The organism is Mariniflexile sp. TRM1-10, from assembly GCF_003425985.1.
GTDB lineage: Bacteria > Bacteroidota > Bacteroidia > Flavobacteriales > Flavobacteriaceae > Mariniflexile.
This window is the reverse complement of the sequence record NZ_CP022985.1, coordinates 2,938,358-3,053,700: the sequence shown is the minus strand read 5'-3', so window position 1 is coordinate 3,053,700 and position 115,343 is coordinate 2,938,358. Positions and strand designations below refer to the sequence as shown.

Below are 115,343 nucleotides of genomic sequence, written 5' to 3'. Positions count from 1 at the left end.
CCCAACTGCCGCGATCATAGAAGGCTCGGATATGCACCTTACCGTCGATGGGACTCAGGTTCCGGAACACTTTGCCGTCGGTGTCTCCGCCGACGCCGAGTTTATTGAATCTTTTATCGTACGTGATCGAAAACTCGCCAACCTTGAATTCTATTACCGACGTGGATTGCGGTTTGAATACAATCTCCATTTCAACGCCTTCGCCATAAAAGCCATTCATAAGGTTGACACCCGTGTTGAGCGTCTGGCTGTTCCATGTCAATGTATCGGTCCTCAGTTTTGAGACCTCCTCAACCGGATTGACATACACCCTCGGCTCTCCTGCGCTATTCGTTTTTAGCGTTAGTACGTTTGGAAGGTTCATGTACCGGTTGAAAGGCATACCCGGATACTCTGTTCTACCATTGCTCAACATGATCCTTCGGCCATCCGGAGTATTATTGAATGTCAGCGCGGCCGAGAGGTCCCACTGCTGACTTGCAAACCAAAATGGGCCGTATTCCTGGGTGAATGTCTTTCCATCGAAAGTTCCGACAATATATTGACGGTAGCCTGCTGAGAAAACCCATTTTACATTGGTTGTGTCACCATCCAGGGCCAACGGGAACAGATCGGACACTTCAGTTGTCCCGGGAATATTGACTGACGAGGTGAAAACCCAATTCTTCAGATCGGTGGAGTTAAAAATGTGGTAGCCGCCACTGTCACCCACAAAAAGTGTCATCACCCATACGTTTTCTGGCTCATACCAAAACACAACTGGGTCATGCTCAGAGTTATAGAAATTCGGTATGACCGGGTTCCCTTCATAATATTCGAATGTACGTCCGTTGTCGGTACTATATGCTAGTGATTGGGCAAAACGATTGGGCAAGGACATGCGTGAATTGTCGGTCCAGCCTCCGACTGACGTATAAAGGGTAACGATGGCTTCGGATCCGAAGCCGGCCGTGTCGTTCCAATCGACCACAGAAGAACCATTCCAGGCTGTACCCCAATACGTTGGATAAAGCGCTTCTGGCAATTCTTTCCAATGCACGAGATCTGTGCTAACGGCATGCCCGTGGTGCATGTTGTCCCACGCACAACCATAGGGATTGTGCTGGTAACTCATGTGATATTCACCATCCTTATAGACAAGGTTGTTTGGATCGGACAGAAAGCCGCGTTTGGGCGTGTAATGATAAATAGGTCGGAGTGTTTCCTGATAAATGGGTGTCGCAGTGGTGATTGAATCACTTTGGACAAAAAAGTTTTGCAATTCCGTCGAACTCGCCAGTTTCGAATTCAGTCGCACAACCAACTCCTGTCCCTTAAATGGCGTGAGATCCATGAATGCCCAGAAATCCGGAGTCGAACTCAGTTCTACTTTCATCTCCCGGACGACCAGCCCTTCCTGCACAAGTTCGACCAACTGTTTGGTTACTCCTGTCTTAACAGGCAGTAGCAGGTAATTTTTATCAGTCACAATGACGCTCGACAAAGATGCATCGGTTGCAATGATCTGGTCTACGTTTAGGTGTCCCCAACTGCCGGTCGTGGAATCGACAATTTGAATCTTTGCAGTCTTGTTCAAAAAGTCACTAACGTTCCATTGGAGCCAACCCAGGGTTTCGCGGTCACCCATGCCGACAGTAGTCCGTACCACCTCTCCATTGACCATCAGGTTGATGGACGTTTGGGGACGCCAATTGCCGCCGCCGATGAGGAACCGGATGTATTTGCGTGTGATGGTAAAATTGGGAGACGTAAGTGTGCCAATGGAGTTATCGCCACCTAGATACGTATTGACCAGACCTTCCCCCAGATATCCAGTCACAGTTTGCTGATTGGTTAAAGTCCCTTGCGCCGGACCTGTTCCGAAGCAAGTTCCAGTCGACGTCCATAACTCGCCTGTTGGCAGCCATTGATAGGTACTTTGTTCAAAGTCCGCGAGCGGGATGTCCTGTCCGTATACGCAAGACAGAAGCAGCACCGTTAAAACCAGATTCAGTATTCTTTTCATTATCACTGATTGGCTAGAAAATCTATTTAAAGGTTTTATTGTCTTCATCTTTATTCAATTTCAATAAAGAGGATTCTCCTTAAGTTTGTTATTATTATTAATTCTATCCTGACCTATTGGCAAGTAATAATGACGCTCATAAAAATTCATTTTTGCTGCTTCGGCATCAAATGTTTCATAGCTAAATGTCTCGTTTCCAAATCCGTCAATATGTCTAAGTATTTTCAAACCTTCCACTTGAATACTTAAAGCTTCAGTGGCAATACGCCATCTTTTCACATCCCAATAACGTTGGTCTTCAAATGCCATTTCAAGCTTTCTTTCATTACGTATGCGATCTCTTAAATCCAATCCTGAGTAAGGTTCCAAACGAAGGTTTTGTTGCAAACCGGCACGGGTTCTGATGGGTTCTATATAATCTCTGGCAGCGCTTTCCATATTTAGTTCAATAGCTGCCTCTGCCGCATTTAGATATATTTCCCCAAGCCTGAAGATGATACAATCTGTACCGGAATAAAATTCTTTAATAAATAATGGAGCTCCCCCATCCTGTAAGTGTTTTCTAACATAAAAACCTGTCTTTGTTGCATCGGGATGTATCCCCAAACCATCTTTCCCTACACCTGTACCACGATTGGTATCTATAATGCCATTAGTTTCTGTACCATACCATAATTCTACAGGGAAGCCTTGAAAAATATCATTATTGGTCAGTAAAGTCCCTTTTAAACGTGGGTCACGATTTTCAAAAGGATTATTTTCATCATAGCCTGACCCTGATTCAGTTGGCAACAACCCAGTATCCAACATTTCATAACTATCCAGCAGTTGTTTTGTAGGTGACATACTTCCACCCCAATCTACCCTGTAACTATAAGGCACATTATGCAAGTCGTAAGAATGGCCTTTTTCAAATGGAATCCATATTTTCATGAAAATGGTCTCGTCATCCGTTTCGTCAAGAAATAAATGGGCATAATTGTCACTGGCGTTTGGATATTTATTGAATAGTTGATATCCAGCTTCATTGATTATCTTTTGAGAAGCGGCCAATGATATTTGGTAATAGGCATCGGCATCTGTAGTAGGAATACCCACTAGTCCGTCTAATTGTACCATACCATATTTTGCGATACTGGCTGCATATAGAGCTGCTCTGGATTCTAAGGCTTTTGCTGCCCATTTTGGAGCTCTTCCTCTTTGCGAGGTCCAGCGATCTGGTAATAAATCGAAAGCTAATTGCGTATCTGCCAGTACTTGTTCATACACCTCTTTTTCAGTATTTCTTTCTGGAAAATACTCATCTTCCGGAGTTGTTTCCGGGTTTTGTGCTTCAAGTATTATTGGTACGCCTCCATAACGCTTTACCAATTCAAAATAACTGTATGCCCTTAAAAAATATAATTCTCCTAAACGGTTATTACGTTCTTCTGGTGTTAAAACACTGGTTGGTGCTTGTTCTATATTTTCTATGGAATAATTGATTTTCCACAAAACATCATACCCCCACCAATCTATGGGCCAGGTATTATTTGATGTTCCCCAGTTTCCAGGTCTAAAAGTGTTATTAAGACTTGTCCAAGAATAAGTACCTCTGGCTAAATCTGACAGTGCATCCCGTTGAGAGCCGCCAACACCCCAAAAGTCATCTAGATAATCCCATGGCATTTTATCATAAATTTTAAATAGATAGGCATCCATTAAGTTTTTATCATTCCATACACCCTCCTCGGTTATTCTGTCCAATGGAGGTTGATTCAAGAAATCATCACTGCACGATACCATAAAAAAGACCGTTAGTATTGCTGCTAATATTAAATTTAATTGTTTCATAGTAAGTTTTTTAGAGTGATACATTGATACCAAAAGTTATAGATTTAGTTTGCGGATAATAAAAACCGTTACCTGGACCCATTTGAGGATCAAAATCTTCATCAAAATCTTTGATGACAAATAAATTATGCCCTGTACAGAACAGTTTTATTTCATCAAACGTTGCATTCTCTTTACGTTTTGGAAGCGTATAACTTAGATTAATATTTTTAAATCGAATATGTTTACCATTTCTTAACCAAAAATCAGAGTGCCTGTAGTTGTTGTCATTAAACCCTCCATCTGTTATTCTAGGAAAAGCCGCATCTGTATTGGTTGGTGTCCAGTAATCTGATTGATAATCATACCCATTAAAACCATTACGCAATGGGCTCTGGGCCTCACCATCTAAATAAATGTCATACCCTGCTGCACCTGTTAATAAAACCGATAAAGCAAAATTCTTATATTCTGCTCCTAAATTCAGGGAATAGTTCATGGCAGGCTTACTGCCCTGACCAAATACTTTTTGATCTTTTACATCAATTATATTATCACCATTTAAGTCAACATACTTTACATCCCCAGGCTGTAAACTAGTATTTCCATTATTGTCCTGTACTGCCCATTGGTCTATTTCTTCCTGACTTTGAAAAAGGCCATCAGAAATATAGCCTCTACGCAGACCTGTATAGCCCCCTGTCTGGGTTAAATTTGCCCTCATAAAAGGATCCTCATGAAGTGTTTCATCAATAAACACTGCTTTTTCCCTGGATTTTGAGAAGTTTAACAAGGCACTAATCTTTAGGTTATCATTTAGTTGCTTATTATAATCGATTGAAAACTCAAACCCTTCATTTGAGTATTCATGGAAATTTTGGGCTGCTAAACCTACCCCTAAGGTACTGGGCACACTTGCATTGGCCCCGGCAATAACGTCTTCTTTTTTTCTGAAAAAATAATCGAATGAAAACTTAAGATCGTTATCAAATAAATCTAAATCCAAGCCAACATCATATGTTGTACTTGTTTCCCATGTAATGTCCCTATTTGGCAAAGCGGTATTGTCTATTGTTGGAATAGCCGTATCATTTATAGCAAAAAACAGATTGTAATTGAAACCACTTAACCATTGGTATGCCGAAGTTCCATCGTTACCAGCCGTTCCTATGGATGCTCTTAATTTTAAATTTGAAATCGTGTTTTTTAAAGGCTCAAAAAACGATTCTTCGGATAGTCTCCAACCTAATGACATAGATGGGAACAAACCATATTCATTACCAGGTGCGAATCTTGAAGACCCGTCATACCTGTATGTGGATTCTAAAAAATATTTAGACTTATAATCATAACTAAACCTACCGACAAAGCCTAAACGGTTTTCACGCCACTCACCTCCATTGGCCCGTTGATTTTTTATAGAACCTGCAAAAAGTTGGTCTATAAATGTAGACTGGAAATCTTGACGGCTGGCATTAAAATCCTGGCCTTGTATTTTTTGTATTTCAGCTAATAGCAACCCAGACACATTGTGGTCTCCAAAAGTTCGTTCATAATTGACAGACTCTTGTAAAACATAGTGGTTACTATAATTTGTGCTTTGGGTTAGAATAGTTTCACTTGGTGAGCCCGGTGGTGTTGATCGAAATACATCGTAATTTCCTGTTTGCCTATTTAACGTATAAAGGTCAAAACTCTTACCCCAAGATTTGTTGAAATGATTATTATAAACTAAAGAGGCATAAGACTTTAACTTAAGGCCTTTAAGCTGTTTGACATCCCATTCCAAAGATATTTTAGCGTCAAAATTATTATTTCTTGCTCTATAATAACCTGCATTAAAATCTCTCAGTCCCTCAACTACATGAAAGGGAGTCGTGCTAGGCCTTGCAGGTGTTCCATCAGGGTAATAGGCCAAATCTGAAGGCAGTGACCTACTTAACTCCCTAAAAACATCGAATGCGGAATATCCCGGAGCTTCATTAATTTGCCTACGTGCCCCCATATTAACCGTTAGGTTTAAGTTATCCGTAACATCGGCATTTACATTCGTTCTTAAGTTATATCGTTGAAAGGACAGCACATCCTCCGTATAATTGGAACCTTGATCTATATATCCAGTTGACACGAAATATTTAACTTTTTCTGTTCCTCCCGATAAGTTCAGGTTATGCTGTTGTTGAAACCCCCAATCCTTCAAGACCAAATCTCTCCAATCTGTATTGGGATAATTTATTGGGTCTGCGCCAGAGCGGAATAAATCAACCTCTTCGTCTGTATAGAACTGACCTTGCCCTGCGTTTCTTAAACCTTCATTTAATATTTCTGCACGATCTGCCGAGCTTAAAAATTCTGGATAAGATGTAAGGGATGTATATGTAAATTGATTGCTATACGACAATTTGGGTTTGCCAATTTTTCCTTTTCTTGTGGTAATCAAAACGACCCCATTACCACCTTGAACCCCATAAACTGCGGCAGCAGCGGCATCCTTCAGTACTGAAATACTTTCAATTTCGTTGGGATCCAGTTGGTTTAAATCTCCGGGGGCACCATCTACTATAACCAATGCGCTTCCAAAGTTTCTAACTTCAAAACTGGAATTACTAAATCCAGGTTCGCCCGAACCTTGTTGGACAAAAAGTCCTGAAGCCAACCCTTCAAGAGCATTACTCACATTAGGCACAGGTTGTTTTTTTAAAGTTTCCTCGTCAATCGTTGAAACTGCTGAAATAAGCTTGGTCTTAGATGTACTGCCGTAACCAACCACTACAACTTCGTCCAAGGCGGCTATATCGGTTTGTAAAGAAACATTGATGGATTTTTGCCCATCTACCTTAATTTCTTTGGAAACAAAGCCTACGGAACTAAAAACCAATATGGAATTTGGGGAGGACACATTGATGTTATAATTACCATCAAAATCGGATGTGGTTCCGTTCATTGTACCTTTAACAATTACCGTAACGCCAGGTAATGGCATATTGTCATCAGAGGAGGTTATTTTTCCCTGTATCGGTATTTCCTGTGCCAACAAGCCATTGGCAGAAAATAACAAGGCAAGAATACCCCATAATGTTTTTAATAGTATTTTATTTTTCATCTGTTTACTTTTGTTTGTTTTAATTTGTTCAGATGGAACACCCTGAATAATCATCCTCGTGTGCGCGAATGCCATTCTCACAGGTGTTTCATATCCCTAAGTTTATGTTTTTGTAGTTCATTTAACAGTCCATATTACAGCATGAACCGTTTCTTAAATCGAAGTTTCGAGTGATTCTGTATGTTCAACTCGATATTGATTGTTTAGTTGTTATTATTCATTGGTCTATAGTTTAGTGGTTATTATTTATTTAGTTGTTTTTCTTTTATAATTAGTTATTTAGTACATGATAAAAATTGAAGCGTGTCGCATTAAAACCTATCGAAGTCCAATCCCCAACACTTCTGCATATAGCTTCGACAAACTCCTGACATCTGATTATATTTGGATTTTTCTATCCATTGTTTGAATTTTGAATGTAAGGTATCCTGAAAACGTTTTCACTCATTTCGACTCTGTATCAAAATTTTGTGATTTTATAGTTTCCCTTCCAATCCTTTGCTATTATGCGTCTTTTAGGCAAAAAAATGTATGTGAAAATAGAAATATCGAATTCTGAACCTTTCAATTCTGTATCAATTATTTAATTTTGAATCAACTTCAGATTATTCTTGACTAAACCTCTTGATTATATAACAGGCGGTTGCCAATAAGTTATAGACTCTACCTACTCCATTTAAACTTTCTAGATACAAAAAGGGGCTTGACAAGGGTTTCGACTTTAGTTTATCTTGAGCATTATCGAAAATGAAAATGTGTTTTTATTTGAAGATAAAAGCGCAGCTTGCGAAAGGACCAGACTGACATTTGAATATATTTGGATTTATGTCATGTGCTAAAATAATGTTTAGTTCCTCTGGCTAATTGTTCCGGCCAGTTGAATGTACTTCATTTAAAACGAAATCTTTTTCTATGTATTGGATTTCAATCTTGGTTAGGAAGCCGAATCTTTCGGGTTCAGTTTGAACTCTGTTGGCGTTATGCCAAATTGATTCTTAAAGGCTGTAGAAAAATAGGGCGCAGAAGAATATCCTACCAAATGAGCAATTTCAGAAACAGTGTGGTCCGACGAAGTAAGCAAATGCTTGGCTTTTTTTAGACGGACACTGTTGATATAATCATTAACACTGTACCCAAGCACCGCTTTTACTTTTCTGTAAAGCTGTATCCTTGATAGACCTAACTTCTGGTAAATATCATTCACACCAAAATCCGAGTTGGAAATATTCTCCTCCACTATGGCAACAAACTGGTTAATGAATTTCTTTTCCAGACTCGATAAAGGAACTTGTCGTGGCTTTGATGGAAGCTCGATGGTATAGTGTTCGCGTAACTTTTGATGGCTGATCAGCAAGGTATTAATTCTTTCTGCCAGTAGGTTGTAGTTAAATGGTTTTGTAATATAATCATCTGCTCCCAGCTTTATTCCTGCAATGCGCTCGTTAATGTCCGCCATTGCTGTCAGCACAATAATGGGAATGTGGGAGAATCGAACGTCAGATTTCAGTGTTCTAATCACATCATGGCCACTTTCTTTTTTAAGCATGAGATCACAAATAATCAAATCTGGTATCTCTTCTTGCGCTTTAAGTATGCCTTCTTTCACTCTTTCGGCTTCCACAATATTATACTTTTGCCTCAGTCGCTGCACCAGATATTTTCTAAGTTCGGGATTGTCCTCAATAATCAGTAGCGTGTGTTCTTTGAGTTGAACATTCGGATTCTCATCAGTTTCCGATATTTCCGCCATGTCAAATTCCATCATGGATGAATCTTCGAACACTTGATCGTCCATGGATTTAATAAGTTGGGATTCATCAAAATGAGCATTTCCGGTTTTTAACTTAATTTCAAAACGTGTACCTCTTCCTTTTACACTTTGTACCGATATATCCCCTTGATGCAATTGAATAATCTCTTTGGAAAGCGCTAGACCAATTCCTGTCCCAAGCGTCCGGTTTTGTTCACCTTGATAAAACCTACTAAAGACATTTTCCAGATCTACCTCGGACATTCCCACACCTGAATCTTCAACCACAATCAGCACATGTCCCTCTAAGTGGTTATGCTCCATTTTCACATTGATATGCCCTCCTTTTGGGGTAAACTTCATTGCATTTGACAAAAGATTGAAGAGAACCTTATCCAACATATTGCGATCGTACCACAACGGGATGACATCCTTTTCATGGCTAAACATCAACTGTATCCTTTGCTTTTGGGCTGGTCTTTGGAAAGCGTCCACCACTTCTTCGACAAAAGCCACCAAATCAGATTCGGTCACGCGTATTTGCATTTTTCCAACGTCTATCTTTCTGAAGTCCATAATCTGGTTCACCAACCTAAGCAACCTCAAGGTATTGGATTTTATAAGGTTATGCTCTTTTCGCACATGACCAAGATCCCTTCGTTCCAGTAGTTCTTCTATTGGGGAAAGTATCAACGTTAGTGGGGTTCTGAATTCATGTGAAATATTGGTAAAAAAGGTCAGTTTTTGTTGGTTTGCTTCTTCTGCCTGATTGGAATAAGCTACCACCTTTTCGTTGATAGCTGCCAGTTCCTTGTTCGTTCTTCTTTTATCCACCAATGACTTGAAGGCATATGCTCCTAAGACAATAGCTATGAACGTCACCGCTGCAAACAAATAATTAAGCATCCGCTCTGTCCTGTACACATTTCTTATCCCGTTCAGCTTTTCCCCTAGGCTTAGAATATCGTTGTGCTGCTCCGCCAATTTATTTACCTGTAGTTGCGTGAGCTTCACATTATTGGCATCAATCACCATTGACTGGAGTCTGGTTTCTCTTTGAAAGGGCTCATTATGCAATATGGAAGCTGCCACATCGATAGCGACATCACCTCCGGTCGGATACAAAAAGGACGCTTTCAATATCCCACGATCCACATAATCCAGTCCTTCATTTGGCCCGGGCAACCCATCGATCCCTATAAAATCAATCCCAGCTGCAAGCTCTAGGGAATCGGCAATCTGGTGGGCAAGGTATGCTCCTACATCGGTATGTGAAAATATAACGTCATAATGATTTTTCCGAATAAGATCTATATAGTCGGCTGTCCCATGATGCAATATCGCACGGCATGTATCCACTTTAATATCAGCATAGTTCCTTATCTGTGACTGAAAGCCTGTATGTCTTTCTGAAAAAGCGGTTACCCGAGGCGTTTCGTATAATTCAAGTACTCTTCCACTGCTATTTAAAAGCCCATATGTATATCTGGCCACTTCTTGACCAATGGATTGGTTGTCTGCTCCAATATAGGCTGTATATTGATCCGATTCTATTCTTCTGTCCAGTAAAACAACTGGAATGCCTTTTGCATATACAGATTCAATGATCGGTTTTAATGGTTGTGATTCTGAGGGAGAGACAATTAACAAATCGATATCTTCATTGACTAATTCCTGAATCTGACGCACTTGTATACCTACTACGTGATTGGCATGCTTCAACACCAATTCAATATCCTCATGGAATAACAATTGACGCTGCATTTCATTGTACATGGTTCGTCTCCAGTTATCATTCATTGTTGGTTGTGAAACCCCAATTTTAAATTTCTTCTTATTGGCAGGCTCACAAGAGAATAATACAATGGAAAATAGAATAAAAAGCACTATTCTTGTTAACTTCATCATTTAAATTAATGAAGTAATTTAAACTTTTCTCAATTGGCTAAAAAATTGCCTTTTTGAGCCTACTTTTTTACTTTTTTTCCTTCCGTAGCCCTGCTACGCAACTCAAAAAAGCCCTCGATTAGACTCAAAAGGGTTAATTTTCGCTTCAATCAAAAAAGTTTAAATCACTTCTATTGGAAAAAAGCAAATATATGCGGAACAAATTACAAAATAATTGATTAACAATTGACCTAAATAATCTTTTGGTTCAACTTGTTGGATACAGCCTGTCGTGGATTATGGAAAAAAGAAAAACCGGGTGTATGACTCACCCGGTCTTAACTAACCCAACCACAAACTAATTAGTAGGTCCACGCCATTCTTCAATTTTTATCCCTTCTGCCAATCGCGTCAACCCCTTCTCAACAATTATTTCATCGGCTACAGTAAATGTTGCTAGCTGGACAATATTGTCACTTGAAGATCCAACCCGTAGCTCATAAGTACCTGGTTCCACTATCCAAGCCATTCGATCGGTATCAAATGACGTCAAATCCCGAGCTGATAATGAAAATGATAAGGTCTGTGTTTCACCTCCTGTCAATTGTCTGGTTTTAGCAAAAGCCCGAAGTTCCTGCTCCGGTTTATGCAGATCCTTACCTGGTGCAGCGACATAGACCTGGACTACTTCTTTACCCGCAACAGTTCCTGTATTGGTGACTTTCACTTCAAAGTTCAGTTCATTTTCAAAAGTATTATTACTGAGTTTCAAATCATTTATTGAAAAAGTAGTATAAGAAATACCATGTCCAAATGAAAAAGCAACTGGCACATCGTATGTCTGATAATAACGATACCCTACGTAAATGCCTTCATTGTGCTTCACCTCAGCTGGTGTTGCAGGAAAAAATACCCCCTGCATACGAATAGGCTCTGCACCCGGAATCTCTTCTCCTGGAAAATACTCTGAGCTCGGTACATCGCCATAGCTCACTGGGAACGTCGTGGGCAACTTGCCTGATGGATTTACTTTACCCAAAACCAAATCGGCCACGGCATGACCAGCTTCCTGACCGCCCTGCCAAGCTATAAGTACGGCATCTACCTGATCCACCCAGGTTTTCATTTCTATCACATTTCCTATGTTAAGAACCATAACTACTTTTTTTCCATGCTTATGATATACCTCTGATACCGTCTGGATCATACTTTTTTCCACATCGGTAAGATAGAAGTCCCCTTCAATTTTTCTGTCTGCACCTTCACCGGAGTTACGGGAAATAGTGATCAAAGCAACGTCTGTCAATTTAGCTTTCTCTTTAATCTGATTTTCGGTTAGCGGTCTTTCGTCAATTAGTTTTGATTCTTCATACCACTCCAGTTTTCGTCGTCTGGCTTTTTCATCTTTAATATATCGTTCATATAGGACTTTCAATTCCTGATCTACTGGATAGCCCGCAGCTTCCAATCCCTGAACCATCGACACGACATAGGCTTCATTGACGTCACCGCTACCTGTACCACCTGACACAAAATCATACGATCCTATTCCAAACGCAGCAATGTTCTTCACCTCCGAAGCAAGTGGCAAAGCGCCCTCATTTTTCACAAGGACAGCCCCCTGGGTGGCAGCATGTCTGGCAATCTCAGCACTGGCTTTCAGGTCGGGTGCATCAGAATAAGCATATTTCTGTGCAGCAAGAGATTTGTAAATCAAGGTCAGAATGCGTTTAACATTTTTATTTAGGGTATCTTCACTTAATTTACCACTGATTATTGCCTCTTTTATGCGTTCCTTTTGTGCAGGAACTCCCGGCATCAAGAGATCATTACCTGCTTCCATTTGAGCAACCGCATCATCACCTGCATACCAATCACTCATAACGAGTCCGTTAAACCCCCACTCATCCCTTAGTATGGATTCCAATAAATCGTATCTCTGTGAGGCGTAGGCTCCATTGAATTTGTTGTAGGCACTCATCACTGTCCAAGGTTGAGCCTCACGGACTGCAATCTCAAAACCCCTTAAATAAATTTCCCGAAGTGCCCGGTCGCTAACCAAAGCATTCAATGCTGTTCTATTGGTCTCTTGGTTATTGGCCACAAAATGCTTGATTGAACATCCAATTCCGTTTGACTCTACCCCGTTAACCATCGCTGCGGCCATCTTTCCACTCAGCAGAGGATCTTCAGAGTAATATTCAAAATTTCTTGCTCCTAATGGATTCCGATGAATATTCATCCCTGGGGCCAATAACACATCCACTCCATATTCCTTTACTTCATGCCCCATTGCTTTACCAACCCCAGTTACAAGATCCGTATCCCAACTTGCGGCTAAAGATGTTTCAATTGGAAAAGCTGTAGCATAATACCTTTTCGTATCAGAACTGTCCCTGACTGGCTGAATACGTAATCCTGCGGGACCGTCTGCAAGTACTACTCGTGGAACGTTCAGATCAGGAATATCCTGAATATTACCTACTGCGCCTATTACCTTTTCTACCAGGCCTTTGTCTCCCGGCAATCCCATTCCCACTACCAAATTGACCTTCTGGTCCAGGCTCAACTTCGGAAGTAAGGCTTCTGCCTGTTCTTCTGGTGTTTTACTGGAAATGGATTGCTGACTCTGACATCCCCACACAAAAAAAGGGACTACTAAAATGGTAAGTATTGATTTAAACTTCATAGTTGGTGTTTTATTTATTAATTTAGTTCATTTTTAGACATATGACCAATGGCATAGTATTCTGGGTTTTTTGTCACCTCGCCAGTTACATTATTTATGGTAACCACCCCTTCTGGTAACTTCATCTCAAAATTTGTTTTAAGTAAATAATTCATACAAAAAATTCTGTTTCATGACTATCTTAGTCATTTCCTCAAGGGGTTCTTCAAAACTACCACATGCGTCAGTCCTTTTCCCTTGTGGTGGCAAACCACATTCAATAATATTTGAATGCCTTTGTCCATCACCTGAATTTTACCTCTAAGCTATTTTGAAAACGTTTCCACTCATTTCGACGCTGTATCAAATTCTTGCAATTTTAGAATTTCATCTTTGAACCATTGCTATTGTGCATTTTTCAAACAAAAAAATGATGACTAAATGGGAATATTATAATTTATAACTTTCAGTATTGTACCACTATTTCGATTTTGTATCGGTTTGAGTTTGGGTTTAGTTAATGGATTTATAGTAAAAGTGGGATTGTCTTGTAGCTATCAGGACGAGACACTTCTTAGCAAGGATTTATAAACGCACCGATTTCTTCACGGGATATCATTGGGTTGGCGCCTTCGCTTTGAGCAACCAAAGCTCCGACGGCACAGGCAAAATCTATGGCTTCTTGTGGACTGACTTTCTGTAATAGGAGGCTTATTAACGACCCTAAGAATGAATCGCCCGCTCCTACCGTATCAATTACTTTTATTATGAAGCCACTATTGTAATAAAATGTACCATCATACATCAGTACGGCCCCATGATGCCCTTTGGTAACACAGATCTGCTTCGTATTGGTTATTTCGGCAATGTAACATATGTTCTGCTCCAATGACAAATATTTTGAACCTAATAATTTGCTCACTTCATAAAGCTCATCATCATTGAATTTTATAAAATCGGCTTTGTTCATTAAATGAACCAACACCTCTTTAGTGTAGTATGGTGGCCTTAAATTAAGATCAAAAATTTTGTATTTGGCAAGTTCTATGAGTTTGTACAATGTGCTTCTAGAACTTTCGTCTCTTGCTGCCAAACTGCCAAAAACAAACGCATCAGAATTCTTAACAGCACCTTTGTTTATCTCTGTTAACCTTATTTTATCCCAAGCCCTTGGGTATTTAATATCATAGGACGCCGACCCCTTATCATTTAGCATCACTTTTACCTTGCCGGTTTTGTACTCATTGTTCACTTGAATACAGCTAGTATCAATACCTACGTCTTTAATGTGTTTAAGCAATTCAGCCCCACTTTTACCTTGACCAATAGCACTAATCATGGTAACATTATTCCCTAATGCTTGCAATCTATTAGCAACATTTAAGGGCGCTCCTCCTATTTTTTTATTGGTTGGAAATACATCCCATAATACTTCTCCAAAACATACTACTTTTGACATGCAATTAAAATTTAAATTCCAGAAGAATCAATAATAAGACTTCTGGAATTGGTTTAACTAAATAAAAAAACTAACTCTAAACATATTTATTATTTTGTGCAATCAATCATAAATATTTGCACCATTTTCTTCGAAAAACCATTCTGCCAATTTATTTACCTGTAGTTGCGTGAGCTTCACATTACTGTGATCAATCAACATTGACCGCAGTCTGGTTCCTCTTAGAAAAGGCTCATTATACAATATGAAAGTTGCCACATCGATAGCTATATCCCACGATCCACGTAATCAAGCCCTTTGTTTGGCTCGGTTAACCCATCAACCCCTATAAAAGCGATTAGCAGGGCAATAAAAAAAACCGGATGTATGACGCACCCGGTCTTAACTAACCCAACCACAAACTAATTAGCAGGGCCACCCCACTCTTCAATTTTTATCCCCTCTGCCAATCGGGTCAATCCCTTTTCTATAATTATTTCATCGGCTACAGTAAATGTTGCTAATTGGACAATATTGGCACTTGAAGATCCAACCCGTAGCTCATAAGTACCTGGCTCCACTATCCAAGCCATTCGATCGGTATCAAACGACGCCAAATCCCTAGCTGATAATGAAAACGATAAGGTCTGTGCTTCACCTCCTGTCAATTGTCTGGTTTTTGCAAAAGCCCGAAGTTCTTGCTCCGGTTTATGCAGATCCCTACCTGGTGCAGCGACATAGACCTGGACTACTTCTTTACCGGCAACAGTTCCTGTATTGGTGACCTTCACTTCAAAGTTCAGCTCCTTTTTAAAGGTATCATCGCTGAGTTTCAAATCGTTTATTGAAAAATCAGTATAAGAAATACCATGCCCAAATGGAAAAGCAACCGGCACATCGTATGTCTGATAATAGCGATACCCTACGTAGATGCCTTCAATGTGCTTCACCTCAGAAGGCACTGCAAAACCAAACACCCCCTGCATACGAATAGGCTCTGCACCTGGAACCTCTTCTCCGGGAAAATATTTTGAGCTCGGTACATCATCATAATTTACCGGAAATGTAGTGGGCAGCTTGCCCGATGGATTTACTTTACCAAGCACTAGGTCGGCTACTGCATGGCCTGCTTCCTGGCCGCCCTGCCAAGTAATTAATACGGCATCTACCTGATCCATCCAACTTTTCATTTCAATCACATTTCCTATGTTAAGAACCATAACTACTTTTTTTCCATGCTTACGGTATACTTCCGATACCGTCTGGATCATACTTTTTTCTACATCGGTAAGATAGAAGTCCCCTTCAAGTTTTCTATCAGCGCCTTCTCCGGAGTTGCGGGAAATCGTGATCAAAGCAACATCTGTTGATTTGACTTTCGCTTTAACCTGATCCTTGGTTAACGGTTTTTCGGCAATTGGTTTTGAATTATCATACCATTCCAGTCCAGATAGTCTGGCTTTTTCATCTTTAATATATTGCTCATATTGGACTTTCAATTCCTGATCTACTGGGTTGCCTGCAGCTTCCAATCCCTGAACCATAGATACTACATAGGCTTCATTGACGTCACCGCTACCTGTACCACCTGATATAAAATCATACGATCCTATTCCGAACGCAGCAATGTTCTTCACCTCCGAAGCAAGTGGCAAAGCACCTTCATTTTTCACAAGGACAGCCCCCTGGGTGGCAGCATGTCTGGCAATCTGGGCACTGGCTTTCAGGTCGGGTGCATCAGAATAGGCATATTTCTGTGCAGCAGGAGATCTGTAGATCAAGGTCAGGATGCGTTTAACATTTTTATTAAGGGTATCTTCACTCAATTCACCACTAATTATGGCCTCTTTTATGCGTTCCTTTTGTGCAGGAACTCCCGGCATCAAGAGATCATTACCTGCTTCCATTTGAACAACCGCATCGTCACCTGCATACCAATCAGTCATGACGAGTCCGTTAAACCCCCATTCGTCCCTTAGTATGGATTCCAATAAATCATATCTCTGCGAAGCGTAGGCTCCGTTGAATTTGTTGTAGGCACTCATCACTGTCCAAGGCTGAGCCTCACGAACTGCAATCTCAAAACCCCTTAAATAAATTTCCCGAAGTGCCCTGTCGCTGACCAGAGCATCTATAGTAGTTCTGTTAGTCTCTTGGTTGTTGGCCACAAAATGTTTGATCGAGCATCCAACGCCGTTTGACTCTACCCCATTAACCATCGCTGCAGCCATCTTTCCACTAAGCAGGGGGTCTTCAGAGTAATACTCAAAATTTCTTGCCCCTAAAGGATTACGATGAATATTCATCCCCGGAGCCAATAATACGTCCACTCCGTATTCCTTTACTTCATGCCCCATCGCTTTACCAACCCCGGTTACAAGATCCGTATCCCAACTTGCGGCTAAAGACGTTTCGATTGGAAAAGCTGTAGCATAATACCTTTTCGTATCAGAACTGTCCCTGACTGGCTGAATACGTAATCCGGCAGGGCCGTCGGCAAGTACTACCCTAGGTAAACTCAAGTCAGGAAAGTCCTGAATATTGCCTGCTGCACCCATTACCTTTTCTATCAGACCCTCGTCTCCCGGCAGGCCCATTCCCACTACCAAACTGACCTTCTGGTCCAGGCTCAACTTCGGAAGTAAGGCTTCTGCCTGTTCTTCTGGTGTTTTATTGGAAATGGATTGCTGACTCTGACATCCCCACACAAAAAAGGGGATCGCTAAAACGGAATATATTGATGTAAACTTCATAGTTGGTATTTTTATTTGTTTATAAATTTAGTTCATTGAAGAATGGTTTTTACCAATCACTTACTTAGTTCTTTATGGAATTATTATTTACAGTTTTGCTTTATTGTTGTCTCAGTCGGGATTTCGAACCAATCTACAGCCCCCCCTAATAAGGAGAATCCGTCTTCAGTAGACGTAATAACTCCTTTTAATTCAATATCTTGAGGTGTTGCGGACAAAAACGAGCTAAACAGCAATAAATAAATGGGTAATCTAATTTTCATAATCGAGGTGTTATTTAGTTTATTTTTAATTGTTTAATAATCATGTTCTCTATTTCAGGAGAGGTGGTATTCGCTTTTATAGAAAACGAGTCAAACGGTTGTGTCGTAAAAAATATCTCTGTCATAACCATTGTACCATTATTATAGAAAAGTTCAATAGAAGTTTTATCTAAAATGATTCTTACATCTAGATCATTTATGTCCTTGTTAAATGGTGCTTTTGAAATATTTTTTGCAAAGTCCTCAGAAAAAAAGATGTTTCCTGATTTAGACCTATCTATAAAAAAATAATGGTCTATCTTGTTCAATCCAAACGTTATAGATTCCCCTTTTGAATTGCTTAAACAAAATGTATAAACATCTTGTTTTAAATCTGAAACGGTAAACTGTATATCAGCTTTTGTAAAATCCACTAATGGGGACTTGGCAACAACTGTTTTGTCTGTTATTGAAATCTTATTTTTACGTATGGTTTTGGACACGTAATTTTGTAATTCTCTTACAGGTAAAAATTTTAATCGATATCGACCCTCATTCTTTACCAGAGTTATTTCCCTTGGGGTTGTCATGGCACTTCGCCAAGTTTCAGTAGGTACTTGTTGTGCGTATTGCCAATTGGACATCCAGCCTAAAAACAATTTCCTACCATCTGTACTTGGGATATTAGACCAAGTTACACCAGCATAATTATCTTTACCGAAGTCAATCCAAAGAGCCTTTTTGCTTTCTAAATCATTATTAAAAGACGGATCCAGGCTAAATGTTTTTCCATCAAAATCACCTATAAAATATTGCGTTCCCGAACCCCCATTAGGTCCTCCAGGATTTAAGCTTTGAAGCAGTACCCATTTCATTTCTGTAGAATTTTCAACTTGCATGGGGAAGAAATCTGGACATTCCCATACGCCTCCATGAGCTCCTAAACCGTTTCCGAAATTAGAAAGAAAATGCCATTCTTTTAAGTCTATAGAACTATATAACTTTATTCTGTCATTAGCAGCAAGAGCCATTACCCATTGTTGATGCTTTTCATCCCAAAGAACTTTAGGATCTCTAAAATCTTTAATTCCAGGGTTTTTTAATACGGGATTATTATCATATTTAATCCATGTATTTCCATTATCTAGAGAATATGCTATACTCTGGTTTTCAAATTCTACCTTAGCTTCTTTTTCTTTCACAGGGTCATGATGAGTAAAAATAGCAACAATAGGAGGTATTGTTCCATTTCCAAATCCGGAGGTGTTTTCTGTATCTACAACAGCACTTCCAGAAAAAATATAGCCTAATTCATCTGGATATAGGGCAATAGGTTGTTCTTCCCATATTATTAAGTCTTTACTAGTAGCATGGCCCCAATGCATAGGGCCCCATTTATTACCATCAGGATAGTATTGGAAGAATAAGTGATAAGTATTATTTAAAAAAAACATTCCATTGGGATCATTCATCCAATGCTCTTTTGGTGTAAAATGAAAATTAGGACGGTATAAAGCTTCTTCTGATTGAGAAATATTTAAATTTTGTGCTTTACTATCTGGAATGTTTTTACATGAGACAATTAAAAACATTACAATTGTAACAGTAGCGACTTTCTTTAAACCTTCTATTTTATTATTTTTAGATAATGTTTTACCTAATTCTTCAAGGGTAATCCCTTTGGTCTCAGGCATCATAAAGGCTACAAAGAGTAATTGGAACACCATCATTATGGCAAAGAAAAGAAATACCATTCCCGCTCCTATTGTAGAAAACAATACAGGAACTAAAGACGGAACCACTGCTGCCAGCACCCAATGTACCGAACTACCGAACGATTGTCCTGAACCTCTTAAATGATTAGGGAAAATTTCTGAAATAAACACCCAAATCACCGTGCCCTGCCCAATGGCATGTGCGGCTATAAACATGAAGAGAAATATGGGCATGGAACTTCCCTCCCAATTGAAAAAGAAAGCCATGGACACTAACGATAAAGAAATAATGTAACCAAAGGAACAGATATACATTAATTGCTTTCTTCCCAACCTGTCTATAAGTAGAATTCCCAAAAGCGTAAAAAGTAAGTTTGTAACACCAACACCTATACTACTTAAAAGTGCCGAACTTTCTTCAAGCCCAGCTTCGGTTAAAATTCTCGGCGCATAATACAATAAAGCGTTAATACCTGATAGCTGATTAAAAAAAGCAATTAAAAATGCCAATATTAAAGAGAATCTATATTTTTTAAGGAATACATTCTCATGAGGCACCATATTATCCATCTCCTCCTGAATTTCCATCATTAACTTTTCAGGATCAAGATTGGGGTTTACTTTTTGAAGTATCTTTTTGGCTTCCGATTTCCTAAACTTTGTGAGTAACCACCTTGGACTTTTGGGAATGCCTAAAGCAAATAAGGTATAAGCAGCTGCAGGTATAGCTTCAACACCTACCATCCAACGCCATGCATTTTCTCCTAAATCACTAAGTAAGTAATTCGATAAAAAGGCAATTAAAATACCAAAAACAATATTAAATTGGTATAGTCCTACTAGTTTACCTCGATCTTTTGCGGGTGCAATTTCTGAAATATACGCTGGAGCCGCTATGGTTGAGGCTCCTACTCCAAGCCCTCCTATAAACCTAAAAATTGCAAATGTCCATGGATCATTGGCCAAGCCCGATCCTATAGCTGAAACAGTATAAAAGATACCTATCCAAATCAATGTGTTTTTACGCCCAATTCTATTAGTTGGAACAGCTCCAAAAACGGCTCCTATAACAGTACCCCATAATGCCATACCTATTACTATAACACCATGGAACATATCTGAAGAATCCCATAAAAGTTGTAAATCTTTTTCAGCTCCGGATATGACTACGGTGTCAAATCCAAACAAGAAACCTGCCAAAGCAGCAGTAATGGACCAGATTAGTATCTTTTTGTTCATATGGTAATATATTTAGCGTTATATTGAATATCAGTTCAACAAATAGATTTTTAATAAAACCTTTACGCAATTTATACCCTTAACACTTTACTGGTATTAAGATTTGTTTCATGATATTTAAAAAACAAATAAACAGCAACAACTCACACAAGCACCTAAAAATCAAATAATTAAAAACACATTTCATAGAACAAAATGGAATTATTCTTTGTGTTTTAATACAAAGAATATAAAAATGTTACCTAGGATACAAATCCTTTAAGTACTGTTTTTGCAAATTTTGAACTGTTTTTTGAAAGCTGACTTCTCTGGATAATATCTAATTAAATATCTGGACTTTTTTGAAAAAAATGAAGGGTTAAAATCCAAGCCTTCTATATGAGATTGTCAATTTGATTCTGTATAAGCTAAAAATGGAATTCAATGAAAACATTTATAGACGAAGTATTGCACTACAAAACAGTTTTTAGCTCTATTGAAGTGATGTTAAGACAATGCTGCTTTGACAACCAAAAATTAAGGCGGCGATGTAGGCTACGGGTTTCATTGTTAATATATGCTTCAACAAGCGTAAAGAGAACAGGAATAGGGATAACTATTTTAACAAAGAACTGTACAATGAAAGATGGGACAAGGAGCGTACAAGACCTAAAACAGATATTTTCGCTCAATACTGAACAGGTTTGGCATTACGATAAGAGTAGTTGGAAAGGCTTTAATAATCTGATTTTTATTGTAATTGGAATAAGAGAATTTTATAAAGTCCAGATGACTTCAGTATTCAAAACAATAAAACAATATATTTTAAAATCAAAGCCAAAATTTATATCCAAAAAAAAGACTCCTATTATGTTTTTAGGAGCCTTTTTACAAACCTGTTAAAGATATACCTAACAGGGACTTTAACTAAACCAATTCAAACTATTTCTTTTTAATAATAAACACAGAAAGCTAGCGACCTCCTACCAATATGGATTCTGGACTAAGTCAGGGTTAATATCAATTTCTGCTTGGGGAATAGGCATCCAATAATTCCTTTTCGAGAATAGGCGTGTTTGATACACTTTTCTTTGAAAATAGCAATCAGATTGTGGTTATATGGGCTTTTTTTGATAAAAAGAAGATATAACGGAAATAAACGCCTCTGGCAGTATATGCATACGATGGGTTTGCTTCAGTAGAAGTACAGCACCATCTCCAAAACCCCCAATTGTAACTTGTATCATTAAGAAGTATTTGAAAATGATGCTGTAAGATCTGTTATTTCAATAGATAATTTTGCGCCCAACAAAGGAAGCAATACCTCGGATCATTCAAGTGAACGAATGGCCACGTTATCAATTGTAACACCATTGGCTCCATAATTTCCACCGCCTCCTCTAATCACTAAGTATACTGTTCCAGCTGTGGAAAACTCAAATGTACCCGTACCTACACAACTAATTTCTGCAAAGTCGCCTTCAAAAGGTTCTCCTCCACAGCCTGCCCAGGTATTTAATCCCAATCTTATACCGCCATCGTTATAGTCTGAACCTGATACTGGAACTACCTTTCCAACATAAACTTCAAACCAAGAATCTGACAAAGGACCTCCTTTGATGTCCATAGAAATTTGATACAGGTTATTGGCTAATATCTCAACGGGTTGATAAATACCTATATGTCCCCAACCGCCACCAGTCCAATGTGCTTCATTATTGTCAAAGGATACCTCTACACCATTTGAAATTGGTAAAACTTCCCAAGAATCCATCCCATTAAATGCTCCATTCTGTAATATATTAGGACCTTTATAATCCTCATTAACAACTACGGTTTGTACTGATTCTGCAGTGCCTCCATTGGTAAAAATCTTGAGTCTAACATCATAATCCCCTTTTTTTAAATAAATTTTACTTGCTTCTAATCCTTCCGCTGAAGAACCATCACCAAAATCCCAATGGGTATACCAAGTTTCCATTCCAGGACCGGCGGTAAATAATACTTTATTTGGGTTTTCTCCATCAAATGTAAATGAGAATGCTGCATCTTCGCTTGTGGGAACCTTAGCTACAAGGTCATCATCATTACCACAAGCATTAGAAATTAAAATAACTACCAGCATTAAAAATCTGCTTAAAAATTTTGTTGTCTTCATCTTTTTAAATTTTAATAAAGAGGATTCTCCTTAAGTTTGTTATTATTATTAATTCTATCCTGACCTATTGGCAAGTAATAATGGCGTTCATAAAAATTCATTTTTGCTGCTTCGGCATCAAATGTTTCATAGCTGAATGTCTCATTGCCAAACCCATCAATATGTCTAAGTATTTTCAAACCTTCTACTTGAATACTTAAAGCTTCAGTGGCAATACGCCATCTTTTCACATCCCAATAACGTTGATCTTCAAATGCCATTTCAAGCTTTCTTTCATTACGTATGCGATCTCTTAAATCCAATCCTGAGTAGGGTTCCAAACGAAGGTTTTGTTGCAAACCGGCACGGGTTCTTATAGGTTCTATATAATCTCTGGCAGCGCTTTCCATATTTAGTTCAATAGCTGCCTCTGCCGCATTGAGATATATTTCCCCAAGCCTGAAGACGATACAATCTGTTCCAGAATAATATTCTTTAATAAATAATGGAGCGCCCCCATCTTGCAAATGTTTTCTAATATAAAATCCTGTTTTTGTTGCATCTGGATGTATCCCTAAACCATCTTTTCCTACACCTGTACCACGATTGGTATCTATACTACCATTAGTTTCTGTGCCATACCATAATTCAACAGGCAAGCCTTGAAAGGTGTCATTATTGGTCAGTAAAGTACCCCTTAAACGCGGGTCACGATTTTCAAAAGGATTATTTTCATCATAGCCTGAACCAGGTTCACTTGGCAACAGCCCAGTATCAAACATTTCATAACTATCCAGAAGTTGTTTTGTAGGCGACATACTTCCACCCCAATCTACCCTGTAACTGTAAGGCACATTGTGCAAATCGTAAGAATGGCCTTTTTCAAATGGAATCCATATTTTCATGAAAATGGTCTCGTCATCCGTTTCGTCAAGAAATAAATGGGCATAATTGTCACTGGCGTTTGGATATTTATTGAACAGTTGATATCCAGCTTCATTGATTATCTTTTGAGAAGCGGCCAATGAAATTTGGTAATAGGCATCGGCTTCTGTAGCAGGAATACCAACTAATCCATCTAATTGTACTGTACCATATTTTGCAATACTACCTGCATATAAAGCTGCTCTGGATTCTAAGGCTTTTGCTGCCCACTTTGGAGCTCTTCCTCTTTGCGAAGCCCAGCGGTCTGGCAATAAATCGAAAGCTAATTGCGTATCTGTCAGTACTTGTTCATACACCTCTTTTTCAGTATTTCTTTCCGGGAAATACTCATCTTCCGGAGTTGTTTCCGGGTCTTGTGCTTCAAGTATAATTGGTACGCCTCCATAACGCTTCACCAATTCAAAATAACTGTATGCCCTCAAAAAATGCAATTCTCCTAAACGATTATTACGTTCTTCTGTTGTTAAAACACTGGTTGGTGCTTTTTCTATATTTTCTATGGAATAATTGATTTTCCATAAAACATCATACCCCCACCAGTCTAAGGGCCAAGTATTATTTGATGTTCCCCAGTTTCCAGGTCTAAAAGTGTTATTAAGACTTGTCCATGAATAAGTACCTCTGGCTAAATCTGACAGTGCATCCCGTTGAGAGCCACCAACACCCCAAAAATCTTCCAGATAATCCCATGGCATTCTGTCATAGATTTTAAATAGATAGGCATCCATTAAGTTTTTATCGTTCCATACATCGTTCTCGGTTATTCTATCCAATGGAGGTTGATTCAAGAAATCATCACTACACGATACCATAAAAAAGACCGTTAGTATTGCTGCTAATATTAAATTTAATTGTTTCATAGTAAGTTTTTTAGAGTGATACATTGATACCAAAAGATATAGATTTAGTTTGCGGATAATAAAAACCTTGGGCTGCACCCATTTGAGGGTCAAAATCTTCATCAAAATCTTTGATGACAAATAAATTATGCCCTGTACAGAACAGTTTTATTTCATCAAACGTTGCATTCTCTTTACGTTTTGGAAGCGTATAACTTAGATTAATATTTTTAAATCGGATATGCTTACCGTTTCTTAACCAAAAATCAGAGTGCCTGAAGTTGTTGTCATTAAACCCTCCATCTGTTATTCTAGGAAAAGCCGCATCTGTATTGGTTGGTGTCCAATAATCCAATTGATAATCATACCCATTAAAACCATTACGCAGAGGGCTCTGGGCTTCACCATCTAAATAAATATCATACCCTGCTGCACCTGTTAATAAAACCGATAAAGCAAAATTCTTATATTCTGCTCCTAAATTCAGGGAATAGTTCATGGAAGGTTTACTGCCCTGACCAAATACTTTTTGATCTCTTACATCAATTATATTATCACCATTTAAGTCAACATACTTTACATCCCCGGGTTGTAAACTAGTATTTCCATTATTGTCTTGCACAGCCCATTGATCTACTTCTTCCTGACTTTGAAAAAGCCCATCAGAAATATAGCCTCTACGCAGACCTGTAAAACCCCCTGTTTGGGTTAAATTTGCCCTCATGAAAGGATCCTCATGAAGCGTTTCATCAATAAACACTGCTCTTTCCCTGGATTTTGAAAAGTTTAGTAAAGCACTAATTTTTAGGTTATCATTTAATTGCTTACTATAATCGATTGAAAACTCAAACCCTTCATTTGAGTATTCATGGAAATTTTGGGCTGCTAAACCTACCCCTAAGGTACTAGGCACACTTGCATTAGCTCCAGCTATAACGTCTTCTTTTTTTCTGAAAAAATAATCAAATGAAAACTTAAGATCGTTATCAAATAAATCCAAATCCAAGCCGACATCATATGTTGTACTTGTTTCCCATGTAATATCCCTATTTGGCAAAGCGGTATTATCAATTGTTGGAATAGCCGCATCATTTATAGCAAAAAACAGATTATAATTGAACCCGCTTAACCATTGGTATGCCGAGGTTCCATCGTTACCGGCTGTTCCTATGGATGCTCTTAATTTTAAATTTGAAATCGTATTTTTTAAAGGCTCAAAAAACGATTCTTCGGATAGTCTCCAACCTAACGACATGGATGGGAACAAACCATATTCATTACCAGGTGCGAATCTTGAAGACCCATCATACCTGTATGTAGATTCTAAAAAATATTTAGACTTATAATCATAACTAAACCTACCGACAAAGCCTAAACGGTTTTCACGCCACTCACCTCCATTAGCCCGTTGATTTTCTATAGAACCTGCAAAAAGTTGGTCTATAAATGTAGATTGGAAATCCTGGCGGCTGGCATTAAAATCCTGGCCTTGTATTTTTTGTATTTCTGCTAATAACAATCCAGACACGTTGTGGTCTCCAAAAGTGCGTTCATAATTGATAGACTCTTGTAAAACATAGTGGTTACTATAACTTGTACTTTGGGTTAGAATAGTTTCACTTGATGAACCGGGTGGTGTGGATCGAAATACATCGTAATTTCCTGTTTGCCTGTTTAAAGTAAAAAGATCAAAACTTTTACCCCAATCTTTAGTGAAATAATTACCATAAACTAAGGAGGCGTAAGACTTTAACTTAAGCCCTTTAACCTGTTTGACATCCCATTCCAAAGATATTTTAGCATCAAAATTATTATTTCTTGCTCTAAAATAGCCTACATTAAAATCTCTCATTCCCTCAACTACATGAAAGGGAGTCGTACTAGGCCTTGCAGGTGTTCCATCAGGGTAATAAGCCAAATCCGAAGGCAGTGACCTACTTAATTCCCTAAAAACATCGAAGGCAGAATATCCAGGGGCTTCAAAAATTTGCCTACGCGCCCCCATATTAACCGTTAAATTTAAATAATCCGTAACATCGGCATTTACATTAGTTCTTAAGTTATATCGTTGAAAGGACAGTACATCCTCCGTATAATTGGAACCTTGATCTATATATCCAGCTGACACGAAATATTTAACTTTTTCTGTTCCTCCCGATAAGTTCAGGTTATGCTGTTGTTGAAACCCCCAATCCTTCAAGACCAAATCTCTCCAATCTGTATTGGGATAATTTATTGGGTCTGCGCCAGAGCGAAATAAATTAACCTCTTCATCTGTATAGAACTGACCTTGACCTGCGTTTCTTAAACCTTCATTTAATATTTCTGCACGGTCTGCTGAACTTAAAAATTCTGGATAGGACGTAAGGGTTGTATATGTAAATTGGTTGCTATATGACAATTTGGGCGGGCCAACTTTTCCTTTTCTTGTGGTAATCAAAACGACCCCATTACCACCTTGAACCCCATAAACTGCAGCAGCAGCGGCATCTTTCAGTACTGAAATACTTTCAATTTCGTTGGGATCCAGTTGGTTTAAATCTCCGGGGGCACCATCAACTATAACCAATGCGCTTCCAAAGTTCCTAACTTCAAAACTGGAGTTACTAAATCCAGGTTCGCCAGAACTTTGTTGGACAAAAAGCCCAGAAGCCAACCCTTCAAGAGCATTACTCACATTAGGCACGGGTTGCCTCTTTAAAGCTTCTTCATCAATCGTTGAAACTGCCGAGATTAGCTTGGTTTTAGATTTACTACCATAACCAACTACTATAACTTCGTCTAAGCTTCTAGTATCTTCAGCAAGTGAGACAACTAAGTTCGTTTGGTTTGTTATGGTTATTTCCTTAGTAACATAACCTAGATAAGAGATAACAAGAATATCTCCCTTAGAGCTATTAATAGAAAAATTTCCATCAAAATCTGTTTGCGCCCCTGTTGTCGTCCCCTTAATAATAATATTAACTCCAGTTAAAGGAAGTCCATCGACTGCCGATTTAATAGTCCCATTTATCTGAATTTCTTGAGCCGATATGGATATAAATGATCCAAACAGCAATAAATAAAAGATTAATCTAATTTTCATAATTAAGTTGTTATTTAGTTTAATTTTAATTGGTTAATAAATAATTTAAAAAATGCTATAAGAATTCCAAAGCCCTCGGTACCATGGAACCTACTTGAAGAGTACCATAAAAGTTATAGTTTTTTTTTCTCCGGATATGACTAAGGTGTCAAAACCAAATAAGAAATCTGCCAAAGTTGTAGTAATGGGATAGAGTAATTTTTTTCTGTTCATGTGGTGGTGTATTTAGTTTAAATTGAATATCAGTTTAACAAAATAGATTGTTAACTAAACCTTTACGCAATTTATACCCTTAACACTTTATAGATATTAAGATTTGTTTCATGTTGCATAAAAAAACAAAAAGCAACAATAATCCACACAAACAACTGAAAATCAAATAATTAAATGTATTACCCAATATACAAAATAGAATTATTTTATGTTTTTAAACACAGGGGATATAAAAATGTTACCTAGAATACGTGTCTTTAAAATACAGTTTCTGCAAATTTTGAACTGTATTTTTTTGAAAGCTAATTTTTCTTGATAGCATCTAATTATTAAAAAATGGATATACTACTTTATGGATTAATAGCAATATATATTAAAAGGTTCTATAATCTTTCTCTAAAGGCTTTAGGAGTTTTACCGTATTTCCCTTTAAAACTTGTTGAGAAATATGTTGATGAAGAAAAACCTACCGAATAAGCTATATCTGAAATAGATAGCTTATAATTGCTTTCCAACATCTCTTTTCCTTTTTCTAACCTAATATTCAAAATATAATCACTAACCTTAATATCCAAAATAGCTTTTATTTTTCTGTACAGTTGTACTCTAGAGATATTCAATTCTTCGGCTAATTGTTCAACAGAAAAGCTAGAATTATCTATATTTTCATGTATAACACTATTCATTTTAGCAAGAAAATCCTGCTCCATAACTCCAAATTCATGGTTTTTATTTATTGTTTCAATATTGTTTGTGTAATAATATCGAAGTTTAGCCCTATTATATAACAAACCTTTTATTGATTGAAATAGAATTGCTAAACTAAACGGTTTAGTCAAAAATAAATCAGCTCCAGATTCTAGACCTTTTATATAGGATTCCTTATTGCCTAATGCCGTTAGTATAATGGTTGGAATATGAGATGTTCTTAAATCTTTTTTTAATATTTCACATATTTCAAAACCATTTTTTACAGGTAAATTGACGTCACAAATAATCATATCTGGAACTATCTCAAAAGCTTTCTCAATGCCATCATGTCCATCAGATACATGTATTTCGTAGACCTGGGATAATTTATTCTTCAAAAATTTGACCAAATCAGAATTATCTTCTATTATCAATATACTTAGTTTCTCATTATCCTCTGAAGAAGTATTGACTGAAAACAAATCGTCTTCATAATCGGAATCAAAGTAAAAATCCTCCTTATAAGTATTGTTTGATTCTAGTATAATTTGATCATTATTTAGATGCACATTACTTTTATACAATGTTATAATAATCTCGGCACCATTGTTCGATTTTACTTCGACTTTTCCATTATGCATATCTATAAATTCTTTAGATATATGCAACCCTATACCCGAACTGGGCTTATTATTATTAGACCCTTGAAAAAACGGTTTAAATATGCTTTTCAACTCTTCTTCTGGTATACCAATACCTGAGTCCTTAAAGTGTATTTTTACAAAATTAGTATCTAGTTCATCTAAGATATTGATACTAATTTCACCTTGGTTTGGGGTAAATTTGAAAGCATTTGATAGCATGTTAAAAAACACTTTATCCATTAAATTTCTATCTATGTATATTAATAAATTTTCATTATTGGTAGTAATACTAAAATCTATCCCTCTTTTAATCGCCTCTCTTTCAAAATCTTTATAAATACTTTTGGTAAAATCAAAAATATTAGTCTCTGATGCCCGTAAAATAAATTTTCTATCTTCTATTTTTCTAAAATCCAGTAATTGATTTATTAACCTTAATAACCTTTTAGAGTTGCTAAAAATTAATCCTAATTCACTTATAAGCTTATAATCTCTTTTTCTATTTTCTTCAATTAAGGATTCAATGGAAGATAAAATAAGTGTAATAGGTGTTTTAAACTCATGTGATAAACCAGTAAAAAAATTCACTTTTGCTTCATTACTGGTTTTTATTTGGTCTCGCTGGATTATAATTTTTTTATTGATTATTTCTAACTCTCTCTTTTTTTGCCTAATAATATTCCATGAATATATTATAATGGATCCTAGTATGACGCTAATAATTAATAGCCCTAAAACTAATCGTAATGTCCTGCTTTGGGAGGTATAAGTTTCTTGTTGTTCTTTAATTTTACTTTGCTGGCTTTCAATATCTTCTTGATGTTCGATAATCTTATCAAACTGATTTTGCATAATATCTGCGTTACGAGAATCTATAACAGTTGAGCTAAGGATATTATATTTAGATACGTTTTTCCCTTTGAGAATCGTCATTGCTAACTTTATTGCTTCAGAACCTGCAGTAGGGTAAAGTATGGTTGCTTCCAAAACCTTGTCTTTAACCATCTGTATACCGCCATTGGAACCGTTTAATCCGTCAACACCAATAAACTTAATTTTATTAGCTACTCCCATTTCATTAGCTACATCCCATACTTGATAAGCGAGTTCATCATTAAAAGCAAAAACATAGTGTATTGGCTTCATATCAATTGAGTCTATAAGAGCTTTAAATTTAGTATTATCAGGACCAACAATACTTTCTATTAAATTAATTGTTGGCTCCTTTTCAATAGTTTGATGAAACCCTTTACTTCTTTCTATTACTGGCGTGGAATTATCAACACCTTTAATTTCGACTACATTCTTGATTTTACCATCTTTTGAAGCTATATAATTTGCTGCATTTCGTCCCACCTCTAAATTGTCTGCACCAACAAAAGTTGTAAACTTATTAGAATTAATTTTTCTGTCAATTAAAATTATCGGAATACCAGAATCAAAAGCTTTTTCTATTACAGGTACAATACTAGTGGGTTCTTGTGGTGAAATAATGATTAAATCAAATTTTTCTTGAATCATTTTTTCTATTTGTGCGATTTGTCGCTCAGTGTCTCTATGGGCTTCAAATATTTCAAGCTTAAGACTATCTTGCAATAACGACGCTTGTATTTGCATAGAATGGTTCATGGCATCGCGCCATAAATTATCACCTAAGCATTGGGAAAAACCAATTTTGTATTTTTCTGTTTCTGATTTATTTGTACATCCTAAAACGAAAATTAAGCTTAGCAGAAGAATGATCTTTAAGTTAAAAAATGTATGAATTTTTATCATTTATGATATTGTTTATTGAGAGCATTCCAAATTATGAAATTTAAATAAAATTAAATCTTTGTTTAGTATAATAATTATATGAAACATCTAAATTTCTTTTAGGTTTGACTATAATGATTTATTTTAGTTTACCTAAGATCAAAAAGCTAATGAAAAATTAGAATTAATATCCGTTTAATCTTGAACTCATTTAAAGTTCTTGAAATTAAGCGAAAATTAGGGGGGTTTTAGTTCTGTTGAAGGCTTTTTTGAGTTTCATAGCAGCACTACGGAAGGAAGAAAAGGCAAAAACAGAGCTGAAATCAGCAATTTTTTAGCAAATTGAAAAACTTTAAATGAGTTCCTTATATAAAAATAGGCTATAACTTTATAACAAATGCGAATCAAGGGTTGAAAAATGAGCCTTACCAATTAGGAGATACCTTTGCCAAAGTTTTGAACTTTGGCAAAGGTCAAACCTCAACTATCTGAATATTAACATTCTTTAAAAACCAACCCTTGATTCGCATAACAAACATAATTCATGACACCATCTAGACTCATAATAGCATTGATTTTAATTCCAAATTTATTGCTAGCCCAAAACGAAACTGATGTTACTCAATTTAATAGCGCTCTAAATCAATTTCTTAATGTACGGGATTTTTGTATTTCACAAAATGGCCATGAAGCCTTTTTTACAATACAAAGTCCTGGACAGGAAATTTCGCAAATAGCTTATATTAAAAAGGAAGACAATAAATGGTTAGAGCCCGAACTTCTTCCTTTTTGCGATAAGTACATGTATTTGGAACCCTTTCTGTCGGTTGATGGAAAACGACTCTTTTTTGTTTCCGACAGACCTCTAGACGATTCTCATGCCAATAAAAAAGATTTTGACATTTGGTATGTTGATAGAAATGCTACGGATAATGATTGGTCTAAACCCAAGAATTTAGGGAAACCCGTTAATTCTAACTTAGATGAATTTTATCCTTCTGTTAGTGAAAATAACAACCTGTATTTTACAATGGTGTCTCCCAATGGATCAGGGAAAGATGATATTTATTTTTGCAAATGGGAAGCTGGAAACTATTTAGCTCCTGTTTTATTAGACGAAAACATAAACAGTAGTGGTTATGAGTTTAATGCTTTTATTTCAAAGAAAGAAGATTTTATAATATTCACAAAGTATAATGAGAAAGATGGCTTAGGAAGTGGTGATTTGTACCTATCAAAGAAAGATTTTAACGGAACATGGAAAAAGGCAGTAAACCTAGGCGCCCCCATTAATACCAAGTATATGGAATACTGCCCCTTCTATGATGATAAAAACCAAATATTATATTTTACAAGCAAAAGGAATAATATGAAGCCAAAAACTTTCAATAATATATCTGAATTAAAAAAGCATATTGAGCAAAGTGATAACGGCTTAAGTAAAATTTACATGACTTTATTTAAAATTGAATAGAGCGGGTTAAACCAACTAATTGTGACAATTTGTTACTCCAACCACGTTTTAAAATCTTTAACACGTTCGCGGGCAACAATAACCTCACCGTCGTTATATGAGTTTAGCTTTATTTGCAGGCGAGAATTGGTATAGCTTACCATATCTTTTATGGCATTAATATTTACAAAGAATTTGCGATTGATGCGGAAAAAGGTTTGTGGCTCCAGTTCATTTTCCAATAATTCCAAAGTGGTATCCAAAAGGTAGTTCCTGCCATCGGAAGTATATAAATACGTGCCTTTATTTTCGCTGTAAAAGCATTCTATCTCGTCAATATTAATCAGTTTTAAATGTTGCCCCACTTTTACTGAAAAGCGTTTTTTGTATTCACGGTCTATGGGGTTTATGAGGAGCTTTTTAATGTCGTTAAAATCTAAAGTAACGGCTTGTTTTTGGGGCAAGCGCTCTCTGTATTTTTTTATGGCTTTTGCTAAATCGTCGTCATCGATGGGTTTTAATAAATAATCAATACTATTTAGCTTGAAGGCTTGCAGCGCATAGGCATCATAAGCAGTGGTAAAAATGACGGCGGATTTAATTTCTACTGCTTCAAAGATTTCGAACGAAAGTCCGTCGCTCAATTGAATGTCTAAAAATATAAGATCGGGATGTTCGTTATTTTGAAACCAATGGATGGATTCTTCTACGGAATGCAACATGGTTTTGGTTTCCATGTCTAAAGCACTAAGCATACGTTGTAAACGTCTTGCTGATGGTTTTTCGTCTTCTATGATGATGGTGTTCATTGGTTTTTGGTTGTTGGTTGATGGTTGATGGTGGTTGGTTGATGGTTATTGGTTTGTAGTGTGGTTGGTAGTTTTTGGTTTGTGGTTTGTGCGTTAGGGATAGCAGCGGAAAGCCCACAGCGAGGTACGAGCGAGGACTTGTAGCCTTTCGACTGTGCTCAAGATAAACTACTAGCCCGACCGCCTGTCCTGAGCGGAGTCGAAGGGTGTGGTAACGCCCTAGTGATGTTACTTCCAAGGTTTTTTGTCTTTTTCCATGAGTTCTTTTATTTTTTTCTCTTCCCAGTCTTTTCCCAAGATGAAGTTTGGTGTAAAAACCGATAGACCATGAGCCAGTAAACCAATGCCCCAAAAGAATAGGGTGGTGAAATTATGCCATTGGAAATAGCTTTCGCCGTCGTTTAAATTTTGAATGTTGATAATAACTATCATCATATTGATTACCACATACACCACGGCATGTGTGTAAAAGCTTTTTATACGTTTTACGCGTTTTGCAGCACGCTGGTAACGGTCTTTTTCTATATAATTATTTTCCATTATTTCCAGGTTTTATTGTTTGATGATTCTTCTTTTTCCAGTATTTCTTGAATTTTGCGTTCTTCCCATGATTTTCCGTATCCAAATACTCCAAAGGCATGAAATATCAAGCCCATACCCCAACCCAACATGGGGAACCAAAACCATTGGAACTCCCATGAGGTACGGTAGTTTATAAATATTAAAAACGGGATGACTATGCAATAGGACAGTAAATTGGAATAAAAGCCTTTAATTTCTTCGACGCGCTTTTTGGCTTTATAGTAAGCGTCTTGTTCGTTATAATTATGATTGGTTTCCATATTATAAATTTGTTTTGTAAGCATTGGTATGGCTACTGCAAACCTATTTGCTTCTTTATTAATGTTTATTTTTTTTGTGGTTAGCAGATCGTAACGCTGCATAATATTGTTTAAACCTACATCACTGCTCTTTTTTATTATTTGTTTGGGCTGTAAGTTGTTTTCGACCACCAAGCTATCTGCATCTTCATAAATTTTTATATGTAACGGCTTGCTTGATGTTACGGTATTGTGTTTTACGGCGTTTTCCAAAAGCAATTGCAATGATAGTGGCACGACTTTACTTTCTGGGTTGTTCGCCTTTTCTGGAATATCGAAAACAATGCTGTCTTCAAAACGCATTTTTAATAGCAACATATAGGTTTTGGCGAATTCCAATTCTTCATCTACCGATATCAATTCTTTGTTTTTTTGTTCTAAAACATAGCGGTATACTTTAGATAGTGACGTGGTAAACTTTTGGGCATTTTCTGGGTTTTCCTCAATTAAACTGGTCAATACATTTAAACTGTTGAAAAGAAAATGTGGGTCTAACTGATTTTTTAACGCATCGAATTTCGCACTTGCCGTACCTGCAATGACTTTTTGTTCCTTTATTTTGCTTTGTTGATACTTATTATAAAAGTACACAAAATGAAAAATAATAACGATGGTTAAGGTTATCCATAACCCAAACTGGTAATATCTAAGTTTCTCATTTGACAAGAAATACTGAAAAGAATTTCCATTAAACACTACCGATGTAAAAGCCCTAAGAAGAAACAACCCAATTAAAGTTAATACCGTAGACCCTACAATGCCTATTGCAATACGTTTTATCCTGTCGCTTTTTTTCCATTGGAGGCGTTCCATATAATCGAAAAAGTACATGTTACCAAACCCAAGAACAAAACTATATAGTTGATATAGTGAAAAGTTTACTAGAAATTCGTTAACACTTTTAAAACTAAAGCCACCAGACAAGGCATTCCCTACCCCAAAAACAGCACAACCTATTGCAAAGCTTAAAATGATTGATTTCCTTAGTTTTCTCATGACTTTGTTTTAAACTACCCTACGTTACTCTTTACAAGATCGCCATAACATTTCTGCGCGTTCTTTTCCCCAATTTGGGCTGAATGGCGTTTCTGGTTTAAAGTTAGCAAAAAGTTCTAATGCATGTTCTAAATCCTTACAGAATGGTTTGGTATCTTGTCCAAAATACTTAGCGCCACCTATATGCCATTCGGCTTTACAGTAAACAACTCGTGGGTTATTTGGAGCCAACATTTCTGCTTTGGTGTACAACTCTACAACTTTACCAGATAAGGTCATACCATAAGTAGCGCCATCAAAAGCTACCCAAGCAGTGTGCAATAAGGCTTGAAGTACTAAAATTTCAGGATTGTCTTTTGAAATTGCCATAGCATCGTTAATTAAATTTTGTGCTTTTTTAAGTTGAGCCGATAGTTTTTCTTCGTTTTTTTCACCAAAACTTCTAACAATATTAATTTGAGCCGCATAGTACAGAGGCAACCAATTATCTGGTTCTGCCTTTGCGATGCGTTCAAATAAATTAGAGGCTTCGGTTGGGTTATTACTGCCCCAAAGTTCAAAGGCTTTTTGCATGCCTTGTTCGTAGTTAGCTTGAGCGGTTGTTAGTGCCGAAACAAATAATGCTGCGATAATGATGAGATGTTTCATTTGTTTTTTGTTTTAAATTATGAAACAAATATCCATCTCTTTTGTAGGTTCTAAAAAAACGACTTACCCAATTGTATTTTTTTTAGGATGGGTTGTATTGAACTCATCTTGGCTTTTTGTTTTTAACCGAAAATGAGATAAAATTTGTACAGATAAGGCACTTTTTGAAAGGCATAGCAGAGCTAAGCATAAAAAAAGAAACGAAATATGGACGAATTTTAGCCATTTTTTAGGAAATAGAAAAACTGTATAGTTATTTTAGTAAGGGACAGTCTTTAATTTATGCCATATATATATCGTATTTATATCGTATATATGTCGTGTTTATGACGTATATATTATGATCATTAAAGACACTAAAATAATGATTAATGCAAATCAAGGGCTGGGTTTAAAAGAGTGTTAATATTCAGTAAATTGAGTTTTAACCTTTGCCAAAGTTTTGAGCTTTGGCAAAGGTGTCTCCCTGATTGGAAAGGCTATTTTTCAACCCTTGATTCGCATTGATAACAAAAAGCTAAGCCACAAATCTGTAATCCCTTAAAAAGCCATTATCACTGTGTTTGCAGTGAATTGTAAAAATTTTATCGGACAACAGTGCATACTATTTGATAAATCATATTTATAAGTCGTAAAAAAAAATCAAGAAACATAACATCTCTTGATTTTTCAACTAATAACTATTAACTAAATTCAAATACTATCGTTCTTGATACTTAAAGTAAATTGGCACAGCGTAAGCGACTCTAACAGGTTTCCCACGTTGTTTACCAGGTTGCATTTTAGGTAATAACCCAATAATACGCTCAGCTTCCCTTTCTAAAATTTTATCCGGCCCTCGTGAGCGTATTCCAGTGGTAACACCCTTAGAATCGATGATAAATATAACCGACACACGTCCTTGAATACCCATTTGTAACGCCGTTTCCGGATAATTGAAATTTTTAATTACATGTTCTTGTACTTTTCGTTGAAAACAATCTTTGGTCTCACTTTTTGATAAACCTTCACAACCGGGATATACAGGCACATCTTCAATTACAGCAAAAGCCACCTCTACGTCTTCTTCAACATAAACCACTTTAACATCACTAACACCAATAACGCCCTTGTCAGTATTTGAAATGGCTTCATTTTGGTTCGTTTCACTACTCTCCATAATCGTTTCTTCAACCTCAACAACATCGTCAACTATTTGAATACTTTCGCTGTAGGCTATGGGTGGCGGTGGCGGTGGTGGCGTATTTATATTTATGACGGGGATTTCTTCTTCCCGCTCAGCTTCTATCGTTAAAACATCTATCTCAACTTCACTTTTTTCATAAGTTTTATACTCTAAAGCTTGCCAAGAAAAAAACAACATTAAGTTTAAACCAATAGCAAAATACAAGCTACTGTTTCTACCAATTTCTATTTCTGGATTTTTTTTAATAGGTAACATGACAAATACTTTTATTACCCTAAAATTATTAGAAATTAAAGTGTTCAACTATGATATTTATCATGTTACTCTGTTTTAAAAAAAATTGATTTTATAAGAAAAAAACTATCAACTTAGTAGCAGTCGATACAGTCAATTGAAACCGATCATACCTTTAAGTTGTAGCAAATTAACTAAATCTGACTTTTGTTGCTACGCACTCCCAGCCCTCAAAAAATATGTTACAAGTTATCCAACTGATTACTCGCCTTATCCTCACTAATAGTCCAAAAGAAGCCTACAAAAAAGAATTGGTCGGCTGCGGGCTGTAAAGCACGACGGTTAAAATTTCCATTCATATCAGGCGTACTAGCATATTGATAACCATTAATATTTTTAAAACCCAGCACATTGTTTACCGAAGCGTATAGTATTTTTTGCGGACTTATTAAATACGCCCAATTCACACTTAAACTGTTATATGATTTTGTTTTTTCGTTTAAAAAACCAATTTTATTTGGGTTTGAATACGTTCTGCCCGATGCAAAGGCGTAACTAAACCCTACTTGACTGCGCCAATCGTTAATCCAGTATTTCCCAACTACCGACACATTATGGGTATTCGCAAAGTTTGGTTGTGCTTGCGTTGGGTAGTTTTTATAATCCCGTTCGGTATCCAACAGCGAATAACTCACCCAATAATCTACATTTTTAATGCTTTTGCTATCTCGCCAAAAGAAATCGATGCCCTTTGCAAATCCAGACCCGTTGTTGTTGTAATTGCTGTTTATGTCGGCAAAGTCCGTGTCGTACTTCACCAAGTTGCTATAGTCTTTATAGTAAGCTTCGGCTCTAAAAAGTTTGCTATCGCCATTGTATTGATAGTTCGCTATAAAGTGCGAAGCGTTTTGTGCTTTTAAATCTTGGTTGTATTTTAAAATGTTGCTCGATGGGTTTTGATAAAAATTCCCGTAAGCTAAAGACAACTGACTTTTACCCGACGTTTTATAAGCCAATGACACTCTAGGCGCTATATTAGCCTCTTTAAACAATTGGTTATATTCGGCACGCACCCCTGTTTTAAAAGCCAGTTTTTTAGAAATAAACATATCAGCTTCTGAAAATACAGCAATCAAGTTACTATCATAACCGTAATTTGCGTTGTCCACAGCCTCGTCGTTATAGTTTTCCTTAAAATTGGTAGCGAAGTACTCCGCACCAAAATATAGCTTAAAACGGTTGCTTATTCTGTTTTTGAATTTCAGCTTGGCATGCATCGAGTTTTCATTATCTTCAACTGCACTTTCAATAATATTTAAATGATTATTGCTATGGGTATAACTCAAACCTCCAAAATAGATCCAAGTATCATTTAATTTGCCTTCATACGAACCATTCAAATAAAAGTTTTTATTGTTCAATTTAAAATGAACACCTTCCGGATAGTTAATATCTTCTTGTGTTAATTCAAAATCAGTAGTATCAAAAGCGCCGTATAATTTAAACAGGCCTTTATTCGTTTTCTTTCTGAATACGGTTTCACCCGAAATGGTTTCAAAAGGCTTTATCCAATTATTTCTATTAGGAAAAATAGCGTTATAAGGTGCTAAATTTATATAGGACACATTAAAACTAAGCGAACTGTTTTGCCATTTTTGGGTATTTCCAACACCACCACCAACACTCATAATACCCATATCGGTTTTTTCTTGGTCGGGTTCATCAATAGTATTCAATAGCAACACACTTGATAAGGCCTGACCAAATTCTGCAGAATAACCACCTGTTGAAAAAGTAATCCCATCAAACAAAAAAGGCGAATAGCGCCCACGTGTCGGTGCATTATTTGTAGTTGGCGTGTAAGGCGTAAACACACGAATACCGTCAATAAAAATTTGAGTTTCCTCGGCATCACCACCGCGTACAAACAATCTGCCATCTTCGGCAACCGTAGTGGTACCTGGTAAGGTTTGCAAAGCACCTACAAAATCGCCCAAAGCACTGGCAGTTGTAACAACATCCAATGGTTTTAAAACATTTACTTTACTGTTATCGCCTGCCGAAAATGTTCCCGCAGATAGTACTACCGCATCCAACGTATTGACATCATCACGAAGTTTTACATGCAAATTTTTCATGTAAGCCACATCGCCTACCATAGTAAAAGTCTCAAAAGACAAATATGAAACCACTAATGTTTGTGTTCCTATTTCACTGGATGTAAATGAAAAGCTTCCGTTTTCGTCGGTCGTACTACCATCGTAAGTGCCTTGCAAATAAACATTGGCGCCCGGTATGGGCATGCCTTTCATATCGGTCACTTTTCCGTTAATGGTTGTTAATGCTGTTGAGAAGTTCGAAATGACCAAACAAAAAATGATGGCTAGTTGTTTCATTATAAAATTGATTAGTTCGTTTTTGATGATGAAGCAAAATTGAACCTTATCCAACAATTGAAAAACTAATACTAACCGAACTGTAAAATTCCAAGGATGAATTGAATATTGCAAAAAAAGTATTCAATGAACTCGTCTTGACTTTTTTGATTGAAGTGAAAAATAGAGAAGTTTATTTTTGTGATTTGGCTGCTTTTTTACTGTCCAAAATCATGTATTTTTTAATTTTTTCAAGGAAGAAAAACAGCAACAAAAAGCTATTTTTTTAATAACTTTTTTCTCGATTTATGGCAATGAAATTTTCTCAATTTCGAAAGATAAATTGAGTGATTTATTGACTCCCATAATTATGCATCTGCTTATAATTTTAATGCTACTAATTTCTGCAATTTTGTATCAAGGATGCGATTCAAAAACAAGTCGCCATTTTATTTTTTTAGTGCTATTTTTTTTATAACTTTCGGATAGTTCAACTGGCATTAAATAAGTTTTATGCGTCTTTTCGGCTTGTCAGGATTTTTAGTATGCTGACCTACTAAATCGTGCCTATTTTAATTATTTTAGGGCTCAAAAAGCGACAATAGACAAAATCTATAACGTAAATTCAAAAAATTAATAATCAGGAGATTAAAATGATAATAATAAACTTTTACTTTAATCTATTAAACGGACGTATAATAAGTCGTGCCGCCTTATCAAAATTGATATAATTATAAGTCCAATTGAAGAAAACCACTACTCTATTTCGAAAACCAACCAATGCCATAAGATGTACAAACATCCAAACAAACCATGCAAAAAAGCCTCCAAATTTATAATGTTTTAAATCTACAACCGCCTTATTTCTACCCACGGTTGCCATCGATCCTTTATCAACATATTTGAATTTTTTTAGTGGTTTTCCTTGTATTAATTTAATAATATTTTTACCCAAAAGTTGCCCTTGTTGAATGGCTGGTTGTGCCACTTGAGGATGTCCATTTGGGTACGCTTCCGAAGCCATTAAAGCGATGTCTCCAAGGGCGAAAATATTGGCATAACCTTCTACCTGATTATAGTCATTTACTTTGTATCGATTTGCACGTTCCATTAAAGCTTCAGCTTTCAATCCTTTAACCAAATCCCCTGTTACGCCAGCTGCCCAAATTAAAGTATCAGACTCCAATTGTAAACTTAAATTTGTGGTTACTTTTTTGCCATCGTAATCTTTTACAAAAGTGTTGCAATGCACAAGAACCCCTAATTTAGTTAAAAATCTTGCCGCTTTTTTTGAAGCTTCTTCGCTCATTGTTGGCAATACTCTAGAACTACCTTCCAATAAATAAATCTGCATATCGCCCGCAATCAAATCTCTATAATCTCGGGGTAAAATATGGTTTTTAAGTTCTGCTATAGCCCCTGCAAGCTCCACCCCTGTTGGTCCACCACCTACTATAACAAAATTCAATAAGGCCTTCCGGGTCGCTTTATCATTGGTTATGGCCGCCTCTTCAAAATTCTGCAAAATCAAGCTTCGTATATTTAATGCTTGAGGCACTTTTTTCATAGGCATACTATAGGTTTCAATAGCCTTATTTCCAAAGTAATTTGTTTTAGTTCCTGTAGCAATTACTAAATAATCGTAGCCAATCACACCAATATCGGTATGGATCTCATTAGCATCAGCATCAATTTCACGCACCTTTGTCATTCGAAAATACATGTTTTTATAACGCTTTATTATTTTTCGAAGTGGATACGCAATAGAATCCGGCTCTAAACCTGCCGACGACACTTGATACAATAGAGGTTGAAATGTGTGATAGTTTCGCTTATCAATCAATACAACTTGTACTGGTTTATTACCTAATGCTTTTGCTAAATTAATACCAGCAAAACCACCGCCAATTATTACAACTCTGGGAACATTTACTTGGGGGATATTCATGAAAAAAGGAATAAAAATATTTTTTCGCAAAGATACTATGCATCAAGTTTAAAAACTATTTTTAAATTTAATTTAATATGGATGTAACATTCCAAAATATTAAGCTACTTATATAATGAACTCATCTTGATTTTTTTGATTGAAGCGAAAAATAGAGATTTTAGTTCCAGATTTTAGCTTTTTAGCACTCCATAGCAGCGCTACGAAGTAAAAAAACAGGTAAGATCTGGGGCAAAAAGATTATTTTGCAGCCAATTGAAAAAAGTCAAGATGAGTTCAATAACTATATAACCGATTTGAATAAAGAACTAGAACATAGTTTTGTTGAATTGCTAGAAACGCATCAAAACATCATACACAAGGTATGCCGTTTATACACCAATGGTTATGATGCGCATAATGATTTATTCCAAGAAATAACCATCCAACTTTGGAAAGCCTATCCAAAGTTTCGTGGGGATGCCAAGTTTAGTACCTGGATGTATCGTGTGGGCTTAAACACTGCCATTACGCTTTACAGAAAATCGAAACGCAGTATAAACACGCAAGATTTTGAAGGTGTAGAATTTAAAATAACCGCTGAAGCATATGATGACACCGAAGAAGAACAACTTAAAGTATTATACAAAGCCGTCCATCAACTGAACGATATCGAAAAAGCCCTTGTATTTCTATATTTAGAAGACAAAGATTATAGAGAAATTAGCGAGACCATGGGTATTAGTGAAGTGAATGCCAGAGTGAAAATGAACCGAATTAAAACAAAACTTAGAACCATTTTAAATCCGTAAGCATATGGATGAATTAGAACTATTAAAGAAAGACTGGAATAAAGAAAAGCCAGAACACAAAAAATTATCTACCCAAGATATATACCCGATGCTGCACAAAAAATCGTCATCCATCGTGAAGACGCTTTTTTACATAAGCATTGCCGAGCTTGTTTTTTGGATTTTGGTAAATACCATCCCCTATTATACATCAAGCACCTTCAAGGAACGTTTAGATGCTATCTACACAAACGACTATGTGTTTACTGCATTAACCATATTTAGCTACGGCATTATATTGCTGTTTATCTACCTACTGTTTAAAGCCCATAAAGCCATTTCGGTGACCGATAATGCTAAAAAATTAATGGAGAGCATTTTAAAAACCCGAAAAGTCATAAAATATTACGTTATATACAATTTGGTCATGGCATGTATCTCTATGGCAGTAGGGATGTATTTTGCCATTATACACAATCCCGAATTGTCCGACACGATTGCTCATTTCAGCGACAAGCAAAAACTAATTCTCTTCGCTATTTTAACAGGCTGTACAGTGGTATTCGTATTTATCATTTGGCTATTTTACAAGCTGCTTTATGGTCTATTGCTAAAACGCCTTAATCGAAATTACAAAGAATTAAAAAAACTAGAAGTTTAAGAAACTGTCTAAAGTTTTATCATTTGGTGCTTTTATGCATCTTTTTTCCGCCATACTTTAGCTATTTTTCGATCCGTAGCTATGTTAGATAGGCTCTAAATAATATTGGGGCGTTTCCCTATCGGGTCGGGCTAGTAGTTTATCTTGAGCATTGTCGAAAATGAAAATATACTTTTATTTGAAGATAAAAGCGCAGCTTACGAAAGGCTACAAGTCCTCGCTCGTACCTCGCTATGGGCTTTCCGTTACAAATGCGAAGCATTCACGATTTCAATAATTTAAAATATCAACTTAGGGTAATCCCTAACGCACTTACCTATTAGTTAGTTTTCAGTCGCAGCTTTCAGTAGAAATCGCAGTCTTAGTTTTCAGCAAATCCTTCAACTTTAAAACTTTGAATCATAGAAACTCTTCAACTTTGTAATCTTGATACTCCGCAACTTTGAAACTCTTCTACTTTGTGACTTTGCAACTCAATCAAACCCAAGAATCTCAACCACATCACCAACCTGCATGTTATTTAAGTGAATATTGCCTACCCGAACCCGCACTAACCGCAAGGTTGGAAACCCTACTGCCGAGGTCATTTTTCGCACTTGCCTAAACTTACCTTCATTTAAAGTTAACGATACCCATGACGTTGGCCCATGTCTGTCATCCCTAATTTTTTGAGAGCGTACCGGTAATTCCGGAATAGCATCCAACCTAAAAACTTTACAAGGTTTCGTTTGGTATTTCTTGCCATTAAAACCAATCTCCACCCCGTTCGATAGTTTTTCAATTGCTTCAAGTGTGATATCACCATTTACTTGGGCGTAATATTCTTTATCTACTTTTTGGCTGTTCACAAAATCACTCATTTTCCCATCGGTTGTAAGCAATAGCAAACCTTCCGATTTTTCATCCAACCTACCAATGGGCATAATGCCTTCTGGAAAATCATGCAATAACCCCAAGAACTTTTTAGATTGCTGTTTGCTATCGTTACTCGCAAACTGACTTAAAAAACCATAAGGTTTATAAATTATAAAATGACGATGTTCGCTTTTAGACAGTCCCATTCAAAATACTATAAACCAGTTCTTTGGTTGGTTTTTGTCCGTTTATTTTTTCCCGAACCCTATCAAAAGTGACTTTAAAATCGCAACCCGATTTATAATCGCTACAACCATAAGCGGCATTTCCTTTAATAACCGTCCCTTTTTTACATTTCGGGCAGGTGAGCTCATCTGGTGCTGCTTCCGCTTTCTTTGGTGCTTTTTTAGGTTCAAATTTAAGCTTGAAATTTTCATCAAAACGCAATAAGCCCTCTACGGTACCCGTACTTATCTTAAAGTCTTTTAAATTGACTGTAGAGCCCTTTTGAAGCAACCTTATATATTGCTTCTCCGATATTTTTTTATCGGCAAATGTAAATGGCAATACAAAATCGCAACCTGCTTTATAATTACCACAACCATAAGCCAATTTTCCTTTTATAATGGTTGCTTTTTTACATTTTGGGCAAACCTCAGCCAAAATACCCGCCACTTTCTTATTCCCTGATGTCGCTTTATGTTTTTTCACGGTTGCCGCATGCGATATATTAGCGCGAGTCGTTTCGCTACGTACCTCATACACCAAGGCGTCAACCATACGTTTCATGTTGTTTATAAACGCACCGGCAGTAAATTCGCCTTTTTCAATATCTTTTAATTGCTTTTCCCAGGTACCTGTTAGTTCTGCCGATTTTAATAAATCATTTTGAATCGTATCAATTAATTGGATACCCGTTTGGGTTGGCAATACCTGTTTTTTGTTTCTAACGATGTATTTGCGTTTAAAAAGCGTTTCAATAATATTGGCCCGTGTTGATGGACGCCCAATACCATTTTCTTTCATTAAATCGCGTAACTCATCATCGTCCACCTCTTTCCCTGCAGTTTCCATAGCACGTAGTAACGAGGCTTCGGTAAACTGATTGGGTGGCTTGGTTTCCTTTTCTAGAAATGAGGGTTCGTGCGGCCCTTTTTCGCCTTTTACAAAGGTTGGTAATATATCCGGTTCTTTTTCTTTAGCATTGGAATCTTCAAATACCACACGCCAACCTTTTTCCAAAATTTCCTTTCCCGTGGTTTTAAACGAGACCTCAGCGGCTTTCCCTATCACGGTGGTATTCGATACCGAACAATCATCATAAAACACCGCAATAAAACGCTTTACAATAATATCATATACCTGCTGCTGGTTATATTGCAAGTTGCTTTGCATGCCTGTGGGGATGATGGCATGGTGATCGGTGACTTTTTTATCATTAAATACCTTAGGGGATTTTTTTATCTTTTTTCCTAAAAGTGGCTGTGTTAAGGAGGCGTAATTGGTCAACTTTTGCAAAATGCCCGTTACTTTTGGGTAAATATCATTGGGTAAAAAGGTGGTATCTACTCTGGGATAGGTTACTACTTTTTGTTCGTATAAGGTTTGTGCTATTTTAAGCGTTTCATCTGCTGAAAATCCAAACTTAGTATTACAATATACCTGCAAGCCTGTTAAATCGAATAGTTTGGGTGCGTATTCATTCCCTTTCTTTTTTTCAATAGATACAATTTCAAAATCGCTTTCTTTTACTTTATGGGCTAATAGTTCACCATCTTCCTTTTTTAAAAAACGCCCTTCTTCATAGCTAAAAAGCGTTTCACGATACATGGTCTGTAATTCCCAATACGGTTGTGGCTTAAAGTTTTCTATTTCTTTAAAACGATTCACCACCATGGCCAACGTTGGTGTTTGTACACGCCCAATAGACAATACTTGTTTGTACCCTCCATGTTTTACGGTGTATAAACGCGTAGCATTCATACCCAATAACCAGTCACCGATGGCTCTGGAAAAGCCCGCATAGTATAAATTATCGTAGTTTGCCGATGGTTTTAAGTTTTCAAAACCTTCTTTTATGGCTTCGGTGGTTAATGATGAAATCCATAAGCGTTTTACTTCGCCTTTGTAATTGGCCTCATTCATGACCCAACGCTGGATAAGCTCGCCTTCTTGTCCCGCATCCCCGCAATTGATAACCACTTCGGCTTTATCAAATAAACTTTTAACGATTTTAAACTGCTTTTGGATACCTGAATTCGACACCACTTTGGTTTCAAACTTTTCGGGAAGCATGGGTAGGTTATTTAAATCCCAACTTTTCCAATAGGGTTTATAATCGTTCGGTTCTTTTAAGGTGCATAAATGCCCAAAGGTATACGTTACTGCATAGCCATTGCCCTCGTAATACCCATCCCGTTTGGTATTGGCACCCAAAACGGAGGCGATTTCGCGGGCTACACTTGGTTTTTCGGCAATACAGACTTTCACTTAGTTCCTATTAAATTAAGGAGTGCAAAATAACAATTTAGAAGTTGGTTTTAAAAAGGAATTGTTAGGAGTTATTAACGGTGTTTGAATTGGTTTAGGAAGCGTTGGTTTATTAACTAAATTGTGAGAAACATGTAACTATTTAAAAATATCGTGTAACACCTCCGTTAATTAAGAGCCTACCTTTGACCCGTGATATATTTCACATACAAACAATAAAAAAAATATGAAAATTAGAAACATTTTATCATTCGTAGTAATGGCCTCAGTTATCTTATTCACTAGTTGTGATAATAAAGATGATAATGATACACCGCCTGTCACAGTTAATGAAACTTATCCTACTAATAATACAGCGGGTGTTTCACGTAATGCAGTTATTTCAGCAACATTCAGTGAGCCAATGGATGCGTCAACAATAACGACTTCCAGTTTTATCGTAAAACAGGGAACAACGGATGTTTCTGGATCAGTTAACTATTCTGGAAATGTGGCAACCTTTACACCATCAAATAATTTATCTGCAGGTGAAATCTATACAGCCACTATAACAGAAGACGTAAAAAACCTTGCAGGTAAAGCTATTGCTGCCGATATGGTTTGGAATTTTACAACTGGAGGTACTTTAACCACTCTTGACGCAGTAAATCTTGGTGCATCGGCAAATTATGTTATTTTGGCCAAAACGGCTATCAATAATTCTTCAACCTCAACCATTATTGGTGATTTGGGGTTAAGCCCTGCTGCAACATCTTATGTCACTGGATTGGCATTAACCAATGCCACAGGATATGCGACATCGGCACAAATTACAGGAAAAGTATATGCGGCTGACATGGCTGACCCTACCCCAGTTAATTTGACTACAGCGGTTGAAAATATGATTACGGCCTATAACGATGCAGCGGGTAGACCTTCACCAGATTTTATTGAATTGGCTACAGGAAACATTGGTGGAAAAACACTTTCGCCAGGTCTTTACAAATGGACAAGTTCGGTGACCATACCTTCATCAATCACTATTTCCGGTACAGCAAGTGATGTTTGGATCTTTCAGATTGCAGGTGACCTTAACATGAGTGCAGGTATTAATATGACCTTAGAAGGAGGTGCTCAAGCTAAAAATATTTTCTGGCAAGTAGCCGGTGAAGCAACTTTTGGAACCACATCACACTTTGAAGGCAATTTACTTTCTATGACAGGAATTACATTACAAACGGGAGCAACCATGACTGGAAGAGCCCTTGCGCAAACTGCGGTTATCCTTGACGGAAGTTCTGTTACGAAACCACAATAATATATTAAAATAAAATTTTCAATAACGAAAGAGGCGAACCGAAAGATTCGTCTCTTTTGTTATGGGTTTATATTATATATTCACCTATTATTTTCCGTTTTTTAAGGCGAAATAACTGTTGAATCGGGCAACAAGGTCATGCCTATATATAGGTAACCACCTATAATAGTTTCTTAAAAAAGGAGCTATATCTGTGACCTTTTATGGTTTCAGAAGTCTTGTGTTGTGGTTACTGTATTGTAAAACGTTTTTTTATTTTATATTTGCATTTCAAATTTGGCAATGAGGTCTGCCTTAAACCGTTCCATTTGGAGCTAATGACATCTACTTTTAATGGCTTATGCCACTGTAGAATCATTTATTTAAGACAATATGGACAAAACAAAAATCAAGAAGTTTTTATTCTCATTTGAACAAATCCCCACTTTAGTATATCTTTTTAAATGGATTTTTATCTGCCTGATATTAGGCGTCATTGTAGGAAGTATTTCTGCTTTTTTCCTATTAAGCTTAGAATGGGCAACAAATTGGAGAGAATCCCATTTATGGATAATAGCTTTATTACCCGTTGGTGGATTTATAATTGGTTTATCTTATCATTTGTTTGGAAATAGTGTTGTAAAGGGCAATAATTTATTACTGGAGGAATTCCATTCTCCCAAAAAAATAATTCCCTTTAGAATGGCTCCACTTGTTCTGTTTGGCACAATTTTAACCCATTTTTTCGGTGGTTCTGCGGGTCGTGAAGGAACAGCGGTGCAAATTGGCGGTGCAATTGCCGATAGGTTTACAAAGGTTCTCAAATTGTCAAAACGAGATAGGAAAATTGTTTTGATAGCAGGTATAAGCGCAGGTTTTGCATCCGTTTTTGGAACACCACTGGCAGGAGGGATTTTTGCATTGGAAGTGTTGATTTTGGGCAGGATAAGATTGGATGCTATCATTCCAAGTTTTATGGCTGCGATTCTTGCCAATTATTTTTGTGAAATTTGGAATGTTTCACATACCCATTACCATATTAGTACGGTTGCTGAAATGACACCAATAAATCTGTTGTGGTCCTTATTGGCAGGAATTATTTTTGGTCTTGTGGCAATGCTCTTTTCCAAATCAACCCATTTTTGGAGCAACCTTTTTAAAAACAACATTAAATACCCTCCATTTCGTCCTGTAATTGGCGGGGTCATTTTGGCTATTGCAATTTATTTTATGGGAACCACAAAATATATCGGGCTTGGAATACCTACCATTGTTGATGCATTTGACGTCCAGCTTAATTCTTACGATTTTCTTTTAAAAGTCCTGTTTACATCATTCACCCTTGGAGCCGGTTTTAAAGGAGGCGAGGTAACCCCCTTGTTTTATATAGGAGCAACTTTAGGGAATGTGTTGATCTGGTTTATTCCATTGCCCATGGGTTTGCTTGCAGGAATGGGATTTGTAGCGGTTTTTGCAGGAGCAACAAATACACCTATTGCTTGTACCGTCATGGGCATAGAACTTTTCGGAATAGAGTCAGGGGTTTTTATTGCGTTGGCCTGTTCCACAGCTTATTTGTTTTCTGGCCATTCAGGCGTTTATTCTTCACAAATCATCGGAAGTCCGAAAAACAGTTCATATATACGGGAGAAAGGTTTGCCCCTATCTGAAATTAAAAATAAAAGAACCCGAAAATAAAACATTTTATAGCGGTATGGATTTATATTGTATATGGAACGCATCTTGACTTTTTCTATTTCCTGAAAAATGGTAAAAGCTTTTAGCCTAGCCTAACATCAAGTTTTGCATCTCAATGTAAGCAAAGGATAAATAAACCATGGACTTGAAGTCCATAGTTTTGTTTGCAGACTAAATCTGCAAGATTAGTTTGCGAAATTAATCGGTGAAATTTTACCGCAGATTCGCAAATTTTTAACATTTTAGGTAATCTGCGAATTTGCGGTAAAAATTTTTAGAACCTAAAAGGGAAATGCACTAAAGTGCATAGTTTTAACTATTTATGTGACCAATAAACAAATTTTACCAAGTAACCATATAAAATTCCAATTATGGAGGCTGCTATAAGCGTTTTGTTGTATTTATTTAATCCAAAACCAACCATGGCTTCCTGCTACAGCTCCTGCGGTTGTAATAAGACTAAGGATTAATAGTACCCAATGCACCCTATGTATGATACCGAAAGTTCCGTCCGGACTTTTAATCGCGTATTTTTTAAAAACCCTATGAAGTATAAATGGCTCAAGGACATAAAGTATCAATGAAAAAATTATCCATACCAATGTCATGGCATGTATCCACCAAAACTTATAATCCAAGTATCTATTCCATGCATTGAGTTCATACAGCATATAAAAACCTGTTATTCCCGTCAGTAAAGTTGTTATTTTCGCTTGAATGGCAAACCGCCCTTCAATCTGCTCAAATGTTTGTATTTGTTCTTCTTTCGATTTCATCTTCCTGATGGCAGGAATTAATACAGTAGTGACCATAGCGACACCACCAATCCAAAAAATTACTGCCAAGATATGTATTACTCGAGCGAGTGTAAAATATTCCATTTTCTTTTAAATATTTATCAATGGTTTTGTTTCTAACGTAACTTCGATATAAAACGATATACTAATTATTGATTAAAGAATAGTATTTCTGTCACCTCGAGCGCAGTCGAGAGGTTTTTAGACTTTGATACCCTTAAATAAGGTCTCGACTTTAGTTTATCTTGAGCATTATCGAAAATGAAAATACATTTTTATTTGAAGATAAAAGCGTAGCTTCCGAAAGGCTCGACCAAACAGTGTTAATACAAATGATTGATTATTAGATAAGGATAAATCGAACTTACGTTTCTAGTTATTAATCATTGGGGGAAACTTTTCATTCTTATTTCTTAAATCTATTCCACCTTCAAATATGGACTTTAAGTTTGCTAAATAAAAAGTCCAACCGTTTGAGCAACCAAGCCGCACATACTGTTTGGAATTATCATCTAATGGAATGTTATGGTGCTTTAGCGTGACAACAATATATCCGTCAACTTCTTCAAGATTTACATCCACTAAACAATCACCTTCAAAAGTAAATTGGATATAATTCTTACCGTTGACATTTGTTATCTTCCCTTTCATGGGTTCATCATACAAATACCAATACCACGTATATTGAATATTTTCAACAACATTCTTGTCTGGCTCATATAAAGAATTGTCTGGTTTGTAAAAAACAACTTTCTTCAAGAACCATCGTTCTAGTTCTGACCCTTTTGTCCAAGCATCATAAATATTGGACAAAGTAGACTTAACGGCTATTCGCTTCGTATATGAAGTCCAATTAAAATTTTTCATATAATCTTTTTATATACTAAATCACCAATTAAATAATCGTCACGCTTGTTGGCAACTATGCTTTTATTCTTTGTCAGTACCGCGTTATAAACCTTGAATCATTTCAACAAATTTGGCTTCTGTTACCGGCTTGATAATAAAATCTGTTACTTCGCTTATTGATTTTGCCTTCATAATGTCCGCAGGGTCGTTTGATGAAGAAACGATGTAGATGGGGATCTTCTTTTCTAATTTAGGTTTTAGGGAAATGAATTCTTCAAGAAACTCCCAACCATCCATAACGGGCATATTGAGGTCAAGTAATATGACATCTGGCAACGCTTCCATCAAGGACAGAGATGACTCCAAAAAGTGTATTGCTTCCCGTCCATTATAGAAAACCTTTATATTTTTCACAAGATCGGTTCTTTCTATTACTTTTTTGGTAATAAAATGGAAGACATCATCATCGTCCACGAGGCATATATTTTGTACTTGGTTCATAGTGTTTTTTCTTTTGATAGTTTAATGGTAAATTTTGTCCCTTCTTCAGGTTTGCTTTTTACTTTTATATGTCCCCCCATGGCATCTATTTGGGTTTTAGTGATGAATAGTCCAAAACCCTTGGCTTCAGGATGCTTATGAAATGTTTTATGCAATTTGAATAATTTGTTTCCGTGCTTTTGTATGTCAATACCAAGCCCATTGTCACTAATTTCAAGATATACCCACCCTGATTTTTTATAGCTCTTTATGTTGATTTGCAAATCCCTGTCCGGTGAGCGGTACTTGACGGCATTGCTTAATAGGTTAAATATAATACTATCTATATATTTTAAGGGGTAGTAGGCTGTTGTTGCTTTTGAAAAATCTTGGGTTATATGGGCATTAGCTTTCACTATTTCTCCCTGCAATAAATTGAGCGTTTTGTTTGTCACTTTTTCAAGTTCTATATGGTCTTTCTCAACGCTAAAGTCCGCTTTCACCTGTGTGGCACTAACCAATTCTTCAAAAGTTTCATGCAGGAAGTCAATGACTGGCTGCTGTTTTTCAAGATAAAGCATTTTATCGTCAATAGCTTCGGTCTGTCTCATCAAATCGTTTAATATAATTAAGTTAGACAAAGGAGCACGTATGTTATGGGCAATTATTTGTGTAAACTCTTGAAGTTGCTCTTGTTGCACCTTCAGTTGGTTTAGCATTTTGTTGCGCTCTTTAAGTTTTTCCTTAAGCCTATCCCTTACCCCAATGTTCTCTATTGAAACTGCCGTGATATCCGCAAGAGCTTGCAGCAAGGCAACCTGTTGGGGCGTGGGCTTTCGGTGCTTCGCCCAATAGTTGCCAATAGCCCCAATAGGATCTATGGTACGAATGGGTACCGTTACAAGACTTTTCACAAAAGTAGGTCGGTAGGCATCAACTGGAATCCTAGCATCTTGGTAGATGTCTTCAATTACAGCTGGTTGCCTGTTTAACATGGCCCAACCGCTAATACAGGTCTCCATAGGAAAACGGCTGCCTTTCCACAAAGGGCTGATAGCATCCTCGTCAGCATAAAAGCACAAGTCACCGTCTCTTAGTACAAAGGTCGCACCATCAGCCCCAGTCAGTTTTCGAGCAACAGTACGAACAATCTTCATGACCGCATCGATATCCCGAGCAAGGGAAAGTTCCTGCACAGTAGTTACAAGTAACTCCGTGCTTATTAATTCTGCGGTAAGTTGTGTTTGTTTCATAGTCTATGGATTATTTCGCATAACTGACAACTCATTATACGGTAACATGTATTACTCGTATACCGGTAAATACATCAGGATATCATTAGTCTTTTATCGCCTCCCTTTCCAAAACGATGAAAATTCCCATACTATGCAATATATAAATGTTTTAAAAACTTTCAAAATATATTTATTTAAAAACATTAGTGTCCGATTAAAGGTTCAAAACCGCTTCGTTAAAAGAAAATAGCATATAGACTAAATGGCAATAAACCGATATTCAAATGCCTATATATTTGCACGTCTGTTTTAAGAATCACTAAGTAACTCATTATTACAAAAAACAAAGCCACAAATCTGTAATCTGTTTAAAAAACCATTGTCACTGTGTTTGCAGAGAATTGTAAAAGTTTTATCGGACAATTATGATTTAAAATAAAGACCACACCTTATTGTTAAATGTAGTTTCTTATTTATGCGAATGTTTATGACCATTACCACATTTCCTATGATGTCTAAAGTCCTTGATACCAATTAAGAATGTCAACAAACCTATAATGGCCCATAAAAATGCGAGTATGGGATGATGCAATATGCTGTCCAAAATACTTTCGGAATGATGGCTTGTTCTTTCAGTCGCATATGCAATCAATACCATGGATTGAAGGAACTGTATCACGTGGAGCATTCCATGTATGAAATTCAATAATCCAACCGAAATAAGAACGATTGCACTTTTTTTAATTTTAGGAGAAGTAACTACACTCATTTCAATGGTATTATTATTGGGTTCAAACTCTTGCTTTATTTTAAAAACACCTTGTTTTAATTTGTTGGTTGGTTTTTCTGTGTTAGAAGGTATTATCATATTTCATTTAGGTGTTTTTTTTAAATGGCTTAAACTTGTTTATAGATGAAACTTTCTTCATTTTATACATCCATTTTGGATGGCTATACGGAAGTTTTGATGTTACGGGAGTTTTGATGTTTCTTATCTTCCATCGCTTCCCTTTTTAAAACGATGAAAATTCCCATAACATGCAATATATAAATGTTTTAAAAATTTTCAAACATATTTTTTCAAAATAATGTGGTTTTTTTCCATCAAGAAAGTAGAACTGGTGTATTATCAGCCTGCGTTTAAACTACCCAAGTTGTATGTCATATTTTTTCATTCTTTCTCCAGTTGCGAACCTATAAAAGGTATTCTTGGAGCTAAAAAATAACCTGTTAAACTCGCAAAAAGGATTGGAATGAAATGTCCGAAGCCCGTTAAAGTTGCCAATAAAATGGTCGTACTCATTGGCGTTCGAGTAACACAAGCATTAATTGCTGCCATACAGCTAACGATTGCTAACGTCAGATTTATTGTTGGGAACAATTGATAAATTATCAGTCCTAATGTTGCTCCTACGAAAAACAAGGGGATAATGAACCCTCCTCTCCAACCGGATGTCACGGTTATTGAAATGGCTATGATTTTAAAAATCAAAATTGCAAACAACAAAGTCAAAGAAAAATTCCCTGATAATAGTTCATTAATCTCGTGATGTCCGAAGTATCGGGTTAATGGGAAATAAAATGCTATGACACCTAGTAGAACTCCCCCAATGAGTGTTTTGACATAAATAGGTATCGGTCTTTTCTCGAAAATTGATTTGAAAAATTTGGTGCAAAAAATAAAAGCCCATCCAAAAGCAGCTCCAATTATTGCGAACAGCACGGCATAACCAAAATCAAAAATTCCTGAATATTCATACGCAGATAAATCCCATATTGGTCCAAGACCTAAATGAATGATCAAGGCAAATACCAAATAGCTAAAACAACTTGCCACAAATGCAGGAATAATGGCTTTGTAATACTCCACGGCGTGTTTATGATGAAGTATCTCCAATGAAAACAAGCTACCGCCCAGTGGCGCTCCAAATAAGGCTGTAAAGCCTGATGCCATTCCTGCAATACTCAATGACCTTAATTCCTCCCCTTTAAGTCGGAACAACTTTCCTATCCAAGTACCTGTCGAGCCTGTTACTTGGACTAATGGCGCTTCTGGTCCGAGACTTCCACCTGATGCTACGCACAACAACGAGGATAGTACCATGGAAGGATTGTTTTTGGGATCTAGCTTTCCCTTATTAAAACGGATATTGTTTACTATCAAATGTATTTCTCCCGGGTCTCCAATAAAGTGAATGATCAAACCTGCTAAAAGGCCGCAGGTTGCCATTACGGGAATTACTTGCCAACCACTAAAAAAAGCCAATTGGTGCGTTAGAAATTCAAGTCCAATCCAATAAAGTCCCGCTATTATTCCACCTACTAATCCGAGAAAAGCCCACAATAAAAAAGTCCGACTGAAAACAAAAGGGTTGAATCGGACAGGTTGGTCTAAAATATTTAAGTACGTTACTAATTTTCTTCTTCGTTTTAATTTCACTTTACCCTTTCTGTTTTATATGGTATATAATGTGTTATCTGTAACAAATATACTGATATCCAACAAAAATATCCGGATAACGGGATAAATGGCAACGACATTTAAGAATAATTTGTTTGTTGAATTCAAGGGTTTGCGCAAGTGCCCACCCAGTGTCATCTTTTTTAATTGGGATTAGTGCAACACATATTGCATTTGGTCGCCCAAGGTCTTCCTGAATAGCGATTGGCTTTTCTTTTTCTTACTTTTCCGCATGGCGAATATTACGGTAAATCCTTCAGTGTCCAAAGCCATTGTTAACCGGCGTTGCAACACTAGGTAATTAGATGCGAAACCGTTCAAGCGGTTTTAGAAGTCTTGTGCAACGTTTACCAGCTTGTTATAGGAAGTTACCTTATTCAGACAAAGCAAATTCAACAGCAGCTTTTCCGTGAATTAGGGCAGTATCAAAATATGGCAAATCAATATCAGATTCTTTAATTAGCAAAGGAATTTCGGTACATCCTGCTATAAATCCTTCAGCGCCGTTATTTACTAATTCTTCTATAATCGATAAATACCTTTCTTTCGTTTCTGCTCTAATAATTCCCTTTCCCAATTCATCAAAAATTGTATTGTGGACAAATTCTTTGTCGGAGGCTTTCGTTGGAATCAAAGCTTCTATTCCTTGTTCCTTGAGTTTAGATTTAAAAAAATCATATTCCATTGTGAATTTTGTTCCCAAAAGACCCACTTTTTTCAATCCAAGTTTCTTAATTTCAAGAGCAGTGGCGGTTGCAATATGGATAATAGGAATATCTATTTCTTTTTCAATTCTGTCAGCGATAAAATGCATTGTATTTGCGCAAAGAACGATTCCTTTTGCGCCGCTCTTTTCTAATTTTTTGGAAGCAGAAACTACCATTTCCAGAGTAGAATCCCAATCATTTGTGTCGTTATTGTCCTTGATTTTCTGATAATTCAATGAATAAATCATACATTCAGCGTAATTTAATCCACCCAATCGCTCGTTTATTCCTTTATTTATTTGCGTATAATAGTCCACTGTCGAGACCCAACTAATTCCACCTATTAATCCTAATATTTTCATTTACTTTTAATATTTCTTTAATTGGCTACTCCTCTTTATTTAAATTTCTATTACGTATGATGTTATAGATTTTACTTTCTCATCTTTTGCCCCACTAAATTCGTAAAAGTCCGAAAAGGCATATTTTTTTCCACTCTGCATTTTCATAATTCCACTTACAGCACCTTCTCTTCCGTGAGTTAAAATTCGGTCGAGTATTAATTCTGAGGCTTTTTCTGTTGTCATTTTTTTTAATTCTTCCGTAAACTTTTCTTTTCCCTCAATTTTTTTATCGCCAATGATATTCCAAACAATTTGGTCCGTTACGCTCTCTGTCATAAAATCTAAATTTCCTTTCGCAAAGGCGATATTTATTTCTTTAAGAAATTCCCTTTTTGGTGCATTTCCGCAATCAGCACTTACAGTAATTTTTGTCATTTTATCGAATTTTTTAATTTCGGTTCCATGTTTTTTTTCAGCTTGTTTGTAGTATTTTGTGCAAAGATAGTTGTATTGTTTAAGCACCTAATTTAGCAAATTCAAACCGAATGGATACGGGAGAAGCGAACTGGCGCAAGCAAAATCAAAAACTAGCAAAACAGCACTAACCTTTGATTAAGAATTAAACTACGCATTGTTTTCATACGACTTGTTGAACGCTAGTTATTCTAGTTATTGTGTATAGTTTTTTAATTTAATCAGTTACTAATAGCAGTAAAATTGTTTTATCTCCTTTTTTCAAAGTCAGAGTATCATTGTCAATTTCTTTTTTAATTGTAAAAGGAGCTGAAATATCAGAAATACGAGGATTGTATTCAACGTTTTCAGGTCTCCAAATTCCGCTGTCTTTGGAAAGTCCGTAATGATTACCAATAACATAGGTTGCGCTATTTATATAATATTTTTTGTTCAAAACGTAAATTCCTCTTTCATTATAAGCTTCTTTGACTTGGATGTCATAACTATTTTTTTTGTGTATCTTTTCTAAACCATTATAAAAGTTAGATTGTCTAGTCAGAAGAAAAAATGATGATAAAAGTCCGGCAACCATAATCACAATTACCAAATAGTATGATTTCCATTTTATCATTTAGCAGGTTTATACATGCAATATATTACTTTTTTACCTATGGATTTTAAAGTGTCTCTGCGCTTAGTTTTTTATTTTTTCAAATTTATATTCATATATTCCGTTATTTCCATTTCCTAAAAATAGAATTGCTCCTTCACTCTCGAATCCGTTAACTAAGACTAAATTACCATCTTTGTCATTCCCTACAATAGTTTTTTGCTCGTTTCGAATGTAATAAATAGGATAAAATGGGATGAGTTTTAAATCCTTGTCAACTGAGAAATATTGATTTTTTATTTTACCTGGAAGATTATATTCTTCTAAAATTGAATCTTGTTTAACAAGCTTTATATTTAATGTTTTGTCATTTGATAGTGTTATTTTAACATTATAGTTTTCTATACTAGTTTGATTAAATTTTTGAGTGATTGTTTTTGTTAGAATGAACCATAAGCTATTGTTTTCTGCTTGTTTATTTATATTGCTGTAAATCCCATCTAGATTATTTTTGTCAAATTCAGATATTTCCGTGGTACTATTACGAATTAATTTTTTAGTCGAAATACAACTCGAAAACAATATTATAATTAAAAAAAGTAGCTTGTAGATGTATCCGAGTTTCATCTTTTCAAAATTATGCCTAACAATCATACAACCGCAACAAACTGCAACTCCATTGTAGTTATATCGTTTATGTATGCAATATATTATTTTTTACCTATGGATTTATAAGGGTCTCCGCTTTTTGCTTAAAAGCCATCATTGGCCATGTTTTACTACGCTATAACCACCTTGAACTTAGATTGCAAAACTTCCATAAAAAACAAATACCCTTAAAAGGGTGTATTTATATTTTGTTCTTATAAAGTTATGGGCTTGTGCAATGGTTATCGGTGTTACCCAACGTTTTTTATTTCCATAGTTCATCTAAATCAATATTTTTTTCTTTCTTCAGATGCTCGCCGAGTAAATTTCGATAACACTCGAAATTCACAGTGATAATACACCCTTGATAAAATTCCTCGATTCCAAGCTTATCAAGTTCTTTTCCAAATTTTTCATTATAAAACATTCCGCCAGTAAAATATTTTAACTCATTATTTTCTAAATCGGTTTTAAATTGGTTTTTCATTTGGTTGCAATCCAATTCACTATATTGGGCAAATATTTTATTTCGCCTTTCATTGTCAAAATGTTCACATGTTGAAAAGGCACTTACAAGAGAAAATAAAATTCCAATTCCAAGTGCAGTCAGAGTCAGTTTTTTACTTTTCATTTTCCATTGCCTTGGAAGGAAAATGAAAATTATTAGTAAACTAAATAATGTTACAGGTAAATAGAATTTTGAAATAGATTCATATTCTGATAGTTTGGTGTAGTTGAAAATTGATAGACCAAGTCCAATCAAAAGTAAAATAAGAATTATGTATTTCAGTTTTGCGTACATTTTTGGTCAAATGTTGGGTAACAACTATACAACCATAACAAACAGCACTCCATCGTAGCCATATCATTTATGTATGCAATATATTACTTTTTCACATATCAATTTACAAGGATCTCTGCTTTTTGCTTAAAAGTCATCATAGGTCATGTTTTACTGCGCTATAACCGCCTCAAACTTAGATTGCTATAACTTCCACAAAAAACAAACGTCCTTAAAAGGGCGCATTTCGATCTTGTACTTATAAAATTATGGGCTTGTGCGACGGTTACAGGTATTTGCCATAGTATTTTCAATTTCCAAACATGTTTTTGTCATTCATAAACGGACTATCAAAAGTTATCCATTTTGTTGTTTTTACCGACTTTCCATCTGTGCTCATTGGCGTGAACCTTACTTTATATTTTCCTTTAGCATTAAAAGTAAATGCACCTGCACACATTCCGTGTCCAACATGTAATTGTCCGTCCCATTCTTTGATGTAAAATGTTGTTTTGTTCTCAGTTTTTAAGTCAACAACTTCCGTTTTATACCAAATTTCTGAATTTGATTTGTTTTTTATGTTAAAGATTGCATTTGCATCTGGTCCGCAACCATAATGAATAACTTCTGTTTTTTCAAATTCAAGAGTTAGATTTGAATTCAAACTTACTGCTGATTTTTTATCTGTCGTTTTCCAATAAACTTTTTCATATTCTTTTTTGTCTGAATTCCATTGTTTCATCTCTTTTGTTTCTCGTTCAGTTTGGTCAGAGTATTTTAAGAAGTATGTTATATTTGGCTTCAAGTCACTTATTGGACACAAAATAGCTTGAGTCAATTCCATTTGTCCTATCAGAATTTCTTGGACGTTTAGTTCAATTAATTCTCCATCTTCACTTTCAAGGTAAATTGTTCTGTTTTCGAAACTTTTTATTGTCTTTTGGCTAAAAGCATAACCTTGAATAATGAACATTGAATTCAGGCCAACTTCTTTTGTTTCGGGAAAGAATTGCATTCCGCTCATTGCACAGTCTGCAAATACTGATTTAATCCCAAATGTCACGAGTAAAAAAAGAATGATTTTTTTCATAATGTAAGTTTCATAACTTTCATCAAATATCGTTCCGTTGATATTATCGCTAACAATCATATAACCACAACAAACAGCAACATCATCGTATTTATATCGTTTATGTATCCAATATATTGCTTTTTGGCCTATGGATCTTATAAAATTATGGGCTTGTGCAACAATTGCTGGTGTTGCCGTACGTATTTTTCATGAAATCCAAGTATTAATAATTTTATCAATAATCCATTTCCCTTTGTCATTTTTTTTTATAAAAATCCGAAAACCATTTCCATTTAGAATTCCCATTCCAAATCCTCCATTTAGAACTCCGTAAGACTTGCTTTTGTCAAATAATATTCTACCAAACCCAATCTTCGCAGCAACATAAAAGTCATATTCCGTTCCCCAAAATTCGCGCCCTTTTGGGAATTCCGATTGATATTTGAATTTGATTTTTTTGTTGTTAGTTTTTAACTTGTTTAAATCTATTTTGAATCCATTGTTTAGTTCAATGTTATTGGAATCTAAAACTATATTTTGGTTTTTAAAATGTTCGACTAATCCATACACGTCTTCTCTTTCAAAGCTGGTTACAGAATCAAAAACTGCTAAATAGATTGATGATGTGTCTCGGCTTAAAAAATCCCTTTTCTTTTCCCAGTGGTTTTTATCTTTTATAAATTTATCAGACTTTTTATAATCTTCGATTGCTTTATCCAAATTGTTATTATTATACTCTTTTTTATCGAAAAACTCTGGTGGTGGTGGAGTCATTCGTTTATCATAATAGATAGAATCTAAAATTGAAGGAAATATTTCATAGAAAACAACTTGTTCAAATTCAGTTTCAGAAATGACTTTTTCTTGCTTACAATTCCAGAAAATTGAAGTCAAAACCAAAAACGGAAATATTTTTGTTAGCAATTTTATCAAATGTTTGTCAACTAGTTATATATGGATTAAAGTTCTCAATACTACCTATAAGTTTCAGTATAACAATAAGTTATAACTTCATTTAATCCTTAAGCTTTTTGTCTTTTTTAAGAATATCAATAAGTCTCGAATCATTTCTTTTATCTGGTATACTATCTCCTTGAATCATTCCAGGATATCCAAGCCGAACGGTCAATTCGTTATCCCCTGAAATGTCCAATGGGTCAATTGTTATCCAATCACAGCCCATAGATGAATAACTTGCCCAAAAATATCCAGTATAAATTACCTCCTCTTCAATAGTAAGTGCAAATGGAACCCCATGAACAGAATGATTCTCAAAATCATTTAATCTATCAGATATACTATCACTTACGGTAAAAGTATAATCTTTAGATGAGTATGAAATAATATCGGAATAATCAATAATCTTAGTGCCGCTAATTACAACTGTGCTATCAATTATCTTGGAAGTGTTATCTATCTTCTGATATTCTGTAATATAGTAAAAGTCAATTGATTTTCCAGATGGCTCAAAATTTTCTTCCTTATCACAACTATTCAGAAAAAAAACTAATCCTAAAGTTAAAATAAGTCTCATAGCATGATGTTTTAAATCAATTTGTAGATGTAATTTTCATCAATTGGTTGCTTGTCCCGGAGATGTCTGCCCGGCTTGCATGCAACCCACATAACCACAACAAACAGCAGCAGCATCGTAGTTATATCGTATTATGTATGCAATATATTACTTTTTTGCCTATGGATTTAAAAGGTCTCTGCTTTTTGCTTAAAAGTCATTATTGGCCATGCTTTACTTCGATATAACCGCCTTGGACTTAGATTGCAATAACTTCCATAAAAAACAAAACGCCCTTAAAAGGGCGATTCATATCTTGTTTTTATAAAATCATGGGGTTGGGCAACGGTTATCGGTGTTATGTGTCGTTTTTTATTCAAATTCAAGATTGACACCTAATTTTTCAGCTTTTAGTCCAAACTTTTCACTGGTTAGTGGTCCAATTAAGCTATCATTTTTCTTCAAAATGATGAAATATTCCAAAACTCCAGTATTTGTTTCCCAACTAATAAGAGGATCTCTCTTCGCTATAATGAACTTTGAATCAGCGTGTACTTCTAGGACATCTCCACGAATTCTAATATTACTAAATACATATTCTTTATTCGACTTGTAAACTATTGCTTCTCCTTCAGGATAACCGACATCTATCGCTTCATCTTTTGGAAGAAAGTAGTAGCTATTACCCAATTCTCGTTCGCTACAAGAGAAGCAGATGATTGATAAAATAAATATATATACCGAAGCTTTTTTCATTTTAATTACACGCAACTACCTTTGATTAAGAACCAAACTACGCATTATTTTCATACGGCTTGTTGTATGCTGTTATTTTATTAATCGAAACGACTCCATAAAAGAGTCGGTATGTTTGTCATTTTCTCCAATATAGCTAACTGTATATACCCTATTTCCGTTTCTAAACAATTTCCCTGCTATATAACCTTTAACTCCTTTGTCTACTAAATGTTTTTTAAGCCCAAAAACAAAATGCACACCATTTAATCCGTTTTGTTCAATTGGTTCTTGAAACTCCAATCTAAATGAATCAGCCATTTTATTCGCAAAATTAGTTACTCCTTGCGAATATATTTGCTCGTCAGTCATTGACTTGATCATATATTCCGGATAATCGTTGTATTCAATAGAGAAGACTTTATTTGTACCTAATGAGGTTCTAAACATATGTATTTGAAACTTGTCAAGTCCAATTTGGTTATCAATGGCAGTATAGCCTGGTTTGATAGGGAAAGCTGCAATAAAATTGCCGCTTTTCGATGCAAACTCACCAGATTTTGTTTTATAAATATCATCATTTTCATTTCCGCAAGAAATGAAAGTCAGAATTGTAAAAATTAGAATTAGTTTTCTTTTCATTGTTGGGTTTTTATAATTGCATACAACTCATTATACAATAACATCCATATACCATAAATCAGGATATCGCTAGTTTTTGTCTTTTATTGCTTATGTTTTATACACCTTGAATAAAAGTACATTACGCAATATTATGTACACGACCTTTCAGTTTTCGTCTATTGAAATCGCTCACACGAGTTTGGTCTTGCTTGTTGATAACCACATACCCAAAAATTGGTACTAGTAAAAATCCGCCAACAATATAAATCACATAATGACTCCGACTTCCTATAAAAATTGGATTAATTCCGAAAAACATAAGTGGCGTTCCGATGAAAAATATCAGTCCAGCAATCAGTTGGGCTATTTTCGACGATTTTGCGTATAATTCGTCCACGTGATATTCCGTATTCGTTCCGCAATTCGTACAATTCAGAGCTTTAGTTTCTCCATCTTGCATTGCAAATTCCACACGTGTATTTGCATTAGTAGAGTATCCATTTTCCGTTTCGCAATTTTTACATTTTCCGTATACTTTCATTTATTCACAATATTTTTTAGGTATGTTGTACAACTCGTTATACAATAACATCCACCACCCATACCCCATAAATACATAAGGATATCCTTAGTCTCTCACCTTCCATCGCCTCCCCTTTCCAAAACGATGAAAATTCCCATACCATGCAATATATAAATGTTTTAAAAACTTTCAAAGAAAAGAAGCTATATCTGTGATTTTTTACGGTTCTTGAGGTCTTATGCAAGGGGAGTAACCGGTATTACGCTGGCTTTTTCATTCAACTTTTAGTTCAGCGGTTTTGTTTTGGTTAATCAAATAAATTACTCTTCCAAAATACATTAAATAAGGGATTCCACTCCCAAATGTAATAGCAAAAAGAAAATTGTCGTATTTCCAAGCTCCTAAAGCAACTCCAATAAATGCAATTACCGATAAAGTCAGTCCAACGAATATTAAGAGTTTTTTATTCGATATATTTCTATAAAACAAACTAACTATTAAAACCACTTTTCCAATCAAGGAAACTAATCCAATTAATAAAAGACTATTTTCAAATGAATATTCTTTTTTGAATTCAATTCCATTTATTAAAAGAGAAGGAATACTAATAAACTCGAACATTACCATAATTCCGTAACCGTGTCCTGATGGAACTACAATCAAGATTATAGAGTTCAGAATTAAAGTTATTATTATTGCTCTTTTTATCAATTCGAATAAGTTTTAAGCTTGCACACAACTCTATGTAAGTCCCGTTGTTCAAGCACCTAATTTAGCAAATACAAACCAAATAGAAAATCCTCGCGGATTTTCGTAAGCAAACTAGAACCAAGCAATTAATTATACACGGTATGGCTGTTGCACAACCTGATAAATTAGTCAAAACTTAGCTTTGCAAAGGTTTTTAAAACTAAATAAAGCAAAAAATCAACCGTTTACAATTGTAAGTAATTATTAAAAGTGCCATTTATGTCTATATGTTAGTTGTGCCACAGTTACCGGCGTTGGCTGTAGGCTTTATTCCGTATTCAATTTCATCAATACTAGTCGGTCGGGACTTAATTCCAGTATGTGAAATATTTTTCCGAAATCACCCAAAGAAACAGTCGTTGTCAAAGTCCGATTACTTTGGTTAATTTTCCAAGTGCCAAATAACGGATTTGTTTTACCATCGTTCTTTTTAGAATTTAATGAATATCCAGTTTTGAGTCCGCCGTGGTAATGAAACATTGTAACTAGTCCTTTATATTCGCCGTTGTGCTCCAATCTTTTAGTCAATATAATTCTATCGTCAAATTCGGTTTTATTTAATTCCCAAACTTCTGAATAGTTACCATATAAATAACTGGGATTAATTTTTTCTCCATTCTGGTTTTGTCCGATAACAATTCCAAAAGTTGAGAAAGTAATTATTAATATCAGATTTTTATAGTTCATCGGTTTTCCGAGCTTACAGCCAACAATCGCACAACCACAACAAACAGCAACTCCATCGTAGCCATATCGTTTATGTATACAATATATTACTTTTTAAAAAGCTATTAAATAAAAAAACTTAATCTAAAACACAGTTTCTTATATATACTTACTTTAGCTATAATATTGCTACGAAGTCACAGACTCCAAAGAGCTGATCTAACGGGCTAAGAACCGGTTCAGTCAACAGGGCGTTCATGTTGGGTCGTACCGACCACACGAACGCTAGTTATTGTAAACAGTTATTTTTTCTTTTATATAATTTTCAATCAGTTTTTTGTCGTTTTCGTTTCTTAAAATGAGTAACTCATTATCTTTATGAGTCCGATAATTCATTAAGAATTTTGTTTTTCCGCTCCGAGTTAATTCCGAGTACTCGAATCGGTTTGGGTCAAACTTATCCGCAATCAGTTCTGTTTTTCGAGTTCGGTCAAGTATTTTTTTCAGTCGAGTTATTTTTCCGCTTTTTTCGTCAATTTGTAATTCCGAGTAGAAAATCCACGAAGCAAATCGGTAAAGAACGTATCCGATTAAAGTCAAAATAGCAACAAAAATTCCAACTCCAATTCCTAAAAACAAAATCAAGAATATGAATGAAGTAGAAGTCCAAATCAATAGTTCTTTCCAGTTAAATGGAATTCGGTCACTCATCGTGTGAATGTGTCCATTTTTGGAAATTCTAAAGTAGTCTTCGCGTTCGTTCATAATTGTTTACAACAATCGTAAAACCACAATAAATAGCTTTACAATCGTAGTTACATCGTTTATGTATGCAATATATTACTTTTTCTCCTATGGATTTACAAGAGGTATCTTGTTCTTATAAAATTATGGGCTTGTGCAATGGTTACCGGTGTTGTAAATGGTTTTCGATTTTATTATTTGTCCGATTAAATCATTGTCGATTTTCTCGGTATTTAACCTTATATAATTAAAAGAATTAACAATTGAGTCAGTTAGTCCAATTATCAAAACCTTATTTTTGTTCGAATAAGCAAGTCCATTCTTTAAAGTCAGATAATCGGTTCCAAATTCTGATTCCAATTCCGTTTTTGAAAGTCCAACAAGATTAGCCTTTCCCAAATCCGAATCTTTATTAAAAACTCGTAATTCAATCAGAATTTCAGTTTCATCATCGTAGGTATGTTTATTTTTTCCGTGTTTAAAAACAACCACTTGGTCAATTCTTTTTGAGTCCGTAAAATTTTTGCTTGGGTAATTGTATGTATAGAATATTGAATCACTAATTTTTGGGTGAAAGTGATAGTTCATTCCATTGCTAACTCCTGTTGTCGTGTAGTCAATATCTTTTAGCTTCTTGAAGCTTTGAAGGTCTAAAGGATTTTCAAGGAATAAAATCAGTTTAGTATTGTTAACTGACTCATTTTCTGATTCCACAATTTGAATTTCCTTGTGAATCGGTTCAGGCTCATACTTATCTTGAATAGCTAAAATTCCGAAAACCAAAAATCCGATTAGGAATATTGCACCAATCGAAGCGAGGATTAATAATATTTTCAAAACTCTTTTCAAACGTTGTACAACACCCATACAACCACAACAAACAGCAACTCCATTGTAGTTATATCGTTTATGTATGCAATATATTACTTTTTAATAAGCTATTAAATAAAAACACACACCTTATTGTAAAATGCAGTTTCTTATATATGCTTACTTTTTCTTTAATATTGCTATGAAGCCACAGACTTTGCCAAGTTGGTTACCATCTTAGCCATTGTTATTTTTTCTTTTTATAAATTCAATTGGCACAAAATCAGTCAGCCAAACATTGTTTTCAGACAGGTAAAATTTGTGTCCCTTTTCCGCCATCTTTAAAGACAAAATTTCTAAAACAACTGGTTTTCCGTGTCTTTGCCCTACTTTTAATGCCGTTTCTTTATTAGCACTTAAATGAACGTGGTGTCTGTCTCTCTTTTCTATTCCCGTTTTTAGAATACTTTCAATGGATTTCTCTCCTGTTCCGTGATATAGAATCTCTGGTGGAATTATCGATTTGAATCCGTGTTCTATTTCAATTGAATGACCTTGATTTGCTCTAATTTGTGTTTTATCTGAATTAAATCCAAATCGACTTTTTTTATTTGCTTCAACAACGTACTGTAGAATTTCAAAATTAATTGATTGTCCGCTTGAATTCATTTTAGATAATAAATCGTCAACATTTGTCCAGCCAGCAGAATCAAGTTCAAGACCTATTTTTTCAGGACTATGCCTAAGGACTAAACTCAGAAATTTACTAATTCTATTATTTTCGCTCGTCTCAATCATTATCTAAGATGTTCATTTCTTTCATTGTTTCGGCTATAAGATAGTTTTGAGTAATAGTTTTTAATTCATATCCGTATGAAATAACTTCTAAGGTTACATCTTTAAATTTCGCAATAAAGTGTTGTTTTTTGTCGTAAATTGAATCCATATGAGATGAGTGATATGAATTATTTAACCTTAATTCTTCAATCCATTTAGAATTTTCAACTTCATAAAAACCATAGAATCCTAGACCATACTTCATTAAAGGGTGACCAACTTCATCATTTGGATAACCATATTTATAGATTGAGAAATCGAACTCTATTACATCTAAATCATTTTCTTTTCTTGCTAATATTAAATATAATTTCTGCTGGCTTGAAATCACAAAATTAGAGTACATAAATCTAAAGTGTTTATCAAGTTTAATTTCTGTAACTTTCGGTTCGTTCATTTTTTTATAATAATGGCTAACGGTTTGGCTATGAGCAGGCCGACTTTAGAAGCACTTTCCTGTCAGCCGAGCCCGAGGTTGGTTTATAGTTTTATCGTTTCGCTTTTCACTGTCCGCCCGCTTGCTTATAGGTTTTGTTGTAGTGCGCTTTTCCTTCCTTCGTCAAACCAGTCGGACACCTTGTCAATTAGTTTCATAATTTCAGGAATATTAGATTCTTGGTCTAGTTCAATAAGCTCATCAATTCTTCGGAAATTTCGAGCAGTTTCGGTGTAGTCTTTTTTCAGCTCTTTTAAGTTCTTGTCCCATTCCAGCCTATGTGCGGTTAATGAATAGTCAGAATTAGGACCGCCATAAACTTTATCTGCATCTTGGTCATCTTGTCCGTCATCTTCCCAAAAACAAATTCCACAGATTTCCCAAGTATTTCTTTCGTCAAGTGTCGGATAGCCACAAGAGGGACAGGTGTTACCGAGGTTCTTGATATCATTTCTTCGGTCAGCGCCTTTTAATTTCGGAAGATGCCGATTGAAATACTCTCGTCTTGTAAAAAATTGTTCTAATTCTCTATTCATTTTTTAAATGCACTACAACACCCATACAACCACAACAAACAGCAACCCCATCGTAGTCATATCGTTTACGTATGCAATATATTACTTTTCCACCTATGGATTTATAAAGACCTCAGCTTTTTGCTTAAAACCCATCATAGGTCATGTTTTACTGGGCTACAAGCGCCTTGAACTTAGATTGCAATATCTTCCAGAAAAAACAAACGCCCTTAAAAGGGCGCATTTATATCTTGTTCTTAAAAAGTTATGGGCTTGTGCAACGGTTACGGGTGTTGGCAATCGTTTTTAATTCCATCCTGTCCAATTTGTCCAGTCCGTTACAAACGAATCAATTTCCACATCATTTTCGTTAAAAATACGTATGAGCTCACTGTTCTTTGCTTTAGATATTTTTTTAGTCATAATGTCGTTGTCAATTTTCTTTGAGTAATCACAAAAATATATAACTCGGTCATTAGTAAAATAAATAGCATAATGGCCATCCAGATGTTCAAATCTGATAGGCTTTTCTTTTTTTACTTCGGTTTTTTTAGTTTTTCTATACTCAAACCAACTAATACAACTGTCATTATATTTAGCCATTTTTTCAGAAATGAAAATCAATAACAGAATAGAAATTACAATCAACGAAATAACTTTAGCAAATGCAGTTTTAGTGTCAAAAGCAGATTCCCATATTGACTTTCTATTATTATTTAACATTCAGTTTAAATTATTACCAACAATCATACAATCACAACAAACAGTAATTCTATCGTAGATATATTCTTTACGTATGCAATATATTACTTTTTCACCTATGGATTTATAAAGGTCTCTGCTTTTTGCTTAAAAGCCACCATAGGCCATGTTTTACTGCGATATAACCGCCTGGAATTTATGAAGTTGAAAATACTCTACCAAAATAAAATCCCAAAATTTATATTTTTAGTTTAAAAATATTCTGATAATCATAAAAGTTAAAATTCCGATTGAAGGAATTGACAATCCCAATAGTATCAATTTTTTATTTAAGTCAGTCCAAGTTTTCCAATGCTTTATTGTCCGTCCAATTACAGCAAATCCAAGTCCAATAGCAATTAACATAGAGGGCAGAAAAAACATAAAGTTAAATCCAAAATTATGTGGTGCGTAACCCTTTTTTATTCCGAGTAATGGTTCTCTAAATTCATTAATTACAAGAGTGAAAATTAGAATCACTAAACTTGCAAACGCCATTCGAGTTGTCCATTTTATTTTCTTTATATGTCTTTGAATTAATTCCAATTATGAGGTTTGGTCAAATGTGCTACAACACCCATACAACCACAACAGACAGTAATTCTATCGTAGTTATATTCTTTACGTATGCAATATATTACTTTTTCACCTATGGTTTTATAAAGGCATCAGCTTTTTGCTTAAAAGCCATCACAAGCCATATTTTACTGTGCTATAAGCGCCTTGAACTTAGATTACAATATCTTACCTAAAAAGCAAACGTCCTTAAAAGGGCGCATTTATATCTTGTTCTTATAAAATTATGGGTTTGTGCAAGAGTTACCGGTGTTAGTAAACGTATTTTTTTATCAAAAGCTAAATTCAACAACTACAATTCGCTTGTGGAAATAGTTGTTAAAGTCAGGGTTTAAACTCAAAATTCCTGGAATAACTAATTCGTTTTGCATCATTCCAGCAGCTTCTCTTTTCTCCCAATATTTTTTAATTAAAGAATCAGAGTCTTTTACAATGTAAAGTGCTTGCATATATTTTCCAATTCCATTTACTTGCAAACCACTTACCGAATCTTTAGTGTAAATTTCGCTCCACAATCCGCTTTGATGAAATTCCGTATTAGTTTTATAGGACTGAAATTTAAATTTTTCCCAATCCGTTGTTGAGTTAGAAATTAAGTCAGTCAGATATTGTCGATAAGCTTTTTCGGTTGGTAAATCAGAATAAACTTTTGTTAAGTTCTTTTCAAAATCAGATACGAGTGAGTTCAGAGCTTTTGTTTGTCTTTCTCCTAAAACTTTTTCAAATTCCGTAATTCTGTTGTCCGATTGTTTTTGAGAACAACTGAATGTTAAAATCAGAACAAGAATAAAGTAGAATTTCTGCATTTCGTTTATATGTTTGCAAACACCCATACAACCACAACAAACAGTAGCACCATTGTAGTTATATGATTTATGTATGCCAATATATTACTTTTTATAAGGTGTCCAATAGAATTATAATAGTTTTACTGTTAATTCCTCTATCGGAAACTAACATTCCAACACCACAAAATCATCATTATGAGATAATTAAAAAACAAATATTAACTTCGAAAAACTAGCTAGTGCTTTTCATAGGGCTGGTGTTAGCTGCTGCTTTTTTTCTCGTCATTTTGATTTCAGTTCTTTCATTACTTGTTTTATAAATTTGTCTTTGTCCTTCTTGGCTTCTTTGATTGTTGCTTTTAGGTCAGTTGGCACTTCATAATATTTCTCAGACCAAACGTACACTTCCATAAGTATAGGCAATAAATCCATTCCTTTTGGTGTCAATCGGTACAATTTTTTTGCCTTGCTGTCTGGGTGTGCAGATTTTTCAATTATGCCATTTTCTTCAAGGTCTTTTAGTCTTGTTGCTAAAATATTGGTTGCAACACCTTCTGCTGATTTTAAAAAGTCGTTGTAGGTACACTTATTTCCGAATATTAAGTCTCTAATAATGAGTAATGACCACTTGTCGCCAAATATGTCAAGTGAGCAACTTAATGGGCAGTCTGATCTTTTTTTACTTGTTTTCATAAAATAAATTAAAAAACAACTTGCATTATGAAAGTTGTTTGTATATTTGTACTTGCAATTTGCAAGCAAATTTACAAATAAAAGAACAAAATAAGTAAAAATGAAAAAGAATATTTTAGTAACAGGAGCATCTTCGGGCTTTGGTTTGTTACTCGCAAAAGAGCTACACAAAAGGGGTTACAATGTAATTGGCACAAGCCGCAACCCTGATAAAAATCAGGCTTCATTGCCGTTCAAAATGTTAGCATTGGATATTACTGATGATAAATCAATCAAATCTTTTGGAAAACAACTTTTTACCGAAATAAAACAATTAGATGTTTTAATAAATAATGCAGGATTTTATTTGTCTGGACTTGCCGAAGAAACTACCATAACTCAAGGCAAACAACAATTTGAAACCAACTTTTGGGGAACTGTTATGCTAACCAATGAGCTGTTACCTTATTTTAGAAACCAGCGTTTTGGTAAGATAGTTACAGTAGGTTCAATTATGGGTTTAATCAGTCTTCCAGGCGCGGCGTATTATGCTGCATCCAAGCACGCTTTAGAAGGTTATTTCAAAGCCCTTCGTTTTGAACTGAATAAATTTAATATAAAAGTAAGTATGGTAGAACCAATGTGGTCTAAAACCAATATAGTTACTAACTCGAAAGTTGCAGAAAACAAAATAAGTGATTATGATGAATATCGAACAACACTTGAAGATTATACAAAAGATTTATTTTCAAAATCCGAAGAGCCAACTGCCGTTGTTGAAACGCTGTTGAAATTGGTTGAAAATGAAAGCCCCAAATTTAACAATCCCGTAGGCAAGGGGTCTTCGTTATTTCCTGCTATACAATATTTTTCATTTAAGACCTTTGAAAATTCCATCATAAAAAATATAAATAAATTTAAAAAATAAGAAATGAAAGCATTTATAATAAACAGATACAGCAAAGCGGATAAACTTCAATTGGTTGAAGTTGCCGAACCTGTTGTTAAGGAAAATGAGGTATTGGTTCAAGTCCATTCAGCAAGTATCAATCCGTTAGATGTCAAACTGAAAAGTGGTGAGTTTAAGTTGTTACTTCCATATAAATTTCCGTTGATTTTAGGACACGATGTCGCAGGGATCATTACAAAAGTGGGTTCAAAAGTTAGTCGTTTCAAAGTTGGTGATGAAATTTTTGCTCGTCCTGCCGATTTCGAAATCGGTGCGTTTGCGGAATACATTACTATCAATGAAAACGATGTAGCCTTGAAACCAAAAAACATTTCAATGGAACAGGCGGCTTCCATTCCATTGGTTGCTTTAACGGTTTGGCAAGCTTTCGTTGAAAAAGCAAAACTCAAAAAGGATCAAAAAGTATTTATACAGGCAGGTTCAGGTGGTGTCGGAACGATTGCCATTCAGTTGGCAAAACATCTGGGTGCGACTGTCGCCACAACAGCAAGTGCCGGTAATTTTGATTTTGTGAAAAGTCTTGGTGCCGATATTGTGATTGATTACAAAACACAAGATTTTGAAACGATACTAAAAGATTACGACTTGGTGCTTAACAGTCAGGACGAAAAAACGCTTGAGAAATCCATGAAAATATTGAAGTCAGGCGGAAAAGTCGTTTCTATTTCAGGTCCGCCCGATCCTGCTTTCGCAAAAGAAGTAGGGTTGTCGTGGTTTATGAAAATAGCGATTTTCTTTTTGAGTAGGAAAGTAAGAAGTCAAGCAAAAAAACTCGGTGTTGGTTATTCGTTTCTTTATATGCAAGCCAACGGAAAGCAGTTGTCTGAAATTGGAAAGCTTATTGAAACAGGTGTCATTCGTCCTGTAGTTGATAAAGTGTTTTCGTTTGAACAAATGAACGAAGCAATGTCCTACGTTTCAAGTGGTCGTGCCAAAGGGAAAGTAATTGTAAAAGTCAAGTAGTTTTGTCGGTTGAGCGGTGTTGTTAAAGTTACCGCTAACGTTTGGTATGTGGAAAGTTGCGTGTTTGCGTGCGAGGATTTTGCTTCGCCAGTTCGCTGCGCTCGTGTCCGAAGGAAAATCGGAAGCTAGCAAACGAGCAACTCACATTGGTTTAGGATAAAACTAGCAATTTTTATATACGGTGTTGGTAATAGTTATTGTCAAATTATAAATCTTTATCCTAGTTTTTTTATTTTAAAATATCGAATTGATTAATAAAATTAAACCTAATAATACGCAAAAAGCTCCAAAAATCAATTTACTTATATCTGACATTATCCAAATTTTATCGGAAAGGTTGTCCCATTCTCCTTTCTTCGGTAAATATAATAATATCAATATTATCCCTAATCCGATAATGATAAGTCCAAGTATCATATTTTTTTATTGAGTTATAATCTCGACTAAGTTAAATTTTATTGTTGATATTAAGTTAATTACATTTTTGTCAAATCTATCAATTTTAAACAATGTTTAGATTAATTTTTTCTCGTTAGCTCGAGGAATTAATCGGATTGTGATGTGGTGAATTATTGCCAACACCCATACAACCACAACAAACAGCAACCCCATCATAGTTATATCGTTTATGTATGCAATATATTACTTTTTAATAAGCCATTAATTAAAAAACTACACTTTATTGTAACATGTAGTTTCTTATATATGCTTACTTTTTCTTTAATAGTGCTACAAAGTCACTGACTTCAAGAGCTGGTCTAACGAGCTAAGAACCGGTTCAGTCAACAGGGCGTTCATGTTGGGTCGTACCGACCACACGAACGCTAGTTATTGTACAACGTTTTTTTATTTAAGTGATAATTTAATTGGAAATGAATACGGTACGCTAACTAATTTACCGTCTTTAATTCCTGGTTCAAATTTAGGCAAGCTATTTATTGCTCTAATCACTTCATTCTCAAAATATCCTGATTCATCATTGCTTTTTAAGAACTCAATATTAGTTATCCTCCCGGTTTTATGTAATTCAATCTTAACAAATATGTCTATATTTTTATTTTGTCCTTTAAATTTATTTATTCTTAAATTTTTTGAAATCGTGCTAGAAATTACCTTGCTAAAACAATTTCTCTGTTCTTCTATTGAAGATGTCCCTTTACATTTTGCAAAAGTTGGTAATCTATCTTTTCCCAAATCATTTGCAGGTTTTATATTGTCAATTTTTCCGCCAGCAATCGAATCTTTGGAATTATATTTAGATGAGTTATTTTGAGAAAACACAAAGCTTGTAAAAAGCAAAATTAATATCGTAAGTTTCTTCATATTTCAAATGTTGTCAACGGTTTGGCTATGATTTCGGCGTGGAATCGTCCGAAGGACTATTCCGCAGAGAAATCAGTTTAAATATAGGTTTTACTTTCGGTTTTTGCACAGTTGCCACGTTAAATTATAGCCGGTGTGCCTGTTGCACAACTATGAAATTATCTAATTCCTCTCTAATCATCATTGCTTGGCAAACAGTAAATTACTTATTTTTAATGATTTATATTTTTAGTAGTGTCTAAATTTATTGGTTTATTTGAAATTAGGAGTTGTGCAACAGCTACCGGTGTTATGCTATGTGTTTTTTTCTAAAAGTTAATTTAAAAGCTCTAATGCTTTTAATCTCACTTTACTGTCTTTATCAGTGTTCGAGATATGTTTAATTGAATTTTTGTCTTTAAGTTTATCCAGAGCAGCTAATCTTATTGTACTATCTTCGTCTGTGAATGCAACGTGTTTAATAGCATTTTCGTCAGTCAGCTTTTTAAGAGCTTCCAGCCTAACCTTATTGTCTTGGTCGGTAAAGGCAATGTGCTTGATGGAATTTTGGTCTTTAAGTTTATCCAGAGCAGCTAATCTTATTGTACTATCTTCGTCTGTAAATGCAACGTGTTTAATAGCATTTTCGTCAGTCAGCTTTTTAAGAGCTTCCAGCCTAACCTTATTGTCTTGGTCGGTAAAGGCAATGTGCTTGATGGAATTTTGGTCTTTAAGTTTATCCAGAGCAGCTAATCTTATTGTACTATCTTCGTCTGTAAATGCAACGTGTTTAATAGCATTTTCGTCAGTCAGCTTTTTAAGAGCTTCCAGCCTAACCTTATTGTCTTGGTCGGTAAAGGCAATGTGCTTGATGGAATTTTGAGAATTATTTTTTTGAGCAATGCTAAATGAAATTGATAAGATGCAGAATAATAATGAGATTGTTTTTTTCATGATGATTTTATATGGTTAAACATTGATTTAATATATAGCATAACGTGTAATAGTTGCGTGTACGAGCAACTAACTTACTAAAAATGGAACGAACCAGAGGAAAATCCTGCGGATTTTCCGAGTAGGCAACAACCAAGCAATTATTTTTACACGGTGTGCCTATTGCACAACCATGAAATTCTCTAATCCCTCTCAAATCATCGTTGCTTGGCAAACAGTAAATTACTTATTTTTAATGATTTATATTTTTAGTAGTGTCTAAATTTATTGGTTTATTTGAAATTAGGAGTTGTGCAACAGCTATCATTGTTAACTACAGTTTTTTCAATTACAATTATTTAGAACTTCAGATTTATCATTGCAGCCAGTTAAATTATATGAAAGCCCAATTATTCCATTGCTAGATATATGATTACATATTAAATTTATAGAACAGGAAGATAGGCTTGTATTTCCACTAATGTCTATGGATTCTTCTACTGAAGTTAAATTTTTAATACCATTAATATCTGTTAATAAGGGATTGTTTTTTATTCTCAAATAATCAATTGGTAAAGTCAATTTTTCTAAACCATTAAGGTTTTCTAATAATCTACAATTTGATATGTCAAAAACTACTCCTACTTGGGTTAAATTTTGAAACCCGTTTAAGTTGATTAACTTACTATTACTTATTGTCAAAGATTCAAAAACATTAGTTAGATTGTTAAATCCATCTAAATTTGATATTGAAATGTTTGATTGAAAGTCTAGACCATTCAAAGTTCTTAAATTTGTAAAACCACTAATAACTTCTAATCTATCGTTATTGAAAAAAGAAAGAAAATTAAAAGAATTTAAAGCATTAAAACCAGTGATTCTTTCTAAATCAGGACTTCCAATTATAAGGATATTATTTTGGAAATTTTCTAGATTGTTTAGTTGGGAAATTTCAATTAATGAATCTCCTCCTATCTCTATATTGCCAGAGATAGTTGTTATTCCTTCTGTGCCTGACAAAGAGTTTAATGAACTATTAGCACTAATTATGAGATCTCCACTTATAGAGGTTAAATTTTTCAGTCCATTAAAACTTTTTAACTTTTCATTAAATGTTATACCTAAATTTCCATTGACAGTTTGTAAATTCGAGAAACCATCAATAAGTTCTAAGTCTTTTGTGCTATGAAAACGTAGAATGTTATTAACTGTAGTGAGATTTTTAAAACCAACTATTGATTTATATCCAGATCCAGTAAAAAGAATTTCCGCATTTGTATTTATAAGACTTTCAAAACCATCAATATATTCCGAATTACAATCTGTAATATGTAAATAATCTCCAATGTTTTCTAGTTTATTAAAACTATTAATTGGTTTACTATTATTGTTAGTAGAAAGTAAAAAGTAACCATTAATTGAAGTCAAATCTGTAAAAGAGTTATTTTCAAAATTTATAGAACCTCCAAATATCAATAAATTCTCTCCAACCATTTTCAACTTATTAAACCCTTCAATTGAAGTCAAAAGATTATTATATTTAATATCAAATGATTTTTCTATTGAACTTAACTCTGAAAAACCATCGACCATTTTTAAAACTCCATTCCATGCTATGTTCATATTTCCTTTTACTAAATTTAATTTATTAAATCCAGAAATATTATTTAATAAGCTGTTTCTTTCAATATTTAAATTTCCTCTAATAGAAACTAATTTCACTAATCCATTAATGCTTTCTAATGAATTATTTTTGTCTATATTTAAATTAATGGCAAGAGTATTTAATAATTCAAACCCATTAATGGTTTTCAAGTTAGGATTTTCATTAATCTTCAAACTTCCTTCAATAGAGGTTAATTTTGCAAATCCGTTAATGTTTTCTAATGAATTATTTTTGTCTATACTCAAGTTCCCTTCAATGGAGGTTAATTTTGTTAATCCATCTAGATTTACTAAATGATTAATATTGTGTATTGTCATATCTCCTTTAATAGTTTCAAGGTTTTTCAAAAAATCTAAATTGTTAATTTGAATATGGTCATCGGATAATCCAAAAATTGTAAGATTACCATTTATTATATTGCAGTTTTTGTACTTTAATAAATAGTCATTTAAATCTTTTATGTTACTAATAAATATATCTCCTTGTGGACATACAATTTGTTCAACTTCATCAACAGGTTCACTTGTTGTTATTTGATCTTCACTTCCACATGAGTTTATTCCTAATATTAGTATTACAAGTAAAATGGATTTTAATATATTCATTTTTTTAAATTGTAGTTAATGGTTAGTGTATGAAACGTAGCATTTAAAAAGGCGCTAACTTTTCGGATTAACACAGAGTCGGATTTTTATGTTTTGTTTTTAACTTAATATTTTTAAAAGCCAAATTTAAAAATTTGGCGGTCTTTTTAAATAAGGACTAACCTTCCGATTTAGCACTTATTAGCTATGTTTTATACACATTGTACCTGTGTTGTAAATAGTTATTATTCCCCATGTGTCCACTCTAACAAATCTTTTTTATCAATTATAGACCAGCTATGTGGATTGCGTTCACCATTAGATCTGTATCCCTTATTTTTAGTAGTGATATAATCTAAATATTTATAATTATTATCTTTTAAAAACTTAGATAATCTTTCTATGTGAAAAGCATTCATTTGCTCGTATTCAACACCCATATTCTTTTTCCACCATTCTTTATCTGGCTCAGAATAAAATCTAAGATTAGTATTTTTAAGGTTTTCAATATTTTTATAATTACTCGTTTCGAAAGTAAAAGCTGAATATTTCTCATATAATTTTATTTCTTCGTTGGGATTACCAAGTTTACTTTTGAAATAATTATGAATGAAAGTACTTTCACCTACAGATGCTTCAGAAAAATTATTTGTTATATTTTCCTCTGTAATCCTGTATAATGCTGCGAGGTCAATTGGTGAATCAACTAAGAATACCCCAGTTGGTTTAATGTCAAAATCAGAATTCTTGGTTAGAAAATCACTAATAAGTAAAGCCAAACTACCACCGGAAGACAACCCGCCAATTACAATTTTATTTTTAGGGATATTGTTTGAACTAAATAAAAGTTTTAAGTCATTCCCTAAATTCACTTTTTCAGATTCTTCCAACCAAAGTATTCTATTAAAATTCATATAGATAACTGCAGTATTCATTTCTAGAGCCATGTCTGTTATTTTAAATTCATTTTCAATCATTTCTCCGTTTTCTGTAAAACCACCAAATAATATTAAAACAGCTTCAATTTTGTTTGGTTTATATAAATTATAACTCTCTGTAGAAATCAAATTTTCAACATTTCGATTTATTTGGGCAATTGCTGAACTGGTATCCAATAATAGTAAAAGGACAGTAAAATTTCTTAGTAGTTTTTTCATGTAATATTTTTTTTATAACACTCATACAACCACAACAAACAGCAATCCCATCGTAGTTATATCGTTTATGTATGCAATATATTACTTTTTAATAAGGTATTTACATAAAAAAACTACACTTATTGAATAATGTAGTTTCTTATATATGCTTTCCTTTTATATTGCTGCTAAGCCATAGCCTTCTTAAAGCTGATAATTAAAAATAAATATTAACTTTGGGAACTAGGCCAGTGCTTTTCATAGGATACGGTGTTAGGCAACGTATTTTATTTATAATATTCAATTGTCCGTTTTACTATTCTTAACGGTTTATCGTTTTTAAATTCAATTTTTTCAATCCAATTATTTTCTAAATCGTATTTAAAATCATACATCCAAACATCGTTCGTTTTTCCGTCACTTGTTTTGACCGTTTTTTTAAACAAATCCCCATTTTCATTATATAGATTTATTTCTATAAGAGCGAATTCATTATCTCCAATTTCTGTAATTGACTCCTTTAGTTCTCCGTTTTTGTAATATTTATTTTTTGTTTCGTCAAAGGTTGAATCGTTTTCTATATTGAATTTCTCAACGCTTAGTTTATTGTTCTTATCATAAAAGTATTTGTTTTCTATTCTGATTGTGTCCCAAGTTCTATACTCGGTAACCTTTTCTGTTTCTTTCAGATTTCGATTATTAAAACTTCTTTCGATTAATTTTACTGGTACGTTTTTATATCTAAATTGACTTTCAGAAATCAAATTGTTCTTTTGGTCATATTTTACAATGTAAGTCAATTGGACTGTATCATTTTGAATTGTTTCTCTTTTTATTGGGCGATTATTGCTATCTCGCTCAATTTTTAGAACTCTTTTAAATCCATCGCTGGATATTAAAATGCGAGTCAAACTGTCTTTAGTGTCATAATTAAATTCGAAGTCTAAAAATGAACCTTTACCATAATTATCAATTTCCTTTCTTTTAATTAATAGGTCATTTTTATCGTAAGTGTAGATTTCTTCGTTAATTACTTTACCATTGGAAAGAAACTCTTTCATTGAAGTCAAGTTTCCGAGTTCATTAAATTCAAGAAGATAATTTCGGTCAAATGCAAGTGAATTTATTTTTTCTCCGATTTTAAAAGTGTCTTTCTCTATAATTAGATTGAAAAGTTCAGATTTTACAGATTTTATTTTTCCATTAAAATCATAATTTGACAGGTCACTTTTACGGTCAGAATTGTCTGCCGATTTAGAACAATTAAACAACAACAGGCAAATTGTAAATAATATTCCGAATGTTTTTTTCATATGTTGCCTAACAATTGTCTAACCACAACAAACAGCTATTCAATTGTAGTTATATTCTTTATACATGCAATATATTACTTTTTAATAAGCCATTAAATAAAAAACTACACCTTACTGTAAAAATGTAGTCTCTTATATATACTTACTTTAGCTTTAATATTGCTAAGAAGACGCAGACACCAAAGAGCTAATCTAACGAGCTAAAAACCAGTTCAGTCAACAGGGCGTTCATGTTGGGTCGTACCGACCACACGAACGTTTAGTTATTACCCACAGTTATTTTTTTCCTTTTCTTGAACTGGCTGAAGGTTCTATTTGTTTATCAATAATTTTTATAACTATTTTTTTTAAGTCATCATACTTAAAATTCTCATCAATGAAAACAAAAGTGGAATGAGTTCCATTTCTATCCATTCCAACTGCATATTTTGGGCCGCCCAATTCTACAGAAATTGGTGAATTTTCCGTTTGTATCGTAAATTCAGTTTCTCCTTTTTCATTAGGAACATAGAATATATGCTTATAATATAATTCTCCTTCTTTAACTGCAAATCGTTCATAAGCAAAAATCAGCTTTCCATTCCACTCGAATTGGTCAAAACAAAACATACTTTTAAGATTGTCTGTTAATTTTCCTTGTTCATAAGCTTTGTAAAGCATATCTTTAAGTGGTTTTGCTTTTTCGTACTCTTTTTTGCCATAATAAACTTGAATTAGTTTAGCATGAGAATGATAGTCATTTGGCACTAATTCTATCAATTCTTTAAATGCAATTTCGGATTTGTTATATTCCTTATTTAGATACTCATAAAGTCCAATATTGTATAACGCGTTTATGTATGAATCCGATTCTTTTGAAATTGTAGCTTTTGATTTATAGAACGCCTCCAAAGCTTTTTCAGGTTGGTTCAATTCCGCATAAATTTGCGGAATCATTGTGAATGGTCGGTCAATCGGTTCGTTTTTTTCTGTTGCTGTCCGATATACGGAAAGTGCCTTGTCATATTTTTCTTGACTAAAATATGAATCTCCCAAACCACTAAAATAGTTTGAGTTTGTTGAGTCCAGTTCAATAGCTTTGTTGAAAGATTCTATCGCTTTGTCGAATTGCCCTATATAATTAAAAGTCATACCCTTAATGAAATACGTATCAGGGTCGGTTTTGTCCTTTTGTATTGACAAATCCATTAATTCCAATACTTTATTGTCATTCGCTTTCATATAATAAGCCACAGCAACATAGTAAATCGCTTTCGCTGGGTATTCGCTTACTTTGTCAGAATGCTCGGAAATTATCAAATCATATTTTTCTTCTCCGTACGCCTTTTCTAATTCAGACGTAATGTTTTCTTGGGCATAATTAATTACACTCAAAAGGCAAATTATTAATGTTAGCAATATTTTTTTCATAATTGTCTACAACACCCATACAACCACAACTAACAGCCATACAATTGTAGTTATACTGTCTATATATGCAATACTATATACGTTTTTAATTATAGTTTTATAAGAACCCCTGTTTTATGCGCTCCAGTCCATTACACCCTAACACCCATGGCTCCTACCCACAAATCTGGCTCTCATCAGTTTCTCCCTCTCTCACCCTTTTTCCAAAACAACGAAAATTCCTATACCGTGCAATATATAAATAAATGTTATAAAAACTTTCAAAACATATATCTTTTACAACCACAACAAACAAAAGCACCATTGTAGTTATATCATTTATGCACTGGCATTTAAATTGTTAGCGTATAAAATTTAATCCTCCTCTTCTTCTTGCTTAGTTACGTTTAACCCAACTATAAAATAATGGGGCATCATATCGAAAGCTTCATTAGAATAATCAGGGGCTAATTCCTTTTCCAAACAGAATCTTAACATTGAAGTTGAACCATCTTTTGATGTAGATTCCCAGGATGAACCTATTAAAATTAAAGGAGTCTTTCCTTCTTGTAAGGTCGTGTTGTTTTCTATTGTGAACTTGCTTGACATATGTTTATTTGAGTAAATGGAATCAATTGGCACTTTATAGTCAGGTATCCCAAAATCTCCCATTCTAATATTTAACAAAAAATCATCTTTATTTTCTTTAACTATAAATCTAGCTCCGTCAAATGGCTTAGATATTCTTTCTCCATTTCTCAGTGTGACATAGGGAGATGTTGTGCACCAAATTACTTTTTCTTTTAACATTTCTTTGTCTTCGTATTCTTCTAAAAATAAACAAACTTTGTATTTCAGGGTATCTGGAAGGTGAAGACTAAATTTATAAACATTCATTTTTAATGTTTCCAATACAACATTCATATCTTCCATTGTAATATCTGGATTTGAGTAATCAACTTCATAGGTTTGGGCATGGAAAGCATTTGTAGGCACAACAAATAACGAAATCAATATTATTCTTTTTATTACATTGTTTTTTAAATTATAATTTTTCATATTTAAAATTTAAGATGTTTGTTTTATGTAGTAATCGGTAGTTTGTGTTGGTCATGCTTCCGCACAACGATTTCGTGTAAAGCTGTGTGTTTGTGGGTGAGGATTTTGCTTCGCCAGTTCGCTGAGCTCGTGTCCGAAGGAAAATCGGAAGCCGGCAAACAGGCAACCAACTTTGTGTTAGCTAAAACTAGCAATTTTTTATACACGGCTTAGGCAACGTTTTTTATTATTTTTTCAATATCCAAGTCAGTTTTTATTTCCTTTCCGCTTTCAGTAAATTCATAAAGTAGTGGTTTGTCTGATATTCTATTTATATATTTTTTACTAATGAGTAAATTTAAGTATCTTCTTATTTCCTCTTTAGAATTGGTCGTTGATTTAGCTACTTCGTGTAATAAAATGGACATACATTGAATTGGTTCAGAGCTATTAGTCGATTGAAGCCATAATTCTTGGAAGAGCCTTTTCATTGTCTTTAATCTAAATTTTTCAGATTCCAAGTCTTCAATTATTTCATAGGTTTCAATTATAAATTTTTCATACGTTTTTTTTGAAACTCCGAAAAACCAACTTTGTCTTGGTTTTTTCTTAATTCGGTCAAATAAAAGTCTCATTTTAAAATCCTTTGCATATTCAGGAAACTGATCTAAAATTTCCCGTTTTGAAATTTGTCCGCTAAAAAACTTTCTTGCAAGATAAGCAGCATATTGTTTATCAGATTTTAGTTGATTTTCGGTCATTTCTCAAATGTTGACTAACGGTTTGTGTAACCTGTCGTTGCTTGGTTTTGGTCTCTAAAATAGTTAAAAAGAACGGGCTTTCGCTCTTGCAAGGATTTTCCGATGAGGAAAATCAGAAGCAATGCGGGTTACACGGTGTTGTGTGCTGGCTTTTTTAAAAAACTTCATTGAAAAGATATATCATAATCAAAGGAAATACCATCGATATAAATAAAAATATTATGCTCAATAAGATTGTAATATTTTTAATTTCAATTCCTTTCTCTATCAAAATTTCTGTTTGTCCATTAATTTGATATCTATAAAAATTAAAAATTATACTTCCACCAAACATTAGAATCGAAGTCAGAGGCAACTTGTCAATCAGATATTCTATGTCAAAGATAAATACGAGGAAGGTCAAAATCAATAGAATATTAGTTGCTTGAATTGTACTGGTCAAAATCATAGCAAGTACCTTTGGTTCACCTCCAGGCTTTCCAAGCTTATAAAACCTAAGAAATAATTTATCATAAAATTGAGTTATAAAGTTCATTCATTAGTTAAGTTCAAGCTTGCACACAACACCCATACAACCACAACAAACAGCTATTCAATTGTAGTTATATTCTTTATGTATGCAATATATTACTTTTTAATAAGCTATTAAATAAAAAAACACGCCTTATTGCAAAATGTAGTTTCTTATATATGCTTACTTTTTCTTTAATATTGCAACGAAGTCACTGACTTCAAGAGCTGGTCTAACGGGCCAAGAACCGGTTCAGTCAACAGGGCGTTCTTGTTGGGTCGTACCGACCACACGAACGCTAGTTATTACAGGCAGTTTTTCTGTCAAAAGTCTGCTTCATATCCATGTCCGTTTTTACCATAAAAAATTAACCATTTTGCTAACGAAAATAGAATATGCAATTTATTTTCAATTGTGTCTTCGTCTGTGTCTGGTGGAAGTCGTTGCGATTTTAAGTATTGCAATTTATGTTGTTTAGCTAATTTGTCGGCTACTTCCATCAGTCTGTTTCCATAGTCTAAGGTATCAGTCGCCATTTTTGTGTTCCACGCTTCACTTACTAAATCTTCACCTATTAAGTCTTCACAGTCCCTTAAAAACTCTCCACGAAATACATTTTCGTCTTGTCCTAGTGCTATATAAACTGGAACTCCGTCTTGTTCTTTTGCAAGTTCTATAACATAATATCCTTCGTGTTCTTTTAAAAAGTCGTTGTAAGGTGGTTTTTGCTCTAGTTCATTGTATTTAGCTTTTATCCATTCGTCTGCTTCTTTGTCACGTCCAACTCTTGGAGCTTTAATTGTCTCATAGGTTTGAATTTGGTTTGCAAACCACTCTTGTAACAATTCGTCCTTTGTTGGTAGTTTTTTTCCTTTCAACTTGTCGAAAAATGTCGGCTGTGGTATTTTGTCTTGGGAAACCATTTCAAATATTTCAACGAACCTTTTTTCAAATCCTGGTTTGGGTTTCCCCATTGGTCGCATGTCTAATCCCATATTTCTTTAAGTCTTGTCTGTCTTTAAAATTGTCTGTAACACCCATGGCCCCTACCCGCAAATCTGGCTCTCATCGGTTTCTCCCTCCATCACCCTTTCTTCAAACCAACGAAAATTCCTATCCCATGCAATATATAAATAAATGTTATAAAAACTTTCAAAACATATATCTTTTACAACCACAACAAACAAAAGCACCATTGTAGTTATATCATTTATGCACTGGCATTTAAATTGTTAGCGTATAAAATTTAATCCTCCTCTTCTTCTTGCTTAGTTACGTTTAACCCAACTATAAAATAATGGGGCATCATATCGAAAGCTTCATTAGAATAATCAGGGGCTAATTCCTTTTCCAAACAGAATCTTAACATTGAAGTTGAACCATCTTTTGATGTAGATTCCCAGGATGAACCTATTAAAATTAAAGGAGTCTTTCCTTCTTGTAAGGTCGTGTTGTTTTCTATTGTGAACTTGCTTGACATATGTTTATTTGAGTAAATGGAATCAATTGGCACTTTATAGTCAGGTATCCCAAAATCTCCCATTCTAATATTTAACAAAAAATCATCTTTATTTTCTTTAACTATAAATCTAGCTCCGTCAAATGGCTTAGATATTCTTTCTCCATTTCTCAGTGTGACATAGGGAGATGTTGTGCACCAAATTACTTTTTCTTTTAACATTTCTTTGTCTTCGTATTCTTCTAAAAATAAACAAACTTTGTATTTCAGGGTATCTGGAAGGTGAAGACTAAATTTATAAACATTCATTTTTAATGTTTCCAATACAACATTCATATCTTCCATTGTAATATCTGGATTTGAATAATCAACTTCATAGGTTTGGGCATGGAAAGCATTTGTAGACACAACAAATAACGAAATCAATATTATTCTTTTTATTACATTGTTTTTTAAATTATAATTTTTCATATTTAAAATTTAAGATGTTTGTTTTATGTAGTAATCGGTAGTTTGTGTTGGTCATGCTTCCGCACAACGATTTCGTGTAAAGCTGTGTGTTTGTGGGTGAGGATTTTGCTTCGCCAGTTCGCTGAGCTCGTGTCCGAAGGAAAATCGGAAGCCGGCAAACAGGCAACCAACTTTGTGTTAGCTAAAACTAGCAATTTTTTTGGACACGGTGTTGTAAACTGGCTTTATGCTATTTGTTCAATTCTTGCTCCTTTACATAATGGATATGAATTTACAAATTCCTTAATTGATTCTTTCATTTCAGTAAAAGAGTTCGAGTAAAAATAAAGTGCAGTTTCATTTCCGCCTTCCCAATATTTTGTGATTTCTGAATTGTCATTGGTCAATCTTTTTAATTCTGAAATCACAAAGTTAATGTCAGAACTTTTGTAAACTTCTGGGTCTAAATTCACTCCGTCTATGTAAATTCCGAGTCCTTCTTTCTGTCCGAATTCCATTTTTTGGGCAGTTTTTTCTATTGTTAGTTTTGAGCCTTTTGGCGCTCCAAGTTCCTCCAATTTTTTAATAATTAACTGAATATCGTTTTCGTTAATTTCGCTTGAATTTAGTTTAATTTCTAAATCGCAATATTCAAGTTCTCCTGACTTCAATTGCATAGTTCCTCCACCTGTCACTTCTCCAATTCCGTTTGCTTTAAGCAATTCCTCTAAAGGGTCTTCATAGATTTCTCTTCTGTCGAGAGGCATAATTTTGTCATTTAAAGTAGCTACAATAAAATTTCCGTCATCATTATTTTTTTTTATTCCGAAGAGTTTTTTTATGAAGTTCATATGTTTGTTTTAGCTTGTTTCCAACACCCATATAACCACAACAAACAGCTATACAATTGTAGTTATATCGTTTATGTATGCAATATATTACTTTTTAATAAGGTATTAAAAACAAAAAAAACTACACCTGTAAAATGTAGCTCTTATATATGCTTACTTTAGCTATAATATTGCTACGAAGTCACTGACCAAGGCTGTAAGGAACTTTTATTCATGAATAATAAGAGCTTATTTTATTGGGATCTCCACCACAATGAATCACAATATTTTCAATCATCTCATTCTGTAATGCGTTGCAGAATGAGATTTTTGGAATCTTATACCCCTTTAATTGATTTAGCTTAATATAAGTCAGCAATAATATTGACGCAATCAGGATAATGTATACCATCACCTGGATCCCGTTCCACTGCCTTGAAAAATAGTGCTTGAAATTTAGTTCCTGTTTGATGAACCTAAAGAACTTTTCAATTTCCCAACGGTTCCTGTATATCTCGGCTATCTGCTCGGCCGTAAACCCCTCTTCCGGCAAATTGCTAAGGAACAGTATGCGTTCCCCGTCGGCTTTGAGCGTGCCCTCCAAAAGCCTAAATACAACACCTTTCATTTTCTTGCCGTTCTTATAAAGGTGTACCAGGCTGTGCCTGTCAAGTTTGATATTACCATTCTCGTAATCCAGTTCTGTTTGATGGCTTCCTTCCACTACATCATATTTTGATGCTTTATATATGCGTGTCACAAAGTATTTGCCACCGTCCGAGAGCTTTTTCATTGTCAAACGATCCTGCATTCCCCTGTCAAATACTGCGATATCCTTTTTGCTGGGGACATGCTCTTGGAGAATATCGCTTAGCGCCGGAATATCACTGATCATTTTCTGGTCCCTGTGGAACTTTACCTTAAAAGGCAGTCCATCAAAGCCAATAGTGAACTTTATACTGTGCTTTCCCTGTTCCCCTTTTTTGTTCTTCTGACCGTTTTGCATTCCAAAACCCAACAGTAACGCTGAAAGACTCGTTATTGTTGAATCATACAAACACAATTTGTTCCGGTCCTTTTTATTGAGTTTCTCCCGAAAGGTACCAACGGTATAATAGTACAGACTTTCGAAATAGTCCACATTTATTTTTCCTATTCGTTCGCAGATACTACTATGGCTAACCTTTTTACCTTTAGGGATATGAGCATGTTTGCAGAAAAAATGGCTCTCGTAGAAACTCTCAAATACCCTTGAACTCGCCCTGTTCTCGTTCAATATGCCAAAAATACAGAGTTTGAAAAGCTCTTTGCCCTGTAGCTTTTTGGCGTTCCAATCAACTAATGTTTCACGGGCAAAAAAGTCAAGCTTCTCATTTGGGATATAATTGAGCACCTCATGAACCGTTATCTTTTTTTTCATCGGTCTATATATTTGTGTAGTTAATATATAGGAATGTAAATCTAGTATATTTTTCAATTACTTTTAAAGTTCCTTACAGCCTTGGTCACTGACTTCAAGAGCTGGTCTAACGAGCTAAGAACCAGTTCAGCCAACAGGGCGTTCATGTTGGGTCGTACCGACCACACGAACGCTTAATTATTGTAGGTAGTATTTTTATAATCGGTAGCCTAAACCTATTTTTAATATATTAACGTTTGTATTATATTATATATCAGGAATTTCGTTTTCAAGACTTATTTTCACAAAATCGTATTGAACTTGGGCAAACAATTTATCATTTATGTCATAAGCAATTCCTAAATTAATGTTTAAACCACTTTCAGTTTGACTACCACCAGAAATGTCAAATCCATTTTGAGTTCCTTTAGCGTCAAAAATTATAAAAGTGTATCCAAGTCCAACAGAAGGATGAAAATTTTTCATAGATTCAATATCTAATTCCGCAAATATTCTTGGTTGAATTATGTATGCTGTGATTTTAAAGTCTTGAAATTCATTATTTGGTCGGGAATCATTGACTAAAATTCCACTATTTAAAGAAGTTCCTAAATTTAAAGGATTTAATTCAGCAAATCTGAATTTAGCACCAAGGTCAATAATTCCGCTATAATTTTTTCCAACGAAATTCTCGTCTATTGGAACCGGATAATTTAATTCAAGACTAAATTTTGAATCTTGAGAAAATGATTTAATTGAAAAAATCAATAATAATGTCAACAATAATTTTTGTTTCATAGTTCTTTTTTAAAATTACCTACAACACCCATACAACCACAACAAACAGCAATCCCATTGTAGCTATATTGTTTATGTATGCAATATATTACTTTTTTACCAATGGACTTACAAGAGGTGTCCTGTTCTTATAAAATTATGAGCTTGTGCAACAGTTAGAGGTGCTGTTTTATTTTTTCAGTCGTGTTACAATTCGAACACCACCAATATTCTTTTTTGTCATCTTTTAATTTCGATTCCGTTTTCTTTCCGCATTTTGTGCAATTCCGTTCGTCAGATTCATTCTCGAATGCACGATAATTGCAATTTCCACAATCCCAAATTGTTAGAGGTGACTCTTCTTCGTCCACTTTCCAATTGAAAGCATCTGTTTTACAATTCGGACAGATTTGACATGCCATGATTTAGTCTACTAAAGTTCCTTTTAGAGTTTCCAATAATTTAGTCAGTTTGATATCATTTAGGTCGCTAATTCTGTATTCTCTATATTTTTTAAATCCGTCTCTTAAAACTATTTGGTAATCATTTTTATCAAGAGTATCAATCATTAACTGTTTTTGGTTGTCACGCAATCCGTGTTCGATAGAGCGAGAAAAAATAAGTCGATACATTGAAGTTCCAATTCTGAAATTTTGATTTTCTCCTTTTTCTTTTAATTCTATAATAAATTGACGAACTGGAAATAATCTTTCAAATCCATTTTCCAATAGCATATCAAAAATCTTTTCTGTATCGCTCCAAGATTTTTCAAAGCGAGATGTTATTTCTATAGTTCGATTGTTCATTTTTTGCCAAATTGCATCTATTAATCATATAACCACAACAAACAGCAACCCCATCATAGCCATATCGTTTATGTATGCAATATATTACTTTTTAATAAGCCATTAAATAAAAAACCACACCTTAGTCTAAAATGTAGTTTCTTATATATGCTTACTTTAGTTTTAATATTGCCACGATGTCACAGATTTTAAAGAGCTGGTCTAACGGGCTAAGAACCGGTTAACTCAACAGGGCGTTCATGTTTGGTCGTACCGACCACACTAACGCTAGTTATTGTAACACGTTTTTTATTCAAATAACTGTTTGTCTAATTTATTCTTTTCGTAAGCTTTATAATATTTTTTTGTTTTAGAAGTCATTGGAACGTTGTTCTTTTCGTTACCTATAAATTCCAATAAAATTTTAGCTCCGCCAAGTTGAACTTCTTTAACATCTTCTTGTTCACTATATTTTTGCCCTTCTTTTGGTTTGCATTCTAAAATTCTATTATGATTTATTTTCTGGTCAAGTGAATAATTCATCATAGCAATCATGTATAAATACTGTTGTTGATTTTGGTTAGTTAATACTTTGTAGAAATCACTACCTATTGGGATGTTTAGCCCTGTATCTTTATTTTTCCAAAACCCAATAATTTTGTTTGCAGCTCCAAATTCAGTTCCATTGGGATATATAGGGTTTGAGAAAATGTAGTTACTCGCATCAAAAATTAAATTTTCATAGTTTTTATATTCAGGATTTTCATCTTGTTCCATCTTTTCAAAAGATTCCGAAAAAAGTTCTTTTGATGATGAAGGAAATGTAAAAGAAGTCCAAAGTCTTGATTTTACAATTTCGTTTTCAAATTTACCTGGTTTAAATTCCACCGTTTTAATAGCTTCCTCTATTAAATTATTTGTTGATTCCGAATTTGGATATGAATTTACAGTTATATCAGTAATTTGTGCATCTTCTGTTATAGTTAAATAAACATATACATTCCCCTTGAAATTAAGTTCTGAAGAAAGTTTAGGGTAAATAAAGTTTCTTAAATTCTTTTCAGAACAAGCAATTTGCTCTTTTTCTGAAAGTCCAGATTCGCAGTTGTTTTCAAATGGTAATTCTGTCAATACTGCATAATGATAAATTCCTTCTTTTTCTTGTTTGAATGGTTTTACTTTATATCCTCTTTCAGCTGTTTTGTCGGCATCTAAAAAATGTCCTTTTGGTATTTGTCCAATCGCAAAAATTGGAATTAAAAGTAAAAAAGTCAGAATGTTTAATTTGTATTTCTTCATTTTGTTGATTTGGTCAAATGTGTTACAACAATCATATAATCACAACAAACAACAAGCCCATTGTAGCTATATGGTTTATGTATGCAATATATTACTTTTTAATAAGCTCTTAAATAAAAAAACACGCATTATTGCAAAATGTAGTTTCTTATATATGATTACTTTTTCTAATATTGAAAGAGCTGGCAGTTTAAAGAGCATCAAGCTAGGCATCCAAGAAGTAGAAACTCATAACTGTAATGGTTTGGAAGGGTTGGGGAGATTGTGCGCTTTTGGGTTTTAGGGGCGGTTTGTGCGTTGGCAAAAACTAAAGGTGCCGTGGTTTTTCTAATGTTATGGCATAAAAACTAATGGTGTTGTCCATAGTATTCTTTTATTCCTCTTCCCATTTGTCTTTCCTTTTTTCCTGGTCGTTTAGAGATAAGTAATGGATTGCTAAAATCAGTTGGATATTTGGATCGTCTAAATCGAAATATTTTTTGATTTTAAGAACATTCCAATAATGAAAATCCATAGGGCTGAAATCTCCAGAAGCATTAATTCCTTCAGCATATTTCGCAACTCTTGGATTTATCCCTCCTAAATCAGAGAGAAACTTTTGGTATTTTCCAGTTGCATTTGCACAAAGACTTTTTGATTCTAACCCATCTGGATACGTTCTCGATTTACAAAACATCCATATTTCATCAAAAGTCGATTTGGAGATTTGTTTGTATAACTCTTTTTGTTTTTCAAAATTTATATTAATCCAAAAAGGGTTTCCTGTAGCTTCTAAATATTCGTGTGGAATCTGCTTATAACAAGTTTTGAAATCAGAGTCCATATAAAGACACATTTCTTTTTTAAAAAAATCGGTTATTTTTTTTAAGTCCGATATTTGTTCAGCCGTAAAGTTGTTGTTCAATTCGGTCGCAGAATATTGAGATTTACAAGAACTATTTACCTGCAAGATTGTAATTCCGAATATTAACAATACCGTTTTTCTCATATCTTGACCAACCTTTATATACATCTAACAGCATCCTTCATTCACCAAACAAAGCTCCTTTACCAACCCCTAACCTATTTAAGTTCTTTCTATTGAAATCAACAATTTTCTAACATCTATCTTTAGTACACTAGCTATTTGAAACAAAGTCTCAACCTTGGGTTGCATATCAATAATTGCGTGTTTTAAGCACCAAATTTAGCAAATACAAACCAAATAGAAAATCCACGAGTATTTTCGTAAGTAGTCTTGCATTAGTAATTAATTTTATGCGGTGTTTACACTGGCTTTTATTTTTTTATTGTTTTTGTCCATTTCTCAATAAACCAAATTATTAAAATTGAAATAATTAAAGGCAAAATTAAATAAGTCAAAATGTTTTTAATATCGACAGGACTAATTCCTTTCATATTTGGATTAAATACATATCTGTCAATTATAAAATAAGTTGTCAGCAATATTATTATTGATAGAATTACAATTAATATGAATCGAAATGTTTTCATTTAGTCTGCTATATATTCAAATATTATTTTTGGGTTTACAGATTCCGATTCTGTTTTTTGTTTGAAAATCTCTAGTTTTTTATTGTATCTAATTGTCAAAGTGTCAAAGCTTGTCCACTCAAAATTTACGTCCGATATTTTAATATTCGATGAGCTAACAGTAAATATTAATTCAGAGTTTTCAATTTTATTTTCAGAACAATCAGATGCAGAAATGTGAATTGCTCCATTCGTTACTGCATTTCCATTTAGTTCATACATAACGACTTTCCGTAATCCTTCGTAATCACATTCCTTTTTGATTATTAATTCATTCGGACTTTCAAATAAGAAGAAACCCGAAATCCAAAATCCGAAAAATGAGAATAAAATTACTCCGATTAGAGTTCCAATTAATATCTTTTTATTCAATTCAATTCTCGGTTTTTAGCTTGTGTACAACAATCATATAACCACAACAAACAGCAACCCCATCGTAGTTATATCGTATAATGTATGCAATATATTACTTTTTAATAAGCTATTAAATAAAAAAACACGCCTTATTGCAAAATGTAGTTTCTTATATATGTTTACTTTAGTTATAATATTGCTACGAAGTCACAGAATGCTGAGCTGGCTTCGTAGAGCTGGTTACCGGTGTTGTACGCAGTGATTTCATTTAATCGTGTCTTTTACGTAAATCGTTTTCTCAAAATAAACTCTTGCAGTCATACTGTCAATTTCTTTATCCTTAAAAGGTCCATAAGAGTATTCTTCCATATATCCTCTTAAAAGTTTTTTCCCTGGCTTTTTAAACCAACTTCCAAAAATTGATACGTGACCATATCTTTTAGGGTTAATATCAGTAAACCATTTTTGATTAATAGTATCAGTTTTTAAGTTGTCAAAATGGTCTGTTCTAATCAGACTGTCATTTGGAAAAGGTGAATTGAAATTTTCACTTTCGCTATGGAAAAAGACTCTGATTTGAGAATCATAATCTCTTATCCGACGAGAATTACAATATGCAACTCCACGAATTGGTTCATTTAAGTCGATAGTGTCTTTGTTAAAGTCGAAAACATTGTAGTTGGTTGCTCGTGTTCCTAAAGTGTCATTTACAAATTCTTTTTGGTTAAAAATCGAATCTTGATCTCTCCAAGCAAGTGTGTCTCCTTTTTTATCAAGAAACCAAGCTCTATTCATTCTCGAATGTCCGTCTATCACAAACCATTCTCTAATTTCCCTTAATTTTCCATCATTTGAGTATAAATTCCAAATTCCGAATGGCTTTTCGTTTTTTTGGATTTTCCCTCTTTTAAATATTTGTCCGTTTCTGTAGAAATAAAAAAGGCTATCACAATTCTCAAGTATCACTCTCTTTTTGAAAGTCAAATTGCTATTGTCAGAATAGAATTCCAGTTTTTCAATCGGTTTAGTGTCCTTTGAATTTTCTTTACAAGCTGTAAAGATTAATGGAAGAATGAATATTATAAGTAGGTTTTTCATCATTGCGTACAACACCCATACAACCACAACAAACAGCAACCCCATCGTAGTCATATCGTTTATGTATGCAATATATTACTTTTTCACCTATGGATTTATAAAGGTCTCTGCTTTTTGCTTAAAAGCCATTATAGGACATGTTTTACTGCGCTATAACAGCCTTGATCTTAGATTGCAAAACTTCCACAAAAAGCAAACGCCCTTAAAAGGGCGCATTTATATTTTGTTTTATAAAATTATGGGCTTGCGCAAAGGCTACTGTGTTGACAACTGGTTTTTATTCAAACATAAATTCACCGTTATTGCGCTTAAACGGTGTTGTAATGCGTTTTTTATTCTTTAAAAATCTGCAGCTTTTCAATCCAAAATATTTTTGATTCAAAAAACCGAAGACTGGTTTTAATTATTTTGTCTGTTTTATCTCTTGGGGATTTAGATATAAACCTCGCTTTGGAATTTTCAAAATCTAAATTATGTTTTTCGTCAATGTCATTTTTTTTATCTGTGAAAAACGATATGATATTTTTATCCGCTTTCCATGTCCCTTTTCCGTATTTATTCACCTCTGGAGGAATCCCTTTTTTATTATTTGAATATGAATGAAAAAAGAAAGTCCCATCTTGATTTAAGGTCAGTTTATATTTAATTATGTGCGCTTCTTCATCTCCAAGAGTTCGAATATAATCGCCAATTATTTGGTTAGATTGTGAGAATATTGTCAAGCTAGAAATTAAAAACAAAGTAGTTATTATGAGTTTCATCGGTCTGTTTTTAAATGCATTACAACAATTAAACAACCACAACAAACAGCTGCACCATTGTAATTATATTCTTTACACATGCAATATATTACTTTTTTACTTATGGACTTACAAGAGGTGTCCTGTTCTTATAAAATTATGAGCTTGTGCAACAGTTACCGTAGTTAGAGGTGCTGTTTTTTTTTTTCAGTCGTGTTACAATTCGAACACCACCAATATTCTTTTTTGTCATCTTTTAATTTCGATTCCGTTTTCTTTCCGCATTTTGTGCAATTCCGTTCGTCAGATTCATTCTCGAATGCACGATAATTGCAATTTCCACAATCCCAAATTGTTAGAGGTGACTCTTCTTTATCCACTTTCCAATTGAAAGCATCTGTTTTACAATTCGGACAGATTTGACATGCCATAATTTAGTCTACTAAAGTTCCTTTTAGAGTTTCCAATAATTTAGTCAGTTTGATATCATTCAGGTCGATAATTCTGTATTCTCTATATTTTTTAAATCCGTCTCTTAAAACTATTTGATAATCATTCTTATCAAGAGTATCAATCATTAACTGTTTTTGGTCGTCACGCAATCCGTGTTCGATAGAGCGAGAAAAAATAAGTCGATACATTGAAGTTCCAATTCTGAAATTTTGATTTTCTCCTTTTTCTTTTAATTCTATAATAAATTGACGAACTGGAAATAATCTTTCAAATCCATTTTCCAATAGCATATCAAAAATCTTTTCTGTATCGCTCCAAGATTTTTCAAAGCGAGATGTTATTTCTATAGTTCGATTGTTCATTTTTTGCCAAATTGCATCTATTAATCGTATAACCACAACAAACAGCAATTTCATCGTAGTCATATCGTTTATGTATGCAATATATTACTTTTTCGCCTATGGATTTACAAAGGTCTTTGCTTTTTACTTAAAAGCCTCATAGGCCATGTTTTACTACACTCTAATCGCCTTGAACTAAGATTACAATAAACTTCCATGAAAAACAAACGCCCTTAAAAGGGCGCATTTATATCTTGTTTTATAAAATTATGGGCTTGTGCAACGGTTACCGGTGGTGGCACTTGTATTTTTTTAACAATTATTAAAGTTAACAATCCGCTAATAAATTTTAATGCAGGTAGTATTATTTTCAAAATGTCAGCTAAATATGTATATCCAATTATATAATCGTCTTCCAATAGTTGCGTTTCGTTAAAATCAGGAAACAAAATCTTATCTAGAATGGTAATACTATCAATGCCTAATAAATAAAGAGGAAAAGCTAAAAATCTATAATACACCCACATGAAAGTGATTAATGCCCAAAAAATAACAATTATCTTAAATGACCATTTAAATTTATAAACTTTAGAAAGAATTATTCCAATGCTGAAAATATTTATTAAAGGTATCCAATTCAGAATTTTGTTTTTTTGAACGTGTGTATTAATTAATGAAATAAATAGAATTATTGAGAATGTTAATAATAGTTCAGAAATAATACTTAGTAGATTAAACACTCCATTTAGTATCGGATAATTGCCATAAGCTATTCCGCTGGAACTGGATAATATACTTTGGTTTTCGGGAGAGAAATCATTTGGCCAAATACTCCACGAAGTCCATATCGACCAATACTCCACAATTGGAAAATATATAATTAAGAAAATAACAATTGACCTGTATAAGAAAAACTTAATTTTTTCCTTTTTATGTCTTAAGATGTAAATCGCAAAAAGTACAGAAATTCCAATTACGATTAAAAAAGGGAGTAAAAATTCAGAGTTAGAAGTTTCAAATTTCATTTTTTTTATATGAGTGCCAACAATCGTATAACCACAACAAACAGCAACTCCATCGGAGCATATCGTTTATGTATGCAATATATTACTTTTTCGCCTATGGATTTACCGAGGTCTCTGCTTTTTGCTGAAAAGCCATCATAGGCCATGTTTAAGGCCTTACAACAGTCTTGAACTTAGATTGCATAACTTCCATAAAAAACAAACGCCCTTAAAAGGGCGCTTTTATTTCTTGTTTTTTATAAAATTATGGGCTTGTGCAACCAATATTGGACACTGTATTCATCCTTTTATTTGATTTCTAAATGACTGACCAATTTCCATTAAAAGATTATCAAAATTTTCTTTTGTTCTTTTATTTTGATTTATAGTCCTTTTGGCTTGTTCTGTTGTAATATTTTCTCTCTCTTCTAATGGTTTACTTCTTATTTCAACTAACTTAATTTTACCAAACTGAAATTGGTCAAATTGAGTAATCAATTCGATAAGCTTATCGTAATGCTCTTCTTCAATTAGCAATAAATTATCGTCAATAGCATCTCTTGTTAATTTAATCTGTTCTCCAAATGCAGGAATTTTTTCTGGAATAGCACTTGCCCATAATTCATCTGCTTGATGTTTGGTATATAAAAGCACTTTCCAAAGGTCATTATACAGGTCAAATTGTTTTTCGGAATAGCGTATAAATTGTGACTTTGCTTTTTCTAGGTCCGTTTTAGTTTTTTCAAGTTCTCCTTGATATTTAATTTTTATACCTTCTAATTCTGTTTTATGCTTGTTATTATAATTATCTAATAACCTTTTAGACAAAAAATCCCCAAACCATTTTGATAGTGCAATAATTACTACTGTAGCTCCGCCTACTGAAGTTAATATTGCACCTAAGAGCTTTAAATATTCACTAAACTCCATATTTAGTAATTTAAATTATTTGAACGCATCCAATTAACTAAGTTATCAGGATCAAGAGTTACTCCTGATTTGTATTTGTTTTTTGTTAGATAACCATATTTTCGTCCTTTTAAATATATTGTCGGAGGTGTGCTAGTATATTGGTTGTATGGACTTAATGAAGAGTATCTACTTCCATAACTACTATACTGATTATTAATAGAAGTTGAAGCATATTGACTTCCATATGATCCGTATTTGTTTGATATAGATTCTGAATCGTACTGGTTTAAACTCAACTTTCCTAAAAACTGTCCATCGTCAGCCACTAAAAACGATTGTCCTTGTTCAGCTCTTTCTAATATATTCATTATTGTCTCAGTCGTTTTATATTATGCCAATTCATTATAAAGTAACATCCACTATCCATATCACATAAATACAGTAAAACATCATTAGTTTTTCACCTTCTTTCTTCCTCTTTCAAAAAGATGAAAATTCTTATCCCATGCAATATATAAATAAATGCTTTAAAAACTTTCAAAACATATTTCTTTTTTAAAACCATGTTTATTTAGTTTAATCCCACCCATGTTCGCCCTTTGTTCGAACAAACCCCCATCCAAAAAATAGACCCCAAACCCATAGCCGAGCAAAAATCGTGAAAAGGGAATCGTGAAAGGCACTAAGTTCTAGGTTTGTCATGGTTTAATAAAACAGCAATCTAACTATCTAACCTCATAACCCCATAACCTCATAACCTCATCACTCAACTTCCATAATCAAATTCGCAATCAACGCAGTCCACCCCGTTTGATGTGACGCACCCAGGCCTTTACCCGTGTCACCATCAAAAAACTCGTAAAACAAGTGCAGGTTTTTAAAATGTTCGTCTTTTGAAAACACGTGGTTGGGGTCGTCGGCGTGGTATTGAAACTTACCATCGGAATTAACTTCAAACAGTTTTATTAAGCGTTTGGTCAGTTCGTTAGCAATCTGTTTGAGGTTGAGTTTATGACCCGAGCCCGTAGGAAACTCATACTGATAACTATCACCATAAAAAGTGTAATACTTACGTAGCGACTGAATGATCATATAATTTAAAGGCATCCAGATAGGGCCACGCCAATTGGAATTACCGCCAAACATATTGGAACGGCTCTCACCCGGTTCGTACTGAATTTGGTAGTGTCCGTGATGCTCAAACACAAACGGGTGCGCTTCGTGGTACTTGGACAGGGAACGAATCCCGTAATCGGAGAGGAACTCGTTTTCATCCAACAAACGTATCAACAAATGCTCCAATCTAAACCCACGCATGATGGAGAACAGGTAGTTGCCATCGGCATTGGTGTCGTCTAAATTCGAGATTAATGACGCCAGGTCGGGTCGGGTTCTTATAATTTCGTTGGCCCTCAGCCTAAAGTCCTTTAACTCTTCAAACAAATCCTTATGCATTATCTCTACGGCAAACATAGGAATCACACCTACTAAAGAGCGTACCCTTAAGCGATTGGTCGTGCCATTTGCCATTTCTACCACATCGTAATAAAAATTATCTTCATCATCCCAAAGCGAAATGTCCTTTTTACCTATATGGTGCATCGCCCAAGCGATATTAAGGAAATGCCTAAAAAACTTAGCCGCGGCTTCCTCATAAATTTTGTTGGTTTTTGCCAGTTCCAGTGACATACGCAGCATATTAAGCGTAAATAGCGCCATCCAACTGGTGGCATCCGCTTGCTGCATTCTGGTAATCCCCGGTGGCATGTGGTTGCGGTCGAACACCCCAATATTGTCCAAACCTAAAAAGCCTCCTTCAAACAGATCGGTACCATTCTTATCCTTTTGGTTGACCCACCACGTAAAGTTGAGCAGCAGTTTTTGAAAGGCTTTTTCCAAAAATTCGGTGTCGCCTCTGCCCGTATAGTTTTTATCTTTTTCATACACGTTCCAAACGGCATACGAATGCACGGGCGGGTTCACGTCGCTAAAATTCCACTCATAAGCTGGAATTTGTCCGTTGGGGTGCATATAGTTTTCCTGCAACACTAACAACAACTGTTCTTTGGCAAAAAAAGGATCGATTTCTACAAACGACGCCATATGAAACGCCAAATCCCAAGCGGCATACCACGGGTATTCCCACTTGTCGGGCATGGAAATAACGTGTCTGTTGGTAAGGTGCTGCCAATTGTAATTACGCATGTTCGCCCGATTGGGGGCAGCTTCCCCCGGACCTCCAAACAGCCATTTAAACACATCGTTATAATAGAATTGCTTGGTCCATAACAAGCCCGAAAAAGCACTTTTTGCAATGGCTTGGTGGGCTTCGGGAATGTCGGTTTTAATGGTTTCGGTATAAAAAGCTTCACAGTCGCTGATGCGTTGGTGGAATACCGCATCGAAATCTGCCCAAGGGTCTTTTATCTTGGTTTTGCTTAAACGTAGCCTGATGCTTTTTTCTTCACCAGGCTTTAGGTTTAACTGGTGCCAAACGGCGAATTTAGAACCTGTCTTTTCGGGGTTGACCGTAGCCTCACCGTTTATCACGTGGTCGTTGATGCCATCTTTTACATAATCGACATCATTAGGAAAATTATATATACGCTCATTATTGGTTTCGTTTTCACAGAATAACTGTTCGCCGTCCTCATGATACAGGTAATACCTGCCATTTCTAATGCTTCTGGATTGCACCTTGTTTCCCGAAATGGATTTCATACTCGGGCGTGCATAACGCTTGTTGTGTTTCCAAAAGTTACGAAACCACAAATGTGGCAACACATGGATATCGGCAGCTTTAGTTCCCCGATTTACTACTGTCACCTTCATAAGGATATCATCGACATTGGCTTTGGCGTATTCAATATAACAATCAAAATAGGCATTGTTTTTAAAGACTCCTGTATCCAATAATTCATGCTCATAATCCTCACGGCTTTTCCGATTGCCGTTTACCAAATCACCATACGGGAATTCGTTTTGCGGATACTTATAAAGGTACTTGCAATAGGAATGCGTTGGCGAAGACACTTGGTGAAAATAAAGTTCCTTAACATCTTCCCCATGATTTCCTTGGTTGTTGGTAAGTCCAAAGAGGCGTTCCTTTAAAATAGGATCCTTACCATTCCAGAATGCCGGTGCCAAACACAGGATTTCCCGCGAATCGCAAAAACCACCTATGCCTTCTTCGCCCCAACGGTAGGCATTGCTACGCGCTTTTTCATGGTCTATAAACTCCCATGACTCACCATGCATACTGTAATCTTCCCTAACGGTTCCCCATTGTCTTTCTGCCAGGTATGGCCCCCATTTTTTCCAGTTTTTATAGGCGTTGGGCACTGCCAATCTTTCTGCTTCAGAACCTTTTTGAATCATATATTTCGGGTATGAGAGTTGTATGTATTAAAAATGTAAAGCCTAAAAACAAACTTCAAACTGTCATTATAACGGACTTCAAAACTATAGCTTTTAATAGGCTTTAGAATAAAAATATGACTTTTTTTTTGAAGTCGTTCACCCTATTATAAGTATTGCCTAATTGCTATTTTTACTATAAATCTTTTAATATCTCGTAAAAAAATGGATGATAAATTAATGAAGTCGTAGGCATGTAAGTTAGATTGTTAGACTGGTTAGATTGTTAGATTGGTTAGATTGTTAGACTGGTTAGAAGGTTAGACTGGTTAGACAGTTGCTGATTCAGAATTCAGAATTCAGAATTATGGATAATGAATTTGGAATTGAGAGCCCAAAAACCTTGAACCCAGAACCCGGAACCTTGAACACTGAACCGAACCCAAGAAGTGAGCAAGACCCTACCTTCACGATTTGCCTTTCACGCTTCACGTCTCACATCTCACGTCTCACATCTCACGCTTCAACAATCAACCTCCCCCAGCTATTCTAATAGCCTCTTTGATATCAGCCACTATAAATTGGGCATCCAAAACGGCATACACCCCATTCTTTTCGAAGTCGCTTTTTAATGTGTCGCGTATCCCGGACAAAATAACTTTGACATCTCGCTTTTGGTAAGATTTGATGATTTCCTTTAAACTTTGATAGCCCGTAGCATCTATTAAAGGCACATAGCGCATCCGGATGATGATCACTTTAGGCTGAAAATGGGTATTGGTGATGGTTTCCTGAAATTGGCGTGCCGCTCCAAAAAACAAAGGCCCGTTTATTTCATATAGCAACACATCCTTGGGTAAGTCCAGAAGCTCTTCATCAAATAAATGTTCGCCGCTTACAGTATCCGTTGTGATGTTTTCAACAAGCACAGACTCACTCATGCGTTTCATAAACATAAAGCTGGAAAGCACAATACCTATTTCGATGGCGATAACCAAGTCGAAAATCACCGTAAGGAAAAACGTGGTTAATAAAATGATAATATCCATGCTATTCCCCCTTAAAATGGATTTGAATTGGCGCCATTCGCTCATGTGGTATGCCACGACCATTAAAATACCTGCAAGACAAGAAAGCGGAATCAACTTGGCATACGGTGCAAACAACAGCATGATGGACAATAAAACCAATGCATGAACGATGCCTGCAATCGGCGTTCTACCGCCATTTTTAACATTGGTGGCCGTTCTTGCTATAGCCCCTGTAGCGGGTATACCACCAAATAATGACGATACAATGTTTGCAGCACCTTGCGCTATTAATTCGACATTGGATCGGTGTTTGCCCCCAATCATAGAATCGGATACCACTGCCGAAAGCAGGGATTCGATACTACCCAATAAAGCAATGGCAAAAGCAGGTGCGATGAGTAATTTTACGGTTTCGAAATCCACATGCGGTAATGATGGCGCACTAAAATGATTCGGAATGTTACCAAAATTACTTTCTATAGTATCTACAGGAATTTCAAACATCTTAACAACAATGGTCGACAATAAAATAGCAACGATAGACCCAGGTATTTTCTTTATAAACTTTTGAAAATATAAAGTCATAAGGACGGTTACGGCAGCAATTGCCACGGCATACCAATTCACTTTATTAAAATGCTCAAAATAGACCTGCCATTTATCAAAGAAATCCGCAGGGACTTTGGCGATATGCAAACCGAAAAAGTCATTGACTTGTGATGAAAAAATAATTAAGGCAATCCCACTTGTAAAACCAACAATAAGCGAATAGGGAATAAATTTTAGCAAGTTACCCAGACGTGCCAAGCCCAGACCTATGATTATAAACCCAGCCATAAAAGTGGCGATGGTCAATCCGTTCATTCCAAATTCCTGAACAATGCCATAAACAATGACAATAAAAGCCCCTGTTGGGCCACCTATTTGCACGCGGCTGCCACCAAAACTTGAGATGATAATACCTGCAATAATAGCCGTTACAATCCCTTTTTCCGGAGACACACCAGAAGCAATGGCAAAAGCAATGGCAAGCGGAAGGGCTACGATTCCCACGATAACCCCAGAAAGTGCATCCCTTACAACAGTCTCTTTAGAAATGCCTTCTTTTATAAGAGAAAACAATTTGGGAATAAATTCTTTTTTCATGGTGTCATAAAACAACCCAAATACTAGCAATATTCAGATTATTGAAGTTTAAAATAGCCAATCACGAAGTTAATTATTTTTTTTAAGTGCATGACAAAAAACCAACTATATTCAGAGGTCGGTTTGATTAATGATTAATGATGGGTGATGAATGATTCGTGATGAATGATGGATGATGAATGATTAGTGATGAATGATGGGTGATGAATGTACGTCCCTGAACTGAACACTGAACACTGAACACTGAATACTGAACACTGTACACTAGAGGTTAGAAAGATGTTTTTTAAACGACAAGCCTTCCTTTCACTTTTCACGTCTCACGTCTCACGCTTCAACTCTTAAACGCTTCAACGACAAACAATTCAACGATTTGCCTTTCACGTCTCCCGTCTCCCGTCTCACGTCTCAAGTCTCACGTCTCACCACTCCCGAAGTTTGTTCAAAGCCTCTTGCGCTTCCAGTTCCTTTTGGGGAATCACTTTTAAAAAAGACGGGTGTTGCTCTATGGAGTATTCAATACGTTTTACAATATCGTCGGTAGATTCATTCTCATAATCAATAACCAATGGCTCTTTTATTTCCATGGATTGCAGAATGTTTTTCTTTTTAATACGCAAGCCTTTTTTATCAAACGATCTTCTAAACCCATCAATAACAATAGGTACGACCACGGGTTTGTAACGTTTTATAATATGGGCAGTTCCTTTTCTAATCGGTTTAAAGGGCGTTGTGGTACCTTGCGGAAAGGTAATAACCCAACCATCGTCCAAAGCTTTACCGATACTGGAAATATCGCTCATCTTTACTTGGCGGTTGACATCCTGTCCCTCGGCCCTCCATGTACGCTCAATACTAATAGAACCCACATAGGCTAAAATTTTAGGCAGCAACCCTGCTTTCATGGTTTCTTTGGCTGCCACGTAATAGATATTCAGTTTTGGGTTCCACAAATATCCTACGTTTTTAATGGAATCCGTACGCCCACTTAAACTGGCATTAAACACATGGAACATCGCCACGACATCGGCAAAATAAGTTTGGTGATTGGAAATAAACAGAACGTTTTTGTCCGGTAGGTTTTTAATAATTTCTGAGCCCTCAATTTGGAGCTCATTAAATCCTCGGAAGCGCCTGTGTGTAAGCGCCCCTAAAATTCTAATAAGCCACTTTTTTATAAAAAGGATATGGCCGAATGGATTTCTTTTAAACAATCCCATAAATCACACGTCAATATTGGTTAGATATTACAAATGTAATAAATCTATAAACTACATAAGTTGTTTTAACAAGTCTTTTATCTCGCTTAACATCATGGCAGTTGCACCCCAAACCACATAATTATTGAGCTTGAACGCAGGCACCTCTACATCAACACTATACGATGTGTTCACTCTTTGGGTAATGATATTGGCATCGTCCAAAAAATGACTCAAAGCGACTTCAATAATGGCTTCCACCTCATCGTCTTGCTTAACAAACTGCGGTGTTTCCTTTGAAATCCCTATAAAGGGGTGCACATAAAAGTTACTCGGCGGAATGTAAACTTCAGATAATCCTCTTAACACTTCCACCTGTTGTATGGGGACGCCTACTTCCTCATAAGTTTCCCTTATGGCGGCAGCTTCCAATGACACGTCGTGTGCTTCCAATTTCCCGCCAGGAAACCCAACCTGTGCCGAATGGACGCCATGGTAGGTTTTCCTAAGAATTAAAACCAAGTGCGCCTCCTGATTGGTATTAGGGTAAAATAAAGCCAATACCCCTGCCCTTCTCGCTGTTTTTATAGCCTCCTCTTGTTGTTTTAACAGTTCCTGCCTAAAAGGAGGCACCATTTTAAACTGAGATGCTTGGGCTGGTAGCGGTATATTTTTTATTTTTGAAAGCGCTATTAAAAAATCATCAAAATTCATTCTATGAAACTTGTATTGCTATTATCTGTTTTCGTTTTATTTCTAAATTGTGAAGATAAGCAAAGTAAAAAGAAAATAAATCCTGAAAAAGAAATAACAACCGTTGCTAAAGAGGAAGGGCTTACTGGCGATGAAGACACGACCGATATTACAAACCGTGCCTTCCCCAAGCTAAACTCTAAAAATGCCATGGAGTTCTTTCTGCAATACGACAAAGTGCATAAAGAAAACAAAGTGCGTTTAACAACCGACTTTGGGACTATTGATATTTTGTTGTTTAATGAAACCAAGTTCCACCGTTCGAACTTTATCTTTTTAACCAAGCAGAAGTACTTTAACGGCACCCAATTTTATAGAGTCATTGATAATTTTATGGTACAGGCAGGAAATAGCGATGATAGAAAAACCTCCAACAAACGTACCTATATAGGCAAATATTTATTGCCACCAGACACCAAACGTGGGTTTAAACACGACAGAGGCGTTGTATCGATGCCCAGTAGCGACATAGACAATCCGCATAAACTGGCATCACCCTATGAGTTTTTTATAGTGCAGCAACAAGGTGGCGCCCACTTTTTAGATGGTGATTACACTATTTTCGGAAAAGTAACCAGTGGGATGGACGTCGTAGATAAAATCGCAGCCGTTGAAACCGATGACGCCGATTGGCCCCTACGCAATGTTTATATTAGGAAGGTGGAGATTGTTGAGTGATGGGTGATGGGTGCTGGGTGTTGGTTGATGGGGGTTGGGTTTTGGGTTCAGTGTTCAGTATTCGGTGTTCAGTATTCGGTGTTCAGTGTTCAGGGTTCAGGGTTCAGCTCAATTCTGAATTCTAAATCATCAATCGTTAATCGTTAATCGTTAATCGTTAATCAAAAAATAGGCAGCTTATCGTTTTAAAACATCTTTCTAACCAGTCTAACAATCTAACCTTCCAACAATCTAACCTTCCAACTTTCCAACTTTCCAACCTTCTAACCAACAGCTTAATTTTATCAAAAAAAACTTAATTTTACTCAACTCAAGTACAGTTCAATATTTAAATTATATTCATTGCATATATCACTCATTAAATAACTAAAAACATGCGGATTCCATTCAATCAAATGCAGGATGTATTATACAAACTGTTCGTAAAATATAAGTTTACCGAAGATAAAGCTAAATTAATGGCTAAGGTATATGCTGAAAGCACGCTATCTGGTGTAAATTCCCATGGAATAAATCGGATCCCTTCCTTTATTGAATATATAGAAAATGGTCTGGTAAAAGTGGATGCTGAGGCCGAAAAGGTGGAAAGTTTTGGCAGTATTGAACGTTGGGATGGTCATTTTGGACCTGGCATTATCAATGCCACAAAATGTACAAATAGAGCAGTAGAATTGGCAAAACACAATGGAATGGGACTTGTAGCATTACGAAATACAAACCACTGGATGAGGGGTGGAACTTATGGAGCCCAAGCAGCTGATGCCAATTGTATTTCTATTCTATTTACAAATACACAACCCAATATGCCTCCTTGGGGCGGGAAAGACAGTCGGATTGGCAATAACCCATTTATTGTATCAATACCTAGGGAACAAGGACATATTGTATTGGATATGGCGATTTCACAATTTGCATTTGGAAAGATTAACGACTACAAACTAAAAGGCGAAAAGCTCCCTTATTTTGGTGGCTGGGATGATAACAACGAACTTTCTAATGATCCTGAAAAAATATTATTGAAGGAACGAGGATTACCTATTGGGTATTGGAAAGGTTCTGCGCTTTCAATAATTTTGGATATGTTGGCTACTTTATTATCGGCAGGAAACTCAACCTATAAAATAGGTTTAAAAGAATTTGAAACGGGAATTTCGCAAGTATATCTCTGTATTTACCCAGAAATTTTTAACGATAAAAATTTACAGCAAAAACTCATTAGTGAAATTATTGATTATACCCATGATGTGGAACCTATGACTCCTGGAGATAGAACTTACTATCCCGGGGAACGGAGCAGCTTAACCAAAGCTAAGAACTTAAAATTGGGCATCCCTGTAAACGAGGGTATTTGGCAAAAAATAATAGCCCTGTCTATATAATGCTAATCCTTATACAAACTAGGCAAACTAATTTTAAACTTAACAGCTATCAAGCGCACCGCAATAACGACCGAACCGGAAATGACGAACACGATATTATTATCTATAGGCAATTCCCTAAGTAAAAAATAGGTTACCCCTCCTAAAATACAGGCGGTGGCGTACACTTCTTTTCTAAAGATAACGGGGATTTCATTACAAAGAATATCCCTAATAACCCCACCAAAACAAGCGGTAATAGTGCCTAAAGCAATACAAAGAATGGGATGCAAACCAATGGCCAAGCCTTTTTCTATACCCACAACGGTATATAAGCCAATACCAATGGTATCAAACAAAAACAAGGAAACCCTTAAATAATCAAGGCGTTTTCTGAATATGATGGAAAAAATGGTGGCTGCTATAATGACATAAACATAAATCATGTTTTCCATCCATGTTACCGGCGTTTGCCCTATAAGAACATCCCTTAAAGTTCCGCCGCCAACCGACGTTACAAAAGCTATGATAAATACGCCAAATACGTCCATTCTTTTTTCCAGTGCCACTAATACCCCGGAAATGGAAAAAGCAAAGGTTCCGAGTACTTCTATAATTTGAAAAAACATCATGATTTAGGTGTTGGTTGATGGTTGTTGGTTGTTGGTTTTTGGTTTTTGGTTTTAGTATATTACAAAAATTCAAATATATTCAGATGTCAGGCTGAGCTTGTCGAAGTCCTAATTTTAAAATATCATGGGGTTGGATTCAAGGTTCTGGTAAAATTCTGAATTCTGAATCAGCAACTTTCTAACCTTCTAACTTTCTAACCTTCTAACTATCTAACTATCTAACCAGTCTAACAATCTAACCTCTTGGGTTCAAGGTTCTGGGTTTTGGGTTTTTCAATTCCACATTCTTAATCCATAATTCTGAATTCTGAATTCTAAATCATCAATCGTTAATCGTCAAGGTTTTGGGTTCTGGTGAATTGTGAAAGGTGAAGCGTAAAAGAAGGGGCTTGTCATTTTTACAAAAACATCCTTCCAACTTTCCAACTTTCCAACTTTCTAACTTTCTAACAATCTAACTGTCTAACCTTCTATTATTCTATTTTCTCTATTCTATTTTCTGAATTCTATTTTCTGAATTCTATTTTCTCTATTCTGAATCATCAATCGTCAATCGTTAATCGTAAATCGTTAATCAAGAAAGAGGCATCTTATCATTTTTAAACATCTTTCTAACCTGTCTAACAATCTAACAATCTAACTATCTAACCTTCTAACAATCTAACCTTCAATGTTCTATTTTCTCTATTCTATTTTCTCTATTCTGAATTCTGAATCATCAATCGTTAATCGTCAAGGTTTTGGGTTCTGGTGAATTGTGAAAGGTGAAGCGTAAAAGAAGGGGCTTGTCATTTTTACAAAAACATCCTTCCAACATTCCAACATTCCAACTTTCCAACTTTCCAACTTTCCAACTTTCCAACTTTCCAACTTTCTAACTTTCTAACAATCTAACTATCTAACCTTCTATTATTCTATTTTCTCTATTCTGAATTCTGAATCATCAATCGTCAATCGTAAATCGTTAAGGTTCTTGATTCAAGGTTTTGGGTTTTGGGTAAAAGTAATTTAATTTAAAGACCCTTCGACTGCGCTCAGGGTAAGCGATTCACACACTTTTTGCTTAGGCAAAAAGTGGTTCTCTGCTTACATATTCTGCGTATAATAATTATAATCCTTTAAAATAGTGTTCAAAAAATCGATATCGTATAAACTAGATTCAATGTTGAGTACGCTGGCTACTTTATTCCTTAATAAGGTAAGCGTTTTAAAATCATTGTTCTTTTTCGAAATGGTAAATGCCTCCTTTATAATGCGTACATCTTTATCCGTAAGCTGGGTCACATTCGTAAAAACAGGTTGGTAATCTACTTCAATATCCTCTAAAATGGTACTGGTAATTTTATGTTTCTTCTTGACGCTAATCACAACGGTTCCTGCTGCGGCATCACCAACACGCTGTTTTTTATCTGATAATAGAATGCTTAAAACACCAATGGAAGCAAAAAACATCCAAATATCCACAATACGTAACATCCACCTAACAAGCAAATTATACCATTGGGTCGGTGCGCCATCCAGACGAACCACTTTTATTTTTAGTATCATCTTACCAATGGTTTGTCCGCTAAAAAGAATGTGGCATAACAACGAGTAAAAAAGTGCCGGCAACATGAACAACCCTAGAAAACCCCGTCTGGTCCAATCGTCCGTATCGAATATCTCAGAAAGTGTTACCAAGTTTTCCATGATGGTTATATAGGTCAATAAAATAAGACCATCAATTAAGAAAGCTACCAAACGCTCACCTAAACCAATTAATTTGTAATCTAAATTAACATTTTGTGCTGTGTTAATTGCTAAATTGCTCATTGAAATGTATATTCGTTTCTAATTAAAATAGTTTTATGCGCGAAGCATCTTTCGTAAAGCAAAATAAGGAAAAATGGCTGGTTTTTGAAAACGCATTACACAATAATGCAAAAATAAATCCGGACGACTTGGCCTCTTACTACATTCACCTCACTAACGATCTGGCTTATGCACAAACATATTACCCAGAAAGTAAGACCTTGCTGTACTTAAACTCACTGGCATCAGAAGCACATCAAAAAATTTATATTACCAAAAGAGAATCGAAAAACAAGATTGTTTCTTTTTGGAAATATGAGTTTCCGCTCTTCTTCATAAACTATCAAAAAACATTACTGTACACCTTTTTAATATTTATGGCTGCCGTTGGTATTGGTACTATTTCAACTCTAAATGACGATTCGTTTGTGCGACTAATATTAGGTGATGGTTACGTCAACATGACTATTGAAAACATTGAAAAGGGCGAACCCATGGCGGTTTATAAAAGTGGCAGCAATATTGGGTCGTTTTTAGGCATTACCATAAACAATATCCGCGTTGCTATTATTGCGTTTGCGTTTGGGGTCCTGTTTAGTGTGGGTACTATTTACATTCTTTTTAGCAATGGTATTATGTTGGGCGCTTTTATTACCTTCTTTTACAATTATGGTATTTTAGAAAAAACATCGACCATTTGGTTACATGGCACTATTGAGATTTCGGTGATTGTGATTGCCGGTTGTGCCGGTTTGGTAATGGGAAACAGCTTTTTGTTCCCGAAAACCTATTCCAGACGTGTGGCATTTACCAAAGGCGCTAAAGACGGATTAAAGATTGTGGTAAGCACCATACCGTTTTTTATAATTGCAGGTTTTATTGAAGGGTTTATTACCCGATATGGCGAACAAATGCCCGCCTTTTTATCGTACGGCATTATAGCGTGCTCGTTATTTTTAATTGTATTTTATTATATTATTTACCCCATAAAGCTGAACAACGCTTATCAATCTGAGTTAAAAAAATGAACAAACCCTATATAGAATTACGTAACCGAAACGACTTTGGCGATACCATAAACACCTATTTTCTGTTTCTTAAATACAACTTTAAAGAATATACCAGTTTGTACTTACGCTATAACGCCATAAGCATCATCCTTGTTATTATTGCGTCTTATTTATTGGTTACAGGCTTTATGGGATTTGCCAGTAGGGATTTTAGATTTGGAATGAACAACGATGGCGACCATACCATGTATTTAATTGCCGGTGCCATTGTTTTGGCACTCATTTTATTTGTTACAGCACTTATAAATTATAGTTTTTCAAGTTCGTATATGGCTGAATATGTGAATAGCACAGGCCATGTGGAATCAAAAAATGTGTGGCAAAACATTCAAAGAAATTTAGGGCCTATTATATTGTTTATCTTATTAGGCATTGGCCTTTATATTGGCTATTTGATAGTATCCGTTATTTTCGCTTTCATTCCCTTGATAGGGATGTTAATTCAATACGGACTTAGTTTTCTATTGACTGCTTTTTTCGGGTTGACATTTATGGCTATTTTTTCAGAAAACAAAGGCTTGGGCCATGCCCTATCCGAAGGTTGGTCGTTTACATTTTCCAGCTTTGGAAAAGTGATTCTTTACGGATTGGTAATAGGTATTTTAAATATGATGATTACCATGTTAATCATTTCCATTCCTGGTTTTATAATCGGGATTTACGTTTACTTTTCAATAGAAAGCCATGTCGATTTAGTCACGAGCGTTTTTGCAAATGTGGTATTCACTTTGGGCTTTGCCATGTTTTTATTGGCATTTATTTATTCGCAAGCCTTATCACAAGTAGCTTACAGCGTATTGTATTACAATATATTTGAAGAAAAAAACAATGTGTTTTTAAGAAACAAAATCGAACAAATTGGTGTTAATGAATAAAAAGAAATACCAGCATTCGTTAGTGTCTTTTGGCTTGCTTCTTAGCTATGGCTCCTGTTTTTCGCAGGATAGCATTCAAAAAGATGCTTCAAACATTAAAGTCACTTACTTTAAAGACGCCATAAAGGAACGCTATAAAGGTGATGATTTCAACTATTCGATAAATGATACGGGGGGTGTCAATTTGTTACAACGCATCTTACAGAAATTTTTTGGCTGGCTAAGTGATATTTTTGGCGTTGATATCGATTTCATCAACTACAAAACCTTAGAGTACATTGTGTATGGGTTTTTGGGCGTGGCCGTACTCTATTTAATCATTAAGTTTTTAATGCAGTCACCTATAAATTCGGTTTTTAAGACTGAATCGCAAGACATTAACGACTTTCAATATATTGAAGAAAACATTAAAGATGTTAATTTCGACCATTTAATTGAAGCCGCTTTAAAAGACAACAACTACCGTTTGGCAACCCGCTATTTGTATCTAAAATCCTTAAAATTGCTTACCAATAAAAACATTATTGAATGGCATTACGATAAAACGAACAGCGATTACATCAACGAAATTAAAGACGAAAAGACCAAGTTGGTTTTTAAGCGTATTTCCTATTTATACGATTATGTTTGGTACGGTGAATTCCCTATAGATGAAGCTATTTACTCAAAAAACCAATCTGATTTTGATAAACTAAACACCCTGCAACATGGATAAACGATCTAAAATAGCATTATATGCCATTGGAGCTGTTATCGTGTTGATGATGATTGCAGAAGTAACCAAACCTAAAGCATTAAACTGGCGCGACTCTTATACTGCTGCCGATAAAATTCCTTTAGGCTGTTATGTGTTTTTTAATGAATTAAAGGAGGTCTCCAACAAACCTATAAAAGTTTCAACCAAAACCGTCTTTGAAGCCTTAAAAGATATTGAAGCTGATAAAAAAACGGTCAGCCTATATATAAACAATGGGGTTTCGTTCGATAAGCAAGACGCCGAATCACTCATTAAATATGTAGAAAACGGCAATTCAGTATTTATAAGCACCACCCATATGTATGGTGTTTTAAGTGATACGTTGAATATTAGAATAGGAACAGATTATTATAATTTCTTCAAAAAACCCTCTCTAAATAGTTTTACCAGTCCCCATTTAAAAACCAACGAACGCCACTTTAAAGACGTCATTGAAAACAGCTTTTTCATTAGCCTAGACACTTTAAATGCGATCGCTTTAGGCACCACCAAAGTTGAAAAAACCGAAAAAATCATTAACGATACCATTCCAGATACCAATATCAACTATATAAAAGTACCTTTTGGAAGCAATAACGGTGCCTTTTACGTGCACACCAATCCGTTTGCGTTTAGCAATTACCACATGTTAAACGGCAACGAAGCCTATGCTGCCACCGTGCTATCCTTTTTACCTAAGCACCAAATTATTTGGGACAACTATTATAAAAGCGGTCGCAAGGTTATTACAAGTCCGTTGCGCTTCATTCTCCAAAACCAAGCATTAAAATGGGCATTTTATATCACTATGATATCGTTAATTTTATTTGTTATTTTTAGAGGAAAACGTACCCAACGTATTATTCCGGTTGTAGAACCTTTAAAAAATGCCACATTGGATTTCACCAGGACTATTGGCGATTTGTATTACCAACATGGCGATTTCACCAATATCATCACTAACAAAATTCAGTATTTCCTAGAACAAATACGCTCTAAATATTACTTAGACACGAATGAATTAAACGAAGGTTTTATTTCGAAACTGGCCATTAAATCGTCCAACAAAAAAGAAGATACCAAGGCCTTAATAAACTATATTGTGTATTTAAAATCGAAACCCAATCACACAGAAGCCGATTTAATTCAACTTAACAAACTCATAGAATCATTCACAAAAAGCAAGATATAATGGAAGAACACACCCCTGAAAGCCAAGATGTAAATTTTGAAAGCAGACTCGATTTAAAACCGCTACAAGAACATGTAGAAGCTATAAAAAAAGAAATCGGTAAAATAATAGTTGGGCAAAACGATATGATTGAATTGCTCATAATTTCACTGCTTTCAAACGGACATACCCTCATTGAAGGTGTGCCTGGGGTTGCCAAAACCATTACCGCAAAACTATTGGCAAAAACCTTGTCGGTCAATTTTAGTCGCATCCAATTCACCCCCGATTTAATGCCAAGCGATATTTTAGGAACCTCCATTTTTAATGTAAAAACCAATGAGTTTGAATATAAAAAAGGGCCTATTTTTTCGAATATCATTTTAATTGATGAAATAAACCGTGCCCCTGCAAAAACACAAGCAGCGCTTTTTGAGGTTATGGCTGAACGTCAAATTACTATGGATGGCACCAAATACATCATGGAACCGCCTTTTTTAGTATTTGCTACCCAAAACCCTATTGAACAAGAAGGCACCTACCGATTGCCCGAAGCACAACTGGACCGTTTTCTTTTTAAAATAGATGTGGATTATCCAACGCTTGAAAACGAGATTCAAATTTTAATGGAAAACCACCAACGACAAGATGTATTGGATTTTAATGCCGTTGTTCCTGTTTTAAACGCGCAGCAAATTGCACACTATCAAAGCCTAATCAAACAGATTATAGTTGAAAACCATTTAATAACCTACATCGCTTCCATAATAAACAACACACGCACCAATGCTAATTTATATTTGGGTGCTTCACCACGTGCTTCTATTGCCATACTAAATGCTGCCAAATCGAATGCTGCTATTTATGGAAGGGATTTTGTAACGCCCGACGATATTAAACGCTGTACCAAAGCTGTTTTAAAGCACCGTTTGGTATTAACCCCAGAACGCGAAATGGAAGGTTTTACGGTTGAAAAAGTAGTCAATCAAATTTTAGAAACCATTGAAGTTCCTCGATAATTGATTTTGAATAGCCACTGATACACGGATTTACTTGATTGAAAAGGTGTGGGTTTTGGGGTTAGATGATAGTTGAATATAATCAATCCACACCAAGAAAAGTCATCATAAAAGCACGCTGTACGGGTTATTTTTATATATTTGTACGTACAATATATTATTTATTATGGACACTAAATTGACTTTAAAACTTAATCAAAGGGTTATTGAGAAAGCAAAAGAATATGCTTCCAATAAAAAAGTAAGCCTTTCTCGCATTGTAGAAGCCTATTTACAATCCCTGACATCGGAAAATGACACTTCGGAGTTTCAGATTTCACCTTTTGTAAAAAGTATTGCTACAGGAACTGAAATCCCAACAGATTTGGACTATAAAAAAGAGTATGCCGATTATTTAATAAAAAAACATAAATGATTAAAAGGATTTTTATAGACACCAATGTCATGCTGGACTTTTTAGGGGAACGAAAACCTTTTTATGAACCGATTGCGAAAATCGCCACTTTGGCAGAAAAGGAAAAATTAACCATGGTCGTTTCCCCGCTTTCATTCGCAACAGTAAACTATTTCCTTTCAAAATTTGAGAGCCCAGAAATTTCAAGAGAAAAACTACGCAAGTTCAAAATAATAAGCGAAATATGTTCTCTTGATGAACAAACGGTTGAAAAGGGGCTGAATGCATCAATGAAAGATTTTGAAGATGCTTTACAGTATTTTAGTGCTACCGAATCGGACTGCGAGATTATAATAACAAGGAATGGAAAGGATTTTAAAAAATCATTAATCCCAGTAATGACAGCAGATGAATTCTTAAAAAGTTTGACTAAAAAATGAGCCAAATAGATGAAACATCCATGAGAACCACATTCATACACACGAGGATGATTATTCAGGGGGTTATGGAATAGAGAAATAGAGAATAGAATCAAGAGCCAAGAATCAAGAGCCTTGAAGCTTTGCAACTTTGCAACTTTGAAACTTTGAAACTTTAAAAACAAATACAAACAGATGAAACAACTTTTTAAAAACAGCTACTTAAATGCACGCTTTTTCACAGGCATTGGTGTGCTTGTTTTTCTGTTCATTATGTCCTATATTTTTTCGGGGTTATTGGTTATTGCCCAAATGCTGTTTTTTGTTTTTGTAGGCTTATTAATTGTTGACTTCATCTTACTATTCAAACAAAAGGGGATTTCAGCTTCACGACTCTTACCCGAAAAACTGAGCAATGGTGATGACAATCCTATTGAAATTACATTAAAAAACAACTACAATTTTACATGTAGCATAAAACTTATTGATGAATTGCCATTTCAATACCAAAAGCGCGACTTTGAGATTGACACCAAATTAGCAAAACAAACCCATAAAAAAATAACCTACACCTTACGTCCTTTAGAGCGTGGTGAGTACTATTTCGGTAATTTAAACCTGTACGCTTGCAGCCCAATTAGTTTAATTTCAAGACGTTTTCAATTTGGTAAAGATGCCATGGTTCCTAATTACCCATCGTTTTTACAATTAAAAAAATACATGCTTTTGGCTTTTTCGAACAAGATTTTTGAATACGGTTTGAAAAAGATACGTCGCATTGGCCATACCATGGAATTTGAGCAAATCAAAGACTATGTGCAAGGTGACGATTTAAGAAACATTAACTGGAAAGCCACCGCAAAAAGCAACATGTTGATGGTGAACCAGTACCAAGACGAACGCTCACAACCTGTTTACAGTGTAATTGATAAAGGCAGGGTGATGAAAATGCCTTTTGAAGGCTTGAGTTTGTTAGATTATGCCATTAACGCATCTCTGGTTATTAGCAATGTGGCTTTAAAAAAACAGGATAAAGCAGGCATTTTTTCGTTTTCCAGAAAAGTTGAAAATCGCGTAGTTGCCGAACGCAGACCATCGCAAATGAATACCATTCTCGAGATGCTGTATAATTTAAATACCGATTTTGTGGAATCGGATTTTTCAA

Annotated in this window: 99 protein-coding genes, 1 pseudogene and 1 riboswitch (2 of these 101 running past the window's edge); of the genes and pseudogenes, 18 read left to right on the top strand and 82 right to left on the bottom strand. The window is 35.0% G+C overall.

What is annotated here, in order from left to right; genetic code table 11:
• From CJ739_RS12755 to CJ739_RS20630, 10 genes and pseudogenes are all read right to left on the bottom strand, one after another.
• Nucleotides 1-2,053 carry the 5' portion of a T9SS type A sorting domain-containing protein gene (locus CJ739_RS12755; protein ID WP_117175944.1) on the bottom strand. 428 nt of this gene lie to the left of the window's left edge, so only the first 2,053 of its 2,481 coding nucleotides appear in the window; it begins with the start codon at nucleotides 2,051-2,053; its stop codon lies off the left edge, out of view.
• Between the two features lie 12 nt (nucleotides 2,054-2,065).
• Nucleotides 2,066-3,838, bottom strand: coding sequence for a RagB/SusD family nutrient uptake outer membrane protein (locus CJ739_RS12750; protein ID WP_117178964.1), 1,773 nt, complete (start codon nucleotides 3,836-3,838; stop codon nucleotides 2,066-2,068).
• A gap of 10 nt (nucleotides 3,839-3,848) precedes the next feature.
• Nucleotides 3,849-6,920: a SusC/RagA family TonB-linked outer membrane protein gene (locus CJ739_RS12745; RefSeq protein WP_117178962.1), complete on the bottom strand. Its 3,072-nt coding sequence runs from the start codon at nucleotides 6,918-6,920 to the stop codon at nucleotides 3,849-3,851.
• 934 nt (nucleotides 6,921-7,854) lie between these two features.
• Entirely contained in the window at nucleotides 7,855-10,578 is a 2,724-nt protein-coding gene (locus CJ739_RS12740) for a hybrid sensor histidine kinase/response regulator transcription factor (protein WP_117175942.1), read from the bottom strand.
• Nucleotides 10,579-10,915: 337 nt separating this feature from the next.
• Complete coding sequence (locus tag CJ739_RS12735) at nucleotides 10,916-13,246, bottom strand: glycoside hydrolase family 3 C-terminal domain-containing protein (protein ID WP_117175940.1); 2,331 nt, start codon at nucleotides 13,244-13,246, stop codon at nucleotides 10,916-10,918.
• Between the two features lie 553 nt (nucleotides 13,247-13,799).
• Complete coding sequence (locus CJ739_RS12730; RefSeq protein WP_117175938.1) at nucleotides 13,800-14,684, bottom strand: carbohydrate kinase family protein; 885 nt, start codon at nucleotides 14,682-14,684, stop codon at nucleotides 13,800-13,802.
• Nucleotides 14,685-15,085: 401 nt separating this feature from the next.
• Complete coding sequence (locus CJ739_RS12725) at nucleotides 15,086-17,416, bottom strand: glycoside hydrolase family 3 C-terminal domain-containing protein (RefSeq protein WP_117175936.1); 2,331 nt, start codon at nucleotides 17,414-17,416, stop codon at nucleotides 15,086-15,088.
• 83 nt (nucleotides 17,417-17,499) lie between these two features.
• A complete protein-coding gene (locus tag CJ739_RS20360; protein ID WP_162880210.1) occupies nucleotides 17,500-17,679 on the bottom strand; it encodes a hypothetical protein in 180 nt (59 codons plus the stop codon).
• A gap of 14 nt (nucleotides 17,680-17,693) precedes the next feature.
• Nucleotides 17,694-19,250 carry a glycoside hydrolase family 32 protein gene (locus CJ739_RS20635; RefSeq protein WP_257791462.1) on the bottom strand — a complete coding sequence of 519 codons (1,557 nt, stop codon included), beginning with the start codon at nucleotides 19,248-19,250 and terminating at the stop codon, nucleotides 17,694-17,696.
• 18 nt (nucleotides 19,251-19,268) lie between these two features.
• A pseudogene (locus tag CJ739_RS20630) lies at nucleotides 19,269-20,612 on the bottom strand (sugar porter family MFS transporter); the annotation flags it as partial.
• A gap of 423 nt (nucleotides 20,613-21,035) precedes the next feature.
• Between CJ739_RS20630 and CJ739_RS20355 the strand changes: the two are divergent.
• Entirely contained in the window at nucleotides 21,036-21,494 is a 459-nt protein-coding gene (locus CJ739_RS20355; protein ID WP_162880209.1) for a hypothetical protein, read from the top strand.
• Nucleotides 21,495-21,574: 80 nt separating this feature from the next.
• Here CJ739_RS20355 and CJ739_RS12710 read toward each other — a convergent pair whose 3' ends face one another.
• The 6 genes from CJ739_RS12710 to CJ739_RS12690 all read right to left on the bottom strand — a co-directional run bounded on the left by CJ739_RS12710 (nucleotide 21,575) and on the right by CJ739_RS12690 (nucleotide 30,920).
• On the bottom strand, nucleotides 21,575-21,676 hold the full coding sequence (locus CJ739_RS12710) for a RagB/SusD family nutrient uptake outer membrane protein (RefSeq protein ID WP_236951505.1): 102 nt from the start codon (nucleotides 21,674-21,676) through the stop codon (nucleotides 21,575-21,577).
• A 30-nt stretch (nucleotides 21,677-21,706) separates the two neighbouring features.
• The gene (locus CJ739_RS20715; RefSeq protein ID WP_257791450.1) at nucleotides 21,707-21,838 is read right to left on the bottom strand and encodes a hypothetical protein; all 132 of its coding nucleotides are present in this window, start codon (nucleotides 21,836-21,838) and stop codon (nucleotides 21,707-21,709) included.
• Between the two features lie 83 nt (nucleotides 21,839-21,921).
• Nucleotides 21,922-22,749 carry a PKD domain-containing protein gene (locus tag CJ739_RS12705; protein WP_117175931.1) on the bottom strand — a complete coding sequence of 276 codons (828 nt, stop codon included), beginning with the start codon at nucleotides 22,747-22,749 and terminating at the stop codon, nucleotides 21,922-21,924.
• 11 nt (nucleotides 22,750-22,760) lie between these two features.
• Nucleotides 22,761-24,533, bottom strand: coding sequence for a RagB/SusD family nutrient uptake outer membrane protein (locus CJ739_RS12700; protein WP_117178960.1), 1,773 nt, complete (start codon nucleotides 24,531-24,533; stop codon nucleotides 22,761-22,763).
• A gap of 10 nt (nucleotides 24,534-24,543) precedes the next feature.
• The gene (locus CJ739_RS12695) at nucleotides 24,544-27,597 is read right to left on the bottom strand and encodes a SusC/RagA family TonB-linked outer membrane protein (RefSeq protein WP_117175929.1); all 3,054 of its coding nucleotides are present in this window, start codon (nucleotides 27,595-27,597) and stop codon (nucleotides 24,544-24,546) included.
• Nucleotides 27,598-28,193: 596 nt separating this feature from the next.
• Complete coding sequence (locus tag CJ739_RS12690) at nucleotides 28,194-30,920, bottom strand: hybrid sensor histidine kinase/response regulator transcription factor (RefSeq protein WP_117175927.1); 2,727 nt, start codon at nucleotides 30,918-30,920, stop codon at nucleotides 28,194-28,196.
• A gap of 523 nt (nucleotides 30,921-31,443) precedes the next feature.
• On the opposite strand from CJ739_RS12690, the gene CJ739_RS12685 reads away from it, so the two are divergent.
• Complete coding sequence (locus tag CJ739_RS12685; protein ID WP_117175925.1) at nucleotides 31,444-32,373, top strand: TolB-like translocation protein; 930 nt, start codon at nucleotides 31,444-31,446, stop codon at nucleotides 32,371-32,373.
• A gap of 32 nt (nucleotides 32,374-32,405) precedes the next feature.
• On the opposite strand, the gene CJ739_RS12680 is transcribed toward CJ739_RS12685, so the two are convergent.
• The 7 genes from CJ739_RS12680 to CJ739_RS12650 all read right to left on the bottom strand — a co-directional run bounded on the left by CJ739_RS12680 (nucleotide 32,406) and on the right by CJ739_RS12650 (nucleotide 41,429).
• Nucleotides 32,406-33,161: a LytR/AlgR family response regulator transcription factor gene (locus CJ739_RS12680; RefSeq protein WP_117175923.1), complete on the bottom strand. Its 756-nt coding sequence runs from the start codon at nucleotides 33,159-33,161 to the stop codon at nucleotides 32,406-32,408.
• A gap of 228 nt (nucleotides 33,162-33,389) precedes the next feature.
• On the bottom strand, nucleotides 33,390-33,701 hold the full coding sequence (locus CJ739_RS12675) for a 2TM domain-containing protein (RefSeq protein WP_117175921.1): 312 nt from the start codon (nucleotides 33,699-33,701) through the stop codon (nucleotides 33,390-33,392).
• Entirely contained in the window at nucleotides 33,701-35,038 is a 1,338-nt protein-coding gene (locus CJ739_RS12670; RefSeq protein WP_117175919.1) for a 2TM domain-containing protein, read from the bottom strand. The genes CJ739_RS12675 and CJ739_RS12670 overlap by 1 nt, the downstream gene beginning before the upstream one ends.
• A 24-nt stretch (nucleotides 35,039-35,062) precedes the next feature.
• Nucleotides 35,063-35,686 (bottom strand): hypothetical protein, encoded by a 624-nt coding sequence (locus CJ739_RS12665; protein WP_117175916.1) that lies wholly within the window; start codon nucleotides 35,684-35,686, stop codon nucleotides 35,063-35,065.
• A 700-nt stretch (nucleotides 35,687-36,386) separates the two neighbouring features.
• Entirely contained in the window at nucleotides 36,387-37,127 is a 741-nt protein-coding gene (locus CJ739_RS12660) for an energy transducer TonB (protein WP_117175914.1), read from the bottom strand.
• 221 nt (nucleotides 37,128-37,348) lie between these two features.
• Nucleotides 37,349-39,502: a TonB-dependent receptor gene (locus CJ739_RS12655; protein ID WP_117175912.1), complete on the bottom strand. Its 2,154-nt coding sequence runs from the start codon at nucleotides 39,500-39,502 to the stop codon at nucleotides 37,349-37,351.
• Between the two features lie 649 nt (nucleotides 39,503-40,151).
• Nucleotides 40,152-41,429, bottom strand: a complete 1,278-nt coding sequence (locus tag CJ739_RS12650) for an NAD(P)/FAD-dependent oxidoreductase (RefSeq protein ID WP_117175910.1) — start codon at nucleotides 41,427-41,429, stop codon at nucleotides 40,152-40,154.
• Between the two features lie 296 nt (nucleotides 41,430-41,725).
• Here CJ739_RS12650 and CJ739_RS12645 point away from each other — a divergent pair, with 296 nt between their 5' ends.
• A complete protein-coding gene (locus CJ739_RS12645; protein ID WP_117178958.1) occupies nucleotides 41,726-42,220 on the top strand; it encodes an RNA polymerase sigma factor in 495 nt (164 codons plus the stop codon).
• A 4-nt stretch (nucleotides 42,221-42,224) separates the two neighbouring features.
• Complete coding sequence (locus tag CJ739_RS12640; RefSeq protein ID WP_117175908.1) at nucleotides 42,225-42,860, top strand: DUF8845 family protein; 636 nt, start codon at nucleotides 42,225-42,227, stop codon at nucleotides 42,858-42,860.
• A gap of 473 nt (nucleotides 42,861-43,333) precedes the next feature.
• Here the strand turns inward: CJ739_RS12640 and CJ739_RS12635 are convergent, their stop codons facing one another.
• Both CJ739_RS12635 and CJ739_RS12630 read right to left on the bottom strand, forming a co-directional pair.
• Nucleotides 43,334-43,921 (bottom strand): pseudouridine synthase, encoded by a 588-nt coding sequence (locus tag CJ739_RS12635; RefSeq protein WP_117175906.1) that lies wholly within the window; start codon nucleotides 43,919-43,921, stop codon nucleotides 43,334-43,336.
• Nucleotides 43,908-46,205, bottom strand: coding sequence for a type IA DNA topoisomerase (locus CJ739_RS12630; protein ID WP_117175904.1), 2,298 nt, complete (start codon nucleotides 46,203-46,205; stop codon nucleotides 43,908-43,910). Before CJ739_RS12630 ends, CJ739_RS12635 begins: the two co-directional genes overlap by 14 nt.
• 226 nt (nucleotides 46,206-46,431) lie before the next feature.
• Here CJ739_RS12630 and CJ739_RS12625 point away from each other — a divergent pair, with 226 nt between their 5' ends.
• Both CJ739_RS12625 and CJ739_RS12620 read left to right on the top strand, forming a co-directional pair.
• Nucleotides 46,432-47,502, top strand: a complete 1,071-nt coding sequence (locus CJ739_RS12625; protein WP_117175902.1) for an ice-binding family protein — start codon at nucleotides 46,432-46,434, stop codon at nucleotides 47,500-47,502.
• 269 nt (nucleotides 47,503-47,771) lie between these two features.
• A riboswitch (Fluoride riboswitch) is annotated at nucleotides 47,772-47,836 on the top strand.
• Between the two features lie 38 nt (nucleotides 47,837-47,874).
• Nucleotides 47,875-49,179: a voltage-gated chloride channel family protein gene (locus CJ739_RS12620; RefSeq protein WP_117175899.1), complete on the top strand. Its 1,305-nt coding sequence runs from the start codon at nucleotides 47,875-47,877 to the stop codon at nucleotides 49,177-49,179.
• Nucleotides 49,180-49,580: 401 nt separating this feature from the next.
• Here CJ739_RS12620 and CJ739_RS12615 read toward each other — a convergent pair whose 3' ends face one another.
• The 28 genes from CJ739_RS12615 to CJ739_RS12475 form a co-directional block, all read right to left on the bottom strand.
• The gene (locus tag CJ739_RS12615) at nucleotides 49,581-50,024 is read right to left on the bottom strand and encodes a hypothetical protein (RefSeq protein WP_236951504.1); all 444 of its coding nucleotides are present in this window, start codon (nucleotides 50,022-50,024) and stop codon (nucleotides 49,581-49,583) included.
• 324 nt (nucleotides 50,025-50,348) lie between these two features.
• Entirely contained in the window at nucleotides 50,349-50,843 is a 495-nt protein-coding gene (locus CJ739_RS12610) for an SRPBCC family protein (protein WP_117175895.1), read from the bottom strand.
• Between the two features lie 84 nt (nucleotides 50,844-50,927).
• Nucleotides 50,928-51,326, bottom strand: a complete 399-nt coding sequence (locus CJ739_RS12605; RefSeq protein WP_117175893.1) for a response regulator — start codon at nucleotides 51,324-51,326, stop codon at nucleotides 50,928-50,930.
• Complete coding sequence (locus CJ739_RS12600; protein ID WP_117175891.1) at nucleotides 51,323-52,558, bottom strand: sensor histidine kinase; 1,236 nt, start codon at nucleotides 52,556-52,558, stop codon at nucleotides 51,323-51,325. The genes CJ739_RS12605 and CJ739_RS12600 overlap by 4 nt, the downstream gene beginning before the upstream one ends.
• A gap of 451 nt (nucleotides 52,559-53,009) precedes the next feature.
• The gene (locus tag CJ739_RS12595) at nucleotides 53,010-53,408 is read right to left on the bottom strand and encodes a hypothetical protein (RefSeq protein ID WP_117175889.1); all 399 of its coding nucleotides are present in this window, start codon (nucleotides 53,406-53,408) and stop codon (nucleotides 53,010-53,012) included.
• A gap of 303 nt (nucleotides 53,409-53,711) precedes the next feature.
• Nucleotides 53,712-54,980: a chloride channel protein gene (locus tag CJ739_RS12590; RefSeq protein ID WP_117175888.1), complete on the bottom strand. Its 1,269-nt coding sequence runs from the start codon at nucleotides 54,978-54,980 to the stop codon at nucleotides 53,712-53,714.
• A gap of 394 nt (nucleotides 54,981-55,374) precedes the next feature.
• On the bottom strand, nucleotides 55,375-56,070 hold the full coding sequence (locus tag CJ739_RS12585) for an aspartate/glutamate racemase family protein (RefSeq protein ID WP_117175886.1): 696 nt from the start codon (nucleotides 56,068-56,070) through the stop codon (nucleotides 55,375-55,377).
• A 39-nt stretch (nucleotides 56,071-56,109) separates the two neighbouring features.
• A complete protein-coding gene (locus CJ739_RS12580) occupies nucleotides 56,110-56,574 on the bottom strand; it encodes a nuclear transport factor 2 family protein (protein ID WP_236951503.1) in 465 nt (154 codons plus the stop codon).
• 169 nt (nucleotides 56,575-56,743) lie between these two features.
• Entirely contained in the window at nucleotides 56,744-57,139 is a 396-nt protein-coding gene (locus CJ739_RS12575; RefSeq protein WP_117175884.1) for a hypothetical protein, read from the bottom strand.
• A gap of 63 nt (nucleotides 57,140-57,202) precedes the next feature.
• The gene (locus CJ739_RS12570; RefSeq protein WP_117175882.1) at nucleotides 57,203-57,745 is read right to left on the bottom strand and encodes a hypothetical protein; all 543 of its coding nucleotides are present in this window, start codon (nucleotides 57,743-57,745) and stop codon (nucleotides 57,203-57,205) included.
• Nucleotides 57,746-58,031: 286 nt separating this feature from the next.
• Nucleotides 58,032-58,397 (bottom strand): hypothetical protein, encoded by a 366-nt coding sequence (locus tag CJ739_RS12565; protein ID WP_162880208.1) that lies wholly within the window; start codon nucleotides 58,395-58,397, stop codon nucleotides 58,032-58,034.
• Between the two features lie 460 nt (nucleotides 58,398-58,857).
• Nucleotides 58,858-59,637 (bottom strand): hypothetical protein, encoded by a 780-nt coding sequence (locus CJ739_RS12560; RefSeq protein WP_162880207.1) that lies wholly within the window; start codon nucleotides 59,635-59,637, stop codon nucleotides 58,858-58,860.
• A gap of 189 nt (nucleotides 59,638-59,826) precedes the next feature.
• On the bottom strand, nucleotides 59,827-60,543 hold the full coding sequence (locus CJ739_RS12555) for a hypothetical protein (RefSeq protein ID WP_236951502.1): 717 nt from the start codon (nucleotides 60,541-60,543) through the stop codon (nucleotides 59,827-59,829).
• Between the two features lie 91 nt (nucleotides 60,544-60,634).
• Nucleotides 60,635-61,153 (bottom strand): hypothetical protein, encoded by a 519-nt coding sequence (locus tag CJ739_RS12550; RefSeq protein ID WP_117175873.1) that lies wholly within the window; start codon nucleotides 61,151-61,153, stop codon nucleotides 60,635-60,637.
• 351 nt (nucleotides 61,154-61,504) lie between these two features.
• The gene (locus tag CJ739_RS12545; protein ID WP_117175871.1) at nucleotides 61,505-61,888 is read right to left on the bottom strand and encodes a DUF3997 domain-containing protein; all 384 of its coding nucleotides are present in this window, start codon (nucleotides 61,886-61,888) and stop codon (nucleotides 61,505-61,507) included.
• 72 nt (nucleotides 61,889-61,960) lie between these two features.
• Nucleotides 61,961-62,509, bottom strand: a complete 549-nt coding sequence (locus CJ739_RS12540) for a hypothetical protein (protein WP_117175869.1) — start codon at nucleotides 62,507-62,509, stop codon at nucleotides 61,961-61,963.
• Nucleotides 62,510-62,630: 121 nt separating this feature from the next.
• Nucleotides 62,631-63,032 carry a hypothetical protein gene (locus CJ739_RS12535; RefSeq protein ID WP_117175867.1) on the bottom strand — a complete coding sequence of 134 codons (402 nt, stop codon included), beginning with the start codon at nucleotides 63,030-63,032 and terminating at the stop codon, nucleotides 62,631-62,633.
• 255 nt (nucleotides 63,033-63,287) lie between these two features.
• Nucleotides 63,288-63,725 carry a hypothetical protein gene (locus CJ739_RS12530; protein WP_162880206.1) on the bottom strand — a complete coding sequence of 146 codons (438 nt, stop codon included), beginning with the start codon at nucleotides 63,723-63,725 and terminating at the stop codon, nucleotides 63,288-63,290.
• A gap of 306 nt (nucleotides 63,726-64,031) precedes the next feature.
• Nucleotides 64,032-64,451, bottom strand: coding sequence for a hypothetical protein (locus CJ739_RS12525; protein WP_117175863.1), 420 nt, complete (start codon nucleotides 64,449-64,451; stop codon nucleotides 64,032-64,034).
• A 264-nt stretch (nucleotides 64,452-64,715) separates the two neighbouring features.
• Nucleotides 64,716-65,195, bottom strand: coding sequence for a hypothetical protein (locus tag CJ739_RS12520; protein ID WP_117175861.1), 480 nt, complete (start codon nucleotides 65,193-65,195; stop codon nucleotides 64,716-64,718).
• 123 nt (nucleotides 65,196-65,318) lie between these two features.
• Entirely contained in the window at nucleotides 65,319-66,011 is a 693-nt protein-coding gene (locus tag CJ739_RS12515; RefSeq protein ID WP_162880205.1) for a hypothetical protein, read from the bottom strand.
• A gap of 210 nt (nucleotides 66,012-66,221) precedes the next feature.
• Nucleotides 66,222-66,782 (bottom strand): RNA 2'-phosphotransferase, encoded by a 561-nt coding sequence (locus tag CJ739_RS12510; protein WP_117175857.1) that lies wholly within the window; start codon nucleotides 66,780-66,782, stop codon nucleotides 66,222-66,224.
• A complete protein-coding gene (locus CJ739_RS12505) occupies nucleotides 66,775-67,218 on the bottom strand; it encodes a hypothetical protein (protein ID WP_117175855.1) in 444 nt (147 codons plus the stop codon). Before CJ739_RS12505 ends, CJ739_RS12510 begins: the two co-directional genes overlap by 8 nt.
• Before the next feature lie 125 nt (nucleotides 67,219-67,343).
• Nucleotides 67,344-67,793, bottom strand: coding sequence for a CPCC family cysteine-rich protein (locus CJ739_RS12500; RefSeq protein WP_117175853.1), 450 nt, complete (start codon nucleotides 67,791-67,793; stop codon nucleotides 67,344-67,346).
• A 285-nt stretch (nucleotides 67,794-68,078) separates the two neighbouring features.
• Complete coding sequence (locus CJ739_RS12490) at nucleotides 68,079-68,495, bottom strand: hypothetical protein (protein WP_117175849.1); 417 nt, start codon at nucleotides 68,493-68,495, stop codon at nucleotides 68,079-68,081.
• A gap of 225 nt (nucleotides 68,496-68,720) precedes the next feature.
• Nucleotides 68,721-69,059: a hypothetical protein gene (locus tag CJ739_RS12485; protein WP_236951501.1), complete on the bottom strand. Its 339-nt coding sequence runs from the start codon at nucleotides 69,057-69,059 to the stop codon at nucleotides 68,721-68,723.
• A 302-nt stretch (nucleotides 69,060-69,361) separates the two neighbouring features.
• Nucleotides 69,362-69,895: a hypothetical protein gene (locus tag CJ739_RS12480; protein ID WP_162880204.1), complete on the bottom strand. Its 534-nt coding sequence runs from the start codon at nucleotides 69,893-69,895 to the stop codon at nucleotides 69,362-69,364.
• Between the two features lie 264 nt (nucleotides 69,896-70,159).
• On the bottom strand, nucleotides 70,160-70,570 hold the full coding sequence (locus CJ739_RS12475) for a winged helix-turn-helix transcriptional regulator (protein WP_117175845.1): 411 nt from the start codon (nucleotides 70,568-70,570) through the stop codon (nucleotides 70,160-70,162).
• A gap of 100 nt (nucleotides 70,571-70,670) precedes the next feature.
• On the opposite strand from CJ739_RS12475, the gene CJ739_RS12470 reads away from it, so the two are divergent.
• Both CJ739_RS12470 and CJ739_RS12465 read left to right on the top strand, forming a co-directional pair.
• On the top strand, nucleotides 70,671-71,477 hold the full coding sequence (locus CJ739_RS12470) for an SDR family NAD(P)-dependent oxidoreductase (RefSeq protein ID WP_117175843.1): 807 nt from the start codon (nucleotides 70,671-70,673) through the stop codon (nucleotides 71,475-71,477).
• 3 nt (nucleotides 71,478-71,480) lie between these two features.
• Nucleotides 71,481-72,482 (top strand): NADP-dependent oxidoreductase, encoded by a 1,002-nt coding sequence (locus CJ739_RS12465; RefSeq protein ID WP_117175841.1) that lies wholly within the window; start codon nucleotides 71,481-71,483, stop codon nucleotides 72,480-72,482.
• Nucleotides 72,483-73,328: 846 nt separating this feature from the next.
• On the opposite strand, the gene CJ739_RS12460 is transcribed toward CJ739_RS12465, so the two are convergent.
• From CJ739_RS12460 to CJ739_RS12305, 27 genes are all read right to left on the bottom strand, one after another.
• Nucleotides 73,329-73,805, bottom strand: a complete 477-nt coding sequence (locus CJ739_RS12460) for an energy transducer TonB (RefSeq protein WP_117175839.1) — start codon at nucleotides 73,803-73,805, stop codon at nucleotides 73,329-73,331.
• A gap of 315 nt (nucleotides 73,806-74,120) precedes the next feature.
• Nucleotides 74,121-74,738, bottom strand: a complete 618-nt coding sequence (locus tag CJ739_RS12455; protein ID WP_117175837.1) for a HEAT repeat domain-containing protein — start codon at nucleotides 74,736-74,738, stop codon at nucleotides 74,121-74,123.
• Between the two features lie 324 nt (nucleotides 74,739-75,062).
• Entirely contained in the window at nucleotides 75,063-76,988 is a 1,926-nt protein-coding gene (locus CJ739_RS12450; protein ID WP_117175835.1) for a receptor L domain-containing protein, read from the bottom strand.
• 224 nt (nucleotides 76,989-77,212) lie between these two features.
• Nucleotides 77,213-78,124 (bottom strand): alpha/beta hydrolase family protein, encoded by a 912-nt coding sequence (locus CJ739_RS12445; protein WP_117175833.1) that lies wholly within the window; start codon nucleotides 78,122-78,124, stop codon nucleotides 77,213-77,215.
• Between the two features lie 266 nt (nucleotides 78,125-78,390).
• On the bottom strand, nucleotides 78,391-79,416 hold the full coding sequence (locus tag CJ739_RS12440; protein WP_117175831.1) for a hypothetical protein: 1,026 nt from the start codon (nucleotides 79,414-79,416) through the stop codon (nucleotides 78,391-78,393).
• Between the two features lie 276 nt (nucleotides 79,417-79,692).
• Nucleotides 79,693-80,790 (bottom strand): tetratricopeptide repeat protein, encoded by a 1,098-nt coding sequence (locus CJ739_RS12435; protein WP_162880203.1) that lies wholly within the window; start codon nucleotides 80,788-80,790, stop codon nucleotides 79,693-79,695.
• A 390-nt stretch (nucleotides 80,791-81,180) separates the two neighbouring features.
• Nucleotides 81,181-81,864, bottom strand: coding sequence for a DUF5041 domain-containing protein (locus tag CJ739_RS12430; RefSeq protein WP_117175827.1), 684 nt, complete (start codon nucleotides 81,862-81,864; stop codon nucleotides 81,181-81,183).
• Between the two features lie 209 nt (nucleotides 81,865-82,073).
• Entirely contained in the window at nucleotides 82,074-82,604 is a 531-nt protein-coding gene (locus tag CJ739_RS12425; protein ID WP_117175825.1) for a hypothetical protein, read from the bottom strand.
• An 834-nt stretch (nucleotides 82,605-83,438) separates the two neighbouring features.
• Nucleotides 83,439-84,089 carry a hypothetical protein gene (locus CJ739_RS12415; RefSeq protein WP_205419361.1) on the bottom strand — a complete coding sequence of 217 codons (651 nt, stop codon included), beginning with the start codon at nucleotides 84,087-84,089 and terminating at the stop codon, nucleotides 83,439-83,441.
• A 272-nt stretch (nucleotides 84,090-84,361) separates the two neighbouring features.
• Nucleotides 84,362-85,045 (bottom strand): DUF5041 domain-containing protein, encoded by a 684-nt coding sequence (locus tag CJ739_RS12410; RefSeq protein WP_117175818.1) that lies wholly within the window; start codon nucleotides 85,043-85,045, stop codon nucleotides 84,362-84,364.
• A 224-nt stretch (nucleotides 85,046-85,269) separates the two neighbouring features.
• On the bottom strand, nucleotides 85,270-85,875 hold the full coding sequence (locus CJ739_RS12405) for a hypothetical protein (RefSeq protein ID WP_117175815.1): 606 nt from the start codon (nucleotides 85,873-85,875) through the stop codon (nucleotides 85,270-85,272).
• A gap of 211 nt (nucleotides 85,876-86,086) precedes the next feature.
• Entirely contained in the window at nucleotides 86,087-87,274 is a 1,188-nt protein-coding gene (locus CJ739_RS12400; RefSeq protein ID WP_117175812.1) for an IS4 family transposase, read from the bottom strand.
• Nucleotides 87,275-87,520: 246 nt separating this feature from the next.
• A complete protein-coding gene (locus tag CJ739_RS12395; RefSeq protein ID WP_117175808.1) occupies nucleotides 87,521-88,051 on the bottom strand; it encodes an outer membrane beta-barrel protein in 531 nt (176 codons plus the stop codon).
• A gap of 404 nt (nucleotides 88,052-88,455) precedes the next feature.
• The gene (locus tag CJ739_RS12385; protein WP_117175802.1) at nucleotides 88,456-88,836 is read right to left on the bottom strand and encodes a hypothetical protein; all 381 of its coding nucleotides are present in this window, start codon (nucleotides 88,834-88,836) and stop codon (nucleotides 88,456-88,458) included.
• A gap of 288 nt (nucleotides 88,837-89,124) precedes the next feature.
• Nucleotides 89,125-90,114, bottom strand: coding sequence for an energy transducer TonB (locus CJ739_RS12380; protein WP_117175799.1), 990 nt, complete (start codon nucleotides 90,112-90,114; stop codon nucleotides 89,125-89,127).
• Nucleotides 90,115-90,487: 373 nt separating this feature from the next.
• The gene (locus CJ739_RS12370) at nucleotides 90,488-91,102 is read right to left on the bottom strand and encodes a hypothetical protein (protein ID WP_162880202.1); all 615 of its coding nucleotides are present in this window, start codon (nucleotides 91,100-91,102) and stop codon (nucleotides 90,488-90,490) included.
• Between the two features lie 506 nt (nucleotides 91,103-91,608).
• Entirely contained in the window at nucleotides 91,609-92,019 is a 411-nt protein-coding gene (locus CJ739_RS12365; protein WP_117175791.1) for a hypothetical protein, read from the bottom strand.
• A gap of 246 nt (nucleotides 92,020-92,265) precedes the next feature.
• Complete coding sequence (locus CJ739_RS12360) at nucleotides 92,266-93,102, bottom strand: hypothetical protein (RefSeq protein ID WP_117175788.1); 837 nt, start codon at nucleotides 93,100-93,102, stop codon at nucleotides 92,266-92,268.
• 329 nt (nucleotides 93,103-93,431) lie between these two features.
• Nucleotides 93,432-93,860: a copper resistance protein NlpE N-terminal domain-containing protein gene (locus CJ739_RS12350; protein WP_117175782.1), complete on the bottom strand. Its 429-nt coding sequence runs from the start codon at nucleotides 93,858-93,860 to the stop codon at nucleotides 93,432-93,434.
• Between the two features lie 413 nt (nucleotides 93,861-94,273).
• Nucleotides 94,274-94,708, bottom strand: coding sequence for a hypothetical protein (locus CJ739_RS12340; RefSeq protein WP_117175776.1), 435 nt, complete (start codon nucleotides 94,706-94,708; stop codon nucleotides 94,274-94,276).
• Between the two features lie 158 nt (nucleotides 94,709-94,866).
• Entirely contained in the window at nucleotides 94,867-95,658 is a 792-nt protein-coding gene (locus tag CJ739_RS12335) for a hypothetical protein (protein WP_117175774.1), read from the bottom strand.
• A 279-nt stretch (nucleotides 95,659-95,937) separates the two neighbouring features.
• Nucleotides 95,938-96,567, bottom strand: coding sequence for a hypothetical protein (locus CJ739_RS12330; protein ID WP_117175772.1), 630 nt, complete (start codon nucleotides 96,565-96,567; stop codon nucleotides 95,938-95,940).
• A 2-nt stretch (nucleotides 96,568-96,569) separates the two neighbouring features.
• Nucleotides 96,570-96,917 carry a hypothetical protein gene (locus tag CJ739_RS12325; protein ID WP_117175769.1) on the bottom strand — a complete coding sequence of 116 codons (348 nt, stop codon included), beginning with the start codon at nucleotides 96,915-96,917 and terminating at the stop codon, nucleotides 96,570-96,572.
• A 394-nt stretch (nucleotides 96,918-97,311) separates the two neighbouring features.
• Entirely contained in the window at nucleotides 97,312-99,927 is a 2,616-nt protein-coding gene (locus CJ739_RS12320; protein WP_117175766.1) for an MGH1-like glycoside hydrolase domain-containing protein, read from the bottom strand.
• Between the two features lie 509 nt (nucleotides 99,928-100,436).
• A complete protein-coding gene (locus CJ739_RS12315; RefSeq protein ID WP_117175763.1) occupies nucleotides 100,437-102,083 on the bottom strand; it encodes a SulP family inorganic anion transporter in 1,647 nt (548 codons plus the stop codon).
• A gap of 422 nt (nucleotides 102,084-102,505) precedes the next feature.
• Nucleotides 102,506-103,303, bottom strand: coding sequence for a lysophospholipid acyltransferase family protein (locus CJ739_RS12310; RefSeq protein WP_117175760.1), 798 nt, complete (start codon nucleotides 103,301-103,303; stop codon nucleotides 102,506-102,508).
• 51 nt (nucleotides 103,304-103,354) lie between these two features.
• Nucleotides 103,355-103,996: an NUDIX hydrolase gene (locus CJ739_RS12305; protein ID WP_117175757.1), complete on the bottom strand. Its 642-nt coding sequence runs from the start codon at nucleotides 103,994-103,996 to the stop codon at nucleotides 103,355-103,357.
• A 3-nt stretch (nucleotides 103,997-103,999) separates the two neighbouring features.
• Between CJ739_RS12305 and CJ739_RS12300 the strand changes: the two genes are divergently transcribed.
• Both CJ739_RS12300 and yiaK read left to right on the top strand, forming a co-directional pair.
• Entirely contained in the window at nucleotides 104,000-104,713 is a 714-nt protein-coding gene (locus CJ739_RS12300) for a peptidylprolyl isomerase (RefSeq protein ID WP_117175754.1), read from the top strand.
• 374 nt (nucleotides 104,714-105,087) lie between these two features.
• Nucleotides 105,088-106,092 (top strand): 3-dehydro-L-gulonate 2-dehydrogenase, encoded by a 1,005-nt coding sequence (gene yiaK, locus CJ739_RS12295; RefSeq protein ID WP_117175751.1) that lies wholly within the window; start codon nucleotides 105,088-105,090, stop codon nucleotides 106,090-106,092.
• Between the two features lie 2 nt (nucleotides 106,093-106,094).
• Here yiaK and CJ739_RS12290 read toward each other — a convergent pair whose 3' ends face one another.
• Nucleotides 106,095-106,700 (bottom strand): trimeric intracellular cation channel family protein, encoded by a 606-nt coding sequence (locus CJ739_RS12290; RefSeq protein WP_117178952.1) that lies wholly within the window; start codon nucleotides 106,698-106,700, stop codon nucleotides 106,095-106,097.
• Nucleotides 106,701-107,789: 1,089 nt separating this feature from the next.
• A complete protein-coding gene (locus CJ739_RS12285; protein WP_117175748.1) occupies nucleotides 107,790-108,515 on the bottom strand; it encodes an RDD family protein in 726 nt (241 codons plus the stop codon).
• Between the two features lie 35 nt (nucleotides 108,516-108,550).
• Here CJ739_RS12285 and CJ739_RS12280 point away from each other — a divergent pair, with 35 nt between their 5' ends.
• From CJ739_RS12280 to CJ739_RS12245, 8 genes are all read left to right on the top strand, one after another.
• A complete protein-coding gene (locus CJ739_RS12280; protein WP_117175744.1) occupies nucleotides 108,551-109,522 on the top strand; it encodes a stage II sporulation protein M in 972 nt (323 codons plus the stop codon).
• Nucleotides 109,519-110,439 (top strand): hypothetical protein, encoded by a 921-nt coding sequence (locus CJ739_RS12275; RefSeq protein WP_117175741.1) that lies wholly within the window; start codon nucleotides 109,519-109,521, stop codon nucleotides 110,437-110,439. Before CJ739_RS12280 ends, CJ739_RS12275 begins: the two co-directional genes overlap by 4 nt.
• On the top strand, nucleotides 110,432-111,154 hold the full coding sequence (locus CJ739_RS12270; RefSeq protein WP_117175738.1) for a hypothetical protein: 723 nt from the start codon (nucleotides 110,432-110,434) through the stop codon (nucleotides 111,152-111,154). Before CJ739_RS12275 ends, CJ739_RS12270 begins: the two co-directional genes overlap by 8 nt.
• Nucleotides 111,147-112,367 carry a DUF4350 domain-containing protein gene (locus CJ739_RS12265; protein ID WP_117175736.1) on the top strand — a complete coding sequence of 407 codons (1,221 nt, stop codon included), beginning with the start codon at nucleotides 111,147-111,149 and terminating at the stop codon, nucleotides 112,365-112,367. The genes CJ739_RS12270 and CJ739_RS12265 overlap by 8 nt, the downstream gene beginning before the upstream one ends.
• A complete protein-coding gene (locus tag CJ739_RS12260; RefSeq protein ID WP_117175733.1) occupies nucleotides 112,367-113,365 on the top strand; it encodes an AAA family ATPase in 999 nt (332 codons plus the stop codon). The genes CJ739_RS12265 and CJ739_RS12260 overlap by 1 nt, the downstream gene beginning before the upstream one ends.
• Nucleotides 113,366-113,531: 166 nt before the next feature.
• On the top strand, nucleotides 113,532-113,780 hold the full coding sequence (locus tag CJ739_RS12255) for a DUF6364 family protein (RefSeq protein ID WP_117175730.1): 249 nt from the start codon (nucleotides 113,532-113,534) through the stop codon (nucleotides 113,778-113,780).
• A complete protein-coding gene (locus CJ739_RS12250) occupies nucleotides 113,777-114,199 on the top strand; it encodes a type II toxin-antitoxin system VapC family toxin (protein ID WP_117175726.1) in 423 nt (140 codons plus the stop codon). Before CJ739_RS12255 ends, CJ739_RS12250 begins: the two co-directional genes overlap by 4 nt.
• Before the next feature lie 174 nt (nucleotides 114,200-114,373).
• Nucleotides 114,374-115,343, top strand: partial view of a DUF58 domain-containing protein gene (locus tag CJ739_RS12245; protein WP_117175722.1) — the 5' portion only. The gene runs 362 nt beyond the window's last position; 970 of the gene's 1,332 nt are visible here — the first part of the coding sequence; the start codon lies at nucleotides 114,374-114,376; the stop codon falls past the right edge of the window.

Coding starts and splice junctions, on each gene's coding strand:
- CJ739_RS12280 (WP_117175744.1), top strand. CDS start 108,551: ATGCGCGAAGCATCTTTCGTAAAGCAAAATAAGGAAAAATGGCTGGTT.
- CJ739_RS12640 (WP_117175908.1), top strand. CDS start 42,225: ATGGATGAATTAGAACTATTAAAGAAAGACTGGAATAAAGAAAAGCCA.
- CJ739_RS12690 (WP_117175927.1), bottom strand. CDS start 30,920: ATGATAAAAATTCATACATTTTTTAACTTAAAGATCATTCTTCTGCTA.
- CJ739_RS12610 (WP_117175895.1), bottom strand. CDS start 50,843: ATGAAAAATTTTAATTGGACTTCATATACGAAGCGAATAGCCGTTAAG.
- CJ739_RS12535 (WP_117175867.1), bottom strand. CDS start 63,032: ATGAAAGTATACGGAAAATGTAAAAATTGCGAAACGGAAAATGGATAC.
- CJ739_RS12650 (WP_117175910.1), bottom strand. CDS start 41,429: ATGAATATCCCCCAAGTAAATGTTCCCAGAGTTGTAATAATTGGCGGT.
- CJ739_RS12440 (WP_117175831.1), bottom strand. CDS start 79,416: ATGAAAAAAACATTCGGAATATTATTTACAATTTGCCTGTTGTTGTTT.
- CJ739_RS12655 (WP_117175912.1), bottom strand. CDS start 39,502: ATGAAACAACTAGCCATCATTTTTTGTTTGGTCATTTCGAACTTCTCA.
- CJ739_RS12700 (WP_117178960.1), bottom strand. CDS start 24,533: ATGAAACAATTAAATTTAATATTAGCAGCAATACTAACGGTCTTTTTT.
- CJ739_RS12340 (WP_117175776.1), bottom strand. CDS start 94,708: ATGAAATTGCTGTTTGTTGTGGTTATACGATTAATAGATGCAATTTGG.
- CJ739_RS20715 (WP_257791450.1), bottom strand. CDS start 21,838: ATGATACAAGTTACAATTGGGGGTTTTGGAGATGGTGCTGTACTTCTA.
- CJ739_RS12400 (WP_117175812.1), bottom strand. CDS start 87,274: ATGAAAAAAAAGATAACGGTTCATGAGGTGCTCAATTATATCCCAAAT.
- yiaK (WP_117175751.1), top strand. CDS start 105,088: ATGCGGATTCCATTCAATCAAATGCAGGATGTATTATACAAACTGTTC.
- CJ739_RS12305 (WP_117175757.1), bottom strand. CDS start 103,996: ATGAATTTTGATGATTTTTTAATAGCGCTTTCAAAAATAAAAAATATA.
- CJ739_RS12545 (WP_117175871.1), bottom strand. CDS start 61,888: ATGAAAAAAGCTTCGGTATATATATTTATTTTATCAATCATCTGCTTC.
- CJ739_RS12695 (WP_117175929.1), bottom strand. CDS start 27,597: ATGAAAATTAGATTAATCTTTTATTTATTGCTGTTTGGATCATTTATA.
- CJ739_RS20355 (WP_162880209.1), top strand. CDS start 21,036: ATGAAAACATTTATAGACGAAGTATTGCACTACAAAACAGTTTTTAGC.
- CJ739_RS12385 (WP_117175802.1), bottom strand. CDS start 88,836: ATGAACAATCGAACTATAGAAATAACATCTCGCTTTGAAAAATCTTGG.
- CJ739_RS12550 (WP_117175873.1), bottom strand. CDS start 61,153: ATGAGACTTATTTTAACTTTAGGATTAGTTTTTTTTCTGAATAGTTGT.
- CJ739_RS12350 (WP_117175782.1), bottom strand. CDS start 93,860: ATGAAACTCATAATAACTACTTTGTTTTTAATTTCTAGCTTGACAATA.
- CJ739_RS12395 (WP_117175808.1), bottom strand. CDS start 88,051: ATGAAACAAAAATTATTGTTGACATTATTATTGATTTTTTCAATTAAA.
- CJ739_RS12680 (WP_117175923.1), bottom strand. CDS start 33,161: ATGAACACCATCATCATAGAAGACGAAAAACCATCAGCAAGACGTTTA.
- CJ739_RS12475 (WP_117175845.1), bottom strand. CDS start 70,570: ATGAAAACAAGTAAAAAAAGATCAGACTGCCCATTAAGTTGCTCACTT.
- CJ739_RS12560 (WP_162880207.1), bottom strand. CDS start 59,637: ATGAAAAAAATCATTCTTTTTTTACTCGTGACATTTGGGATTAAATCA.
- CJ739_RS12370 (WP_162880202.1), bottom strand. CDS start 91,102: ATGAGAAAAACGGTATTGTTAATATTCGGAATTACAATCTTGCAGGTA.
- CJ739_RS12285 (WP_117175748.1), bottom strand. CDS start 108,515: ATGAGCAATTTAGCAATTAACACAGCACAAAATGTTAATTTAGATTAC.
- CJ739_RS12625 (WP_117175902.1), top strand. CDS start 46,432: ATGAAAATTAGAAACATTTTATCATTCGTAGTAATGGCCTCAGTTATC.
- CJ739_RS12725 (WP_117175936.1), bottom strand. CDS start 17,416: ATGAAGTTTACATCAATATATTCCGTTTTAGCGATCCCCTTTTTTGTG.
- CJ739_RS12330 (WP_117175772.1), bottom strand. CDS start 96,567: ATGGAGTTTAGTGAATATTTAAAGCTCTTAGGTGCAATATTAACTTCA.
- CJ739_RS12740 (WP_117175942.1), bottom strand. CDS start 10,578: ATGATGAAGTTAACAAGAATAGTGCTTTTTATTCTATTTTCCATTGTA.
- CJ739_RS12250 (WP_117175726.1), top strand. CDS start 113,777: ATGATTAAAAGGATTTTTATAGACACCAATGTCATGCTGGACTTTTTA.
- CJ739_RS12255 (WP_117175730.1), top strand. CDS start 113,532: ATGGACACTAAATTGACTTTAAAACTTAATCAAAGGGTTATTGAGAAA.
- CJ739_RS12705 (WP_117175931.1), bottom strand. CDS start 22,749: ATGAAGACAACAAAATTTTTAAGCAGATTTTTAATGCTGGTAGTTATT.
- CJ739_RS12410 (WP_117175818.1), bottom strand. CDS start 85,045: ATGAAAAATTATAATTTAAAAAACAATGTAATAAAAAGAATAATATTG.
- CJ739_RS12735 (WP_117175940.1), bottom strand. CDS start 13,246: ATGAAGTTTAAATCAATACTTACCATTTTAGTAGTCCCTTTTTTTGTG.
- CJ739_RS12605 (WP_117175893.1), bottom strand. CDS start 51,326: ATGAACCAAGTACAAAATATATGCCTCGTGGACGATGATGATGTCTTC.
- CJ739_RS20360 (WP_162880210.1), bottom strand. CDS start 17,679: ATGAAAATTAGATTACCCATTTATTTATTGCTGTTTAGCTCGTTTTTG.
- CJ739_RS20635 (WP_257791462.1), bottom strand. CDS start 19,250: ATGTTTTTAATTGTCTCATGTAAAAACATTCCAGATAGTAAAGCACAA.
- CJ739_RS12730 (WP_117175938.1), bottom strand. CDS start 14,684: ATGTCAAAAGTAGTATGTTTTGGAGAAGTATTATGGGATGTATTTCCA.
- CJ739_RS12415 (WP_205419361.1), bottom strand. CDS start 84,089: ATGGGGAAACCCAAACCAGGATTTGAAAAAAGGTTCGTTGAAATATTT.
- CJ739_RS12520 (WP_117175861.1), bottom strand. CDS start 65,195: ATGAACGAACGCGAAGACTACTTTAGAATTTCCAAAAATGGACACATT.
- CJ739_RS12600 (WP_117175891.1), bottom strand. CDS start 52,558: ATGAAACAAACACAACTTACCGCAGAATTAATAAGCACGGAGTTACTT.
- CJ739_RS12595 (WP_117175889.1), bottom strand. CDS start 53,408: ATGATAATACCTTCTAACACAGAAAAACCAACCAACAAATTAAAACAA.
- CJ739_RS12505 (WP_117175855.1), bottom strand. CDS start 67,218: ATGAACGAACCGAAAGTTACAGAAATTAAACTTGATAAACACTTTAGA.
- CJ739_RS12320 (WP_117175766.1), bottom strand. CDS start 99,927: ATGATTCAAAAAGGTTCTGAAGCAGAAAGATTGGCAGTGCCCAACGCC.
- CJ739_RS12260 (WP_117175733.1), top strand. CDS start 112,367: ATGGAAGAACACACCCCTGAAAGCCAAGATGTAAATTTTGAAAGCAGA.
- CJ739_RS12665 (WP_117175916.1), bottom strand. CDS start 35,686: ATGAAACATCTCATCATTATCGCAGCATTATTTGTTTCGGCACTAACA.
- CJ739_RS12310 (WP_117175760.1), bottom strand. CDS start 103,303: ATGGGATTGTTTAAAAGAAATCCATTCGGCCATATCCTTTTTATAAAA.
- CJ739_RS12450 (WP_117175835.1), bottom strand. CDS start 76,988: ATGAATATATTAAAATCCATTTTACTTGTAATACTAATATTAGGAATA.
- CJ739_RS12660 (WP_117175914.1), bottom strand. CDS start 37,127: ATGTTACCTATTAAAAAAAATCCAGAAATAGAAATTGGTAGAAACAGT.
- CJ739_RS12575 (WP_117175884.1), bottom strand. CDS start 57,139: ATGATAAAATGGAAATCATACTATTTGGTAATTGTGATTATGGTTGCC.
- CJ739_RS12315 (WP_117175763.1), bottom strand. CDS start 102,083: ATGAAAAAAGAATTTATTCCCAAATTGTTTTCTCTTATAAAAGAAGGC.
- CJ739_RS12480 (WP_162880204.1), bottom strand. CDS start 69,895: ATGCAGAAATTCTACTTTATTCTTGTTCTGATTTTAACATTCAGTTGT.
- CJ739_RS12290 (WP_117178952.1), bottom strand. CDS start 106,700: ATGTTTTTTCAAATTATAGAAGTACTCGGAACCTTTGCTTTTTCCATT.
- CJ739_RS12335 (WP_117175774.1), bottom strand. CDS start 95,658: ATGAAATTTGAAACTTCTAACTCTGAATTTTTACTCCCTTTTTTAATC.
- CJ739_RS12570 (WP_117175882.1), bottom strand. CDS start 57,745: ATGAAACTCGGATACATCTACAAGCTACTTTTTTTAATTATAATATTG.
- CJ739_RS12540 (WP_117175869.1), bottom strand. CDS start 62,509: ATGAAAAGAAAACTAATTCTAATTTTTACAATTCTGACTTTCATTTCT.
- CJ739_RS12465 (WP_117175841.1), top strand. CDS start 71,481: ATGAAAGCATTTATAATAAACAGATACAGCAAAGCGGATAAACTTCAA.
- CJ739_RS12675 (WP_117175921.1), bottom strand. CDS start 33,701: ATGGAAAATAATTATATAGAAAAAGACCGTTACCAGCGTGCTGCAAAA.
- CJ739_RS12265 (WP_117175736.1), top strand. CDS start 111,147: ATGGATAAACGATCTAAAATAGCATTATATGCCATTGGAGCTGTTATC.
- CJ739_RS12470 (WP_117175843.1), top strand. CDS start 70,671: ATGAAAAAGAATATTTTAGTAACAGGAGCATCTTCGGGCTTTGGTTTG.
- CJ739_RS12585 (WP_117175886.1), bottom strand. CDS start 56,070: ATGAAAATATTAGGATTAATAGGTGGAATTAGTTGGGTCTCGACAGTG.
- CJ739_RS12620 (WP_117175899.1), top strand. CDS start 47,875: ATGGACAAAACAAAAATCAAGAAGTTTTTATTCTCATTTGAACAAATC.
- CJ739_RS12525 (WP_117175863.1), bottom strand. CDS start 64,451: ATGAACTATAAAAATCTGATATTAATAATTACTTTCTCAACTTTTGGA.
- CJ739_RS12270 (WP_117175738.1), top strand. CDS start 110,432: ATGAATAAAAAGAAATACCAGCATTCGTTAGTGTCTTTTGGCTTGCTT.
- CJ739_RS12490 (WP_117175849.1), bottom strand. CDS start 68,495: ATGTTAAATAATAATAGAAAGTCAATATGGGAATCTGCTTTTGACACT.
- CJ739_RS12325 (WP_117175769.1), bottom strand. CDS start 96,917: ATGAATATATTAGAAAGAGCTGAACAAGGACAATCGTTTTTAGTGGCT.
- CJ739_RS12405 (WP_117175815.1), bottom strand. CDS start 85,875: ATGAACTTCATAAAAAAACTCTTCGGAATAAAAAAAAATAATGATGAC.
- CJ739_RS12745 (WP_117178962.1), bottom strand. CDS start 6,920: ATGAAAAATAAAATACTATTAAAAACATTATGGGGTATTCTTGCCTTG.
- CJ739_RS12685 (WP_117175925.1), top strand. CDS start 31,444: ATGACACCATCTAGACTCATAATAGCATTGATTTTAATTCCAAATTTA.
- CJ739_RS12360 (WP_117175788.1), bottom strand. CDS start 93,102: ATGATGAAAAACCTACTTATAATATTCATTCTTCCATTAATCTTTACA.
- CJ739_RS12275 (WP_117175741.1), top strand. CDS start 109,519: ATGAACAAACCCTATATAGAATTACGTAACCGAAACGACTTTGGCGAT.
- CJ739_RS12430 (WP_117175827.1), bottom strand. CDS start 81,864: ATGAAAAATTATAATTTAAAAAACAATGTAATAAAAAGAATAATATTG.
- CJ739_RS12380 (WP_117175799.1), bottom strand. CDS start 90,114: ATGAAGAAATACAAATTAAACATTCTGACTTTTTTACTTTTAATTCCA.
- CJ739_RS12445 (WP_117175833.1), bottom strand. CDS start 78,124: ATGAAAAAACTACTAAGAAATTTTACTGTCCTTTTACTATTATTGGAT.
- CJ739_RS12300 (WP_117175754.1), top strand. CDS start 104,000: ATGAAACTTGTATTGCTATTATCTGTTTTCGTTTTATTTCTAAATTGT.
- CJ739_RS12500 (WP_117175853.1), bottom strand. CDS start 67,793: ATGAATAGAGAATTAGAACAATTTTTTACAAGACGAGAGTATTTCAAT.
- CJ739_RS12670 (WP_117175919.1), bottom strand. CDS start 35,038: ATGAGAAAACTAAGGAAATCAATCATTTTAAGCTTTGCAATAGGTTGT.
- CJ739_RS12635 (WP_117175906.1), bottom strand. CDS start 43,921: ATGGGACTGTCTAAAAGCGAACATCGTCATTTTATAATTTATAAACCT.
- CJ739_RS12510 (WP_117175857.1), bottom strand. CDS start 66,782: ATGATTGAGACGAGCGAAAATAATAGAATTAGTAAATTTCTGAGTTTA.
- CJ739_RS12455 (WP_117175837.1), bottom strand. CDS start 74,738: ATGAAAAAAACAATCTCATTATTATTCTGCATCTTATCAATTTCATTT.
- CJ739_RS12425 (WP_117175825.1), bottom strand. CDS start 82,604: ATGACCGAAAATCAACTAAAATCTGATAAACAATATGCTGCTTATCTT.
- CJ739_RS12750 (WP_117178964.1), bottom strand. CDS start 3,838: ATGAAACAATTAAATTTAATATTAGCAGCAATACTAACGGTCTTTTTT.
- CJ739_RS12460 (WP_117175839.1), bottom strand. CDS start 73,805: ATGAAGAAACTTACGATATTAATTTTGCTTTTTACAAGCTTTGTGTTT.
- CJ739_RS12565 (WP_162880208.1), bottom strand. CDS start 58,397: ATGAAAAGTAAAAAACTGACTCTGACTGCACTTGGAATTGGAATTTTA.